The organism is Microbacterium sp. Leaf320 (genome assembly GCF_001423485.1).
Taxonomy (GTDB): domain Bacteria; phylum Actinomycetota; class Actinomycetes; order Actinomycetales; family Microbacteriaceae; genus Microbacterium.
Genome location: NZ_LMOD01000001.1, coordinates 796,265 through 908,578, shown reverse-complemented (window position 1 = coordinate 908,578; position 112,314 = coordinate 796,265). Strand labels below are relative to the sequence as shown.

Here is a 112,314-nt window from a genome sequence, read left to right as displayed (position 1 = left end):
TGAGGGCATGCGCCTCATCCTAGGAGTTCTCAGCGTCGCTTCTCGGGATCCAGACCCATCCTGATGCGGGTGCGCTTGCGCTCGATCACGATGAACACGACCCCGAGGATCCAGAGCGGGATAGGCATCAGGAACGCGACGCGGAACGCCTCGAACGAATAGGTCTCAGGCGTTCCGGCGCCCTGGATGTCGAGTGCGAGGCCGATCAGCCAGATCGCGATGAGTGCGGCGATGAAGCCGCCGGCGTTGGTCACTCCTGTGGCCGTGCTCAGACGATGCGAAGGGTTGTGCGTACGGGCATGGTCGAAGGCGATCATGCTCGCGGGACCACCCGTGGCGAGAGCCACCGCAAGCACGTACAGCAGCCAGATCGGCGCAGGTTCCGGCATGGCGATGACGGCGACCCACGCGACGAACTGCACGCCGACCGCCGGGAGCACGAGCGCGACGGAGCGCTGGTTGGGAAGGCGCCTCGAGAGGTCGCCGATGATCGGCCCGAGTGCCATGCCCGCGACCACGTAGACCGAGATGATCCCGGCCGCGTGGGCGGTGTCGAGGCCCTGAGCGGCTGTGAGGAACGGCATTCCCCACAGCAGGATGAAGGCGGTGCCGGCGAACGGCGCCGTGAAGTGAGACCAGAAGGCGAGTCGCGTGCCCGGGTGGGCCCATGCCGCGCGGATGCCGACGCCCGTGTCGATCGCCGAGGTGACGACCCGGATCACGCCGGTGTCGGTGTCGACCGAGACGTCCGCGCCGCGTTCGACCGGGTGGTTGCGGATGAGGAGCGCGACGAGGATCGTGAACAGCACACCGAGTCCGGCGATGCTGCCGAACGTGATCGTCCAGGTCGTCGCGTGCAGGAGCGCGGCCAGCGGGACGAGAGCGATGAGCTGTCCGCCCTGCCCGATGATGCCGGTGAACTGCACCATGATCGGGCCTCGCTGCGCGGGGAACCAAGTGGCGACGAGACGCAGCACCGCAGGGAAGATCGCTGCGTCCCCCGCGCCGAGCAGGATGCGCGCGAACACCGCGATGCCGATGCTGGGGGAGAGTGCCATGGTGAGTTGCCCCGCAGCCATGAGCAGCATGCCGACCGTCATGATCGGGCGGGATCCGAAACGATCGAGGAGGATCCCGATCGGGATCTGCATGCCGCCGTAGACCGCGAGCTGCACCACGGCGAACAGCGCGAGTGTGGAGGCATCAGCCTGGAACCGGTCGGCCGCTTCGACGCCGACCGCTCCCAACGAGGTGCGATTGGTGATCGCCAGAACGTAGGCGGCGACACCCACACCCCAGATGAGCCAGGCCCTCCACCCCGGCGAAGTCACGGGGGAGCGGGGAACCTGTTGCACCCTTCCACGCTACTCCTGGTGCGCGGCCCCGCCGGTCGCTCGCAGCGCCGCGGCATGCTCTTCCGGATGTCGGATGCTGTCGCTACCGTGGCCGCATGACACCTGAACCCGTGCACCACTCCATCAACTACGTCGAGCTCGTGGTCAATGACCTCGAGACGGCCAAGCGCTTCTACGGCGACACCTTCGGATGGGTCTTCGTCGACTACGGGCCCGCCTATGCGGGCATCGCCTCGCCTACCGGCGATGGGTCCGAGGTGGGCGGCCTTCTGCTGTCCGACCAGGCGCGTCCCGCGGGCGGTCCGCTCGTGCTCCTGTACTCCGATGACCTCGATGCCACGCACACCGCGATAGCGGAAGCCGGTGGCGCAGTCACGCAGGGCCCATACGAATTCCCCGGCGGTCGACGACTGCATTTCGTGGACCCGAGCGGCAACGAGCTGGGCGTCTGGGCAGCCCAGTGAGAGCAGAATAGAGGTGTGACCTCGCCCCATCCGCACTCGTCGCCTGACGAACTCCGGCTGTCGATCCATGTCCGGGAGTCGCGGTGGGACGCGGCCGATACGACTGCGGTGAGTGCGCTCGTCCGCACCTATCTCCTGCAGACGGAATCGGAGAAGCACGAGTACGGTCGAGCCGAGCCGCCTGCGTCGATCATGGCGCTGCCGCCACGATACGAGCGGGAGGTGGCCGATCCGCGCGCCTCCTATGCCGACTGCACCACGCTGCTCGCCACGATCGAGCAGCGGCCCGTCGGGGTCGTGATCATCCGGATCGACGGGGGAGAGGCCGAGATCAAGCGTCTCTGGGCGGATCCGGATCTTCGCGGGCGAGGACTCGGATCCGCACTGTTGGATGCGGCGTTGGCGCTGACGTCCGGGCGCGTGCGCCTGTCCGTCTGGGATTGGCGGGCTCCGGCGATCAAGCTCTATGAATCCCGAGGGTTCGAACGGGTCGCCTCCTGGGACGACCGCAAGGGACTCGTCTGCATGGTGAGACCTGACCATACTTTGCCCTTGCGCTAACCTTCCGCGTGAGCAATACTTATCCTCATGGCAAACCATGACGGTGTGAACGAGGTGTTTCTCGCTCTCGCCGACCCGACCCGTCGCGAGGTCATCCGCTCACTCGGGCGTGGCCCCGCGAGTGTGGGGGAGCTCGCCCAGCCTTTCGCGATCACGCTTCCGTCGTTTCTGAAGCACATTCGCGCACTGGAGGAGAGCGGACTCATCCGCACCTCGAAGAGCGGACGCGTGCGCACCTGCACACTCGATCACGACCGCCTAGCCGTCGTCGGTGATTGGCTCGACGAGCAACGCCGGCTCTGGGATGAGCGAACGGACCGACTCGAGTCCCTGGTGACCGACCTGGAGGAGACAGCATGACCAGCACAACCCACGACCCGCGTCTCGATCTGACTCTGGAGAGGACGATCCGGGCATCACCGTCGGCGGTGTGGCGCGCATGGACAGACCCGGAGCTTCTCGCACAGTGGTGGGTTCCCGCCCCCATGCAGGCACGCGTCGACCGCCTCGACGTACAGCCCGGGGGCGGTTTCGTCACCAGCATGCGAGACGAAGCGGGGGAGTACGCCGCGCATACGGATGGGATCTTCCTGGTCGTGGAGCCCGAGCGGCGACTGGTCTTCACCAACGTGGTCGACAGCTCCTGGCGGCCCGCGAAGCCCGAACCTGTCTCGATGACGGCGGAGATCACGCTCGACGAGCATCCCGACGGCACGATGTACCGTGTGGTCGTTCGACATGGAGATCCCGCTGCGCGAAACCTGCACGAGGACCTCGGCTTCTTCGAGGGGTGGGGCTCGGTGACGTCAGCTCTGGCCGACCTCGTCGAGGCCGGATTGGCGACACGAGCATGAACGCCGATCTCCGGGCGCGGGGAGCCCTGGGCGGGGAGACGCTGCGGACGGCGCGATTGACCCTCCGGCCACAGGCAGTCACGGATGCGGAGGTGTTCCACCGGCTGTGGACCGAACGTGACGAGCGCGTGCCGGCTCACCGGAAGCTCGATGCCGGAGGCCACCCGACAGTCTCTGACATCGCGACCCATATCGCGAACGAGGAAAGCGAGCGCTCCGACCTGCTGTCTGTAGAGGACGCCTCGACCGGCGAGGTCTACGGCTACTGCGGACTCATCTTCGAGGGCAACGGAGCAGAGGGCGAGCCGGAGATCGCCTTCGAACTTCTGCGCAGCGCCCACAATCGCGGGTACGCGACGGAGGCCGCTACAGCCGTTCTCGTGTGGGCCGGTTCGACAGGCCATGAGCGAGCGTGGGCGAGTGTCTGGGAATGGAACGTCGCCTCGCGCCGCGTGCTCGAGAAGCTCGGCTTCGTGGACTCAGGCGATGATCGCCCCGCGAGCGAGCATGGGAGGAACATCTTGACAGTGACGGCGCTACGTCCGACGCCCACCGTCGTCGTTCCGACGCGCGGAGGATCCTGAATGACGGAGCACATAGTCATCGTCGAGCATGACACCCTGTCCGAATCGGCGTCGGCGGCACTGAAAGTCCTCTTCGACAGTGAGTACCGAGCGGAGCACGGAGAGTGGACACCTGACCGCCCGTACGGGTATTCGCCGGCGGATGTCCACACGGTGATCTTCCACGACTCGATCGCAGTCGCGCACGTAGGGTTTCAACGGCGCCTCATACGCGTCGGCGCACGCGAGGTCACGGTCGCTGGAACCGGGGGAGTGCTGGTTCATCCGGACTGGCGCTCCGACGGAGTCGGCCGCCGTGTGATGGCCCACGCCCAGCAGGCGATGCGCGACGACGATCGTGTCGACTTCGGCTATCTCGGCTGCCGAGAGGAGGTCGCGTCGTTCTACGAGCGCACCGGCTGGACGCGAGTGAACGCCGTGGAGCGTCACGTCTCGATGATCGACGCGAACGCGACCGTGACGTCTACCGATGGGCCGATCCTCATCTTCGCCGCCCACGCGGACCCGGGGGCTCGAGCAGAGCAGTGGCCGCCGGGCGACATCGACCTGAATGGCACACCCTGGTGATCCTCACGCACGACCGCCGAGGGCATCTTCAGGGGAGCCGCTTGCTCACTTTATCTGACATAATGTGCATTATCGGCGTTACAGTGATTCGTGGTGATCGGGGCTGTCGGTAGGCTCGACGCGTGAACGGAAGCAACGTCGAGATCGACTGGGAAGCTGCACGCACAGCGAATCTGCAGAACTGGGACGACCGCGTGCCTCTGCATGAAGCGGCGTACGGGCTGGATGCGTTCGATGACCCGAACCATCTCAGCGACGTCGTGAGCGACGACCTGCCGGTGCTCGGCCGCTTCCTGACCGGTGGAAACCTGTCAGGACTCGACGTCTGTCATCTGCAGTGCCACATCGGCACGGACACGATTTCGCTGGCGCGTGCCGGCGCCCGCGTGACCGGCGTGGACTTCTCGGAGCCTGCGCTGCGCGTCGCAGCGGCTCTCGCCGAGCGCACCGGAGTCGCAGCGACGTGGGTCCCGTCCGACGTGCTCGATGCCCGAAACGCAGTGACCGGTGAATTCGATGTCGTATACACGAGCATCGGCACGATCTGCTGGCTGCAGGATCTCGATCGTTGGGCCGTTCAGATCGTCGACCTCCTGCGTTCTGGAGGGACTTTCTTCATCAGGGACGGTCACCCGGCATTGCTCGCCCTCGACGAAGACGCGGAAGGTCTCACCACGCGCTACTCGTATTTCGGAGACGGTCGCGCACAGCAGTGGGATGACGAGTCCACATACGCCGGAGACGGAACGGTGGCGCATGCGCGGACCTATGAGTGGCCGCATCCGCTGTCCGAGATCCTCGGCGCGCTGCTCCGCGCGGGGCTCCGGATCGTCCATTTCGACGAGGGGCGCACACTGCCCTGGCGGTTCAGCCCCCGAATGGTCGAGGTCCCGCGCGGCTACGCCTGGCCGGAGGCCGAGCGCAACCTGATTCCCTGCACCTTCACGATCGTCGCGCGCAAGGACTGACCACGCCCCTGCGGACCGCTCCGTCTCTTGAGCAGACTCCGATCTACGCCCCGACGTATGCGGCGAGGTGCTCCCCCGTCACCGTCGACTTCGCCGCCACGAGATCCGCAGGACTTCCTTCGAAGACGACCCGCCCGCCGTCGTGCCCGGCTCCCGGTCCGATGTCGATGATCCAGTCGGCGTGGGCCATCACTGCCTGATGGTGCTCGATGACGATAACGGTCTTGCCCGATTCCACGAGCCGATCGAGCAGACCCAGGATGTTCTGCACGTCGGCGAGGTGCAGACCGGTGGTGGGCTCGTCGAGCACGTAGGTATCGCCCTTCTCCCCCATCTGGATCGCCAGCTTGATGCGCTGGCGCTCACCACCCGAGAGTGTCGACAGCGGCTGTCCGAGCGAGAGGTAGCCGAGCCCGACGTCTTCGAGCCGCCCGAGGATCGCGGCGGCCGCCGGCAGCTTCGCGTCGCCCTCGGAGAAGAAGACGCGCGCCTCTGAGACCGGCAGATCCAGCACCTGAGTGATGTCCTTGCCTGCGAGCTTGTACTCGAGCACAGCCGCCTGGAAGCGCTTGCCGCCGCAGTCCTCGCACGGTGTCTCGATCGTGTCCATGAAACCGAGCTCGGTGATGATCACGCCCGCACCCTTGCATGTCGGGCAGGCGCCCTCGGAGTTCGCGCTGAACAGAGCGGGTTTCACCCCGTTGGCCTTCGCGAACGCCTTGCGGATCGGCTCGAGCAGACCGGTGTACGTGGCGGGGTTGCTGCGACGCGACCCCTTGATCGCACCCTGATCGATCGCGACGACACCTTCGCGCTTCGACACCGAACCATGGATGAGCGAGCTCTTGCCCGAACCAGCGACGCCGGTGATGACGGTGAGCACGCCGGTGGGGATGTCGACATCGACATCCTGCAGATTGTTCGCCGTTGCGCCGCGCACCTCGATCGCTCCATCACTCGTGCGCACGGACCGCTTGAGGGCCGCACGGTCGTCGAGGTGTGTGCCCGTGCGGGTACCGCTGGCTTTCAGCCCCTCTACGGTGCCCTCGAAGCAGATCTCGCCGCCGGCGCTTCCTGCGCCGGGCCCGAGGTCGACCACGTGGTCGCCGATCGCGATGGTCTCGGGCTTGTGCTCGACCACGAGCACCGTGTTCCCCTTGTCGCGCAGTCGCAGCAGCAGCGTGTTCATGCGCTGGATGTCGTGCGGGTGCAGCCCGATCGTGGGCTCGTCGAACACATACGTCACATCCGTCAGCGACGAGCCGAGGTGGCGGAGCATCTTGATGCGCTGCGCCTCTCCCCCTGACAGCGTGCCCGACGGGCGTTCGAGGCTCAGGTAACCGAGGCCGAGCGTGACGAATGCGTCGAGGTTGGCGCTCAGCGCCTCGAGGAGCGGCGCGGCACCGGGAAGCTCGAGACCGCGCACCCACGCTGCGAGGTCGGTCACCTGCATCCGGCACGCGTCAGCAATGCTGATCCCGTCGATCTTCGACGAGCGAGCGCCCTCGGTGAGTCGGGTGCCGTCGCACTCGGGGCAAGTCGCGAAGGTCGCGACGCGCTCGACGAACGCGCGGATGTGGGGCTGCAGCGCGTCGAGATCCTTCGAGAGCATCGACTTCGTGATCTTCGGGATCAGCCCCTCGTAGGTCATGTTGATACCCGAGATCTTGACCTTCGTGACCTCGCCATAGAGGAACAGCTGCCGCTGCTTCTCGGTGAACTCGGCGACCGGCTTGTCTGCCGGGTAGAAGCCGGAGGCGGAGAAGCCCTTCACCATCCAGCCGTCAGCGGTGTATCCGGGCACCATGATCGCGCCCTCGTCGAGCGATTTGGACTCGTCGACGATCTGGGCGAGGTCGAGGTCTGAGACCGCTCCCCTGCCCTCGCACCGCGGGCACATGCCCCCGAGGTAGATCGCGTCCTTGACGATCTTCTTCTCGCCGCCCGGCCCCGTCATCACGCCGCTGGCCTTCTGGGTGGGGATGTTGAACGAGAACGCCGTCGGTCCGCCGATGTAGGGCTGGCCCAGCTTGCTGAACAGGATGCGCAGCATCGCGTTCGCGTCGGTCACCGTGCCGACGGTCGAGCGAGGGTTCGCCCCGAGGCGCTCCTGATCGACGATGATCGACGTCGTGAGTCCCTCGAGGACGTCGACGTCCGGCCGAGGCACCGAAGGCATGAATCCCTGCACGAAGGCGCTGTAGGTCTCGTCGATCATCCGCCTCGACTCGGCGGCGATCGTGTCGAAGACGAGAGAGCTCTTTCCTGATCCCGAGACGCCCGTGAACACCGTGAGCCGACGCTTCGGGATGTCGACGCTGACCTCTTTGAGGTTGTTCTCGCGGGCACCCTGAACGCGGATCAGGTCGTGGCCGTCTGCAGCGTGTGTCATGGTCTTCCTCGGGTTTCTCGGCCTGCTCAGCCGGCCTGGTTGATACGGAGAAGATTGCCCGCGGGATCGCGGAAGGCGCAGTCGCGCACGCCGTACGGCTGGTCCATGGGTTCCTGCACGACATCGGCACCCTGTGCGACCAGCCGGTCGAACAGACCGTCGAGGTCGTCGCTCGCGAGCGTCAGAGCCGTGTAGCTGCCCTTCGCGATGAGTTCGAGGATCGTCTGCCGCTCGGCATCCGTGATCCCCGGGTCGGTCGCCGGCGGGTGCAGCACGATCGAGGTCTCTGGTTGCCCCTCGGGGCCGACCGTGAGCCATCGGAGCCCGTCGTAGCCGACGTCGTTGCGCACCTCGAATCCGAGGGCGTCACGATAGAAGCCGAGGGCTGCCTCGGCATCCGTGTGCGGAAGGAATGCGTAATGGATGCTGATGTTCATGGGTTCAGGTTAGGTGCGCGTCCGTGCGCGGTGCTTCTTGATTCCTGATCGGTCGGATGACGTGCTTCGCATGGATGGTCGGAATGCCTTCGACGTTGGTCGCGCGTTCACGGTACACGCGGGGTGAGACACCGACGAGCTCGGTGAACCTCGTGCTGAAGGTGCCGAGCGACGAGCTCCCGACCTCGAAACACACCTCCGTCACCGAGAGGTCGCCTCGACGCAGCAACGCCATGGCCCGTTCGATCCGTCGGGTCATCAGGTAGGAGTACGGAGATTCGCCGTATGCGTCCCGGAACCGCCGGCTCAGATGACCGGCGCTCATGTGCGCCCCCTTCGCGAGGGCTTCGACGTCGAGAGGCTTCGCGTATTCGCGATCGATCCTGTCGCGCACCTTGCGCATGACGACGAGCTCACTCAGCCGGGCGTCATCGTCAGGGGTCACGACTAGATTTTGCCATGACCCTCGGGGTCGCACTGTGAAGACGTGCGACATATCGATACTGCCCTCCCCCACTTCGGGCTCGGACAGCGCTACTCTGGCAGCATCCCTCACAGGGATTTCTCAGAAAGGGTCCCCAACCATGTCTGATCCACTCGCTACCGAAGCGAAGTCACTGTTCAAATCGATCCGCATCGTTCTCGCGGTCTCGGGCGTCATCGCCCTGATCGCGGGCATCGTCCTGCTCGTCTGGCCGGTCAAGTCCGCCGTGATCGTCACGGGCATCTTCGCGTCCTATCTCGTGGTCGCCGGCCTCGTCTACATCGGCCTCGGCATCTTCTCCCGGGTGAAGGGCGGCTGGGCCCGTGTCGGACACATCGTCCTCGGCCTGGTCTATATCGTCGCTGGTGTCATCGCATTCGCGAACCTGGGTGTCGCTGCGGCGACCCTCGCCCTCGTCGTCGTGATCTTCATCGGCATCAGCTGGATCGTCGACGGAGTGGTCGCCCTGTCACTGCTTGGACAGGACGGCTCGCGCGTCTGGACGCTCCTCTACGCGCTGCTCAGCATCGTCGCCGGAATCGTGGTGCTCTTCTCGCCGCTGTATGCGGCCGCCGTGCTGTGGCTGGTGCTCGGCATCTCGCTCGTCGTGCTCGGCATCGTGCAGATCGTTCGAGCGATCACGCTCGGCAAGGACGCGAAGGGCTTCGTGGCCTCGGTCGAGTCCGACGCCGTCCGCTGACGCATCCAGGCACGAGAAGAGGGTCCCGTCCACTCGGACGGGGCCCTCTTCTCGTTCGCTCCGATCACTCGGAGCCGACGCAGATCACTCGGTGGCGAACGCGCTCACATCGCCCACGAGACGCGTGTTGTCGGCCGGCACGGCGTCGACCGCGGCACGAGCGACCTCTGCGGCGAACTCCGAGACGTTGTAGAGCTTGCCTGCCGACTCGCGGCGTTCCGCGATGGCGCCGGGGTTCGCGCGCTCGAGCAGCGTGGCGGTGATGGTGCCCTCGATCATGTCGCCGGAGACGACGGTGAAGCCGACCCCCTTCTCGGCGAGGCCGGGGATGCGCTCGCGGAGGGCGTCCTCGCCCGCGCGCTTCGACAGCGCCACCGGCTCGTACTCGGGCATCGTGGGCGTCGTACGAATGAAGTGCGCCTGGTGGCTGGTCACGAAGACGACGCGCGCGTCGTCGCTGAGCAGAGGGGTGGCCTCATCGAGCACGCTGAGCTGCGCGTCGCGGTTCAGAAGCAGCGCGTAGTCCTCGGCCATGCCCGACTCCATGCCGCCGGAGGCGTTGAGCACCAGCACGTCCAGGCGACCGAACTCGGCCTTCACGGCGTCGAACATCTCGCCGACCGATGCCGGGTCGGTCAGGTCAGCGCCGACGACGAGCACACGGCGGCCGAGCTCGCGCAGCTGCGTGGCGAGCTTCTCGGCACGAGGCGCCTTGTTTCGGAAGTTGATGACGACGTCCGCGCCGGCCTCGGCGAGGTAGCGGACCGTGTCGGCGCCGATGCCCCGGGACGAGCCTGTGACAAGGGCGACCTTGCCGTCGAGGGAACCTGCGGGAAGAACGTCGGTCACGGTGACTCCTTGAATGCGCGGATCGCCGTGATCGCACGGCCGTTCCAGACTACCAAGCGGGCACTGGGGCACCCGAAGCGCGGCGGGACCCCGTGATAGGTTGACCGCAAAGGAGGCCGCATGGACAACTTCCCCGTTTTCATCGATCTGGTCGAGAACTGGGCATGGATCGGCTGGCTGGTCCTCATCGCACTGTTCCTCGTGATCGAGATGCTCACCCTCGATTTCACGTTCCTGATGCTCAGCTTCGGCAGCACAGTCGGACTCGTGACGGATCTCGTGGGCCTCCCGGTCTGGGCGCAGGCGATCATCGCAGCAGTGGCCGCGGCGGCTTTCATCCTCTTCCTCCGTCCTCCTCTGCTGAGGCGCCTGCGGCGCGGCGAAGACCCCACCAAGTCGAACGTCGATGCTCTGCTCGATCTCCGGGGCATAGCCCTGCAGGACGTCACCCAGATCTCCGGCCAGGTGAAGCTCAGCAACGGCGACACCTGGACTGCACGATCGGGCTCGGTCGTCGCCATCCCCCAGGGCTCCCCCGTAGCGATCACCGCGATCAACGGAGCCACCGCCATCGTCCGTCCCGTCAACGACTAGTTAGGAGAGTTCCGTGAACGATTCCTCGTTCATCCCGACCGCGATCCTGTGGATCCTCGTGATCGCGATCATCATCTTCGTGGTGGTCACACTGGCGCGAGCCATCCGCATCATTCCGCAGGCGACAGCCGGCGTGGTCGAGCGGCTCGGCCGCTACCACAAGACCCTCATGCCCGGTCTCAACATCCTGGTGCCGTTCATCGATCGCCTCCGTCCGCTCATCGACATGCGCGAGCAGGTCGTCTCGTTCCCGCCGCAGCCCGTCATCACCGAGGACAACCTCGTCGTCTCGATCGACACGGTGGTGTACTTCCAGGTGACCGATGCCCGCGCCGCGACGTACGAGATCGCGAACTACCTCGGTGCCGTCGAGCAGCTCACCACGACCACGCTCCGCAATGTCGTCGGTGGTCTGAACCTCGAAGAGGCGCTCACCAGCCGCGACAACATCAACGGGCAGCTGCGTGTCGTGCTCGACGAGGCGACCGGCAAGTGGGGCATCCGCGTGGGCCGTGTCGAGCTGAAGGCGATCGACCCGCCCATCTCCATCCAGGACTCGATGGAGAAGCAGATGCGCGCAGAGCGTGACCGTCGTGCCGCGATCCTCACGGCAGAGGGTACGAAGCAGTCCGCGATCCTCGAGGCCGAGGGCGCACGTCAGGCCGAGATCCTGCGTGCAGAGGGTGACAAGCAGGCCGCGGTGCTTCGCGCACAGGGTGAGGCCGAGGCGATCCAGAACGTCTTCACCGCCATCCATCAGGGTGAGCCGGACGACAAGCTGCTCGCGTACCAGTATCTCCAGATGCTTCCGAAGATCAGCGAAGGACAGTCGAACAAGCTCTGGATCATCCCGAGCGAGTTGACCGAGGCGCTCAAGGGAATCGGCAGTGCCTTCACGCCGAAGCCCGGGCAGCCTCCGACGAACTATCCGGGCGCGTGACGCACCCGTACTTCGAGAAGGCGCGACACCCCCGAGTCCTCGCTCACCGTGGTCTGGTCACCGCGGCGGGCGGGGACTCCGGTGTGTGGGAGAACTCCGCAGCCGCCTTCGCCGCCGCGCACGCGGCCGGTGCCGAGTACATCGAGACGGACTGCCAGGTCACGGCCGACGGCGACGTCGTGCTCTTCCACGACGAGACCCTGGAGCGACTCACCGGCGACCCTCGCGCGATCCGTGAGGTGCGCACTCGCGAGCTCGCGCGCATCTTCGCCGACCACGGCGGACTGCTCACGGTTTCGGAGGCGCTGTCGTCCTTTCCGACGTCTCGCTTCAACATCGACGTCAAGACCGCGGAAGCCACGGACCTCATCGGTCCGCTGCTCGTCGACCACACGCACCGAGTACTCGTGACCAGTTTCTCGGATGCGAACCGTCGCGCCGCGATCGCCTCGACGCTACGCGCCGGAGCGGCCCTGCGCCCGGCCACATCCGGCGGCAGCCGCACGATCGCGGCGCTCCGCTCGCTCTCCGCGCTCCGCCTCTCCCCCGCTCGCGCGCTGCGGGACATCGACGCGCTGCAGATCCCCGAGCGGCATTCGGGACTCAGGATCCTCACGCCCGCCCTGCTCCGGGCAGCGCACCGCCACGACGTCGAGGTGCACGTCTGGACGGTGAACGATGCCGACGACATGCGTCGGCTGGTCGCCTTCGGCGTGGACGGGGTCGTGTCGGACCGCGCAGACCTCGCTCTGGCCACTCTTGCGCGCTGAGCTCGCCACGCCGCCCATACGCTCTCGCGCTGGGATTCCGCTGTGAATAGCACCGAGAACCCGGCTGCGTGGATGAAGCGCACAGGCTGGAGCGTTATACCTGACAGCGACGAGAGGACCACACAATGGCAGATCGCAGCCTACGCGGCATCCGACTCGGCGCCCAGAGCCTACAGAGCGAAGAGGGCGTCGTTTTCATGGAGCGCCGTGAAACCACCTATACCTGTGACGCCTGCGGCCATGTCACGAACCTGATGTTCGCGGCGGACGCCGAGCCGCCTCAGACCTGGGAATGCCGCGCCTGTGGCGCTGACGCCCGTCTGAACGTCGACGGCCAGGCCGTCACGCTCGACGCGAGCGACGAGAAGGCCGCACGCACGCACTGGGACATGCTGATGGAGCGACGCACGCGCGCCGAGCTCGAGGAGCTCCTCGAAGAGCGTCTCGCATTCATCCGCGCCCGCCGCGGCGCCGGCGAAGACCCGACCCGCGAGAAGATCGGCGCCTAACGCCGCCTGGCGCGCAGCCACCCGAAGGCCAGCGCGCCCAGTCCGCCCCACAACAGGATCTGCTGGATCCAGGGGCCGAGAACCACTCCCGCTGTGAGGCCGGAGCGCAGCTCGACATCCTCGAGCAGCGCTCCGGCCTTTCCCGCATCCAGGCTCGAGACGGTGGAACCGTCCGGGCGGATGATCTGGCTGGTCCCCACGGTCGAGATGTTGACCACGCTGCGGCCCGTCTCGATCGCACGCATGCGAGCGAATGAGAGCTGCTGAAGGTTCTCGTCGGTGCCGCGGAAGTCGGCGTTGTTCGTCTGGAGCACGAGCACCTCGGCGCCGGCGCCGAGCGCCTCATTGATCACGTCGTCGTAGATGACGTCGAAGCAGATGGCGAGTCCGACCTTCACGCCGTCGACATCGACCACCGGAGGGTTCGATCCCGGGGTGTACTCGCGCTGGATGAGACCGATCAGATCAGGAGCGAGCGCGTTGAAGAAGGCTCGGTCGGGCACATACTCCCCGAAGGGAACGGGGTGCCTCTTGTCGTGGATCTGCTCGGAGGTTCCCTCTTCTGTCCAGAGCAGGGACGTGTTGTAGTACAGCCCGTCGCGCTCGGTCGCGGCGTTCGCGAGCAGAGGAGCACCCATACGCGTCGCGACCAGAGTCATGCGCCGAGCGAGTGCATCGGACTGGAACGGGTCGTAGTCGAGTGATCCTTCCGGCCACACCACGAGATCCGCATCCTCTCCGTACAGCGGTGCTGTCGCATCGGTCTGCGCCTGGACGATGGAGTACTGCTCGCGCTCGTCGAAGTAGCCGCTCGGGCCGTTGCCCTGCACTGCGGCGATGCGCATCTCGCCGCTGACGGTCGTCGGGAAGAGCGGCGTGACGAGGAGCACGATCGTCACCAGAACCGGGGCGATCAGTGCGGTCGGGCGTCTCCACTCCCGTGTGCGCACTACTTCGATCGCCGAAGCGACGAGGAACACCATCAGGAAGCTGAGTCCGCTCACGCCGATCCAGGAGGTCACGGGCGCCAGAGGGCTCTCCGCCTGGGTCATGCCGAGGCGAGCCCAGGGGAAGCCGCCGTAGGGCCACGAGCCCACGAAGAGTTCGCGCCCGACCCAGAGGGCGGCGACCACCGCGGGGAGCAGCAGAAGACGCGCCCAGCGCCCGGAGAACGCCTTCGGGATCCACCGGTACGCGAGGGTGATGAGGATCAGCGCCAGCGCCGTGAGTGCACCTTCGAGGATGCTCAGGGCCGCCCACGGCACCGGGCCGAGGTAGCGCGAGGTCCATGACACGAGAAGAGCGAAGAAGAGGATGCCGTAGACAGCACCCACCAGCAGCGCTCCTCCGGCGCGCCGGCCGATCAGAGCGACGAGCAGCAGCGCAGTCGCGGGGAAGGCGAGCGCCCACACCGCGGCGTCAGGATACGAGAGATCCATGAGGAGGGCGGCCATCGCCGCGGCGGGGAGGGCGAGCGAGAGCGGCAGAAGAGGGCGCTGTCGCGCGCGGGGTTCAGACATCCGTCCCATTCTCACATCGACGAATAGGCGACGATGCCACGGCGCACGCCGTCGAGTGCGACTCGCGCATTGCGAGCGAGCGCGCCGTCCTCCGCGACGATCGACAGCTGGTCGAGCAGATCGATGGTCTGCTTCGCCCAGCGGACGAAGTCACCCGCCGCCATGTCGGCGTCGATCAGGACGCGATCGAGCATCCCACCCCGCGCCCACGAGTGCATGGCACCTGCGAGGCCGGCCGCGAGAGGTTCGCTGCCGGGCAGATGATGATCCTTCTCGAGGTCGTCGAGCTCCGCCCACAGCGTCGTCGTCTTCTCGTACGCGGCTCGGAACGCACCGCGCGGCAGATCCCTCTCGCCCGAGTTCGCCTCGTCCCTGCGCGGTTCGTACACGAGGCAGCAGGCCATGGCTGCGAGTGAGGGCGCATCGAGACCGTTCCAGAGTCCCTGCCGCAGCGACTCGGCGACGAGCAGGTCACGTTCACCGTAGATCCGGCGCATCGTGCGCCCGGAGTCCGTGAGAGTCGTCACGTCGTCGCCGTCGCGGTGGAGATAATCGAGCGTCTCGAGCACCTCGACCACACGGTCGAAGACCCGCGCGACCGTTCCGGTCCTGGTCTCGATCTGCCGACGGATGCGGTCGTTCTGCCGCTTCAGCTTCCAGTACCGCTCAGCCCAGCGCGCGTGCGCCTCGCGGTCGGGGCAGCGATGGCATCCGTGCCGCTGCATGCGGGTGCGCAGACTCTGGATCTGCTTCATCCGCTTGTCCCGCGAAGCGCGGGGCGCATTCGAATCCTGTCGGTTCTTCTTCTCGAGGTCGCTGAGCTCGCGCCGGATGGAGGCGTAATCGAGGAAGTCGCCGTGATCGCAGACCATGGCCGCCTTGTACCCCTCGAGCGACTCTTCGGCCTCGCGGACCTGGCGCGCGAGTCCCACGACGGCCCGATCGGCCTGGAACTGCGCGAACGACGACTCGAGCACCTCACGGGCGCGCGCCTTGCCGAACAGGTCGATCAGGTTCACGGCCATGTTGTACGTCGGCCGGAAGCTGGAGTTCAGTGGATAGGTGCGTCGCGAGGCGAGCGCAGCGACAGCCTGCGGGTCCATCCCCTCGGTCCACTGCACGACCGCGTGCCCCTCGACGTCGATGCCGCGGCGGCCTGCGCGCCCGGTCAGCTGGGTGTACTCGCCGGAGGTGATGGCGACTCGCGCCTCACCGTTGAACTTCTCCATCTTCTCGAGCACGACCGTGCGCGCGGGCATGTTGATGCCGAGCGCAAGGGTCTCGGTCGCGAAGACGACCTTGACGAGCTTGCGCTTGTAGAGCTCCTCGACGACCTCCTTGAATGCCGGCAGGAGACCTGCGTGGTGGGCGGCGACGCCCCGCTCGAGGTTCTCCAGCCAGTCCCAGTATCCGAGCACGCCGAGGTCCTCGTCCTGCAGGGAGCGGGTGCGATCCTCGACGATCGCGCGGATCTCGGCCTTCTCCTCGGTCGTCGTGAGCCGCACCCCCGACCGCCGGACCTGCTGGACGGCGGCATCGCAGCCGACGCGGCTGAAGATGAAGAAGATCGCCGGAAGAAGGTTGGAGCGTTCGAGCAGCCGGATCACGTCCGGACGATCCATACGTTCGATCCGCCGCACGTTCGAGGCGCGGACAGGACGCCGTCCGCCCCGCGGCGGGCGCTGAGCCTGCCTTCCGGCATGGCGATTGCTGCGATACGACTGCGCGTCACGATTGTTCTCGTAGTTCGAGCCTGTGAACGAGCGGATGCGCATCAGCTCTTGGTTGACCTGCGCCGTGGCGATGCCCGCCCGATCGTCGAACAGCGGCAGCAGGTCGTCGCGCACCAGCACGTGCTGCTCCAGCGGCACGGGGCGGATCTCCGAGACGATCACCTCGGTATCACCCCGCACGGTGTCGAGCCAGTCGCCGAACTCCTCAGCGTTAGAGACCGTGGCGCTCAGCGATACCAGCCGCACATGCTGCGGGAGGTGGATGATCACCTCTTCCCACACCGCGCCGCGGAAGCGATCAGCGAGGTAGTGGACCTCGTCCATCACCACGTAGCGGAGATCGCGCAGCGCGGCCGAGTCCGCGTAGATCATGTTGCGCAGCACCTCGGTCGTCATGACGACGATCCGCGCATTGCCGTTGATGTTCGTGTCGCCCGTGAGCAGGCCCACCTCGTCCGGACCGTACACGTCGACCAGCTCGCGGAACTTCTGGTTCGACAGCGCCTTCATCGGCGTCGTGTAGAACGCCTTGTCGCTGGGGGTCTGCATCGCGAGATTGATCGCGAACTCTCCGACGATCGTCTTCCCCGCACCGGTGGGAGCGGCGACGAGCACGCTGCTCCCGTCTTCGAGCGCGTGGCAGCCTTCGATCTGAAAGGGGTCGAGTGCGAACTTCTGGCTCGCGGCGAACGCGACGGTCGCCGGATGTCCCGCGGCCTCGCGCGCTGCCGCGTACCGCTCGGAGGGCGAGCTCATGCGGTCACGGGCTCGATGCCCGCTGCCGCATCGCGCTTGCGCTTGCGTCTATCGAAGAGCATCGAGATGAAGGTCGCGGCGAAGTACAGCACGATCATGGATCCCATCAGCAGCAGCATCGAGAAGACGTCAGCGGGCGGTGTGGTGACGGCCGCGAAGATCGTGCAGACCAGGATCGCGACCCGCCACCCCTTGAGGATCTCGCGCCCGGAGACGATTCCTGCGACGTTCAACGCGACGAGGAAGACCGGGAGCACGAAGGCGATGCCGAGCACAAGCAGGAACTTGAAGACGAAGTCGTAGTACGTCGAGTAGTCGAAGAACTGCGCCATGCCCTTCGGCACGAAGCCCGCCATGATCTCGATGACGTGCGGGAGCACGAAGAAGGCGACCGTGCAGCCACCGAAGAACAGCGGAATGGCCGCACCGAGGAATCCCCAGGTGTACTGGGTCTCCTTCTTCGTGAGGCCGGGCATCACGAAGGCCCACACCTGCCACAGCCACACGGGCGCCGAGACCAGCAGTCCGATGGCGAACGCGATCCGCATGCGCAGATCGAAGCCGCTCGTGACGGTGGTGAAATTGAGCCCCGTGTACTCACGCCCGGCTTCTGCAGCGATCGTGCGAATCGGCACCGACAGGAGCTCGATGATCGGCTCCGTGACGATGAACGCGATGATCATGCCGACGACGAGTGCGCCTGCGGCGATGAAGAGCCGCTTACGCAGCTCGACGAGGTGGGCGCCGAGAGACATCCGCCTGTCGCGACCGGGAGCCTCCTGGTCGGCGGATTCGAGAGCCGACACGGGCTAGGCGGATCGAGGAGGCTGACCCGGATCCGTGTCGCGGGCCGTCACCGAGGTGTCAGCGACCGAAGCCGTGGGCGACGGAGCACCCGGCTCTGCGGGGTCACTCGCGTCCTCGTTCTTCATCGCCTTCATCTCGCCCTTGAACACCCGGGCGGACTGGCCGAGGCTCTTCGCCAGCGCCGGCAGCTTCGCCGCGCCGAAGAGCAGCAGGATGACGGCGAGGATGATCAGCAGATGTGGCCAACCGAAAGCGCCCATGATTCTCCTTCGTCGTTTGTAGAAGTCTAACCGGCGTTGGAGCTGTCCGGGTGGCGATACAGGGCGAGTCCGGCCTCGGCCCATTCACGAGTCGCCGTTCGAGCGACGCCGGGGTCCACGACCTCGAGCGCTCCGCCGAACCGCGCGGCCAGTCTCTTGATGCCGCGCGGGTCGGCCAGATGCAGACGCGCGCTGACGATTCCGCCCTCGACCTCGACGTTGTCGGCGGTCAGGAAGTCACCCAGAAGCGGTGCCACCCTCTCAGGAACGCGCACCTGCACCTCGCCCTCGTCGTCGACGGCCGAGAAGGCCTCCGGCACCTGGTCACCCGCATGGGTGATGGGGATGTCGGTCAGGCGGGCGTCGCTCACCCTGTCGAGGTGGAACGTTCGCATGGCCTGCCGTGTGTGACACCAGCCCTGGAGGTACCACTGCGCGTTGGTGATGATCACCTGGACGGGGTCGACCGTTCGAGTCGTCGGCGCCGCATCCGGTGCCTGGTAGGTGAATGCGACAGCCACGCCGTCCTGGACCCCGCGCGACACCACCTGGCGGACCTCGTCGACGGCGGTGGGTGCCACCACCACCTCTGCGGGCGCGTCGGCTGCTCCACGGGAAAGTTTGGAGATGAGACCGCTGACCAGGCCGGAATCCGACACGGCAGGCACCGCGGCGACCATCTGCAGGCCGGCCAGCAGAGCTGCGGCCTCTCGTGCGGTGAAGCGCGGCACTCGTCGGAGGGCGACGTCGTTCGTGATCTCGATGACGTCTTCATCGTCGAGCAGATCCCAGTTGATGTCGAACATCTCCTGCGGCTGCTGCCAGAATCCCGAGTCGCCCGGAAGACCGATGACCGTGAGCTTCTCGACCATCTGACGCATCTCGCCCGGGGTCACCCCGAACTCCTCGGACGCCTCGGCAAGCGACACCTGTCCGTGCTCGAGCAGATACGGCACCAGGGTGAGATAGACGCGCACCCGGTCGGCGGCGAGCAACGGCTTCGGCTGAGCACTCACGATGACTCCCTCACGTCCGAGTGCGTCGCCACGACCGCCATCAGTCGATCGACCACGGCATCCCGGAGCGCGGCGGGCTCCACCACTCGCACCTCTGGTCCGTAGGAGGCGAGTTCGTCGGCGAGGATGTGCAGGTCGACGAACGGCACGAGGATCCCCTGGGGTGCGGCGGGCGTCGCGCGACGACCGAGGCGTAGCGACGCCTCGGTTCCCGGCGTGACTTCGAGCAGAGCGGAGTTCTGCGCAGCGACGCTCTGCAGACCCGCCAGGGCTCGCTCCCCCGCTCCTTCCCTCAGTTCCGGGTCGAAAGTCTTCGGTGTGATCTTCACGTCGCCGACGATCCTGCTGAGCAGGAACATCCGGTCTGCTTCGATGTCGACGTCGACGCCGAACACGTGCCAGCGCGCCTCGTAGTCGACGAGCGCCAGGGGGCGGATGCTGCGGCGGCGCGGCGAGTCCTCTCCCGGCTTGAGATAGTCGAAGAGCACCACGCGGCTCTTCTCGATCGCCTCCTGCAGCTGTGGGAACGCCGCATCGCGGGCTGTTATGCGGGGGGCGAAGCCGATAATCGGCTCGTCGCCGTCGATGCCGAGTGCGCGGATCTTGCGGACGCCGGCCTTGGCGTCGCCCGATGCGGACTCTGCGCTCCACACGCTGCCGGCCAGCTGGAGCACGGCCAACTCGGCAGCCGTGAACTCGATATCGCCTGGCAGATCGTATTCCGCCTGCGGAATGCGGTACCGCGCCTCGCGAAGATCGTTGGGGTCGGCCTGATCACCGATCGTCTCGACGGGAACTCCGAGCGTGCGCAGCTCGTCTTTGTCGCGCTCGAACATCTTCTCGAGAGCATCCGAGCGCACACCGGCATCGGCTCGCTGACGGTACCCAGACACGTTGTCGAGGATCTGCTGCTTCGTGAGCCCGATCTCCGTCGCCATGAGCGCCACGACGAGGTTCGTCAGACGCTCTTCCGCCGGAATACGGGCTGCCATCACTGCTCCGGGACGGGGACGATGCCCAGGATGTCGACGACGATCGCGGTGGCCGGGTTGCCGTCCGCCGCGGGCACGACGACCAGCAGCTGAGACCCGACGGTCGCACCGACGAGCTCCTTCGCGGCGGGGCCGATGTTCGGCTCAGCGCCCCATGTGCTCGAGGTGACGGTCTTGTCATCCCAACCGAGCGCCATGATGTTGGTCACGATGGTCGATTCCTTCTCGACCTTCGCGCCGTCGCCCTTGATCAGGGTCTGGGTCACGGCGGATTCGGGCGCTGCGCTGTCGGGGATGATGACACCCGGCGTGCCGTCGGGCGCGCGCACGACGGTCGGGAGGCCGCGTGCGTCGTTGAACTGCGATGCGCCTTCGGCGTGTGCGAGGTAGACGTCGAGGACGTCGACGACGGCCACGATGTTCTCGTCCTCTGCGAGGCCGAAGGCCTCGACGTTCGCCTCGCCGAAGTCCTCGGGGGTGAGCACCGCCACGACACGGCTGCCGCCGGTGGCGCACTCGAGCACGGACTCGAGGCCCGGAGAGCGCTGGGCCCAGTAGGAGATGTTGTGCACGCGGCTCGTGTCGCCGTTGTACTCGGACTCGTAGAGCTTCTCGCCGCTCTCGCCGCCGTAGAAGGCGATGTCGAGCACCATCGGCTGCACTGTCGAGGTCAGCGTCTCGCCCTCGCCCGTGATGATGTCCGTGAACGCGGTCTCATCGGACTTGACCGGGGTGTACACCGTGACATCCGGTGCTTCGCCGAGGTCGCCCTCGACGGTCACGGAGTCCGCGACGGAGCCTGCGTGGGAGGTCCGATCGCAGACCTCGCCCGCGAACGTCGGACCCGCGGCGCATCCGGTCAGAGTGAGGACGGCGAGGCTGAGAGTGGCCAGAACGGCGGACGTTTTACGCACGCGCTCCAGTCTATTCCGTAGACGGCTCGGATTCGCGCGAACCGGATGCAAGACGCGCGCCCTCCGCGGCCTTGGCAGCCTCACGGGCGCGCTTTCGGAGGTTCTTGTCGTTGATCTCGCGATCGCCGATGGCACCGGGGGTCCACTGCTCGACATCGGCATCGCCGTAGCTGCTCTTCGAGGCCCGACGCTTGACCTGCGGCGCGACAGCACCGGGAGCGAGTCGTCGCGCGGTGAGCAGGAAGCCGGTGTGCGCAACCATGCGGTGGTCCGGTCGCACGGCCAGACCTTCGACGTGCCAGCCGCGCACCATCGTCTCGGAGGCTTCAGGGTCGGTGAACAGCGCCGTGCTGCGGATGTACTCCGCGACACGCGACAGCTGGGTGGCGGTGGCGACGTAGCAGAGCACGACTCCGCCGGGCGTCAGGGCGTCGGCGACGACGTCCATGCACTCCCACGGAGCCAGCATGTCGAGCACGACCCGATCGACGGAGCCAGCGGGGAACTCCCCCGGCAGCGCCTCGGCCAGATCTCCCACCACGACGTTCCAGGTGTCGGGGGTCTCGCCGAAGAAGGTCTCGACGTTGCCCCGAGCGACATCGGCGAAGTCCTCGCGACGCTCGAACGACACCAGACGTCCGGCGGGTCCGATCGCGCGGAGCAGCGACAGCGACAGCGCTCCTGAGCCCACTCCGGCTTCGACGACGACGGCGCCCGGGAAGATGTCGGCCTGCATGACGATCTGCGCCGCATCCTTCGGGTAGACGATCGCCGCACCGCGGGGCATGGACATCGCGAAGTCGCGCAGCAGCGGACGGAGTGCGAGGTATTCGTGCCCCGAGCTGTTCGCGGCCACCGAGCCGTCGGGCAGACCGATCAGGTCGCGGTGACGCAGCACACCCTGGTGAGTGTGGAGTTCGCCGTCCTCGCGGAGGGTCACGGTGTGCAGACGCCCCTTGGGCCCGGTCAGCTGCACCCGGTCGCCCTCTCGGAACGGCCCGCTCGGCCGCTGTGAGGTGGTGGAGGTCATCGGGTGGCTCCCGTCATGGAGTTCTTGCGATCGAACAGGTCGATCAGGTCTGAGGCAGTGCGGCCCTCGAGGGTCGGCCAGAGCTCGTGTGCTCCGACATGGTCGAGCGGCACGATGTGCGGGACTCCGAGCGCCACGGCGCCGGAGGCGATTCCGGCACGGAGCCCGGTCGGCGAGTCCTCGATCACGACAGCGTCGGCGATGTCGATCTCGAGGAGTCCTGCCGCGTGCAGGTACGGCTCCGGATGCGGTTTGGGGTTGGTCACGTCGTCCCCGGCCACGACGATGTCGAACGCGTCGAACTCGATCAGGTCGACGACGCTGAGGGCCATCCGGCGGAGGGACATGGTCACGAGTCCGGTCGGGATCCCCGCCGATCGCAGGTCCTGCAGCAGCTCGCGCGCCCCCGGACGGAACGGCACTCCCTGAGTGCGCAGCGCCTCCTGCACCCCGTCGGTGAGAAGCGCGACGATGGCCTCGGCGTCCATGTCGACACCGGCGTTCTGCAGGATGATCGCACTGTCGACCAGACCGTTGCCGACGAGTTGGAGTGCGTCCTCGTGGCTCCACGAGCCCCCGAAGGACTCGACCAGCGCCGTCTCTGCAGCCATCCAATACGGTTCGGTGTCGACGAGTGTTCCGTCCATGTCCCAGAGGATCGCGCGGGGCTGTCTGCTCACTGAACCATGTTAGCCGTGGCTCCGCCCCCTCCCCGCGCCGTCGGACTAGCCTGGAGGGATACCGATCCGATATCGCGAAGGGAGCCCATGATGGATGTCCTCGGTTCACGCATCGTCATCGTCGCCTTCGACGGCTGGAACGACGCGGGTGAGGCCGCGAGCGGAGCGATAGCCGCATTGCGCGAGACCACCGACTACGACCTCGTGCACTCGATCGATCCCGAGCTGTACTTCGACTACCAGTACACGCGCCCGGCGACGAAGATGGATCCCGAGGGGCGTCGTCAGCTCACCTGGCCGGAGGCCGGCCTGTGGCGTCCACGCGACCCGGGTCCCGGTCCGGAGTTCTGGGTGCTGACCGGTGTCGAGCCCGCACGCACGTGGCAGTCCTTCGCCTCGGAGTTCATCGACATCGCGCTCCGCGACGACATCACCGGTTTCGTGACGCTCGGTGCGATGCTGTCGGACGTCCCCCACACCCGACCGATCTCGATCTTCGCCTCGAGCCAGAACGAGCAGGTCCGCGAGGCCCACGGGCTCGAGCGCTCCCTCTACGAGGGCCCCGTCGGAATCCTGAGCGTCATCGAGCACTTCGCCGAGAGCGCGGGCATCCCGACCGCGAGCCTCTGGGCGAGCGTGCCGCACTACGTCGCCTCGGCCACGCCGTCGCCCAAGGTGACCCTCGCGCTGCTCGATCGCCTCGAGGAGCTGACCGGCGTCGACGTGCCGCGCGATCACCTGCGCACCGAGGCCGCGGCGTGGGAAGCCTCGATCGACGCCGCGGCCGCGGATGACGAGGACATGACGGAGTACATCCAGCAGCTCGAGCGCACCAGAGACACGTGGGACTCACCCGATGCCTCAGGCGACGCGATCGCCCAGGCCTTCGAACGCTACCTCAAGCGACGAGGAGACGGCCCCGGGGACCACAAGCGCTGATCCCCGGCCGTCCGTCCGCACTCAGGCGGCGATGACGCCGGTGCCGAGCAGGACCAGCAGGACGGTTCCGAGCAGGATGCGGTAGATCACGAACGGCAGGAAGCTGCGCTTCGAGATGTAGTTCATGAAGAACGCGATGACTCCGAGCGCCACGACGAACGCGATGCCGGTCGCCGCCAGCGTGTCGCCGAATGAGAAGAACGAGGGCTCGTCCCAGCTCTTGAACACCTGGTAGAAACCGCTTCCGAAGACCGCGGGGATCGCGAGCAGGAACGCGTAGCGGGCGGCAGCGGCGCGTTCGTAGCCGAGGAACAGGCCCATCGTGATCGTTCCGCCCGAGCGGGAGACACCGGGGATCAGCGCGAGTGCCTGGGCGAATCCGTAGGCGATGCCGTGCGGGTACGTCAGCTGGTCGAGCTTTCGGCGCTTGGCGCCGACGTGATCGGCGATCCCGAGCAGGATGCCGAACACGATCAGCATGATCGCGACGATCCACAGCGACCGGAAGACGGTTTCGATCTGATCCTGGAAGAGAAGTCCGAGCACCACGATCGGGATGCTGCCGATGATGATCATCCATCCCATGCGTGCATCGGGGTCACTGCGCGGAACGCGGCCTGTCAGCGAGCGGAACCACTGCGCGATGATGCGCACGATGTCACGCCAGAAGAACACCACCACGGCCGCCTCGGTGCCGATCTGGGTGATCGCGGTGAACGCCGCACCCGGGTCCTCACCCGAGGGCAGGAACGTGCCGAGGATGCGCAGATGGGCGCTGGAGGAGATCGGGAGGAACTCGGTGAGTCCCTGGACGATGCCGAGGATGAGCGCTTCGAGCAGGTGCATGGAGGAGCTTTCTGAATCGTGGAGCGCGGACGACGAGCCGAAGGCTCAGTACGTGCGCAGCAGATCGGCCAGCACCCGCTGACCGAAGACAAGCGATTCTACGGGTACGCGCTCATCGACTCCGTGGAACATGCCCGTGAAGTCGAGGTCTGCAGGAAGCTGCAGCGGAGCGAAACCGTATCCGGTGATGTCCAGGTACGCGAGCGCCTTGTTGTCCGTGCCCGCTCCCAGCAGATACGGGATCACCGGCACGCCCGGGTCGTGGCGACCGAGGCTCGCGACCATCGCGTCGACCAGTTCTCCTGCGAAAGGCGTCTCCATGCCGATGTCGCGCACGACGATCTCGATCTCGATGTCGTCACCGACGATCTGCTGCAGCTCGGCGAGCACGTCGTCCTCGGTCCCGGGGATGACGCGCACGTCGATCAGCGCCTCGGCGCGCTCGGGGATCACGTTGTGCTTGTAACCGGCGGTGAGAGCCGTGGGGTTCGTGGTGGTGCGGAACGATGAACGCAGGAACGCCTCCGCAGGGCCTGCTGCGGCTGCCAGAGCATCCGGGTCGTCCACCGAGCGTCCGGTGAGGTCACTGAGACCCTGCAGCAGAGCTTCGGTGGTCGCCGTAAGCCGGAGCGGCCATCGGGTCCGTCCGATGGCCGCGACGGCCTCCGCGAGCTTCGTGACCGCGTTGTCGTCGTGCAGGCGGCTGCCGTGACCGGCACGCCCCTTCGCGACGAGACGGATCCAGATCAGCGCCTTCTCGCCCACCTGCAGCAGATAGGCGCGGCGGTCGTCGACGGTGATCGAGTACCCGCCGACCTCGCTGATCGCCTCGGTGGCGCCGGCGAACCACTCGGGCTTGTTCTGCACGACCAGAGCCGAACCCTCGACCCCGCCGTTCTCCTCGTCGGCGAAGAACGCCAGAACGAGGTCTCGCTCGGGCTGCTCCCCCGCTCGGAGGATGTCGGCGACGGCGGTGAGGATCATCGCGTTCATGTTCTTCATGTCGACGGCACCGCGACCCCACAGCATCCCGTCCTTGACGATCCCGGCGAACGGATCAACACTCCAGTCCTCGGCCATCGCCGGAACGACATCGAGGTGTCCGTGGACGACCAGAGCCGGTCTGCTCGAATCCCGGCCGGGCACGCGCGCCATCACATTCGTGCGCCGCGGGATCGGTTCGTAGTACTCGACCTCGAGGCCCAGCTCCTCCAGATACGCGCCCACGTACTCGGCGGCTTCGCGCTCGCCCTTCGCATTGCCTCCCCCGAAGTTGGAGGTGTCGAAGCGGATCAGGTCGCTCGCGATGCGAACGACCTCGGGAAGGGACGGATCGGTCATGTGCCCAGGCTATCGAAACGCCGTGGCGCGCCCGGGCGTCGCCGTCGGTTTCAGGGAGCCTCGAAGCTCGTGCTAATGTAAATCTTCGTTCGGCAACGAACATCCAACACCTGCGCGGGTGGCGGAATGGTAGACGCGCTACGTTGAGGTCGTAGTGCCCGTAAGGGCGTGGGGGTTCAAGTCCCCCTCCGCGCACGGACAGGCCCCGGATATCTTCACGATATCCGGGGCCTTCTTCGTTCCCCGCGAACGACTCCCTTCGTGAGCGCTCGGGGGCGGAACTCTTCGCGGAGTCCGCCCGCACACTGACCTCTCAGGAGCCGCGTCGCGTCAGGCCGCTCCCACTTCGAACACCAGGCCGAGCACGTATGTGATCGCCGCGGCTCCGAAGCCGATCGCGAGCTGTCGCAGAGCTCGACGCAGGGGCGGTCCGCCGGACAGGATCCCGACCATGGCACCTGTCGTGAGCAGGGCGACGCCCACGAGCACGAGCGCGACGATGACGGCAGTTGCGCCGTCCAGACCGAAGATCCAGGGCAGCACCGGGATGATCGCACCGGACGCGAACAGCAGGAAGCTCGAGATCGCCGCCGTCCAGTCGCTGCCGATGATCTCGTGGTCATCGCCAGGGTGAACGGCGACGGGCCCCGTCGTCGTGCGTTCGACACCCGCTCGGGCCGCAGCGACGATGCGTCCCGCGCGGGCCAGAGCCTCTTCCTGGCCTATTCCCCGAGCGCGATACACGAGTGCGAGCTCGTTCTCGTCGATGTCGAGGTCAGCCGCGGATGCAGCCGCATTCTCGTTGGCCTCGGTGGCCGCCAGGAGCTCTCGCTGAGACCGCACGGACACGAACTCCCCCGCTCCCATCGACAGCGCGCCCGCGAGCAGCCCGGCTATCCCGCTGAAGAGCACGAATCCGGAGCTCACGCCGGTGGCCCCGATGCCGAGCACGAGGGCGAGGTTGCTGACCAGACCGTCGTTCGCGCCGAACACGGCCGCGCGGAACGACCCGGACAGCCGCCGCCTGCCTCTCGCGGCGAGGCCGCGCACGACCTCGTAGTGGACCTTCTCGTCGGCGCGCATCGCAGGCGTCGCATACTGCTCCGAGTCGTAGGGAGAGCGTGCCTCGGCGTTCTGAGCGAGAGCCAGCACGAAGATCGAACCGAAACGACCGGCCATCCAGCCGAGGAGGCGGGAGCGGATGCCGGCTCGGGGAAGCCTCGAGGGCTCAGCGCCGAGCAGGTCGAGCCAGTGCTGTTCATGCCGACGTTCGGCATCAGCGAGGCTGAGGAGGATCTCACGCTCCTCGCCGGTGCGTCGATTCGCGAGGTTCTGGTAGATCATGCCCTCGGCACGCTCCTCGACGAGGTAGCGGGCCCAGCGGCGGCGGTCTGCGGCGGTGGGTTCTGCAGCGGCGGGCTCGGCGGCAGCGGGGGCTGTCATGACGTCTCCTGATCGATGGAGCCCCGAGCGGGGCAACCGTTCAACGCTAGCTTCGGGCGGCCCCAGCGTCGTCACGGAGGCCGTGATTGCCAGCTTTTCGGGAATCCGAACCGGGCGTTTTCCCGGTGCCGAAACGGTCCGGCGTCAGGTGCGGACGCGCTTGCGCAGAACTTCGATGCGCGACTGCAGCTGCGTGACCGTCGCCTGCGCGACGGCGGGGCCGCCGCAGATGCGTCGCAGCTCTGCGTGGACCGACCCGTGCGGTTCGCCCTTCTGCCTGGCGTACAGCCCCACGAGGCTGTTCAGGAGCTGCCGCTGCTCGCGCAGGGTGCGGTGCAGCGGCGGGGGAAGCGTCGTCGTCTCGGCAGGCCCCGCCTCGGCCTCGCGCACTTCACGCAGGCGGGACTGCCGCGCCTGTCGCTGCATGAGCAGCTCATGCACGTGCTCGGGTTCGAGGAGTCCGGGGAAGCCGATGAACTCCTCCTCCTCGGGCGTTCCCGGTTCGGCGAGCTGACCGAACTCCTGCCCCTCGAACACGACGCGGTCGAAGTGGGCCACCGACGACAGCGCCTGATAGCTGAACTCCTGGGTCAGCGCGTCTGACGTCTCTTCCTCGCGGTTCGCGGCTTCGAGCAGCGAATCCTCGAGGCCGTCGTCGTCCTTCGACTGCCGGTCGAGAGCGTGCTCGCGCTGCTTGTCCATCTCGTTCGCGAGCCCCATGAGCACCGGGACCTGGGGCAGGAACACGCTCGCCGCCTCGCCGCGGCGCCGGGCGCGGACGAAGCGACCGATCGCCTGGGCGAAGAAGAGCGGAGTCGAGGACGAGGTCGCGTAGACGCCCACCGCAAGGCGAGGGACATCGACTCCCTCGGACACCATGCGCACCGCGACCATCCAGCGATCCTCGCTGGCACTGAACTTCTCGATGCGCTCCGATGCGGTCGCATCGTCGGAGAGCACCACGGTGGGCCGCTGACCTGTGATGCTGTGCAGGATCTTGGCGTACGCGCGGGCGACGGTCTGATCCGTGGCCAGCACGAGTCCGCCGGCATCCGGCACATGATTGCGGATCTCGGTGAGGCGGCGGTCGGCGGCGGACAGCACCGCCGGCATCCACTCCCCCTCGGGGTCGAGCGCGGTTCGCCAGGCCTGCGACGTGACGTCTTTGGTGTTGTCCTGCCCGAGGTGGGTCTCGAGCTCATCGCCGGTGCTCGTGCGCCAGCGCATCTTGCCCGCGTACATGTGGAACAGCACGGGGCGCACGACACCGTCGGCGAGAGCGCGCCCGTAGCCGTAGTTGTAGTCGGTGCGGGAGATCCGCGCACCGGATTCGTCAGGGTGGTACTCGACGAACGGGATGGGTGCGGTGTCACTTCGGAACGGAGTTCCCGAGAGAAGCAGACGGCGTTTCGCCGGCCCGTAGGCGTCGCGGATGGCGTCGCCCCAGCTGAGCGCGTCGCCGCCGTGGTGCACCTCGTCGAGGACCACGAGCGTCTTCGCATCCTCGGTGAGATGCCGGTGGACCGAGGATTTGGCGGCGACCTGAGCGTACGTCACCACCGCGCCGTGATAGTGCCGCGCCGGAGCCCAGTCGCTGTTGCGGAACCGGGGATCGAGTCGGATGTGCACGCGTGCCGCGGCATCGGCCCATTGCGTCTTGAGGTGCTCGGTGGGGGCGACGACGATGATGCGGTTCACCTCTCCCATGCGCATGAGCTCGACAGCGAGGGTGAGGGCGAACGTCGTCTTTCCGGCGCCGGGCGTCGCGGCCACGAGGAAGTCCCGCTGGTCGGCCTGGAAGTACTGCTCGAGGGCCTCCTGCTGCCAGGCGCGCAGCTTGTTGGCGGTGCCCCAGGGGGCGCGCTGTGGGAAGGACGGAGAGAGCATCGAGACAACGATAATCGCTGGCACGGACACTCGGCACGCTGACGGTCTCCCCCGCGCGCGTCCTCGCCGACGATGCTCGCACCCGAGTAGGCTCGGTCACTGCGCAGCCGCCATCGATGTGCTGCGTCTGTTCGCGAAGGAGAGCTGGATGACAGACCAGGATTCGACCCGGACCCCGCATCTCGACAATGAGAGCGCGCACCCGTGGCGACGTTTCGTCGCGATCGGCGATTCGTTCACCGAGGGCATCGGGGACCCCGATCCCTCCCACCCCGGTAATCATCGGGGCTGGGCAGACCGCGTCGCCGAGGTGCTGTCGCAGCAGGTCGACGACTTCGCCTACGCGAACCTCGCGGTGCGCGGCAAGCTCATCTCCCAGATCGTGCGCGACCAGATCGAACCGGCGATCGAGCTGCATCCCGACCTCATCTCGATCTGCGCCGGCGGAAACGACGTGATCCGCCCCGGCACCGATCCGGACGCCATCGCGGTCCAGCTCGAGGATGCCGTCGCGCGGCTCTCCTCCACCGGTGCTGCCGTGCTGCTCTTCACCGGCGTCGACACGGCCTTCACCCCCGTCTTCCGAGCCTTCCGCGGCAAGGTCGCGATCTACAACGAGAACATCCGCGCGATCGCCGAGCGCCACGATTGCATCGTCGCGGACCAGTGGGCACTCAAGGTCGTACAGGACATGCGCTTCTTCGACGATGATCGCCTGCACTACAACCCGCTCGGGCATCACGAGATCGCAAGGATGGCGCTCCGCGCACTCAACGTTCCCAACGAACTCGAATCGATGCAGCCGGAGCCGTTGCCGGTCCGCACCTGGCGGGAGGCACGCTCCGAGGATCTGGGTTGGGCGCGCGAGCACCTCGTGCCATGGGTCCTGCGGCGTCTGCGGCACGAGTCCTCAGGCGATCACATCGTGGCGAAGCGTCCGGAGCCGTCGCCGGTCGTGTTCCCCGGCCTCGACTGACCGCCGTCCTCGAGGGTCAGCGCGAGGTGAGCGCCCACAGCGCCACCGCCGCGGCCGACGCGACGTTCAACGAATCCACGCCGCCGGACATGGGGATGGTCACGACCGTGTCAGCGATCTCGAGGGCAGTGCGGGAGAGCCCGTCGCCTTCCGCTCCCATCACGACCGCGACGCGTGCGGGGCGGTCGGCGACATAGGCGTCGAGCGTCACGGCATCATCGCGCAGAGCCAGCGCGGCGACGTCGAACCCCACCGCATGAAGGTCCGCGACCGCCGACTCCCAGTCCGTGATGCGGGTCCACGGCACCTGGAACACCGTCCCCATGCTGACGCGCACGCTGCGCCGGTACAGCGGGTCCGCTCCCCCGGGCGACACCAGCACCGCGTCTGCGCCCAGCCCGGCCGCCGCCCGGAAGGCTGCGCCGACATTGGTGTGATCCCCGACGTTCTCGAGGATCAGCACCAGGGTCGCGCCGTCGATCACCTCACGCACGGTCGGCAGCTCCGGGCGATGCATCGAGGCGATCGTGCCGCGATGCACGGCGAAACCGGTGACCGCTTCGGCCACCTCGTCGGGGACCACGTACACCGGAACATCGAGATCGCCGACGATCGCTCTGATGTCGTCGATGCGACGTTCCTGCACGAGGACGGAGCGCGGACGGTGACCTGCAGCGACGGCGCGGGCGATCACCTTGGTCGACTCGGCGATGTACAGCCCGCCGGCGGGGTCGCTCACGGTTCGGAGCGCCGTGTCTGTGAGCGCGCGGTAGTCGTCGAGTCGTCGATCGTCCGGGTTCGTCACGCGCACAAGTTCCACGCGCCCCAGTCTGCCATCGCTCGCTCCGCCCTCCTCGCGGTCGGCGGCGAAGCCGCGGTCGCCCCTCACGCCGTAGACTCGCAGGAGGAGGTCCTGTGAGCGCATCGAGTCCGGTCGAGCTGTCGGCCACCATCGCTCGCACCGCCGAACTCCTTCGAGGACGGAAGATCGCACTGCTCACCGGAGCGGGCATCTCGACGGATTCCGGGATCCCCGCCTATCGCGGCGAAGGCTCTCGCAACCGGTCCGACCCGATGACCATCCAGCGGTATCTGGCAGACGAAGCCGCTCGGCGTCGCTACTGGGTCGGCGGGCACCTCGGATGGCGCGCGTTCGCCAGGGCGGAACCGAATCCCGGGCATCTCTCGCTCGCGGCGATGGAGTCATCCGGTCAGGTCAGCGGCGTCATCACGCAGAACGTCGACGGCCTGCATCTGCGCGCAGGCAGCTCGCATGTCATCGAGGTGCACGGCACGATGCGCAGGGTGCTGTGCCTCAAGTGCGGCCAGGTGTTCGACCGCCGCGACATCGCGGTGCAGATCGAAGAGCGCAATCCGTGGATCTCGGTGCCCGAGAACGTCGCACTGGCGCCGGACGGCGACGTGCTGCCCGAGAGCACCGACGGCTTCATCGTCCCGGTCTGCACGGTGTGCGAGGGGATGCTGAAGCCGGATGTCGTGTTCTTCGGCGAGTACGTCCCTCAGGATCGCTTCAAAGCCGCGGAATCGCTGCTCCGTGCGAGTGATGCGATGATCGTCGCCGGTTCCTCTCTGGTCGTGAACTCCGGGGTCCGGCTGGTCGAGCGCGCGCGCCGCCGCAGTATCCCGCTCATCATCATCAACCGCGAGCCGACGCGCGCGGATGTCTGGGCCGATGTCACCATCGCCGCGGGCACCAGCGACGTGCTCCCCGCCATCCAGGAGCTTCTCGAATGACCCTGCTCACCCTCGTGCGCCATGGCCAGACCGATTGGAATCTGGCTCGCCGGATCCAGGGCGCAACCGACATCCCGCTGAACGAGACAGGCCGCGCCGATGCGCGGACCGCCGCAGAACGCCTCGAGGGAACCACCCATCACGCGATCTACAGCAGCCCGCTTCTGCGCGCGCGGGAGACCGCCGAGATCATCGCGACCGAGCTCGGACTCGGCGCGCCCGTGCTCGTGCCGGACATCCGCGAGCGCGAGTTCGGCGAGGGAGAGGGCATGCTCGTCTCCGACTACATGAAGACCTACGGCGATTGGCTGGCGCCGGTACCGGGCGCAGAGACGCTCGACGAGGTGGCCGTGCGGGCGATGGATGCTCTGGACGAGATCGCCCGTGATTCGCGCCGACGCTCGACGCCCGTCGCCGAATCCGTGATCGTCGTGGCCCACGGCGGCGTGATCCGGTCGCTCATCTCGCATGTGTCCGGTGGCACCTTGCCCCATGCCGGTGACCCGATCGTCAACGGATCCGCGCACCGCTTCGAGGTGTCGCCCGGGGTGCTGCGCCTGCTGGATCAGTCCGTCCTCATCTGACTCGCTTGCCGAGGCGACTCGATGCTCCGAGCCGACTCAGCGTGCTCGGGTCAGCAGCGAACGGGCATGCCGGAGGACCGGTTCGTCGATCATCCGCCCTCGGAAGCGGAAGACGCCGCGCTCGGACTCGGCTGCCCGGAGCACGGCCCGAGCCCAGTCGAGAGCGTCCGCTCCGGGTGCGTAGGCGCCACGGATCACCGGCACCTGGCTCGGGTGGATGCACGCCGTCGCCGCGAAGCCCGACGCCGACGCATCGATGGCCTCCGCCTCCTGCCCGGCGATGTCATCGATGTCGATATGCACCGCATCGATGGCGCCCTTGCCGTGTGCCCCGGCTTCCAGGAGCACCCGAGACCGCGCATAGCGAGCGACGTCACGATAGCCGCCGCTCGGCTCACGGCTCGACGTCCCGCCGAGGGACGCCACGAGATCCTCGGCGCCCCACATCATCGCGACGATCTGAGGATGTGCCGCGATCCGGTCAGCTGCATGCACGCCCCGCGCCGTCTCGCACAGCGCGATCAGCGAGAACCTCTCATCGAAGGCACTGAGGCTGTCGGCATTCTCGGTCTTGGCGACCATGACGGTGCGGAAGTCCGTCTGGGAGAGCGTCGACAGATCTGACGCGAACGCCTCTGACCCCGGCGGGTTGACCCGAACGATCACCCGGTCGGGATCGAGGTCGGCATCGATGAGATTACCCCGAGCAGTTGCCTTCGCATCCGGGAGCACGGCATCCTCGAGATCGAGGATGACGGCATCCGCCTTCTCCAGCGCCCCGCGGAAGCGTTCAGGGCGATCAGCCGGACAGAACAGCAACGCCGGTCCGAGTTCGAAGGTCATCGGGCTCCCCCATCGGGCAGGCACCGCACGAGCACCGAACGCGTGGCCGTGGAGACGACCGTCCCGCTCTGGTTGCGCCCGGTGTGAGCGATGGTCACGATCCCCTGTCCGGGGCGCGAGGCCGAGAGGCGCTTCTCGGTGATCGCACTCTCGGTGTAGAGGGTGTCGCCCGCGAACATCGGGTGCGGGAATGAGACGTCGCCGAAGCCGAGCTGCGCCACGAGCGTTCCCTGCGTGAGCTGGGCGACGGATGACCCGACCATCGTCGACAGGGTCCACATCGAGTTGATCAAGCGCGCCTCGAAGGGCTCCTGCGCGTCGGCGAACGCCGCATCGAGATGCAGAGCCTGCGTGTTCATCGTGAGAGTCGTGAAGAGCACGTTGTCGGCCTCGGTGGCGGTCCGCCCCGGACGATGGAGATACCGGGCATCCAGGTCGAACTCCTCGAAGTAGAGCCCCCGCTGGATGATGTCGTGTGCGCTCACTTCGGCTCCCTCGATCGATCGGAACGTCGCATGGTGCCACGCTACCCGGCGAGTCCGAGCGCCCGCGCGATCACCAGCAGCTGGACCTCGGTGGTGCCCTCGCCGATCTCGAGGATCTTGGAGTCGCGGTAGTGACGTGCCACCGGAAACTCGTTCATGAACCCGTTGCCGCCGAAGATCTGCGTCGCGTCCCTGGCGTTGTCCATGGCGGCCTCGCCCGCGACGAGCTTGGCGATCGCCGCCTGCTCGGCGAACGGCTGTCCTCCGTCTCGCAACCGCGCCGCGTGATGCCAGGCGAGCCGGGCCGTGTGCACCCGCGCACGCATCCGGGCCAGGGTGAACTGCGCATTCTGACGGGTGCTCAGCGCGCTCCCGAAGATCGTGCGGCTCTTCGCATAGTCGACGGCCGCCTCGAGGCATCCCTCCGCCGCGCCGGTCGAGAGTGCGGCGATCGCGATACGCCCCTCGTCGAGGATGCTGAGGAAGTTGCGGAAGCCGCTCCCCCGCTGTCCGAGGAGATTCTCCGCCGGTACGCGCGTGCCGTCGAAGGTCAGCGGATGCGTGTCGGAGGCGTTCCATCCGACCTTGTCGTACGGCGCCTCGACGGTGAAACCCGCGGTGCCGTTCGGGACGATGATCGTGGAGATCTCCTTGCGTCCGCCCTCACTGCCCGTGACTGCGGTGACCGTGACGAATCGGGTGATGGGCGTACCGGAGTTCGTGATGAACTGCTTCGACCCGTCGATCACCCACTCGTCGCCGTCGAGGCGGGCCGTGGTGCGGGTCGCCCCCGCATCGCTGCCGGCCTCGGGCTCGGTCAGTCCGAATCCCGCGAGAGCACGACCGGCGAGCAGATCCGGGAGCAGCTCCTGCCTCTGCTCTTCGGTTCCGAATCGGAACACCGGCATCGCCCCGAGGCTCACTCCCGCCTCGAGAGTGATCGCGATCGACTGATCGACGCGACCGAGAGCCTCGATCGCGATCCCCAGAGCCAAGTAGTCGCCGCCCTGTCCGCCGTACTGCTCGGGGAACGGCAACCCGAACAGCCCGAGGTCGCCCATCTGCCCCACGACGTCCATCGAGAGTGTGTGCGTGCGATCGGCCTCATACGACTGCGGCGCGACGACGCTGTCTGCGAAGTCGCGCACCATCGCGGCGAGCTCGCGCTCCTCGTCGGTCAGATCTTCCATCATCGGTTCTCCTCCGTCGTCACTCGGGCGACCGGCTGGTCGCGCCGAACCTGATCGCCCACGGCGACCAGCAGGCTCACGACCCCGTCATGGGGGGCGAGCACCGGGTGCTCCATCTTCATCGCCTCGATCGAGACGAGCGGCGTGCCCGCCGCCACCGACGCACCGTCGGCCACATGGACGGCGACGATGCTCCCCGGCATCGGGGCACGGGCATCTGGGCCGGTCGACTCGGCGCGTTCATCACGTGCCTGCAGGCGTCGCTGCATGCGCTGGCGGCGATCGATCGGCCGGAGTCGCGCGGTGCGCCCGTTCTCGCTCACCCAGACCGCGCCGTCGCGGTCGGTGGCGGTGGCGGTGGCGACCTCCTGGCGGTGAGCGTCTGACGCTTCGGATGCGAAGAGGACCTCGTCCTGATCGGTGAGGAACGCAATCTCGCGGGACGCGACACCGCTGCGCGCAGCCCATACGGCGCCGGCACGGCGGGCGGTCCTGTCGTCTGAACCTGGGACGTTGTCGCGCAGAACACCGCCCCTCGCGGCGGCCAGCATCGACGTCGTCGGCTGCTCGATCTGCAGAGGCAGAAGAGTGTCGATCAGTCCCGTGTCGAGATCCCCGGCAATCACCCGGGAGTCGCGACACAGCCTGCGCAGGAAGGCGATGTTCGTGTCCACACCGAGGACGACGGTGCGCGCCAGCGCCTCATCCAATCGGCGAAGGGCCGTGTCCCTGTCGGAGGCGACGGCGATGACCTTCGCGATCATCGGGTCGTAGAAACCAGTGACCTCGGAGCCCGTCTCCACCGCGGCATCCACCCGCACGCCCTGAGGCGGATCGAACAGCAGCACCCGGCCCGTGGACGGCAGGAATCCGCGCTCGGGCGACTCGGCGTAGACACGGGCCTCGACCGCGTGCCCGCGCACGGGAGGAGCCTGGTCGAGTCGTCCTCCTTCGGCGACCCGGATCTGGAGCGCCACGAGGTCGAGGCCGGTCACCTCCTCGGTGACGGGGTGCTCGACCTGCAGACGCGTGTTCATCTCGATGAAGAAGACGTGCTCCGGAGCATCCGCGTCGATGAGGAACTCCACCGTGCCGGCCCCCACGTACGACACGCTCTCCGCCGCCTGGATCGCCGCGGTCAGAAGTCGATCCCTGGTCGCATCCGGGATGCCCGCCGACGGCGCCTCCTCGATGACCTTCTGATGACGACGCTGGAGAGTGCACTCGCGCTCACCGAGTGCGATGACCGTCCCGTGGACGTCTCCGAAGACCTGGACCTCGATGTGCCGAGGGCGCCGGATGAGTCGCTCGAGGATCAGCGCGTCGTCACCGAACGCCGACGCTGCGACCCGCCTCGCCGAAGCCAGTGCCGACCCGAGTGCCGCCTCATCGGCGACGATCTCCATCCCCTTGCCGCCGCCTCCTGCGCTCGGCTTGACCAGTAGCGGGAATCCGATGGCGATCGCCTCTTCAGCGATCTCCGCGTCCGACAGACCGCGGGCATCGAACCCGGGAACGACCGGCACACCGGAACGCACCACGTGGTCGCGCGCCTTGGCCTTGTCTCCCATGATCTGGAGCGCGTCGACCGACGGGCCGATGAAGACGATGCCGCTCTCCGCGCACGCTTCGGCGAGCCCGACGCTCTCCGAGAGGAAGCCGTAGCCGGGATGGATGGCCTGAGCGCCGGTGGCCCGCGCCGCGCCGATCACCGCATCGATGTCGAGGTAGGACTCCGCTGCGGGAGCCGCGCCGATCCGCACCGCCTCGTCGGCCTCCCGCACATGGGGTGCGTCGGCATCGGCGTCGCTGTAGACGGCAATGCTGCGGATGCCGAGTTCTCGGAGCGTCCTGATGATCCGGCGTGCGATCTCGCCTCTGTTCGCGACCAGGACCGCGTCGAACGTGTGAGTGTTGTGGAGCGTCATGGCCGTCACATCCGGAAGAGGCCGAAGCGCGGTTCGGGCAGTGGACTGCGGGCGACCACGTCGAGGGCGAGGCCGAGAAGGTCGCGGGTCTCAGCGGGGTCGATGATGCCGTCGTCCCAGAGACGTGCTGTCGCGTAATAGGGCTCGCCCTGCGTCTCGTACTGTTCGCGGATTGGCGACTCGAAGGTGTCTCGTTCGTCGGCACTCCAGCCTTCTCCGCGTGCGGCGAGCTGGTCGCCCTTTACGGTGGAGAGCACGGAGGCGGCCTGCGCCCCGCCCATCACGGAGATGCGGCTGGCCGGCCACGTCCAGAGGAACCTCGGGGAGTAGGCCCTGCCGCACATCGAGTAGTTGCCCGCGCCGAAGGAGCCGCCGATGATCACGGTGAGCTTGGGCACTCGGGTGCTCGCCACAGCCGTCACCATCTTCGCGCCGTCCTTGGCGATCCCGCCGGCCTCGGCATCCGAGCCGACCATGAAACCCGTGATGTTCTGCAGGAACAGCAGCGGGATGCCGCGCTGGTCGCAGAGCTCGATGAAGTGCGCGCCCTTGAGCGCCGATTCGCTGAAGAGGACGCCGTTGTTCGCGACGATCCCGACCGGGTGGCCGTGGAGCCTGGCGAACCCCGTGACCAGGGTCTTCCCGTACTCCGCCTTGAACTCGCGGAAGGTGTCGGCGTCGATGAGCCGATCGATGACCACGTGCACGTCGTATGCCGCGTTGACGTCGACCGGGACGACGTCGTACAGCGATCCGAGCTCGGCAGGAGCGCGGCTGTCGTGCACCTCCCAGGCGGCCTGATCCGGGGCAGGGAGCGTGGAGACGATGTCCCGCAGGATCTCGAGGGCATGCTCGTCGTCCTCCGCGAGGTGATCGACGACGCCGCTGCGGCGGGCATGGAGCTCGCCGCCCCCGAGCTCCTCTGCGGACACGACCTCGCCGATCGCGGCCTTCACGAGGGGCGGGCCGCCGAGGAAGATCGTGCCCTGGCCGCGGACGATCACCGTCTCGTCGCTCATCGCCGGGACGTACGCTCCACCGGCCGTGCACGAGCCGAGGACCGCTGCGAGCTGCGGGATGCGCTCTGCCGACATCCGCGCCTGGTTGAAGAAGATCCGACCGAAGTGCTCGCGATCGGGGAACACCTCATCCTGCTTGGGGAGGAAGGCCCCGCCCGAGTCCACCAGGTACAGGCACGGCAGGCGATTCTCCAGGGCGATCTCCTGCGCGCGCAGGTGCTTCTTCACTGTCAGGGGGTAGTAGGTGCCGCCCTTGACCGTCGCATCGTTGCAGACGACCATGACGTGCCTCCCGTGCACGAGACCGATGCCGGCGATCACCCCCGCTGCAGGTGCTTCTCCCCCGTACAGGCCGTCGGCTGCCAGGGGCGCGACCTCGATGAAGGGGCTCCCCTCATCGAGAAGACGCGTCACGCGCTCGCGGGGCAGGAGCTTCCCTCGTGCGACATGCCGCTCACGAGAAGCCTCAGGGCCACCCTGCGCGACGACCGCCAGCCGGTGGTGCAGCTCGGCGGCGAGGGACTGCTGGGTTGCGGGCATCGTGTTGTCCTCCTCGACCCACGTGGCGCCGGCCACTTCGCTCTGGCGCACTCGATGCGTTCTCGGTTAGTGTTCACTAACCGATTGCATCAGGTTAGCGAGGATTAACTGAGATGACAAGCCCCGTCACCGCGCGAGATCGCGCCAAGGCAGAGCGCTCCGACGCGATCCTCCGCGAGGCCGCGCGACTCTTCGCCGACAGCGGGTACAACGGTGTGAGCCTCGAGGACATCGGAGCCGCCGTGGGCGTGTCCGGCCCCGCCGTGTACCGCCACTTCGCGGGAAAGCAGGCGCTTCTCGGGGCGGTTCTCGTCAAGGTGAGCGACGACCTCGTCGCTGGCGGAACCCGCGTGGCCGCCGAGGGTGCCACGCCTGAAGAGCGGATGCGCGCGCTCGTCGCCTTCCATGTGGACTTCGCACTCGGTCACGCCGACGTGATCCGCGTGCACGACAGGGACGTCGCGCAACTCGATGCCCGCGATCACGCCGAGGTGCGGCGTCTGCAGCGTGCCTACATCGAGCTGTGGATCAGCACGCTGGCCCCCCTCGTCGATGCCGACGCCGACGAGCTGCGTCTGCGCGTACAGGCGTGCTTCGGCCTCATCAACTCGACCCCGCACAGCACGCGCGCCGCCGCCCGTCAGCGATCCGCCACCGCGACAGTGCTCGCCGCGATGGCGGAGTCGGCGCTGCGCGCCACTACCTGAGCAGCATCGCCCGCCCCGGTTCTTCGAGCACGTCTGCGACGTCTTTGAGGAACCGAGCTCCTTCTGCACCGTCGACGAGACGGTGGTCGAACGACAGACTGAGCGTCATGATCTGGCGCAGCGCGATCTCGCCCCGGTACTCCCACGGCTGACGCCTGACCGCGCCGACCGCGAGGATGCCGGACTGCCCGGGCGGGAGGATCGGCGTGCCGGCGTCGATTCCGAACACCCCGATGTTCGAGATCGAGAACGTGCCGCCCGACAGCTCTGCTGGTGAGGTCTTCCCCGACCGCGCGGTCTCGGCAAGGGCTTTCAGCGCGTCTGCGAGATCGACGAGGGTGAGCGCCTCGGCGTCGCGGATGTTCGGCACGATGAGCCCGCGTTCGGTGGCCGCGGCGATCCCGAGATCGACGTAGTGGTACTGGACGATCTCTCCCGCGGGCTCGTCCCACCGGGCATTCAGCCCCGGCGTCCGTGCCAGCGCCAGGCACACGGCCTTGGCGACCACCGCGAGCGGGCCGATCCTGTGCGCCGACAGACCGCGATCCTCCTTGAGCGATGCGAGGAGGTCCATCGTCGCGGTGACATCCACAGTGTGGAACACCGTCACGTGCGGTGCGGTGAACGCGCTCTCGACCATCGCGGCCGCGGTGTGCTTGCGCACCCCGCGGATCGGGATCCGGGTCTCGCGGACGCCTTCGTGCAGCGCAGCCGCGGTGTCGGGCAGCGGCATGCCGCGCGGTGCCACCTTCTCTTCGGCACGGATGCCGACACGCGCCGCATGCTCGTCGATGTCGTCGCGCGTGATGACGCGATCCCCCACCGATGCCGCGACCAGGACGAGATCGATCCCGAGACGCTTCGCGTAGGCCCGGACGGGCGGAGTCGAGCGGGGGCGTTCGACGATCGTCTCCACGCTCACGGTCGGCGATGCGTCATGCGGTGCCGCTTCGAGCACCGCGGTGTCCGTGACCGGAGTCGTGCCTCCCGCACGCCGAGCACGCCGAGCCGGGCGTCCGGATGCCGACGGCGCGGCGCCGTACCCGACGAGGTTGGGCTGCGCCTTCTCCTCTCCGGGCGACGTCGCGACGGGCGGCTCTTCCGCTCCCTCGACGTCGAAGGCGATCAGGGGCGATCCGACGGCGACGGTCTCTCCGGCGTCCGCGTGCAGTGTCGAGACGACGCCCGCGTACGGCGAGGGCAGCTCGACCACGGCTTTGGCGGTCTCGACCTCGGCGAGCGTCTGATTCAACGAGACGGTGTCGCCCGGAGCGACGAGCCACTGGACGACCTCGGCCTCGGTCAGGCCCTCCCCCAGATCGGGCAGACGGAACTCGGCGATCATGCGTCCGCTCCCGTCAGGCTGTTCGGGCGATCGAGCACCCGATCGACCGCGTCGAGCAGACGATCGAGATCCGGCAGATGATACTTCTCGAGTTTCGCGGGCGGGTACGGCACGTCGTGTCCCGTCACCCGGAGAGGTGCGGATTCGAGGTACTCGAAGCAGAGCTCCGTGATGCTCGCGATGACCTCTGCCGCCATTCCGGCCTCGCGCGACGCCTCGTGAGCGACCACCACGCGTCCCGTCTTGCGGACGGAGGCGGCGACCGTGTCGTAGTCGACGGGCGAGAGGGATCGCAGGTCGATGACCTCGAGCGAGATGCCCTCGTCCTCGGCGGCCTCGGCGGCCTGCAGAGCTGTGGCGACCATGGCGCCGTACGCGATCAGGGTGGCATCCGTGCCGGACCGGACCACGCGGGCGAGGCCCATGGGCGCGGCATCCGCCAGCGGTGCGTCGAGATCGACCTCGCCCTTGTGGTGATACAGCCGCTTCGGCTCGAAGAAGATCACCGGATCGTCGGAAGCGATCGCCTGGCGCAGGCTCCGGTAGGCGTCTTCGGGATTCGACACCGCGATCACGCGGAGACCCGCCGTGTGCACGAAGTACACCTCGGGCGACTCGGAGTGATGCTCTGCCGCGCCGATGCCGCCCGCCCACGGGATGCGGATGGTGATCGGCATCTTCACACGCCCCTGAGTGCGGTAGTGGAGCTTCGCGACCTGCGCGACGATCTGGTCGAAGGCGGGATAGACGAAGCCGTCGAACTGGATCTCGACGACAGGACGGTAACCGCGGAACGCGAGTCCGACCGCCGTGCCGACGATGCCCGACTCGGCGAGCGGGGTGTCGATGACGCGCGAGGCGCCGAACTCGTCGAGCAGCCCATCGGTGATGCGGAACACGCCGCCGAGCTTTCCGATGTCCTCGCCGAGCAGGACGACCTTCTCGTCGTCGCGCATCGCCTGGCGGAGACCGGCGCCCAGGGCCTTTCCGAGAGTGAGCTCCGTCATGGTCACGCCTCGCCTTCGAAGGACGCGAGATATGCGGCGTACTCACCGCGCTGCCGCTCGAGCCCGGTGTGCGGCTCGGCGTAGACGCCGTCGAACACGGCGAGCGGAGGGCGCGTGACCATGCCGAGGCACTCCGCACGCATCTCCCTGGCGACCACGTCGGCGGCTGCCTGCGTCTGCGAGACCTGCTCATCGCTCAGCTCGCCGATCGCACGCAGGTGCGCTTCCAGTCGGGTGATCGGATCACGACGACGCCAGGCGTCGAGCTCATCCTCTTTGCGGTAGCGAGTCGGATCGTCGGCCGTCGTATGGGGCCCCATCCGATACGTCACGGCCTCGATGTAGGCGGGACCCTTGCCCGAGCGGGCATGCGCGAGCGCCCAGCGCATCGCGGCCATGCAGGCGAGGACGTCATTGCCGTCGACCCGGAGGCTCGGGATCCCGAATCCGGGAGCGCGACCGGCGATCGGATACTGCGACTGCACCGACACCGGCTCCGAGATGGCCCAGTGGTTGTTCTGGCACACGAAGACCACGGGCGCCTGATAGGACGAGGCGAAGATCATCGCCTCATTGACGTCTCCCTGGCTGGTCGCTCCGTCGCCGAAGTACGTGACGGCGACCTCGTCGGCTCCGTCGTGGCGGATGCCGAGCGCGTAGCCCACGGCGTGCAGAGTCTGTGCGCCGATGATGATCTGCAGCGGTGCGACCCGCAGCGCGGCAGGGTCGTGCCCTGCGCCCTCCTCGCCTCGCCACATGCGCACGTAGTCGCCGGGCTTCGCGCCGCGCGCGTAGATCACACCGGTCTCCCGGTAGCTCGGGAAGACGTAGTCCTGGGGCGCGAGCGCCCGGGCGGTACCGATCTGCGTCGCCTCCTGGCCCTGGCACGGCGCCCACAGTCCCAGTTGTCCCTGTCGCTGAAGGGCGACACCCTCGGCATCGATCCGTCGGAGGATGACCATGTCCCGGTGGAGCGCCCGCAGCGATGCCGCGTCGACGTCGGTGATGAACGCGTCGAGCTGGGGGTTCGCGATGCGCGAGCCGTCCGGTGTGAGGATGCGCTCTGCGAGTTCGAGATCCTGTGCGGTGTCGGCGATCGGGGTGATCTGCGGTGACATCATCGTCCTCCTCATCAGTGGCCGTCGTCACGGGTTCTACGCGCGGCCCCGGCATCTTCGCCGGTTCACTTGAGAGTACGTCCGCTCATCACCTCGCTCAAGCAACCGCGATGGTCTTGAGCATGTTGCCCAATTCGAGCCCGTGTGCCCCTGCTATCGTTTGGCACTATGGCTGGACTTGACCGCATCGATCTGGAACTTCTCGCAGCGCTCGCCGATGACCCTCGGGTCACGATCGTCGCTCTGGCGGAGAATCTCGGACTGTCACGCAACACGATCCAGGCCCGCATGGCGCGACTGGAGCAGACCGGGGTGTTCATGTCGTACGAGCGCTCGTTCTCCACCGATGTCCTCGGTTTCCCGCTGCAGGCTTTCGTCAGTATCGGGGTCCGTCAGACCGAGCTGCCTCGCATCATCAACGAGCTCGCACGCATCCCGGAGGTCGTCCAGGCCCATGGGCTCAGTGGCTCGATCGACCTGCTCGCTCGAGTCGCGTGCCGCGATGCACGGCATCTGTTCGACACGGATGCCCGGATACTGTCGATCGACGGCGTCGAACGCACCGAGACGTCACTGGCCATGGGCGAGGTCATCCCGTTCCGAGTCGCAGGACTCATCGGCCTCGCGCGGCGGGAATCCTGAGGAAGCGGCGGATGGCGCCTGCCGCCTCGGCGGGGGTCTCGTAGTGGATCAGGTGTCCGACGTGCGCGATCTCGACCAGGATCCCGTCATCGAAGCGCGTCACCAGTTCGCGCTCCACCTCGATCGGCGTGATGTCGTCGCGCTGCGCGGCGATCAGGAGCGTGGGCACGTCGATCGCCGCCGCGAACTCGCTCACATCGTGGGAGACGCTCGCGACGAACGCGTCGCGGAGCACGTCCCGGTCGGCGAAGCGCGAGAAGTAGGTGTCGTGCTGGTCGTGGATGAACCGGCGGAGCTCGCGGTCCGAGGTCTTGGCCATCGTGACGCTCATCACCCTGACGATGAGGCGGTTGCGCAGCAGCGCAGTTCCGAACCTCTCGGGCAGCCGAGCGCCCAGAGCGTAGTACATGACCGCGAGACGGGTCATGATTCCCTTCGGTCCCTCCAACGCCGGAGCGCCGATCGGATTGATCAGGATCAGGCGAGGGGTTTCGAGTCCGCTCGCGACCGCCGCTGAGGTGACGATCGAGCCGAAGGAATGGCCGAGGATGACCGCACCGGGTGCGACCGCCGCGGCGAACTCGGTGAGCCACGCGACGTACTCCGTCAGGTCGTAGGTGCGCCCGAGCACGGGAGCGGTTTCACCGAAGCCGGGGAGATCCGGAGCGATCACGCGCGCCTCCGGGAGGAACGCGAGGACGGGCTCGAGACCGTGGTGCTCGCCACGGAAGCCGTGCACGGCGATCACGGTGACCTCGGCATCGGCGGGGCCGTACTCCCAGTAGGCCGTGACTCCCCCGCGCACCTCCACCTCGCGGCGCTCGACCGGGAGGCGTTGAAGGCGATCGGCGTAGGGCGAGGACACGGTCATACTCCGATTCTAGGGTCGTCGAATGGACACTCTCCGTGTGCCTCCGCGCCGATGTCCGTACCCGGATCTACGGTGAAACCATGCCCACGGCTTCTCCACTCCCGCACTGGATCACTCGCGTGGGGGTGTTCGATCTCGAGACGACCGGCGTCGATGTCGAGAACGATCGAGTCGTGACGGCGCACGTTGGCGTGCTGAATGCGGACGGCCGAGAGATCGCAGCGCGCAACTGGCTCGCAGATCCGGGCGTCGAGATCCCCGAGGGCGCGACGGCAGTGCACGGCGTGACGACGGAGCACGCTCGCCGGCTCGGGCGTCCAGCCGGCGAGGTCGTCGCGGAGGTGACGGCGGCGCTCCGATCCCTGCTCTCGCAGGGCGTGCCGGTCGTCGCGTACAACGCCTCGTACGACTTCTCCCTTCTGGCGCATGAGGCCCACAGACACGGGATCACCCCTCTCGAGAACCCGTCGCCGATCATCGACCCCCTCGTCATCGATAAGGCCTATGACCGCTACCGTCCGGGCAAGCGCACGCTCCAGGTCGTCGCGGCGCTCTACGCGGTGCAGCTCGAGGACGCGCATGAGGCCGCCGCCGATGCCGTCGCGGCCGGCCGCGTGGCTCAGGCCCTGGCGCGCCAGTTCACCCTCCCGGAGACCGTCGAAGACCTCCACACGCGCCAGGTGGGATGGGCGCGTTCTCAGGCCGCCAGCCTCACGGAGTACTTCATCCGGATCGGGCGTCTCGACCCCGAAGACAGCCTCGACGGCACCTGGCCGGTTCGCGCGCGCCGAACCCCCGAGGCGGTGAGCGCGGATGCGATTCCGAACGGGTGATGTCGCACGCGTCGAGACCACCTGGAAGCAGTTCGTGCCGTCCGCAGTCCTGCACGATGTCGACCCCCGCCGCTTCTACTTCGATTGGCAGTCCGCCGAGCTCGGCGGCGTGAGTCTGGTGCGATACGACCTCGCCGCCGAAGTACGATCGACGGCGGAACCCGAGGATCAGTTCCTCGCATGCAGGGTCGACGGCCCCGATGCCCAGGTTCGATCCGACAGATCCGAACTCGACGCCGGACGCCCCTGGCTCTCCGACGGGACTCGCGTGCACGCGAAGTGGGAACGAGGCGCCAGAGTCACCGCACTCATCTTCGAACGCGCTTTCCTGCAGCGGCTCGCCCAGCAGATCAGCGGAGACGACACCGTCTCGCTTCACGCGACGGACCTCGCCCCGCGAACGGCGAACGCCGCCCGCGCGTGGGACCGGATGTTCGCGTACCTCGAGCAGAGCGTCGATTCCCTCGACGACGTCGACGGCGGAGGCGAAGTGCTCAGGAGCGAGCTCGCTCGGCATGCCGCAGCGACGACGCTCGCGACCTTCTCGACCACTGGTCAGTTGCACAGGCATCGACCGACGCAGACGACCCCCGCCCCCGCGACCGTGCGTCGGGCCCTGGACTTCATCGCCGAGAACGCGCATCGCCCGATCACCGTCGACGACATCGCGTCGGCGGTCCACATCTCGACCCGCGGGCTGCAGTACGCGTTCCGGCGTGCGCTCGACACGACCCCGGCGGAGTGCTTGAAGCGGGCGCGCCTCGATGGCGCCCACCGTGATCTCCGTTCCGGAGCCCCGAGCACCGTCGCAGCCGTCGCGCGCAAGTGGGGGTTCTCGCATCCGTCGCGGTTCGCGGTCGCCTACCGGGAGAGCTTCGGGGTGCTTCCTTCCGTGACGGCGGCGACGCACCGTCGATGACACGACGCGAACAGAGTGTTCGCATCGTTCGCGCGTCGGCTCGATCCTGTCTGCTCCGTTTCTCCGAGCATCGTAGATTCCGAAGTATGGGTTCCCTCTATTACGGCGGCTCGGAGCCGATCCAGATCGAAGATCGAGCGCTCGCCCACCTCAAGGTCGTCGTCGCCACCAAGTTGCGCCGCAACGAGAGCTTCACTCTCACATGGAAGCACCAGGACGGCGATTCCGAGGGACGCTCGACCGTCTGGCTGCATCCGTCGATCCCGCTCCGCTTCGTCTTCGACGAGACCGAGGCTCCCGAGCTGAGCCGTCGGTGGATCGAGGATCTGGCGCACTCGGCGAACTCGAGCGGTGGTATCACGCTCGTCGACGAGCTCCTCGAGCCATCGGAACACCTCGAAGGCTCCACCACCCGCTGACGCTCCACGACCGGACGCCCGAATGTGGCGACGCCTCGGTGCACGCACGGAGAGTAGGGCGGGCGGGACTTGAACCCGCGATCGTTGGGTTATGAGCCCACTGCCTTAACCAGCTTGGCCACCGCCCCGTGACCACAAGCCTACCGGTCGACCTCGGTCAGATCGGCGTCGCCTCGGCGTGCGTCTGCAGGTGCCCCAGGTAGATGTCCGCGTTGGCGATCAGTCCTGCGCGTTCCTCGTCGCTGAGTGTCCGCCGCACTTTCGCAGGCACCCCCGCCACCAGCGAGCCGTCGGGAACCTCGGTTCCCCCGAGCACGACGGCGCCGCCTGCGATGAGGCATCCCGCACCGATGACCGCGCCGCTGAGGATCACCGCTCCCATGCCGACGAGCGATCCGTCTCCGATCGTGCACCCGTGGACCACGGCGTTGTGGCCGATCGAGACCTTCGCGCCGACGACGACGGGATGACCGGAGTCGACATGAACCGACACGTTGTCCTGCACGTTGCTCCCGGCCCCGATGACGATGCGGGCCGAATCGCCACGCAGCACCGCGTTGTACCAGACGCTCGATCCTGCGGCGAGCGAGACGTCGCCGACGATGCGTGCTCCCTCGGCGACGAAGGCCCCTCCGTCGATCGACGGAGCCTTCCCAGGGAGTGCGAGAACGGAGGCTCCGGCGGCGATGCTCATGAGGCGAGACTACCCTCACCTCGCCCGATTTCCGCGTGATTCCGCGGCACTAAGCCGAGCCTTCGCTTGCTTGCGGAATGTTCTCAACTGAGTAGCGTTGTCTTCATCAGGTACGAGAAGAGCACTTCAGAGGAGCCGAAGATGAGCAAGGTACAGACCGTTTCCACCACCGCCAGCGACCCGACCGTGGCAGCTGCAGCGGCACAGTTCCTTTCGCCCGTCGTCCTCGGACTTCAGGCTCTGACGGTCAACGGCAAGCAGGCGCACTGGCACGTCCGTGGTGCGAACTTCGTCGGTGTCCACGAGCTGCTCGACACCATCGTCGCCCACGCCGGCGACTTCGCCGACACCGCAGCAGAGCGCATCGTCGCCCTGGGCCTCCCGATCGACGCGCGCATCACCGCCGTGGCAGCGAAGGGCAGCGCGACCTCGGTCCCTGCAGGCTTCACGCAGTCCGACGACCTCGTCCGCGCCGTCATCTCAGACATCGACGCGATCCTCATCGACGTGAAGGCCGCGATCGACGGTCTCGACGAGGTCGATCTCACCAGCCAGGACGTCGCCATCGAGGTGATGCGCGGACTCGAGAAGGACCGCTGGTTCCTCGTGTCGCACATCGCCGCGTAAGCAGCACCTCATGAGAGTGGGCACCGGGTTCTCCCGGTGCCCACTCTCGTCTCTGCTCGACGTCAGGCGCCGTGCGTGACGCGACCGGCGACCATCGTCGCGACGATCGGCATACCCCGCAGGTCGCTCCCCGACGAGGTCAAGGGGTCGAAACCGCACAGCGCGATGTCAGCGACTTCCCCCGGCCGCAGAGCCGAGCGGACACTCGCCTGGAGCGCCTGCTCCCGTGTCAGCCGCTCTTCGGGATGCCACGGATCACGGTCGTCATCGGTGCGCGTGACGGCCGCGGCGATCGCCTGCCACGGATCGAGGGGCGCGACGGGGGCATCGGAGCCGAACCTCAGCTCCACTCCCGCGTCTCGCAGGGCGCCGAGGGGGTACCCGATCGACGTCTGTCCCGCCCAGTGCTTCCCGACGAGATCGCGGTCGTCGAGCGCATGCTGCGGCTGGACGCTGGCGATCACACCGAGGCGACCGAAGCGGGCGAGATCCGCGTGCCTGACGAGCTGGGCATGTTCGATCGTTCCCACAGCGCCCGACACGGTGAAGGCATCGAGAGCGCCTGTCACCGCACGATCCCCGATCGCGTGCACGGCGACCGAGAGACCGGCGCCCGTGGCGACGGTGAGCAGCTCGGTGAGTTCTGCGGGCGGTACCGTGAGCACGCCGAAGTTCTCGGGGTCGCCCGGGTAGGAGTGCGAGCACGCCGCCGTCCGCGTTCCCAGCGATCCGTCGCTGATGATCTTCAGCGGTCCGACGTGCACCAGACCGCGTCCGGCGGTCGGTGCGTCAGACTCCTCGTGAAGTTCTCCGGTCCGCAGGCCCGCCGCGATGGCGCGGGTCAGGTCGAACGGGTACACGGCGAACTCGACGCGATGAGCGGCGAAGCCTGCCGCCACCCGCCGCGGCCAGGCATCGGCGTTCCAGGCCATATCGAAGTCGACCAGGCCGGTGACGCCTCGGGATGCTGCCCGCTCCCCTGCGGCCCGCACAGCGACGTCGCCACGATCGGGATCGACAGCGTTGAGCCTGCGGGAGATCTCGAACGCATCCTGCTCGCGCAGCATCCCATCCGAGCTCGTGAACCCTTCGAGTGAGAGCGCCGCGGAGTTTAGCCATGTGCTGTGCACATCTGCGTTGATCAGATACGTGGGTATCGGTCCGGTCGCCGCGTCGAGGAGCGCGAGGGTCGGCACGTCCGGCCACATCGCGTCTCGGAATCCGCTGCCGACCTTGCGGCCGTCCGGCAGCGGTGCAGATGCAGACATGATCGCCGCTGCCTCCGCCGCGGACGCCGCTCCCCCCAGAGCGACGCGCTCGGTCGCGAGGGCCCACTGGACCGTGTGCACGTGGTTGTCCCAGAGGCCCGGCACCGCCCAGGCGCCGTTTCCGTCGAGCACGTCGCCCCGTGGGGCGATCGCGCCGGCGGGAGCGATGTCGCTGATGCGCCCGTCATCGATGAAGATGTCGACCGGTTCGTCGTCGACCAGGAACTCACGACCGGGGCCGGCGATCCGCACGCCCGTGATCGTCCCGATGCGGGCATCGATACTGCTCACCTGGTTCCTCCTGCACGGGCTGCCTCGGCACGCCTCATCTCAGCGGCGAGTTCGGGCTGTGCGTACGGGCCGTCGCCCTCGAGCTCTGCGATCACGGTCTCGACGGTCTCGGCCGGCTTGTTCTGGCTCAGCTTGCGCTTCGCGACCACGCGGGTCGGGGTGAGCCGGAAACCGACCGTCCCCGCGGCGAGTCGAGAGACGAAAGCCGGGTCGTTCGGGCGCTCCCACATGCCCCGCGGCTCGGGCATCCGGCCCTCGAACCGGTCGACGAGTCGATCGAGCACTGCGAGGTTCTCCTCGTCACTGAGGATCTCGGGGACTCCCGCCAAGTGCACGGCGGTGTAGTTCCAGGTCGGCACGGCCTGGACGTCGCCGTACCAGCCCGGCGAGATGTAGCCGTGCGGTCCCTGGAAGACGACGAGGAGCTCCCTCTCCCCCATCCCGTGGATCAGGTCATCGGGGCGGCCGACATGTCCGACGATCGTCAGGTCGTCGCGATCGTCGTCGAGCAGGGCCACGTAGTGCGATGACACGAGTCCGTCCGGACCGTTGCTGACGATCGTCGTCCAAGGATTCGCATCGATGACCCGCCGGATCTCGGCGACATCAGCGAGCGTGAAGCTGGGGTTCTGACGCATCGTCCCAGCCTATGGCCGACGGCTCACGCCTGGCAGCGCGGACACCAGTACAGCTTGCGCGCACCGATCTCCTCGAGTGCGATCTCGGTGCCGCAGGCACGACACGGAAGACCTGCCCGGTGGTAGACCCAATGGCGGTCGTCGCGGCTCGCCATCGCCGCACGATACTGATCAGGCGAGAGATCGTCCATGGTCATCATCTGACCGGTCTCGACCCCGATCGCGAGCAGATCCACCCAGTCGTGCCACAGCGCGCGCACCACGTCCTCCGGTACATCGCGCCCCGGCGTGTGGGGGTTCAATCGCTGACGGAAGAGCATCTCGGCGCGGTACACGTTGCCGATGCCGCTCACCACGGCCTGATCCATGAGCAGAAGCGCGATCACGGTCTGCTTCTTGCGGACGGCCTGGACGAAGCGTTCCTCATTCTGCGCGGGATCACCCACGAGCGGATCCGGACCCAGTTTGGCGACACTGGCGAGCATCTCCTCCGGAGTCTGCAGCACGCACGCGGTCGGCCCGCGCAGGTCGGCGGCCGTGATGTCGGTCATCAGGCGCAGCCGCACCTGACCCACGACGGGAGGCGGCCACTCCAGCCCCTCATCGGCGAGGCCCTTGGTCTGCTCGGACATGCGCACGTGCACCCGAGTGCGTCGCGGTGCGCCGATCGATGCGAGGGAGTTCTCACCCGCGTCGTCGAGGATCTCCTCGTCGACCACGGTGCCCCGCTGGTTCGTCTGTCCCATGCGTCCGTTCGCGGACGCGATCGTGGGGTCCACCAGGATCTCCCCGGCGAAGTCCCATGCACCGTACAGGCCGAGATGAACGCGCAGCCAGAGGTCGCCCTCGGCTTCGAGGAACATCTGCTTGCCGACGGCCTGGACGCTGAGCGCGTCACGTCCGTCGAGCAGGGCCGCGCCTTCGGCGAAGCGTCCCTGAGGGCTCGAAGCCCTCATCGTCTTGCCGACGAAGTTGCGCTGGAACTGGCGCGCGATGCGGTGGACCGAATGCCCCTCGGGCATGTCAGGCTCGCGGGTCCGGAAGAAGGGATCCGTCGCGCTCGAAGTCTGCGATCTGACCGATGCGGCGGACGTGGCGCTCGTCGTGTGAGAACGGCGTCGAGATGAAGGTGTCGATGAACGAGGTGACCTCGTCGAACGTGTGCTGACGCGCTCCGATCGAGATCACGTTGGCATCGTTGTGCTCGCGCGCGAGTTCCGCCGTCGAGGTGTTCCACACCAGCGCGGCGCGGACGCCCTCGACCTTGTTCGCGGCGATCTGCTCGCCGTTGCCCGACCCTCCGAAGACGACGCCGAGCGTGTCGATCCCGGACGCCTGATCGGCGACCACAGCCTGCGCCGCGCGGATGCAGAAGGCGGGGTAGTCGTCGACGGCGTCGTATTCCACCGGCCCGTGATCCACGACCTCGTGACCGGCGCCGCGCAGGTGGTCCTGCAGCTGCGTGGAGAAGTCGAGACCGGCGTGATCGGTGGCGATATGGATGCGCATGGCATCCATCCTAGAAGCGTCGAGGGTCAGCGGGTGATCACGGGGCGACACCGGACGCAGCGGGCTTGAACCCCGCTCGCACGTTCTCGCAGCACCCGGGGCGGCACACGTCGAAGGCGCCGGGCAGCGCGGTGACATGCGGTCGCTCCTCGTTCGGTCGGCCCTCGAGACGCTCGACGATCAGATCGACGATGCCGGTGACGAACGACGGTGCGACCCCGGGGGTCGGCGTCCGCGTGAACGCGAGCCCCGCCTCTTCCGCAGCCTCGGCGGCCTCGGTGTCGAGGTCCCAGAGGACCTCCATGTGATCGCTCATGAATCCGACGGGAACCACGGCGACGGCCTTGCGGCCACGCTCGGGCAGCTCGCCGATCACGTCGCACACGTCGGGCTCGAGCCACGGCTGCGATGCGGGGCCGGAGCGGGACTGGTACACGAGCTCCCACGCGACGTCCGCGGCTTCGGGGATGCTCGCGCGCACCCGGTCCATGACCCAGGCGGCGACGGCGAGATGCTGGGCGGCGTACGCGCCTCCCTCTCCCCAGTCGATGTCCCGAGCGCCGGAGCGCTCCGCATCCGCAGTCGGAATGCTGTGAGTGGAGAAGAGGATCTGGATCTCGGCGGGGGCGATGCCCTGACCGAGGAAAGCCTCGACCGCCTCGCGAACTCCGGTCTCGAACGACTCCACGAAGCCGGGATGGTCGTAGAAGGGACGGATCTTGTCGATCGTCACGGTCTCGCCGAGGTTCGTGTCCGCCAGGACGCGCGCGAAGTCCTCGCGGTACTGGCGGCAGCTCGAGAACGAGCTGTAGGCGCTGGTGGCGAAGGCGAGGAGAGTCGTCTTGCCGTCGGCCGCGGCTTCCGTCACGACCTCTTCGAGGTAGGGACTCCAGTTGCGATTGCCCCAGTACACCGGCAGGTCGATGCCGCGGCGTGCGAGCTCCCCTTCGAGCGCTTCCTTGAGGATGCGGTTCTGGCCGTTGATCGGGCTCACTCCCCCGAAGTGACGGTAATGGTGCGCGACCTCCTCGAGACGCTCGTCGGGGATTCCTCGACCTCTCGTCACGTTGCGGAGGAAGGGGATCACGTCGTCCTGGCCCTCCGGTCCTCCGAATCCGGCGAGGAGGATGCCGTCATAGGCGACGGGGGTCGTGATGTAGGGCGCACCGGAAGCGGCAGCAGCAGAGGCAAAGAGGACGGTGTTCGGCTCGATCGCGGTCACCTCCCCATTCTTTCACCTTCCGAGAGTGAGACAGGTCGCTGTGCTGGCGTAGGCTGTCATGGTTGCCGTGGGCGCCAACTGCGCTGGGTTGCGGCAGCATCCCCTCACCCCTGGGAGTACCGCTGTGCCTGGAGAGAACCTCACCCGCATCGAAGCGCAGGAGCGCCGCGACTTCGTCGACACCCAGTCGTACGAGGTCTCGCTCGACCTGACGAAGGGTGCCGAGGTCTTCGGCTCCCGCAGCGTCGTGCGCTTCACCGCGACGCCGGAGAGCTTCACCTTCATCGACCTGATCGCCCGCGAGGTCCGCGAGATCTCGCTGAACGGCGAGCAGCTCGATCCCGACGAGGTCTTCGCCGACTCGCGCATCGCCCTCGCCGGCCTGCAGGCAGAGAACGTCCTCGTCGTCGACGCCGACTGCGAGTACACGAACACCGGAGAGGGCCTGCACCGGTTCGTCGACCCGGTCGACGGCGAGGTCTACCTCTACTCGCAGTTCGAGGTTCCCGACTCGCGTCGCGTCTTCGCAGTGTTCGAGCAGCCCGACCTCAAAGCCACGTTCCAGTTCACGGTGACGGCACCGGCCTCCTGGAAGGTCGTCTCCAACTCCCCCACCCCGGAACCGATCGTGCACGACGACGACACGGTCGCCACATGGGGTTTCGAGCCCACTCCTCGCATCTCCTCGTACATCACGGCCCTCGTCGCAGGTCCCTACGAGTCCACGTTCTCGGAGCTCACCAGCGCGTCCGGCCGCGTGATCCCCCTCGGCGTCTACGGTCGCAAGAGCCTGTGGCAGCACCTCGATGCCGACTACATCTTCGACAAGACCCGTGAGGGCTTCGCCTATTACGAGTCCAAGTTCGACGTTCCCTACCCGTTCGCCAAGTACGACCAGCTCTTCGTCCCCGAGTTCAACGCCGGCGCGATGGAGAACGCGGGCGCCGTGACGTTCACCGAGACGTACGTGTTCCGCAGCAAGGTGACCGACGCCGTCAAGGAGCGTCGCGTCGTCACGATCCTGCACGAGCTCGCGCACATGTGGTTCGGCGACCTGGTCACGATGAAGTGGTGGAACGACCTCTGGCTGAACGAGTCGTTCGCCGAGTGGGCCTCCACGATCGCCACCGCCGAGGCCACCGAGTGGACCGAGGCGTGGACGACGTTCAACGCGATGGAGAAGACCTGGGCGTACCGCCAGGATCAGCTGCCGTCGACGCACCCGATCACCGCGGTGATCAACGACCTCGAGGACGTGCAGGTCAACTTCGACGGCATCACCTACGCGAAGGGCGGCTCGGTGCTCAAGCAGCTCGCCGCATGGGTGGGCATCGAGGAGTTCTTCGCGGGCGTCTCGCAGTACTTCAAGAAGCACTCGTGGGGCAACACCGAGCTGAGCGACCTGCTCGTCGAGCTCGAGGCGACCAGCGGTCGCGACCTCAGCACCTGGTCGAAGAAGTGGCTCGAGACCGCCGGCGTCAACACGCTGGAACCCGTGATCGCCGAGGACTCCGACGGAACGATCTCGCGCTTCGCCGTCACGCAGACCGCGCCGGCCGATTACCCGACTATTCGTCCGCACCGCCTCGGGATCGGCTTCTACACCCTCACGAACGGCGTGCTCGTGCGCAGCCACTACGCCGAGGTCGACGTCGACGGCGACCGCACCGAGGTTCCGGAGCTGCACGGAATCGCGCGCCCCGACCTCGTGCTCCTCAACGACAACGACCTCGCCTACGCGAAGATCCGCCTCGACGAGCGCTCGCTCGCCACGGCGATCGCGCACCTCGCGGACATCAGCGATCCTCTCGCCCGTTCCCTCGTCTGGGGCGCAGCCTGGGACCAGACGCGCGATGCCGAGACCGCCGCGACCGACTACATCGATCTCGTGCTCGGCAACATCGGTCGAGAGACCGAGTCGACGACGGTGCGCACGACGCTCGCGCAGCTCCGCACGGCGGCGACTCTGTACGTCACGCCCGAGACGCGTCTCGCGGCGCGTCAGAAGGTCGCAGACGGTCTCTGGGCGCTCGCCGAGGCCGCTGAGTCCGGCAGCGACAGCCAGCTGCAGTTCGTCACTGCCTTCGCGAACGCGCTGGTCACGCCGGATCACGCCGGCATCATCGGTCGACTCCGGTCAGGTGAGGAGACTCTCCCCGGGCTCGAGATCGACGCCGACCTCAACTGGCAGCTCCTCGTCGGTCTCGCCACCATCGGCGCCACCGATGCCGCATCGATCGACGCGGCGCTCTCGTCCGACAACACCGCGAAGGGCGGCGAGTTCGCCGCTCAGGCGCGCGCCGCACTGCCGGACAGCGCGTCGAAGAAGGCAGCCTGGGCCTCGCTGATCGAGCGCGACGACGCTCCGAACACGATCGTGCGTTCCGCGGCCCTCGGATTCGTGCACCCCGCGGGCGCGGAGTCGCTGCGCGCGTTCGTCCCCGCGTACTTCGACATGCTCATCCCGATCTGGGAATCGCGCACGTATCAGATCGCCCAGTACCTGGTCGTCGGCCTGTTCCCGACCGCGATCGCCGACGTCGAGCTCCGCGACTCCACGCGCGCGTGGCTCTCCGCCCACCAGGACGCAGCCCCCGCGCTGCGTCGCCTCGTGCTCGAGAACCTCGCCGACGTCGAGCGTGCACTCGCGGCACAGTCTCGCGACGCCGAGGACTGAGACCCGTCTCCCGATCAGGCCTCTGCGCGGTGCGTCCAGCCCGCACAGAGGCCTGATCGCTACTCTGGAGGGGATGATGCAGCCATTCGAATCAAACCCTGATCCCGCTGAGGTCACGCTCCCCGACTGGTGGATGGACGCTGTCACCGTGTTCCGTGACATCGGCCTCCAGGCACTCGGCGTGGTCGCGATCATCGCGGGATGCGTACTGATCGCGCTGGCGCTCCGCGTCGTCATCCGACGTATCGTGCACCGCATCGTCGACAGCGCCAAGAACAAGGCCGCCGTCGACGACACCCAAGCTCTCGAACGGTCGCCTCTCGCCGACATGCGCCTGGTGCAGCGCACGCGAACCCTTGGGACGATCCTGCAGAACATCGTCAATGTGATGCTCGTGGTGATCGCGATCGTCCTCGTGGTCAATCACCTGGCACCGACCCTTCTCGGCTCTCTCACCCTGCTGACGGCGGCCGTCGGCGCCGGCCTCGGTTTCGGCGCGCAGAACATCGTCAAAGACGTGCTCAACGGCATCTTCATCGTCGCCGAGGATCAGATCGGCATCGGCGACGTCGTCGATCTCGGCCTCGCGTCCGGTGTGGTCGAGTACGTCAGCGTGCGCATCACCCAGGTCCGCGACGTCAACGGCACGCTCTGGTACGTCCGCAACGGCGAGGTCACACGTATCGGAAACATGTCGCAGGGCTGGGCGCGCGCGATCATCGATCTCGGCGTCCCTGTGGATTCGGACCTCGAGAACGTCGAGAAGATCATGCTCGACACCGCGATGAGCCTCTCAAAGGACCCGAAGTGGCGCACGCGCATCATCGAGAAGCCCGAGCTGTGGGGCCTCGAGTCGATCGATGGTGACGCTCTCGTCGTCCGTCTGGTCATCAAAGCCCGAGCCAATGCGAAGGATGACGTCGCACAGGAACTGCGCAAGCGTCTGCGCACGGCCCTCCTCGAGAACGAGATCTCCTTCCCGAGCATGACCACCGTGATCCCCACCGGGCTCGACGGCGCTCGTCGCGTGCGCGGCGCGAATCCGCCCAAGACGCGTCCGAATGCCGTCACGGGCGTGCCCGTCATCCCTGACCGCGGAATCTGGCGACGCAAGAAGACGAATGACGACGGGAGCCCCCAGAAGTGACCTTCTACGACGAGGTCGGCGGTCGCGCGACGTTCGCGAAGATCGTGTCGGTGTTCTACCGCGAGGTGGCATCGGATCCGGTCCTGAAGCCGATGTATCCCGAGGAGGACCTCGGCCCTGCCGAAGAGCGCCTGCTGATGTTCCTCGAGCAGTACTGGGGCGGCCCGACCACCTACGGCGAGACGCGCGGCCACCCTCGTCTGCGGATGCGCCACATGCCCTTCCATGTCGATCCCGACGCCCGCGATCGGTGGCTTCGTCACATGCGGACCGCGGTGGACGAAGCGCAGTTGTCGCCGCTCCACGAATCCACGCTGTGGGACTATCTCGAGCGCGCCGCGTATGCCATGGTGAACACATTCGAGCCGTCAGGCATCGGCACCTCCGCAGCCGGGCGCCCCACGCTCGAGACGCGATCACGTCAGGAATCAACGGAGAGCACATGACGAACACGCCCCTGTCTGCAGACGTCCTGGTCATCGGATGGGGGCTCGCCGGGCTCGTCGCCGCCGGGGAGGCGCTCGATGCCGGCCGTCGCGTGATCCTGATCGATCAGGAGCCGCGCACGAACCTCGGCGGCCAGGCGTGGTGGTCGTTCGGAGGCCTGTTCTTCATCGATTCACCCGAGCAGCGTCGCATGGGCATTCGCGACTCGCTCGCTCTCGCCACGCAGGACTGGTTCGGCACTGCCGCCTTCGACCGCCCAGAAGACGACTGGCCACGACGCTGGGCCGAGGCGTATCTGCATTTCGCCGCGGGCGAGAAGCGCGCCTGGCTGCGCGAACGGGGTGTGAGCTTCTTCCCGGTGGTGGGCTGGGCGGAACGCGGTGGATACGGCGCTCTGGGGCCCGGCAACTCCGTTCCTCGCTTCCACATCACCTGGGGTACGGGGCCAGGGGTCGTCGCCCCGTTCGCCGCTGCCGTCGAGCAGGGTGAGCGCGAGGGGCATATCACGATCCTCCCCCGCCACCGGGTGACGGAACTCATCACGACGGATGGGGCCGTGACCGGTGCGCGCGGGACCATCCTCGAATCCACCCCGGCTGCTCGGGGGGTCGAGACCTCTCGCGCGGTCATCGGCGACTTCGAGATCAGCGCGGGTGCGACGATCGTGTCGTCCGGCGGGATCGGCGGCAACCACGACCTCGTCCGTGCGGCCTGGCCGGCGAGTCTGGGCGTTCCGCCCGAGCAGATGCTGACAGGTGTGCCCGCCTACGTCGACGGATCGATGCATGCCGTCTCGGAAGCGGTCGGAGCCCGTCTCATCAACGGCGACCGCATGTGGCACTACGTCGAGGGCATCAAGAACTGGGATCCGGTGTGGCCGTCGCACGGTATCCGGATCCTCCCCGGGCCGTCCTCGCTCTGGCTCGATGCGACGGGAAAGCGACTGCCTGTCCCACTGTTCCCCGGGTTCGACACTCTGGGCACCCTGGCTCACCTGCGCACGACCGGGCACGACCACTCGTGGTTCGTGACGTCGCGCCAGATTATCGAGAAGGAGTTCGCGCTCTCGGGCAGCGAGCAGAATCCCGACCTGACGGGCAAGGACGTCGGGCTGCTGCTCAAGTCGCGACTCGCCAAGGGGCCCACGGGGCCGGTGCAGGCCTTCCTCGACGAGGGTGAGGACTTCATCGTCGAGAACGACCTCGAGTCGCTACTGGAGCAGATGAGCCGCCACCCGGGCGGAGAGTCGCTCGACATCGATCACGTCCGCCGTGAGGTCGTGGCTCGCGACAGGGAGATGGACAACGAGTTCACCAAGGATGCGCAGATCGGGATGCTGCGCTCGATGCGCGGATACCGGGGCGACAAGCTGATCCGCACCGCTGCGCCGCACCGGCTGCAGGATCCGGCCGCAGGCCCTCTCGTCGCGGTCAAGCTGCACGTCCTCACGAGGAAGTCCCTCGGCGGGATCAACACCGATCTCGACGGGCGTGCGCTCGGCGCTGACGGTGAGCCCATCCCCGGGCTCTTCGCCGCTGGTGAGGCGAGCGGCTTCGGAGGCGGCGGTGTCCACGGGTATCGAGCACTCGAGGGCACGTTCCTCGGCGGATGCCTGTTCTCGGGTCGGCAGGCCGGCCGCGCTGCAGCGCGCTGATCCGGTCGACGGATCGCTGGTCCGGTCGACGGGTCGCTCGTCGGTGCTACTCCGCCGCGCCGGTGCCGCGCACGGCCGTGAGGCCGATGGCCACGGGGCCGCGGGCGAGAACGTGACCACGGCGGAAGGCGAGACGAGTCCATCGCCCTGACGTCATGACGGGCACGTCCTCTTCGCCGGAGATGAAGCCGAAGGCATCCGCAGCGAACGCCACTCCCCGCGGCAGCCCGCCGAGATCCTCATCGGGCGCACCCCAGATCGCCGCGCGCAGGGCACGGACGGCTTCCTCTCCCGATCCCGGTGTCGCTCCTCGCGCGACCGCGCTGATGCCCCACTGCGCTCGCTGGGCGATCATGGATGCTGCGAGGCTCGATGTCGCCTGCCACTGGCCTCGCGGCGGGGCGACTCCTGCCCACGCGGGCGAAAGGCCGGTCTCGGGGAAGGTGAGCGCGCGCTCATCGGCGGTCGGGCTGAGCGATGCCACCACGACGTCGCACTCGAGCTCGGGATCGACCTGGACGATGCGCATCGCGAGCACGGTCGGGGTCTGATCGAACAGCCCGTGGGGCGCGAGAGCGGCTCCTGTCAGCGCGAGAACCCCGTTCGCCGCCTGAAGTCGCACGCCTTCGTCGGAGATGCGCGTCGCTCGTCCGAGGAAGGTCAGGACGTCTTTTGACGTGGCGGAATCGGCGAGAAGGAGCTGGTGCGGCACACCCTCTAAACTAGCAACGCCAGCGGCATCCGCAGTCGCGGGAAGGAAGTCATGACCGCCGACGCACACGCGATCCGCACTGTCGAGCAGCTCCTGGAGGTGCTGGATCTCGATTCGACGCAGGCCCGTACGACCGAGGACATCTTCACCGGGTCGTCGCACGCGATGCCGTCTGGTCGCATCTACGGCGGTCAGGTGCTCGCGCAGAGCCTGCTCGCCGCCGAGAGGACTCTTCCCGAAGACCGAGCGGTGCATTCGATGCACGGGTACTTCTTGCGCCCCGGCGATGCCGATCAGGGCATCACGATCGCTGTCGACCGCATCCACGACGGTCGTTCGTTCTCGACCCGTCGCTCGCAGGCGTATCAGAACGGTGTGCCGATCTTCTCGATGATCGCGTCCTTCCAGGATGACGACCCCGGCGTCGAGCATGCGGTGGCGATGCCCGAAGGCGTCCCGTCGCCGGATTCCCTGCTGCCCGACGAGCAGCGTGTCGAGGGGCTCCCTCCTGGAACCGCCCGCATGCTGAGCGATCGAGCCGCCGACGTGCGTCACATCGATTCGCCGCTTTTTCTGCCGAGCGACGACGCACGGGTCCCGCAGCAGGCCGTGTGGATGCGACTGCGCGCTCCGCTGCCCGACGATCAGCGCATCCATCGGGCGGCTCTGGCATACCTGAGCGACATGACCATTCAGGAGTCCATCCTGCGCGCGCATGGCGCGTACTGGGCGCTCCCCGGCCTGAAAGTCGCCAGCCTCGACCACGCGATGTGGTGGCATCGACCGGCTCGCGTGGACGAATGGCTCCTGTACCTTCAGGAGTCGCCCAATGCGCGGGGAGGACGCGGCCTCGCACAGGGCCGGATCTACACGCAGGCCGGCGAGCTGGTCGCCTCGGTCGCACAGGAGATCATGGTCAGGGTCCCGTCGCGGGACTGACGCCGAGGTTTCGAACGGGGCGACCGCCCGAGCCGGGCTGAGACCGGCGATTCAGATGGTGTGCTCGGTCGGGTCTGACCACCGATCCGAGTCGGCCGACCCACGTCGCCTGAGCCGCTCAGCGGTGCGCGTACTCGATCGAGGCGCCGACGAACGGCTCCCACGCATCACGCATCTCCTGTGTGAGACGCGTCGGACGGCCCGTCGCCGCGTCGACGAGGACGATGATCGCCGTGGATCGTGCGTAGATCGTGCGCGGCACGGCCTCAGGATCGTTGTGCACCTCGTAGCAGACCTCGACGCTCGAGCCACCGAGCTTGCCGAACCACATCTGCACCTCGAGCGGCCGGCGCTGATACGGCACCGGGGCGAGATACTCGATCTCCTGACGCGCGATGAGCGTGAGTATCCCCTCGTCGAGTCCCGAGTCGAGGACCGCCGTCGACGGAGCCTGTTCACCGGGACCCGCACGCCAGAACGCGCGCACGCGCGCTTCCTCGAGGAGCTTGAGCATCGAGGTGTTGTTGACGTGGTTGAACGCATCCAGATCGCCCCAGCGGAGGTGGATCGGAATGTGCAGGCGGGGCCCCGGTGTCAGGTCGGACATTCTCGGCTCAGTCGCGCGTGAGCTTGCGGTGCGTCGAACGATGCGGCTTGGCGGCGTCAGCACCGAGGCGCTGGATCTTGTTCTCCTCGTACGCCTCGAAGTTGCCCTCGAACCAGTACCACTGGTCGGGCTTCTCGTCGGTGCCCTCGTACGCAAGGATGTGCGTCGCGATCCGGTCGAGGAACCACCGGTCGTGAGTGATGACCACGGCGCAGCCGGGGAACTCGAGGAGCGCGTTCTCCAGCGAACTCAGGGTCTCGACGTCGAGGTCGTTGGTGGGCTCGTCGAGGAGGAGGAGGTTGCCGCCCTCCTTGAGCGTGAGAGCGAGGTTCAGACGGTTGCGCTCACCACCGGAGAGCACGCCCGCCTTCTTCTGCTGATCCGGACCCTTGAAGCCGAACTTCGAGACGTATGCCCGCGAGGGGATCTCGGTCTTGCCGACCGTGATGAAGTCGAGCCCGTCTGACACGACCTCCCACAACGTCTTGTCGGGGTCGATGTTCGAGCGCGACTGGTCGACGTAGCTGATCTTGACCGTCTCGCCGATCTTGAGGTCACCGCCGTCGAGCGGCTCGAGGCCGACGATCGTCTTGAACAGAGTCGTCTTACCGACACCGTTCGGGCCGATGACGCCGACGATGCCGTTCGGCGGCAGGCTGAAGCTGAGACCGTCGATGAGCGAACGTCCGTCGAAACCCTTCTGCAGCTTCTTGGCGTCGATCACGATGCTTCCGAGGCGCGGACCCGCGGGGATCTGGATCTCCTCGAAGTCGAGCTTCCTGGTCCGCTCCGCCTCGGTCGCCATCTCCTCGTAGCGCGCGAGACGAGCCTTGGACTTGGTCTGACGACCCTTCGCGCTGGACCGAACCCACTCCAGCTCCTCCTTGAGGCGCTTGGCGAGCTTGGCGTCCTTCTTGCCCTGGACCTCGAGGCGTTCGCCCTTCTTCTCCAGGTACGTCGAGTAGTTGCCCTCGTAGCCGATCAGGCGGCCACGGTCGACCTCGGCGATCCACTCGGCGACGTGGTCGAGGAAGTACCGGTCGTGGGTGATCGCGATGACGGCGCCCTTGTAGGCCTGCAGGTGCTGCTCGAGCCAGAGCACGCTCTCGGCGTCGAGGTGGTTGGTCGGCTCATCGAGCAGAAGCAGATCCGGCTTCTGGAGAAGCAGCTTCGCCAGCGCGACACGGCGCTTCTCTCCTCCGGAGAGCGGCGCGATCGCGGCGTCTCCCGGAGGTGTGCGAAGCGCGTCCATGGCCTGCTCGAGCTGCGAATCGAGGTCCCAGCCATCAGCGGCGTCGATCTCCTCCTGCAGGGTGCCCATCTCGGCGAGCAGCGAGTCGAAGTCCGCGTCCGGGTCGGCCATCAGCATGGAGATCTCGTTGAAACGGTCGACCTTCGCCTTGATCGCGATGCCGTCCTGGATGTTCTCGATGACCGTCTTGGTCTCATCGAGCTCCGGCTCCTGCATGAGGATTCCGACCGAGAACCCCGGGGAGAGCTTCGCCTCGCCGTTCGAGGGCGTGTCCATGCCCGCCATGATCTTGAGGATCGTCGACTTACCGGCGCCGTTCGGGCCCACCATGCCGATCTTGGCACCGGGGAGGAAAGCCATAGTGACGTCGTCGAGGATGAGTTTGTCACCCACCGCCTTGCGCGCACGAACCATCGAGTAGATGTACTCAGCCACCGAAAAAGCTCCTTCTGTTGGCGTCGAAGATCGACACTCCAGCCTACCGGCCTCTGTGCCCGCCGCCGTCGAGACGAGCTCTGATATCGCGAACGGTCGGGATCCGAGCGGACGCCCCGTGATCACCAGTCGATCGCACGCGTGGCACCGACCAGACAGCGTCCCTCCGCCAGCTGCGGCATCACCGCCGTCACGGGTGCGCCCGTCGACGGCCCGACCTGCCCCACGAGACAATCGGTGTCACCCCATCGCACGGAGAACTGAATGCTCTCGGCGGGGTTGCCGACCGTCGTCACATCCTGAGTCACCTGCATCGCCGCACGATCGAAACCTGAGGCGATGAGCGCGTCGATGTAGGCACGGCCCGATACGTTCTGACCGGAGGCCCACACCTGTTCCGTCACGGCCGCGAAGAGCGGCAGGTTGTCCTCCGCTGTGCCGTCCGCGACGAACGTGGGCGCTGCGGGGCTTTCCGTCGATCCCGGCGACACGCCGGCGTCCGTAGGCGTAGGCGTCGGGGATGCGGTGGGACCGCACGAGGTCAGCAGCAGGATCAGCGATGCCGCCGCGCCTGTCGCGATCGCCGCACGCGATGCAGAGGAGTCCGGTCGTCGAAGCACGCCCCGAGTCTACGGTCGGACTCCCCCACGCAGTGCACGTCGGCGCGGACGCTCTACCCGCGATCGCGATCGCGAGCTCCTGTCAGTACGTGAGACTCGCTGAATCAACCGACTGCCGGGCATGCGCCCCGTCAGCCTCCGGCTGTGCATCCCTATCGGCCCAGGCCGTGTCGATGTCCCCCGTCTCGACGGGGGACGTTGCGGACGGATCGTCGTCCACGATGCCCCCGCCGTTGCTCCTCGCGGGCGACTCCGGCGTCGAGCGTGTGCTGCGGCGATAGGCGGTGGTGCCCCAGCGGAGATCATGGCCGATCGCATCCGCATCGATATCGACGCTCGTGCCCTGTTTTCCGTTGTTCTCCCAGGCGCGGATCTTCATCCTCCCTGTCACGATGACGCTGTCTCCTGAACGCAACGACGCTTTCGCGTGCTCCCCGAGCTGGCGAAACGCAGCGACTGAATACCAGTTTGTCGCGACGTCGACCCATGTCTGGGTCGCGTCATCGAAGCGGCGATGAGTACTCGCCAATCGGAAGTTCGTGACGGTGACGCCACTGGCTGTCCGACCCTGCGTGGGGTCGGTGGCGACGTTACCGACGATGGTGACTGTGTCGTGCATGTTCTCTCCTCTGTGCACCGGGACACATGCCCGGGTCGCTCCAGAGTGGGGCCTGCGACCTCGCTGCCGACACCCGCAGCGCGGTGATAGTGCACAACACCACCTCATGAGCCGCCGTGCAGAAAGAGTGGACGATCGGAAGCCGGCGAACCGGGGACGGCAATGTCGGTGGTCGGTCATATGTTCGATCCACGAAAGGAGCCACCGATGTCCGACACTCAGATCACGTCCCTGCCCGAGGTCCCGTACGCCACGCCTCGTCTGTCATCGCCGAAGGAGCATCTCGTGCGCGCCTCAGCCCACCTGTGGCGGGTGCAGGACGTCAGAGGCCGCGTCCTCGGCCACCTCCGCCTTCTCCCCGATCCTCTCGGTATGCGATACCGCGCAGAGCGACTGCACCTCGCCACAGCGTCATTTCGACTGGTCGGCGACTTCTGGAGGGCCGACGACGCCGTCGCCGCCCTGCGGAACGGCTGACGACGGACATCGTCCGATTTGCGGTGCCCCCGGCAGGATTCGAACCTGCGACCAAGAGATTAGAAGGCTCCTGCTCTATCCCCTGAGCTACGGAGGCGGGCAGTTCTACCGTACCGCGCCGGGCTCCGATGTCGGTGCCGTCGATAGTATGGCCACATGGTATCTGCGTCAGAGAACGACCGCCTCGTCTGGATCGATTGCGAGATGACCGGGTTGGATCTCTCAGTCGATGAGCTCGTCGAGATCGCCGTCGTCATCACCGATTTCGAGTTGAACCCCGTCGATGCGGGCTTCCAGGTCGTCATCCGTCCCAGCGACGCGGCGCTCGAGAACATGAACGACTTCGTCACCAAGATGCATGAGACCTCGGGACTCATCACCGAGATCCCCGACGGCGTCTCGCTCGCCGAGGCCGAAAAGCAGACACTCGAGTACATCAAGCGATTCGCTCCTCTGGAGCGCAAGGCGCCGCTCGCCGGCAACACGATCGGCACCGATCGGATGTTCCTCGCCAAGTACATGCCGCAGGTCGACCAGTGGCTCCATTACCGCAACGTCGATGTCTCGAGCATCAAGGAGCTCTCCCGCCGGTGGTATCCGCGGGTGTTCTTCCAGGCGCCCGCGAAGGACGGCGGCCACCGAGCCCTGGCCGACATCCTCGAATCGATCCGTGAGCTGCGCTACTACCGCGAGGCCGTCTTCGTCGACGAGCCGGGCCCGTCGAGCGATGACGCTCGCGACATCGCGACGCGCACCGTGTCAGAGTTCGCTCCGAACATGTAATAGACTCATCTGGTCGCCAACTCCGGTTGGCGCATGGTGGGTATAGCTCAGCTGGTAGAGCGCTGGCTTGTGGTGCCGGATGTCGCGGGTTCGAGTCCCGTTACTCACCCCATCCAGAAGAGGTCCGAGTCGCTAGACTCGGGCCTCTTCTGTGTCCCCGGTAGATTTCTCGGAATACCCCCCAGGGGTATCTGGTTGACTTCAGTGACCTCACCGAAGGGACAAGCAGATGATTCACTCGGATGGATCGACACCGATCGATCAGTCTTCTCACGACTTCACAACGGCGACCGCGGCTCATGCCGGGCACGATGCCCACCCAGGGCACGCAGGGCACGACGCCCACGCCGGGCACGCAGACCACGTCTCCGGATTCCGGCGGCTGTTCTGGATCATGCTCATAGTGTCGATCCCCGTGATCGTCGCATCGCCGATGTTCGGGATGATCATCGGGTACGACGTACCGGAATGGGCGCGGTGGCTGGCGCCCGCACTCGGCACCCTGATGTACGTATGGGGCGGAGCACCTTTCCTCACCGGCGCAGTGAGTGAACTCCGCACCCGCAAGCCAGGGATGATGCTCCTGATAGGACTCGCGATCACCGTCGCCTTCCTCGCGTCGTGGGGAGCGAGTCTGGGCGTGCTGCACCATGAACTGGAGTTCTGGTGGGAGCTGGCGCTGCTGATCGTCATCATGCTCTTGGGCCACTGGATCGAGATGCGCTCACTGGCACAGACGACCTCGGCGCTCGACTCCCTGGCAGCCCTTCTTCCCGACGAAGCCGAACGCATCGAGAACGGTGAGACCGTGCGGGTCTCCCCTGCCGAACTCAGAATCGGTGATGTCGTCGTCATCCGACCGGGCGCACGTCTGCCCGCCGACGGGCGCATCCTCCAGGGTGCCGCGAGCATTGACGAGTCCATGATCACCGGCGAGTCCCGGGCAGTGGCTCGCACCGTCGGCGACCCCGTCGTCGCAGGGACCGTGGCCACCGACTCGGGACTCCGGGTCGAGGTCACCGCCGTCGGTGCGGACACGGCGCTCGCCGGCATCCAGAGACTGGTCGCCGACGCCCAGGCGTCCTCATCTCGCGCGCAGCGGATCGCCGACCGCGCCGCTGCATGGCTCTTCTGGTTCGCGCTCGGGGCCGCCGCCATCACGGCCGTCGTCTGGTCTGCCGTGGGGTTGCCCGATGAAGCCGTGATTCGAACTATCACCGTGCTGGTCATCGCGTGCCCGCACGCACTGGGCCTCGCGATCCCCCTTGTCGTCTCGATCGCGACCGAGCGTGCGGCGCGTGCCGGCATCCTCGTGAAGGACCGCTTGGCTCTCGAGACCATGCGCACGATCGACACCGTTCTCTTCGACAAGACGGGAACGCTCACGAAGGGCACTCCCGCGGTCACCGCCGTCGAGCCCGTCGCCCCCTTCACAACCGACGACATCATCTCGCTCGCGGCTGCGGCCGAGCAGGACTCCGAGCACCCGCTGGCGAGGGCGATCGTGGACGCCGCCGGAGATCGACGTCTCGAGATACACGATGCCGAGGACTTCCGATCATCTCCTGCTGTCGGTGTCAGCGCACGCGTCGACGGTCGACGGGTGCAGGTCGGTGGCCCGCACCTGCTCGCGGAGACCGATGCCGCCGAGCTTCCGATCGCCGAGGCGTGGAGAACCGAGGGCGCGATCATCCTGCATGTCCTCGTCGACGACCGCGTCGTCGGTGCGCTGAAGCTCGCCGACGACATCCGCGCCGAATCGATCTCGGCCGTCGAGGCGCTGCGCGCACGCGGGATCGACGTCGTGATGATCACGGGCGACGCATCGGCGGTCGCGGAGAGCGTCGCGGCGCGGGTCGGGATCGACCGGGTCTTCGCCGGTGTGCGCCCGGAAGACAAGGCAGCCAGAGTCCGCGCGCTCCAGGCAGAGGGAAGGAAGGTCGCGATGGTGGGCGACGGCGTGAATGATGCACCCGCACTCGCCCAGGCCGATGTAGGCCTGGCAATCGGCGCCGGAACCGACGTCGCGATCGCGTCCGCCGATGTGATCCTCGCCGGTGACGACCCTCGTGCGGTCATCTCGGTCATCGAACTCTCGAAGGCCGGGTACCGCAAGATGACTCAGAACCTGTGGTGGGCGGCCGGCTACAACCTGCTGTCCGTGCCTCTCGCCGCCGGCGCCCTCGCGCCCGTCGGGTTCGTGCTCCCGATGTCCGTCGGCGCGGTCCTGATGTCTCTGTCGACGATCGTCGTAGCGCTGAACGCGCAGCTGCTCCGCCGGCTCGATCTGGGCATTCCGAGCATCGCCGCGACCGACTGAGCGCCGGCATGGAGCGAGAGCCCTAGTATTGCGAGGTGTCACTCGCCGTATGGTTCTCGCTCCTGACCGCCTGTGTGGTGATCAGCTTCACGCCGGGCGCCGGCGCGATCAACACGATGTCGAACGCGCTCAGCCAAGGGTGGCGCCGATCGATCTGGGGCATCGTGGGCCAGCAGCTCGCGTTGATCGTCCATGTCGTGATCGTGGCGGCCGGGCTCGGCCTCGTTGTGTCGCAATCCGAAGTGCTGTTCAACGTCATCCGATACGCCGGAGCCGCCTACCTCGTCTTCCTCGGAATCCGACTGATCCTGACGAAGCCTGCTTCCGCAGAGCTCGAGGACGAGACCGGTGTCGATCTGCGCGAAGGCCACTGGTCCATGATCCGACGGGGCTTCTGGGTGAACCTCCTCAATCCGAAGGCGATCGTCTTCTTCCTCGCGTTCATCCCCCAGTTCATCCGCCTCGACCAGCCCCAGCTGCCCCAATACCTCACCCTGATCGTCACGGTCATGGTGGTCGACGTGCTCGTGATGTGGGGATTCTTCGCGACCGCGGCCCGTCCGTTCCGTCGCCTATCCCGGTCGGTCAAGGGGCAGCGGATCCTGAACAGCGTCTTCGGTGCGCTCTTCATCGCGGTCGCCGCGCTCCTGGTGTTCCTGCACTGACGCCGCGCCCGCGCTCGCGGCAATAGGCTGGAACCGATGGAGATGGATGCTGCGCCCTTCGAAGAACTCGTGATCGACGAGCTCGACCGGCTACCCGATGAGATGGTCGACGGACTCGAGAACGTCGTCTTCGTCGTCGAGGACCGCCCTGAGGACGGGAGCCTCGACCTCCTCGGCCTGTACGACGGCCTGGCGCTGACCGAGCGCACACAGTACGGCTCCGGAGAGCTGCCCGACCGGATCGTCGTCTACCGCGAGCCGCACCTCGCAGCCTGCGAGGACGAAGACGAACTCCGCGACGAGGTCCACACCACCCTTGTCCACGAGATCGCCCACTTCTACGGCATCGATGACGCGCAGCTGCACGAGCTGGGGTGGGCATGAGTCCCCTCGCCGCGCCTGACGTCGAAGAGATCGTCGAACTCACGGCCGCGCCCCTCGAACCTTGGGAGGTCGTCGTGTGGAACGACCCCGTCAATCTGATGAGCTACGTCGTTCGGGTCTTCCGCACCTACTTCGGGTACTCGCTGGAACGGGCGACGCAGCTCATGCGCGCAGTCCATCACGAAGGCCAGGCCATCGTCGCCACGGGCCCCCGCGAGACGATGGAAGTGCACGCCCAGGCGATGCACGACTACGGCCTCTGGGCGACGGTGCGAAAGGCTGCACGGTGACCGAGCTGACGGTGCACGTCCGGATGGCGAGAGTGGAAGGCGCACAGCTCGCACAGCTCGTCGACGACTTCCGCGAGCTGGTGGGGGCCGACCGCGATGCCACCGATCCGGCCATCGGGCGTCTGGCTCCCGACCCGTACCCCGACGACGAAGACGCGTCGCGCTCCTTCAGCGACGCGACACGCGAGGATCTGCTCGACCGGCGCGCCCTCGACGCCGATGTGGTCAGGGCAGCGCTCGCCGACCTCCGCGGCGATCTGGACTCCATGTCTCAGGGCGAGGCGCTCACGGAGCATGACCTGGCGATCCGGCAGTCCGATGTCGATGCCTGGCTGCGCACGCTCACCGCGTTGCGTCTGGTGATCGCGGAGCGTCTCGGCATCGAGAGCGACGACGACCATGACCCTGACGACGCGCGGTTCGGTGTCTACGACTGGCTCGGATACCGCCTCGAGCTCACCATCGAGGCGGCAGACCAGCTGCTGTGAGGCGTCAGGGGATCTCGACGACACGCGTCGCGAGGGCTCGAGGATCATCCCGCGCGATGTGAGCCTTCTCCTGCGCTGCCCACCGATCCCAGTGCGGGCGGTAGGTCTCGCCGTCGCGATTCAGCGCGCGTGCCTTGCGGCCAGGTTCCGCGGACTCGAGCCAGACGCGAACATCGGCGATCGCCGCTGTCGCAGGTGTGAGGATTCCGCTGCCCTCGATCAGCACTCCGAGCGCCGGGTCCACCGCGTGGCTCTCGGCCTCGGCATCGCGTTCCCAGTCCCAGCGGCGCCACTCCCCGAGGTATCCGCGGCCGTGCGGGCGGAGGATGCCGTCGAGAGCATGCTCGACTCCACTCTGGAGGCCGTCCCAGCCGGGATAGATCGAGTCGAGGGCGACCAGCTGCACCCTCCCCACGATCGGCCATCGCTCGACCAGCATGCGCGCGAGCGTCGTCTTGCCCGCTCCGCTTCGTCCGTCGATGATGACGACAGGGTTCGCAGCCGAGAGGGCGCGGATGTCGTCGACGATCAGCGTCGAGGCGCGCGCGAGCGCGGCCCCCACGGGGTCGTCACTTCTTGAGGGCACGGATGATACGAGAGAATGCTCGTCCGGCGACCCAGACGAAGGGCACAGCGACGACCAGCAGGGTCACGATGTTGGGCTCGAACCGAAGCCCCTCTTCGCGACGCACGTAGACGCCGACCGGCACGGAGATCCCGCCACCACCGCCGCCTTCAGCACCGTCACCGCTTCCGCCGCCGAATCCCGAGTAAGTGAAGGCCACCGGAGTGATGCTCACGCCGTCGACGTCCTGCGGCTCTCCGTACGCGCTCTTCACGCCGAACGACGCGGCCTGCTTTCCGAGTTCCAGTGCAATGTTGGGCATGGCTCCACGCTAGCCCAGGAAAGGCGATGCGGAGAGGTCAATCCAGGCCATGCGCCTTCGGATGCTGCGCTGCACCGCGTCCTTGGCCTCGCCCGATGTGCCTCGCCCGACCGATCATGGATGAGCCGAAACGCGCGACCGCATCGTCCACAGCACCCTCCACGCGCCGCCAGTCCTCGTCGTCGTCCCACAGGCCGATGCCTCCACCGCCGGCGGGGCGGAGCTTCTCGGCACGCACGCCGACGAGCCGCACGGGGTCGCGGCGCTCGATCTGCTCGAACAGCGCCTGAGCCGCTTCGCCGATCCTCTGACCGACTGCGGTCGGCTCGGCCAGTGTCTGCGACCGGCTCAGCGTACGGAAGTCGTCGAACCGGATCTTGATCGCGACCGTCGAGGTCTCCCACTCGGCCTTCCTCAGCCGCGCCGCGACGCGATCGGCGAGCCTGAGGAGCTCTGCCCGCAGGAAGGCGCGATCCGAGATGTCGGTGTCGAACGTCTCCTCGTGACCGATGCTCTTCTCGACCCGCTCGGTCTCGACCGCCCGCGCGTCCTCACCCCGAGAGAGCTGCACGAGGCGCGCGCTCAGCGCCGGGCCGACCGCGCGATCGAGCATCTCGGTCGACGACGTGCGGATGTCGCGGATCGTGCGGATGCCGCGCCCTTCCAGAGCCTCGGCCGCCTTGGGTCCTACACCCCACATCGCCCGAACGGGTCGGGGGTCGAGGAACGCCTGGGTGTCGGATGCGGCGATGACGAGCATGCCGTCCGGCTTGGAGATCGTCGACGCCATCTTCGCGACGTGCTTCGTGGCGGCCACTCCGACGCTGCACGTGATGCCCACTTCGTCGCTGACCCGCTCGCGCACGAGCCGGGCGATCTGCGCGGGGCTGCCCCACAACCGCCTGACCCCACGGACGTCGAGGAACGCCTCGTCGACCGACAGCGGCTCGACCAACGGAGTGATCGATTCGAAGATCGACATCACCTGGCGCGATACGGCCTGGTAGCGGTGGAAGTGCGGCGGTACGATCCTCGCCGACGGACACAGGCGGATCGCCTGGGACACCGGCATAGCCGCACGGACCCCGTATCGACGGGCTTCGTAAGAGGCACTCGACACGACGGAGCGGCCATCGGGCGCCCCGATGATCAGCGGGAGCCCGCGAAGACTGGGATCGTCGAGCACCTCGACCGCCGCGTAGAACGCGTCCATGTCGACGTGCAGGATGCTGGTGCCGGTGTCGTCGGCATCGGCGGACGACACGATGCGCCCTCTGCCGTCACCGTGTCCCATGAGACCATTCTCCCCCGGACCTCCGACATGAGGCCCGGGGGATGCGGTTACTGCGCAGCGCGCTCGAGGACGAGTTCGCGGACCCTGGCGGCGTCCGCCTGGCCCTTCATCGCCTTCATCACGGCACCGATGACGGCGCCGGCGGCCTGGACCTTGCCGTCCTTGATCTTCGCGAGCACGTCAGGCTGTGCTGCGAGGGCCTCGTCGATCGCGGCGATCAGCGCACCGTCATCCGAGACGACGGCGAGTCCGCGACTGTCGACGACCTGCTGCGGCGTGCCCTCGCCCGCAATGACGCCCTCGAGCACCTGACGAGCAAGCTTGTCCGTGAGCGTTCCGGCGTCCACGAGCTTCTGCAGCGCGGCGACGTTCGCGGGTGACACCAGCTCGGTGGCGTCCTTCTCCTGCGCGTTGGCCTGGCGAGTGATCTCACCGGTCCACCATTTGCGTGCCGTGGCAGGGGTCGCCCCGGCGCTGATGGTCTCTTCGACGACATCGAGCAGGCCGCCGTTGCGCACGTCCTGGAACTCCAGGTCGGTGAAACCCCACTCCGTCATGAGACGGCGACGGCGGGCGACGGGCTGCTCGGGGAGCTCCGCACGCAACGCCTCGATCAGCTCGGCGGCGGGCTCGACAGGAAGCAGGTCCGGCTCCGGGAAGTACCGATAGTCGTCGGCATCCGACTTCGGACGGCCGGGCGAGGTCGTTCCGGTGTCCTCGTGCCAGTGCCGCGTCTCCTGTGTGATCGTCCCACCGTCTGCGAGGATCTGCGCCTGACGCTGGATCTCGTATCGCACCGCGCGCTCGACCGAGCGCATGGAGTTGACGTTCTTCGTCTCAGTGCGCGTGCCGAGCTTCTCCTGACCGCGCGGGCGCAGCGAGATGTTGGCATCGCAGCGGAGGTTGCCTCGCTCCAGACGCGCCTCGGAGATCCCCAGGCTGCGCACGATGTCACGGATCGTCGCGACATAGGCCTTGGCAACCTCTGGAGCGCGGTGCTCGGTGCCGAAGATGACCTTCGTCACGATCTCGACGAGCGGCACACCCGCACGGTTGTAGTCGACGAGCGAGTACTCGGCACCCTGGATACGGCCGGTGGCCCCACCCATGTGGGTGAGCTTGCCCGCGTCCTCTTCCATGTGCGCGCGCTCGATCGGGATCTGCACGATCGTGCCGTCTTCGAGCTCGACCTCGACCTCTCCCTCGAAAGCGATCGGCTCGTCGTACTGAGAGATCTGATAGTTCTTGCCGAGGTCCGGGTAGAAGTAGTTCTTGCGCGCGAATCGGCTTGACGGAGCGATCGAGCAGCCGAGCGCGAGGCCCAGGCTGATCGACGACCGGATCGCCGTCTCGTTGACGACGGGGAGAGACCCCGGAAGCCCGAGGTCGACGGGTGCGATCAGCGTGTTCGGCTCGGCCGCGTGATACAGCTCGTTGGCCGGGTTCGGCGCATCCGAGAACATCTTCGTGTTCGTGTTGAGCTCGACATGCACCTCGAATCCGAGCACGGGCTCGAACATCTCGAGAGCCTTGTCGAAGTCCATGAGCTTGGCGGTGGCCATCAGCGGGTCCCTCCTGCGAGCTGGGGTGCACGAGTGAGGAGCGGTGCGCCCCACGAATCGACGAGCAGCGTCTCCACGGCCGCGCCGACCTTGTAGAGCCGCGCGTCCTCCCGTGCCGGGGCGATGAACTGGATCCCGACCGGGAGGCCGTCTTCCGCGGCCAGTCCGCTCGGGATCGAGATGCCGGGAACACCGGCGAGGTTCACCGGGATCGTCGTGATGTCGTTGAGGTACATCTGCAGCGGGTCGTCGATCTTCTCGCCGAGCTTGAACGCGGTCGTCGGAGCCGACGGTGTCGCGATGACATCGACCTCGGCGAACGCGTTCGCGAAGTCCTGCTGGATGAGCGTGCGAACCTTCTGGGCGCTGCCGTAGTAGGCGTCGTAGTACCCGGCGGACAGCGCGTAGGTGCCGAGGATGATGCGGCGCTTGACCTCGTCGCCGAAGCCGGCGTCACGCGTCGCGGACATGACATCCTCGACGGTGGGGTTGCCGTCGGGGGTGACGCGGAGGCCGAAGCGCACCGAGTCGAACTTCGCGAGGTTGCTGGACGCCTCGGCGGGGAGGATCAGGTAGTACGCGGCCACGCCGTACTCGAAGTGCGGTGCGCCGATCTCGACGATCTCCGCTCCCTGCGCCTCCATCAGCGCGAGGGCGCTGCGGAACGACTCCGCCACGCCTGTCTGGAAGCCGCTGTCGGGAAGTTCGCGGATCACACCGACCTTGAGCCCCTTGAGCACGTCGCCGCGGGCGCCCTCACGCGCGGCATCCGCGAACGAGGGCCACTCGTCGCGCAGCGACGTCGAGTCCTTCGGGTCGTGGCCGCCGATCGCGTCGTGCAGCAGACCGGCGTCGAGTACCGTACGGGTCACGGGCCCGACCTGATCGAGGCTCGAGGCCAGCGCGATCGCTCCGTAGCGGCTCACACCGCCGTATGTCGGCTTCACGCCCACCGTGCCGGTCACGTGCGCGGGCTGGCGGATCGAGCCACCCGTGTCGGAACCGAGAGCCAGGGGCGCCTCGAACGCGGCCACCGCAGCTGCGGAGCCACCGCCCGAACCTCCGGGGATCCGGTCGAGGTCCCACGGGTTGCGGGTGGGACCGTAGGCGGAGTGCTCGGTGGAGGACCCCATCGCGAACTCGTCCATGTTGGTCTTGCCGAGCGGGATCAGACCCGCGGCACGCGAGCGGGCGACGACGGTCGCGTCATACGGCGAACGGTAGCCCTCGAGGATGCGCGAACCGCTCGTGGTCGGCTGGTCGGTCGTGACGAGCACGTCCTTGATCGCCAGCGGCACACCGGCGATCGGTCCGAGATGCTCGCCCGCCGCACGTCGCGCGTCGACGGCCGCGGCGGCATCGAGCGCCCCCTCGTTGATGTGGAGGAACGCATGGACGTCGCCGTCGACGGCGGCGATGCGGTCGAGATGAGCGCGCGTCGCCTCGACGCTCGAGATCTCGCGGCTGGCGAGCTTGTCCGCAAGCTGCGCCGCGGTCATGCGGATGATGTCGCTCACTGCTCTTCTCCCAGGATCGCGGTGACGCGGAACCGGCCGTCCGCCTGGTCCGGCGCATTCTGGAGCACCTGCTCATGCGTGAGGGTCTCGCCCACCACGTCGGGGCGGTAGACGTTGCTCAGCGGGATCGGATGACTCGTCGCGGCGACGTCGGGGCTTGCGACCTCCGACACCTTGGCGATGTTGTCGACGATGGCGTCGAGCTGGCCCGTGAGCCTCGTCACCTCGTCGTCGTTGAGCTGGATGCGCGCGAGCACGCCGAGATGGCGCACAAGATCAGGGGTGATTTCAGACACACCCCGAGTCTAGTTGCCGTGCCCGCCGAGTCCCTGCAGCCCGGCGATGCCAGCCCTATGCTGGGCGGGTGAGCTCGTATCAGCCCCCTCGTCCGTGGGTCGCCAGTTATGCCGAAGGCGTCCCGGAAGACCTCTCCCCCGTGACCGGATCCTTGGTCGACATCGTCGCCGCATCCGCTCGCGACTACCCGGATGCCCCCGCGCTGCAGTTCTTCGGTCGGGAGACGACGTACTCGGAGCTGCAGGAGGCGATCGACCGCGCCGCCGCGGGACTCCGCGACCTCGGCGTGCGGGCCGGCGATCCGGTCGCGATCGTCCTTCCGAACTGCCCGCAGCACATCGTGGCGTTCTACGCCGTCCTGCGCCTGGGCGCCGTCGTGGTCGAGCACAATCCGCTCTACACGCCGCGCGAGCTGCGCAAGCAGTTCGAGGACCATGGCGCGAAGCACGCGATCGTATGGAACAAGGTCGTTGCCACTGTGCAGGAGTTTCCGACCGATCTCGCGGTGACGAACCTGATCTCCGTGGACGTCACTCGCGCGATGCCGCTCCTGACGCGAGTCGCTCTGCGACTTCCGGTCGCCAAGGCCCGTGAGTCGCGAGCGGCCCTCACCGAAAGAGTGCGGGGAACAGTCACCTGGGATTCGCTGGTGCAGTCCACTCCCCTCCCGGCCTCGCACCCGAAGCCGACCACGGACGACCTCGCCATCATCCAGTACACCTCCGGCACCACGGGCACCCCGAAGGGCGCGGCTCTGACGCACCACAACCTGCTGGCGAATGCCGCGCAGTCGCAGGCCTGGGTGCCGTCGATCCACCGCGGTGAGGGATGCGTCGTCTACGCGGTGCTGCCGATGTTCCACGCTTACGGTCTGACGCTCTGCCTGACCTTCGCGATGTCCATGGGGGCGCGGCTCGTGCTCTTCCCGAAGTTCGACCCCGATCTCGTACTCGATGTGATGAAGAAGCACCCCGCGACCTTCCTGCCTCTGGTCCCTCCGATCGCCGACCGACTGCTGTCGGCCGCGAACGCCAAGGGAGTCTCGCTCGACGGCATCGAGGTCGCGATCTCCGGCGCGATGGCGTTGCCGCATGAACTGGTCGTCCCGTTCGAGGCGGCGACGAACGGATTCCTCGTAGAAGGTTATGGACTCAGCGAGTGCTCGCCGATCCTGATGGCCAACCCGGTCGCAGACAACCGCGTACCGGGAACCGTCGGTCTCCCCCTCCCCGGCACGGAATGCCGCGTCGTCGACCCTGAAAACCCGAGCGTCGACGTCCCCGCGGGCTCCGCGGGCGAGCTCCTGGTGCGCGGGCCCCAAGTGTTCTCCGGCTACTACGGAAAGCCGGAGGAGACCGAGGCCGTGTTCGTGGACGGATGGTTCCGCACGGGCGACATCGTCACCGTCGACGACGCGGGCTTCATCCGCATCGTCGACCGCATCAAGGAGCTCATCATCACCGGCGGCTTCAACGTCGCCCCCACCGAGGTCGAGAATGCGCTCCGACAGCATCCGCAGGTCGTCGATGCCGCGGTCGTCGGGCTTCCGAGCGAGCATTCCGGTGAAGAGGTCGTCGCGGCGATCGTCGTGGACGGCGGATCGGACGTCGATGTCGAGGCGATTCGTGACTACGCGCGCAGCATCCTCACTCCCTACAAGGTGCCTCGCCGGGTGTTCGTCGTCGATGAACTGCCGAAGTCGCTGATCGGCAAGGTTCTCAGGAGACAGGTCAGAGAGAAGCTCCTGGCCCTCACCACCGACTCCTGAGGGCGCCCTCACAGGCGCCGAAACGCGGGAAGCGCTACCCTTGGTCAGTGACTCCTGAAGACGCTGTGCCCACCGACGCCCCCGAGACCCCTGGATTCGAGGAGCTCGGCATCACCGGCCCCGTCCTCAAGGCCATCAAGGACCTCGGCTACGAGACCCCCTCCCCCATTCAAGCCGCCACGATCCCGACCCTGCTCTCGGGTCGCGATGTCGTCGGCATGGCGCAGACCGGAACGGGAAAGACCGCGGCCTTCGCGCTGCCCGTGCTGGAGCGCCTCGACGTATCGCAGAAGACCCCGCAGGCCCTCGTGCTCGCACCGACCCGTGAACTCGCTCTGCAGGTCTGCGAGGCATTCGAGTCGTACGCCTCGAAGATGAAGGGCGTTCACGTCCTCCCCGTCTACGGCGGACAGGGCTACGGCGTGCAGCTGTCGGCTCTCCGCCGTGGCGTGCACGTGATCGTCGGAACCCCCGGCCGCATCATGGACCACCTTGCCAAGGGCACCCTCGACCTCTCCCAGCTGCAGTACCTGGTGCTCGACGAGGCCGACGAGATGCTGAAGATGGGCTTCGCGGAAGACGTCGAGCAGATCCTCGCGCAGACGCCCGAAGAGAAGCAGGTCGCCCTGTTCTCGGCCACCATGCCCCCGCAGATCCGTCGTCTGGCGCAGAAGTACCTGCGCGAGCCCGAAGAGATCAGCATCAAGTCGAAGACCGCGACCGGCACGAACATCACCCAGCGCTACCTCGTGGTGTCGTATGCGCAGAAGGTCGACGCACTCACCCGGATCCTCGAGGTCGAGAACTTCGACGGCATGATCGTATTCGTCCGTACGAAGAACGAGACCGAGACGCTCGCCGAGAAGCTGCGTGCCCGCGGGTACTCCGCCGCGGCGATCAACGGCGATGTCCCCCAGGTGCAGCGCGAGCGCAGCGTCAACCAGCTCAAGGCGAGCAAGCTCGACATCCTCGTGGCGACCGACGTCGCCGCTCGTGGGCTCGACGTCGAGCGAATCAGCCACGTCGTCAACTTCGACATCCCCACCGACACAGAGTCCTATGTGCACCGCATCGGTCGCACGGGTCGTGCCGGCCGCAGCGGAGATGCGATCAGCTTCATCACGCCGCGCGAGCGCTACCTGCTCAAGTCCATCGAGAAGGCCACGCGTCAGCAGCCCACGCAGATGCAGCTGCCGACCCTGGACGATGTGAACACCACACGTCTCACCAGGTTCGACGACGCGATCACGGCGGCTCTCGGCGACGCCGCACGGATCGAGAAGTTCCGCGACGTCATCGACCATTACGTGCGCAATCACGACGTGCCCGAGGCCGACGTGGCCGCTGCTCTCGCGGTCGTCGCGCAGGGCGACACTCCGCTCCTGCTCGACCCGGCAGATGACCCGCTGTCGAAGGCCGTCGAGTACGACAACCGACCGCCGCGTGAGAACAGCAAGGGCGATCGTCGCGAGACGCGCGAGCCTCGCGAGCGTCGTGGGCGCGGCGACTACAAGCCGTACCGCATCGAGGTCGGCCGTCGTCACCGTGTCGAGCCCCGCCAGATCGTCGGCGCGCTCGCGAACGAGGGCGGTCTCGGCCGTGACGACTTCGGCGCCATCAACATCCGCCCGGACTTCACCGTCGTCGAACTGCCCGCGAACCTCGACTCATCGGTGCTGGACAAGCTGAAGGACACCCGCATCTCGGGTCGCCTGATCGAGATCAAGCCCGACCGCGGACCGGGAGCCCGTCGCAACGACGGTCCTCGTGACGGCGCCCGTGGTGGGTTCGACCGCCGCGACGACCGCCCGCGATACGACCGCGACGAGCGCCCGGCTCGCAATGACGAGCGAGGCGAGAAGCCGTTCCGCAAGCCCCGGCACAAGGACTGACAGGCACGTACGTGCACATCGAGCGCGCAGGCCCCGACGATGTTCGGGGCCTGGCGCGCGTGAAGTGGATCGACAGAGCCGCCGTCGATGCCGGCGATGGAGAGTTCGACTCGTTCGTGACGTCTCTCGCTTCCTGGTGGGACCACCATCGGGCCACGCACTCCGCGTTCGTCGCGCGGACGATCGATGGCGAGATAGTCGGCGCCGCATGGGTCGCGCTGCTTCCCCGAGTTCCGAGCCCTGGTGCGAGCAACCGCCTCTCCGCGGATATCCAGAGCGTGTTCGTGCTACCCGAGCATCGCGGTGGAGGTGTGGGAACCGCTCTCGTCGACGCGGCGACGGCCCACGCGCACGGTGCCGGCGCCTCCAGAATCACCGTGCACTCGAGCGAACGCGCCGTCCCGGTCTATCGGAGGCTCGGATTCGCCGGGTCGCCGAAGCTGCTCCAGCACATGTCCGACGCGTAGGCGTGGTCAGGACCTGATGGTCTGGTCGCCACGCTGCGCGCGAGGCGTGCCGACATCAGCGCTCCGTATCGCTTCAGCCGAGGGCGTCCGGCCCCTCGGTCACGAGGATGTGGAACTGTGCCGCGTCGAGGATGCGGATGCCGAGCTCCTCCGCCTTGCCGAGCTTGGATCCGGCACCCGGACCCGCCGCGACGAAGTCGGTCTTCTTCGAGACGCTCGAGGCCGCTTTGCCGCCGGCCTTGATGATGGCCTCCTGCGCTCCGTCGCGCGTGTACCCGTCGAGGGACCCCGTCGCCACGATGGTGAGTCCGTCGAGCACACCGCCCTCCGCGACCGCGGCGCCGGGACCAGGGTGCCCGGGCGTGGCCCATTGCACGCCGGCCTGCGTCCACTGCCGCACGATCTCCTGATGCCAGTCCACGTCGAACCAGGCGAGCAGCGAGTCGGCGATGATGCCGCCGACCCCCTCGACGGCAGCGAGCTCTTCTCGCGACGCCGCGCGAATGGCGTCGAGCGAGCCGAACCACTGCGCGAGCGCTCGGGCGGCGACAGGCCCGACGTGACGGATGTTGAGCGAGACGAGGAGGCGCCAGAGATCCTTGGTCTTGGCCTTCTCGAGCTCGGCGAGAAGCGTGAGCGCCTGCGACGAAGGCTGAGGGCCCTCGAGGCCCGACTTCTTCTCCGCCGCACTGGGATTCCGGCGGAACGGTGCGCGCGTCTTGACGAGACCTTCGTCGTCTTCCTTGGGCAGACCGGTCTCGGCGTCGCGCACGAACAGCTCGATCGGCACGATCTCGTCGAGGGTGAGGGCGAACAGACCGGCCTCGGTCTCGAGCGGGGGGACTTCCGGGAACGTCGGCTGCGTCAGAGCAGCAGCTGTGACCTCGCCCAGCGCCTCGACATCGAGAGCGCCGCGCGATCCGATGTGCTCGACGCGCCCGCGCACCTGAGCCGGGCACGATCGCGCGTTCGGGCAGCGCAGATCGATGTCCCCCTCCTTCATCGCACGAAGCGGCGTGCCGCACTCGGGGCACTCCACCGGCATCACGAACTCCCGTTCGGTGCCGTCGCGTTTCTCGACGACAGGGCCGAGAACCTCGGGGATCACGTCGCCCGCCTTGCGCAGTACGACCGTGTCGCCGATCAGTACGCCCTTCGCCTTCACGACGTCCTTGTTGTGCAGAGTCGCCTGCCTGACGACGGAGCCCGCGACATGCGCGGGGGCCATCACCGCGAACGGCGTGGCGCGTCCCGTGCGCCCGACGGACACGACGATGTCGAGGAGCTTCGTCTGCACCTCTTCTGGCGGGTACTTGTACGCGATCGCCCAGCGAGGAGCGCGGCTCGTGGCACCGAGCTCGTCATGCAGCGAGAGCTCGTCGACCTTCACGACGATGCCGTCCAGCTCATGCTCGATGTCATGGCGGTGCTCGCCGAAGTACTCGACGAACTCCGCCACCTCGTCGATGCTCGTGCAGACCTTGGTGTGCGGACTCGTGGGCAGTCCCCACTCGGCCAGCTGCTCATAGACCTGGCTCTGCGCGGCGACCGGAGGGTTCTCCCACGCGCCGATGCCGTGCACGTAGAGCGCGAGGGACTCGATCCGCAGCATCCCCGCCTCGAGTTCGAGCCCGTCCTTCTTGTCGATCTGCTGACGCAGTCCGCCGCTGGCGGCGTTCCGAGGATTCGCGAATGAAGGGAAACGGCGGGCCGCCGCCGTGCGCGCCTTCTCTTCGTCGAACGGCTTCTTCGCGCCTCCCCGCGCCTCCCAGCGAGCCAGTGCATCGGCATAGGCCCTGTCGCGGAACGACGCCTGTGCGGCGTTGAGCCGTTCGAAGGCGGCGACGGGAATGAACACCTCGCCGCGGACCTCGACGATCTCAGGATGTCCGTCGCCCCGGAGCTCCCGCGGGATCTCGGGAAGACGCAGTGCGTTCTCGGTGACGATCTCGCCGACGCGTCCGTCGCCCCGCGTCGCAGCCGACGTCAGGCGCCCGTTCTCATAGCGGAGATTGATCGCGAGTCCGTCGATCTTGAGCTCGGTGAGCCAGTCGACGTCTCGCCCCGCAGCGGCGCGCGTCTTCGCCGCCCACTCGCGGAGTTCGTCGATCGAGAACACGTTGTCGAGACTGAGCATCCGCTCGGCGTGCTCGATCGTCGCGAGCCCTGTCGCCTCGGCCGCGCCCACCATCTGCGTCGGCGAATCCTGGCCCTGCAGCTCGGGATGCAGCCGCTCGAGCTCCTCGAGCCGGTGCATCCAACCGTCGTAGGTGAAATCGTCGACGACGGAGGTGTCACGCCCGTAGTACGCGTCCTTCGCCTCGAGGATGCGAGTGGTCAGCTCGTCTGCTTCGATACGGGCGTCTTCCAGCGAGATGTTCTCCGGCACCCCGCCAGTCTACGAGCGGCCACCGACATCCCGAGGGAGGCGCTACGCGTCGACGGGTACCGCGGACACCGTGCGGTCGATCGTGAACTGGCCCAGCACGCGAGTGCCGACGTAGAGCACCGCCGTCTGTCCGGGAGCGACACCGTTGAGAGGCTTCTCGGGGACGACGCGCACGCCGTCTGCAGTGACGAAGGCACGAGCGACCTCGGGCTCTGCGTGAGCGCGGATCTGCACCTCGCAGGCGAACTCCGACTCCACAGGCGCGGCACCAGCCCAGCTGAATCGCTCGCCCGAGATCTCGCGGATCGCGAGCGCCTCCTTCGGTCCCACGACCACCGTGTTCGAGACGGGGCGCACTTCGAGCACGAATCGCGGCTTGCCGTCAGCAGCCGGAACACCGAGCTTGAGTCCGCGACGCTGACCCACGGTGAACGCATGCGCGCCCTCGTGCGAACCCACGACTTCACCCGCGCGATCGACGATCTCACCGCTGGCCGTGCCGACCTTCTCGGCGAGCCAACCGCGAGTGTCGCCGTCGGGGATGAAGCAGATGTCATGGCTGTCGGGCTTCTGGGCGACGGTCAATCCGCGCGCCGCGGCCTCTGCCCGTACGACGGCCTTCGATGGTGTCGTGCCGAGCGGGAAGTAGGTGTGGGCGAGCTGCTCGGCTGTCAGCACTCCGAGCACGTACGACTGGTCCTTCGCATTGTCGGCAGCGCGGTGCAGCTCGAGGCCGGCATCGGTCGGGATCAGGGTGGCGTAGTGCCCGGTGCACACCGCGTCGAAGCCGAGCTCGATCGCGCGCTCGAGCAAGGCGGCGAACTTGATCTTCTCGTTGCATCGCATGCAGGGGTTCGGTGTGCGCCCTGCCTGATACTCCGACACGAAGTCGGCGATGACGTCTTCGCGGAAGCGCTCCGAGAAGTCCCAGACGTAGAAGGGGATGCCGAGGAGGTCGGCTGCGCGTCTGGCGTCGAGTGCGTCCTCGATGGTGCAGCATCCTCTGCTGCCCGTGCGCAGGGTTCCCCCGGCGCGGGACAACGCGAGGTGCACGCCGACGACGTCGTGACCGGCATCGACCGCACGTGCGGCCGCGACGGCGGAATCCACCCCACCACTCATGGCCGCAAGAATCCTCATGGATCCAGTCTACGAGCGTGCGGCTGAGCCGGAGCCGGATGCGCGCGAGTACGCATCAGCGATCGACGAGAGGACCGCATCGACGTCCGCGTCCGTGGACGTGCGCCCGAGTGAGAAGCGAAGCACACTGCGCGCATCCTGTTCGCTGCGCCCCATGGCCATGACCACGTGCGAGGGCTCTGCCACACCCGCCTGACATGCCGATCCGGTCGACGTCGCGATGCCCGCCATGTCGAGCAGGAAGAGCAGGCTCTCCCCCACTGCGCCGGGGAACAGGATGTGCGCGTTGCCCGGAAGCCTCTTGACGCGATCCCCGAGGACTTCGGCGGCCGGCACACGGGCGAGGATGCCGTCGACCATCCGATCGCGCATCTCGCTCAGCCTGGCGTTCTCTCGCTCGCGCTCCGCCTCGGCGAGTTCCAGGGCGACGGCGAACGCGGCCGCACCCGCGACGTCCTGAGTCCCCGCACGGAGGCCGCGCTGCTGCGCGCCGCCGCGAAGGATGGCCGCGAGGCGCGCGGTGCGCGACGTGACGAGGGCGCCGACACCGACGGGCGCGCCGATCTTATGCCCTGCGACGCTCATCGCGACGAGTCCGACGGCGTCCGCGGCGTCGCCGCGCAGGGCACGGAACGACAAGGGAACATGACCGAGCGCCGACACGGCATCGAGGTGCAGCGGAACCCGCGCGTCGGCGGCCGATGAGGCCAGCACCGCGGCGTCGTTGATGGTCCCCGACTCGTTGTTGGCGACCAATGCGGTGGCCAGCGCCGACCCCGGAAGCTGAGCGGCGAAAGCGCCCACATCGATCGCCGCGGTGCGATATACCGGAACAGCGCGCAATACTGCGCCTGCCCCGACCAGCGCCTCGACCGTGTCCATGGTCGCGTGATGCTCAGCGTCCGGCATGACGACCGCGTCGGTCCCCGCGGGACGCGCCTGCCACAGCCCCTGCAGTGCGAGGTTGATCGACTCCGTGCCCCCCGAGGTGAACACGACCTCGATCGGATCGGAACCGAGCACCGCGCCGGCTCGCTCCCGCGACTCCTCCAGCAGGCGCCTGGCGTCCTGCCCCGCTCCGTGCGTCGACGACGCGTTGCCGACGATCGCGCTCGCCTCCAGCCACGCCTCGCGCGCCTCCGGGCGCAGCGGGGTCGTGGCCGCGTGATCGAGATAGTGCTGCATCCCTCAACTCTCCCCCATTTTCGCCGGCCGGAGCGAACCTGGAACTGAGTGCATCGTGTCCTGGGACCCGAGCGCAGACCCCTATGGTGTATTCATGCCCGCGATCCGAGACATCACCGTGCCCGGCGGTACTGCACTCGACAACCTCGGCGTTCGCCTTCACGACGGCGTCGGAACCCTCCGCGTCTGGTCGCAGAACGCGTCGTCCATCGAGCTCGTCGTCTTCGATGCCACAGACCTGGACTGGGTGACCGATCAGATCGACCTCGAGCGACTCCCCGGCGGTGTCTGGGAGGTCACGACCGAGCTGCTGCAGCCCGGCACCCGCTACGCGGTCCGCGTGGGCGGACCACACGGCCCCGGCAACACCTTCAACCCCGAGACCCTCCTCCTCGACCCGTATGCGCGCGGCCTCGCCCAGGGCGACGGCTACGAGGAGTGGCGATCCGTCGTGATCGTCGACGGCTTCGACTGGGGCGATTCGGTCAAGCCCCGCATCCCCCTCGATCGCACAGTCATCTACGAGGGCCATCTGAAGGGCCTCACCAAGCGACAGCCTGACGTGCCCCCTGCACTGCACGGAACCTACGCGGGTCTCGCCCACCCCGCGATGATCGAGTACTTCCACGAGCTGGGCATCACCTCGATCGAGCTTCTTCCCGTGCATGCGTTCGTGCCGGAGCCTCGTCTGCTCGAGCGCGGACTCACCAACTACTGGGGGTACAACACCCTCAACTTCTTCACGCCCCACAACGCGTATGCGACGGAAGACGCGCGGAAGGGAGGCCCTGAGGCCGTGCTCGCGGAGTTCAAGGGGATGGTGCGACTGCTCCACGAGGCCGGACTCGAGGTCATCCTCGACGTCGTGTACAACCACACGTCGGAAGAGGGCCTCGGAGGCCCTCGCTCGAGCCTGCGCGGCATCGACAACGCGGGCTACTACCGTCAGGACGCGTCCGGGGCGTACATCGACACCACGGGCTGCGGCAACACGCTCGACACCTCGACGGATGCCGGCGCCCGCCTCGTGCTCGACTCGCTGCGCTACTGGGCCCAGGAGATGCAGATCGACGGTTTCCGGTTCGATCTCGCCGCTGCCATCGCGCGCGACGGCTCGCACACCTACACACCCGAGCACCCGCTGCTCGCGGCGATCGCCGACGATCCGATCCTGAAGGAGACGAAGCTCATCGCCGAGCCGTGGGACGTCGGTATGGGCGGGTGGCAGACGGGCAACTTCCCCAAGGGCTGGCTGGAGTGGAACGACCGCTACCGCGACCGCGTGCGCAACTTCTGGCTGAGTGACATCGACTACGCGCGAAGGGCCTCGGCACCGGTCGGCATCGGTGGTTTCGCGACGCGTCTCGCCGGGTCCTCCAACACCTTCGCCGATGAGCGCGGGCCGCTCGCGAGCATCAACTTCGTGACGGCGCACGACGGCTTCACCCTGCACGACCTCGTCTCGTACGACGTCAAGCACAACGAGGCGAACGGCGAGCACAACCGCGACGGCGCCGATATGAACCGTGCGTTCAACCACGGGATCGAGGGTCCGACAGACGACCCGGCCATTCTCGCGGCTCGACGCAAGGCGATGCGCAACCTGCTGGGCACTCTCCTGCTGTCCGCGGGAATCCCGATGCTCACCGCGGGTGACGAAGTCGGGCGCACGCAGCGGGGCAACAACAACGCCTACGCACAGGACTCCGCGATGACCTGGCTCGGCTGGGACCCAGAGCCGTGGCAGGAAGACTTGCGAGCTCACGTCAGCAGACTGATCGAGCTGCGCTCCGAGAACCCCGCGCTGCGACCGAGCCGATACGCGCGACTGGGCGAACACATCCCGAACGCCTCCGTCATGGACTGGTTCGACCAGAACGGCGAGACGATGGAGAGCGAGCAGTGGACCGACCCGGGCAACCGCACGCTGCAGTATGTCGCCGCCTCCACTCCGGACCGTGAAGCGGCGAATCGCATCCTCCTGATCGTGCACGGCACGGAGTCGCCGATCGACGTGCGGCTGCCCGAGGAACTCGAGGATGCGACCCGGTTCGTGTCGCTGTGGTCGAGCGCCGACGAGCGCCCCGGCACCGACGGCGAGACGTTCGCGCCCGGCGACATCCTGCCGATCCCCGGCACCTCGATGAGGCTCTTCCGCGTCGAATGACGTGCGGCGCGCCGAAGCCGTCCGCTCGCTACCCGCGGTGCGTCGGTAGCGGTACATTCGGGGGGTGGCCGCACGAATGAGCAGCACCAGTCCTCAGGCTCTCCGGAGTCCCGCTCAGATCCCTCTGCGTCCGCTGGGCGTCGTGTCGGACGGCGACTCGCTCCGCGCCACGCGCATTCCGCTGGTGGACGGCAGACCTGCTGTTCCCGGGGGGTTCGCGCCCAAGGCCTTCGTGGGAGAAGTCGTGCCCTTCAGCGTCGTCGCCTTCCGTGAGGGGCACGACCTGATCGGTGTGCAGCTGCGGCTGACCTCCCCTGACGGTGAGGAGTCCCTCCATCGCCTCTCCCCCCTGCTGGACGGCACCGATCGGTGGAGTGCCGACGTCGCGATCGACGTCCAAGGCCGATGGACATTCCGCTTCGAGGCGTTCTCCGATGACTTCGCGACCTGGGCGCATGCCGCCGAGCTGAAGGTGACCGCCGGAGTGGACGTGCCGGTCATGGCCGCACTCGGCGCCGAGCTCCTCACCCGCGCCGCCGCGGAGAAGGACCGCCCTCTTGCACAGCGCAAGCGCCTCGCCGCTGATTCCACCGCGCTTCTGGACGGAGACGCTGCGACGACGATCGCGCTGTCGACCGACACCGAGCTCGCTCGGGTTTTCCTCGAGCGGCCGCTGACGACGCTGCGCTCGACGTCTGCGGCGCACACCCTGCTCGTCGAGAGGACCACCGCGGGGGTAGGCGCCTGGTACGAGTTCTTCCCCCGGTCCGAGGGCGCCAGACGGCTGAAGGACGGCACGATCAAGAGCGGCACGTTCCGCACCGCGACGAAGCGACTTCCGGCCGTCGCCGCGATGGGGTTCGATGTGATCTACCTGGTCCCGATCCACCCGATCGGGATCACCAACCGCAAGGGGCGCAACAACACGCTGACGACCGAGCCCGAAGACCCCGGCTCCCCCTACGCGATCGGTGCGGCAGAGGGCGGTCATGACGCCATCCACCCCGATCTCGGCAAGCCGGCCGACTTCCGCGCCTTCGTGCGTGCGGCACGGAACGAGGGCCTGGAGGTCGCCCTGGATCTCGCTCTGCAGGCATCTCCTGACCACCCGTGGGTCGCCGAGCATCCGGAGTGGTTCACGACTCTTCCCGACGGAACGATCGCATATGCCGAGAATCCGCCGAAGAAGTACCAGGACATCTACCCCCTGAACTTCGACAACGACCCGGCCGGCATCTACCAGGAGATGCTCCGGATCGTGCAGCACTGGGTGCGCGAGGGCGTGAAGATCTTCCGGGTCGACAATCCGCACACCAAGCCGCTTCAGTTCTGGGAGTGGCTGATCGCCACAGTCAACGCTGCCGACCCCGATGTGATCTTCCTCGCCGAGGCCTTCACCCGCCCCGCCGTCATGCGGGCGCTGGCCGCGGTCGGTTTCCAGCAGAGCTACAGCTACTTCACGTGGCGCAACACCAAGGCCGAACTCGAGGAGTTCCTCACGACCGTGTCGCAGGAGACCAGCGACTACATGCGGCCGAACCTCTTCGTGAACACCCACGACATCCTCACCGAGTACCTGCAGTTCGGGGGGCGTGCCGCCTACCGCATCCGCGCCTGCATCGGTGCGACCGCTGCCCCCGTGTACGGCGTGTACGCCGGCTACGAGCTCTTCGAGAACGTCGCGCGTCCTGGGTCCGAAGAGAACATAGACAACGAGAAGTACGAGTACAAGCTCCGCGACTGGGAGGGAGCCGAAGCCGCCGGCGACTCGCTCGCACCCCTTCTCCGTCGTCTGAACGAGATCCGTCGCACGCACCCGGCTCTTCGTCAGCTGCGCAATCTCTCGGTCCATTGGAGCGACGACGACTCGGTGCTCGTCTACAGCAAGCATCTCGATGCCGCATTCACGGGAACGGGTTCTGCTGACACGATCGTCGTGGTCGCCAACGTCGATCCCCACTCGGTGCGCGAGACCACCGTCCACCTCGACACGACGATCTGGGGCGTTCCTCTGGGCGAGCCTTTCGAAGTCGAGGACCTCCTCACCGGAGCCGTCTGGACGTGGACCGACCACAACTACGTGCGCCTCGACGCCTTCGCCGAGCCGGTGCACATCCTGAAGGTGAGGAAGCGTTCATGAGCTACCTGGAAGATGCGACGACGTCGTCGGAATGGGCCGCGGTGGCGGCAGGATCCCACCACGACCCGCACTCGGTGCTGGGTGCGCACCCGTTCACCGATGCGGGCGACCGCACGGTCACCGTCATCCGTGCCCGTCGTCCGCTCGCAGCGAGCGTGGCCGCCGTGTTCGGCGACGGCACCCGCCTCGAATTGGAGCACGTCGCGCACGGCATCTGGGAGGGTAATCACGACGGCCCCCCTGTGCCGTACCGGATCGCGACGGCGTACGGCGCCGATGACGAGACCGTCGTCGGCGACCCCTACCGGCATCTCCCGACGCTGGGCGACATCGACGTGCACCTGATCGCCGAAGGACGTCACGAACGCCTCTGGGAGGTGCTGGGCGCCCATCCACGGGTCGTGGAGAGCGAGGTCGGAGTGGGCTTCGCCGTCTGGGCTCCCAACGCCACCGCCGTTCGCGTGGTCGGTGATCACAACGGGTGGAACGGCGAGCCCCACGCCATGCGCTCGATGGGTGTGAGCGGGATCTGGGAGCTGTTCATCCCGGATCTCCCGGTCGGCACGACCTACAAGTACGAGATCAGGACGCGCGACGGTGCGTGGATCTTCAAAGCGGATCCGATGGCGCAGGCCGCGCAGGTCCCGCCGGAGACCGCATCCGTGGTCACCGAGTCGACCTACGCCTGGTCGGATGGCGCCTGGATGACCCGCAGGGCCGCGACCCATGCCGTCGCGCAACCGCTGTCGGTGTACGAAGTGCACCTGGGGTCGTGGCGTGGCGGACTGAGCTATCGGGATGCTGCGGAGCCGCTCATCGCGCACGTCGAGGAGGCCGGCTTCACCCATGTGGAGTTCATGCCGCTCGCCGAGCACCCGTTCGGCGGATCCTGGGGCTATCAGGTCAGCGGCTACTACGCGGCGACGAGCCGCTTCGGCAGCCCGGACGACCTGCGCTACCTGATCGACCGCCTGCATCAGGCGGGCATCGGCGTCATCATGGACTGGGTCCCGGGCCATTTCCCGAAGGATGCGTTCGCGCTGGCGCGATTCGACGGCCAGCCTCTCTACGAGCACCCGGATCCCCGACGAGGCGAGCACCAGGACTGGGGCACGCTCATCTTCGACTACGGGCGTCCGGAGGTGCGCGGATTCCTCGTCGCGAACGCGCTGTTCTGGCTGAGCGAGTTCCACGTCGACGGCCTTCGCGTCGACGCCGTCGCCTCGATGCTCTACCTCGACTACTCCCGCAACGACGGAGAGTGGGAACCCAACATCCACGGCGGGCGTGAGAATCTCGAGGCGATTCGATTCCTGCAGGAAGTCAATGCGACCGCCTATCGTGTGCATCCCGGCGTGCTGATGATCGCCGAGGAGTCGACCAGCTTCCCCGGTGTCACCGCTCCTACCGATCATGCCGGTCTCGGCTTCGGTTTCAAGTGGAACATGGGCTGGATGAACGACTCGCTCCAGTACATCGAGCGAGACCCGATGTATCGCTCGCACCACGAGGGCGAGATGACGTTCTCCTTCGTGTACGCGTTCGGCGAGAACTACCTGCTGCCGATCAGCCATGACGAGGTCGTGCACGGCAAAGGCAGTCTGCTCGCGAAGATGCCAGGAGATCACTGGCACAAGCTCGCGAACGTGCGCGCCTACCTGGGGTACATGTGGGGGCACCCGGGCAAGAAGCTGCTGTTCATGGGACAGGAGTTCGGCCAGCTCGCAGAGTGGTCCGAGTCCCGTGAGCTGGACTGGTGGCTGCTCGAGCAGCCGTCCCATGCCCAGCTGCAGAGCTTCGTCGGGCAGCTCAACCGCACCTATCGTGCCCAGGCACCGCTCTGGGAGCGCGACAACGACGGTTCGTCCTTCTCGCGCCTCGGTGCGCCCAGCTGGGATCCGAACGTGATCGCGTTCGAGCGCCGCGACGCCCATGGCGGCCGGCTCGTCGTGATCAGCAACTTCGCCGGCGTCGAGCGCAGCGGATATCGCCTCTCTCTGCCCAGCGCGGGAATCTGGCAGGAGATCCTCAACACGGATGCCGCGGAATACGGCGGACGAGGTTCAGGCAATCTCGGTGTGGTCGTCGCGGACACCGCAGACGGCGGCACTCCGACGGCGACGATGACGATACCTGCGCTGTCGACGATCTGGCTCCGCCATCAGAGCGACCCGCACGTGCCGACGATCAGCCACGGCTGACCGCGGCGCGCGGCGCGATCAGAACAGCAGCGACGAGAGCCGATTGCGTGCCGAGACGACACGCGGGTCGGCTGCGCCGATGAGACCGAACAGCTCGATGAGCCGCTCGCGAACCGGCGTGCGCTCGGCGGAGGGAAGCTGAGCGAACAGGTCGAGCAGACGTCCGAACGCATCGTCGACGTGCCCGCCCGCGAGATCGAGATCCGCGACATCGAACTGCGCCTGCACATCCAGCGGACCCGCTGCGGCAGCGGCCCGCGCCTCCTGCAGGTCGAGCTTCTGCACGCGATCGAGAAGACGCACTTGCCCGAGACCGGCGATCGCATCCTCGTCACGAGGATTCTCGGCAAGGGCCTTCTCGTAGGCGATGACCGCTGCGGCGTAGTCGCCGAGTTCGATCGCGGCGAAAGCCTCCGCATGCAGCGGCGGCAGTGGCGGTTCCTCTGCGGCCTCCTCGGTCGCAGCCGGGGCCTCGCCGACATCCAGCGAACCGGTGACGCCGTTCTGCGCGGCGAGCTGGAGCAGCTGCGCGAAGACTTCGCGGACCTGCTGTTCGGGAACCGCTCCGGTGAACATCGGGACCGGCTGCCCTGCGATGAGAGCGACCACCATCGGGATCGACTGCGCACGGAAGCCCTGCGCGAGCTGAGGGTTGGCGTCGACGTCGACCTTGGCGAGCAGCACCTTGCCGCCGAGCTCGCGCGTCACCTTCTCGATGATGGGGCTCAGTTGCTTGCAGGGCCCGCACCACTCGGCCCACAGATCGACGACCACGGGCACGGTGCGCGAGAGCTCGAGGATCTGACCGAACGATTCGTCGGTCGCGTCGACCACCACGTCCGCGACCCCGGGTGCCGGAGCAGGCGTTCCGGTCATTGGCGCGGCCGGTCGATTGCGCAGACTGGAGAGGTCCACGGCTCCTCGGAGCGCGGCAGGAGAGATATCGGTCACTTGATCACCTCGACGGAGAGAAGATCCTGGCGGACGGCCAGGAGCCGGATCTGCTCCGTCGAGCCCTGGGCGGGGACGGAGAAGAACAACTGGAATTCGTACTTGGTCGTCACGCCCTTGGCGGACTCGGTGACCCCGGTCAGCGCCTTCGCCTGCGCGTTGTCGCCGAAACGGATCACCGCGTCCGCGGAGGTCGGTGTGACCGTCTCGGTGTCGACCAGCGAGACGGCGACGATGGCGCCGCTGCCCAGAGTGGTCATCGATACAGGGGCGGAGTCCGCCGGTGCGATGTCGAAGGCGGTCTGGGACGTCGCTGCCGCGCCGTTGTCCGCGAGGTTCTGCACCACAGCCTGGCGGCTGTCTCGGATCGACTTCGCGAGGTTCTGCGAGATCTCGTCGAACAGTCCGTAGGAGGCGCTCTGCTCGCCCGCGTCGACGACGTCCGAGAACGTCGCGGCGAGTTCGCCCGGCGGCATGCTGAGGAAGGCGGAGTCGTCCGGGACGAGCGAAGTTCCGAGCCACGGCGCGGCGACCTCAGGGAAGACGGCATCAGCCGACATCTCGGCCATGTTGTTGACCTTGTAGTTGGACCAGGGGTCCTGCTGGGTCATCGTCAGCACGACCGGGGGAACTGTGTCGTCGCCGTCGCTCTTCGAGAGCAGGAGGACGGTGCGCGGCCAACGGTCGGTCGCCTCTGGCAGCATGACCTCGACGTCATCGGTCGGGATCGCCGCCGGCACAGCGGTGTCGGGAAGCGCGGTGCGCAGCGCGTACTCGGTCTTGCGAGCCGTCAGGGCCGGGCCGTCGAGGCGAGTTCCCGCCAGGTCGATGTCCATCGCGGCGTCCGCGTCGGAGAGCGTCGCCGACACATCCTGAAGGATGCGCTTGGCCTGAGCCTCGGTCACTGCCGGAGGCTTCTGGTTCTCGGGGGCGATCACGGTGGCGCTGGGCGAGGGGCTGGGCGTCCCCGCACCGAACTGGGGCCACGAGTCGGCCGAGCATCCTGTGGCCAGGAGCGCGGTCAGCGCGAGAGCCGGCACCGCGAACATGCGGCGCTTGCGGGTCGGTGTGGCGCGCATCTCGGACTTGCGATCGCCGGCTGTGTCGCCCTCGTTCGCGGAGCCCTCCTGCGCGTTCTCCGCATCGACGGCGTGCTCAGCTGGAGTGGATCCCCTGTCGGTTTCGGTCGTCGATGATTCCTCGATCGCCTTCCGCTCGGACGGCGGCAGCTGGGCCACGTCGATCGGCTCGGTCGCGGGAAGGGGCCCCGGTCCCTTGCGCCGGGGACCACGTCCGCGGCGCTGGTGGCGGATGCCGAGCACGTACAGCACGAGGCCGACCAGGAGCACGGCGGCACCGGCTGCCATCAGCGGACCCGCCAGAGGCGTAGACGTGTCGAGCGGCCAGGAGACGACGATGTCGTCAGGCGCGTCGGCAGTGCCGTCGTGCGCGATGAGAAGGCTGACGCCTTCGGGGAGCTGCATGTCGGCGATCAGCGCGTCGGTGTCGGTGAACGAGTCGAGCCAGAGATCCGACCCGACCGGACTGCGCCCGGCTTCGGCTGCCGCACCGTCGTCTGCGGGAGTCTCTTCGGGAGCCGGGGTCGCCTCGGGAGCGTCAGTGTCCGCGTCGTCCTCACCTGCCGCGGCCGCGTCCACGAGCTCGACATCGAGCTCGCCGTCCTTGCCGACGGTGACGTGGTTGTACGAGGCGTCAGCCAGCCACGCCTCCATGTCTGCCGTTCGACCGTACGCGGCGAAGATGTCACCGTCTCCACGGACGAGCAGGGTCTGAGCGCCGGGGTGCTCCCTCAGGACGTCGCCGTCCAGGAGCACGTAGGGCGCCGGTTCTTCCACGGCGACCGAGGTCTCCTGGGTCGACGGACCCATGAAAACGGTTCGCTGCGCGATGCCCGCAGCGATCAGTCCCGCAGCCAGCACGAAGGCCACGACGGCCCATACGAAACGCACGAATAGTCTCCTCACACGACCCGGACGAGCGCCCGAGTCGCAACACTCGACATTTCAGACTAGCGAAATCACCTGTGTGTTGCCCACGAGGGCATGCCTGATCGTCCCGGCACGTCGTGACGATCAGGCATCACGCGGTCGATAACCTTGCATCATCAGCATCTCCGAGGAGCACCGATGAAGATCCACAACCCGTTCCGCACAGCCCTCGTGGCGACGCTCGGCGTGGGGCTGGGAATCCTGCTGATCGGAAGCGTCGAGAGCCTGTCGACGGTTCTCCTGTACGTCGGCACGGCCCTGTTCCTCAGCCTCGGCCTCGATCCGCTCGTGTCGTTCCTCGAACGCAAGAGGCTCCCCCGCTGGCTCGCTGTGCTGATCACGATCCTCGGCGTCCTCGGCATCTTCGCGGGCATCATCCTGATCGTCATCCCGGTGCTCGTCGACCAGATATCCCAGCTGATCGCCCAGATCACGGCCATCGTCCAACGCGGAACCTTTCTCGCCGACCTCCGAGAGTGGATGGTCGACACCTTCCCCAACCTCAAGGTCGACGATGTGTTCGCCTACGTGACGAACTGGCTCGAGACGAACCTCACCCAGATCGGCGGGTCCATCGGGCAGAGCGTCCTCGCAGCCAGCGGCGCCGTCGTCAGCGGACTCTTCGGAGCCTTCATCGTCCTGATCCTGACGATCTACCTGACAGCCTCGACGCCCTCCCTGAAGCGAGCGGTGTACCAGCTCGCACCCGCCTCGAAGCGGGAGCGCTTCATCGACCTCGCCGAGCAGATCACGGACTCGGTCGGCTACTACGTCATGGGTCAGGTGACGCAGGGTGTCATCAACGGCGTCCTGAGCATGATCTTTCTGACGATCATCGATGCGCCGTTCCCGGCAGTGCTCGCTGTCGTGGCCTTCTTCTTCTCGCTCATCCCGCTCGTGGGCACCCTGACGGGGTCGACGATCATCGTTCTCGTCTGCCTCATCCCCGGTCTCGGCTCCCCCGCCACCGCGATCGCGGCCGCGATCTACTACCTCGTCTACATGCAGATCGAGGCCTATGTGATCTCGCCGAGGATCATGAGCCGCGCGGTGTCCGTCCCCGGCGCCGTCGTGGTGGTCGCTGCCCTGGCGGGAGGAAGCCTTCTGGGGCTTCTGGGCGCGCTCATCGCGATCCCGGTCGCGGCCAGCATCCTGATCCTCTACCGCCAGGTGCTGATCCCCCGGATGAACGAGCTCTAGCCCACCGGCCATTCGTTCGGCAACGGCAGCGCCGCAGGATTCACTGCCGCAACGATCTCAGTGAGCACGCGCCGGGTCTGGCTCTCCCCCACCCAGAGGTGCTTGCCGCCCTCGACCGCGATCAGGTTCGCGTGCGGGATCGCCGCGAACCGCTCCCGCGCTTCAGCCGGACGGAGATAGTCGTCGAGCTCGGGAACCAGGATGACGACCTCGACGTCCTCGCCCGCCCATGCCGCGACATCGGCCTCCGTCGCGCGATGCAGCGGCGGGGACAGCAGGATGATCCCCTCGACATCGTGCTCTCGCCCGTACTTGAGGGCGAGCTCCGTGCCGAAGGACCAGCCGAGCAGCCACGGGCGCGGAAGGCCGCGCTCACGGACGAAGTCCATCGCCGCGGCGACATCGAACTGCTCCGCCGCTCCCCCGTCGAACGCGCCGTCGCTCGTTCCCCGAGGCGACGTGGTGCCGCGCGTGTTGAATCGCAGGACGGCGAGATCGGCCAGTGCAGGAAGCCGTGCGGCCGCCTTGCGGATGATGTGCGAGTCCATGAAGCCACCCGCCGTCGGTAGCGGGTGGAGCGTCACGAGCGTCGCGACGGGGTCGGAAGACTCTGGCAGCGAAAGCTCCCCCACGAGCCTCAGCTCATCCGCCGTCTCCAGAACGATGTCTTCGCGTCGAGCAGGAAGCTCGAGTGGTCCGCGGATCTCGATGCTCACGCAATCCTCCAACAGTGTGTGTGCCAATGCCGCCGGGCGGCGAGATCTGCGGCGTCGCCGAGCACGCCGTCCGCGCGCCAGATCACGAGGTGGGCGATACCCGGCGCGACGGTGCGCCCGCAACCGGGGCAGATGTACTCCTTGAGCGCCTGCGCGGCCGATACCGGCTGCACGGTCCACTCGGAGCCCCGGCGCACCTCTGTGCGCTTCCAGGACGCCAGAAGGCGGTCGAGCGAGTCCTCGGGATCAGGGCGCGCCGGACGGCGTCTGCGGGAGCGGGCCATGAGGGCCGCTCACCACCAGTGGTTGTTCGTCCAGAAGGCGTGCGCGCCGGCCCAGCTGCCGTATCGTCCGGTGGCATAGCCCGTCGCCCAGCGCAGGTTGTCGACCGGGTCGTATCCGTTGCCAGGCACCTTGCTGCACGGCAGGGCCTGGACGAGACCGCACGCACCCGAGGACTTGTTGGTCGCGTTGGGATTCCATCCGCTCTCACGCGAGACGATGTAGTCGACATAGCCCCAGTCGGACTCGGCGATTCCGGCAGCCGCCATCCACTCGGCCGGAGCACCGCCGCCGGTGTAGAAGAGAGGCGCGGCACTGCTCGACTTCGGGGAGGACGCCGTCGTGGGTGTGGGGGTCGGTGTGGGCTTCGGCGTCACGTAGACGGAGAATGTCCCGCGCTGGACGGGCGCGATCGCTGCGCCTTCGACCGAGACGGTGAGGTTCTGGGTCTCGGTGAGCGCGACCGAGTAGGCCGACTCCGGGCTCTCCTCTGCGGGCTGCTCCGCGAGCGCGACGCCCGTAGGGGCGACCATCGCCGCCGCGAAACCGACGACCGCGAGAGCGCTGAAGAAGCCCACGACGCCACGGCGTCGGCTGCCCTTGCGCGCCGAAAGAGTCGCCGATGCGGGCACAGGCGTGACGTCGTTTCGCTGGGGAGTCATGTCGTTTCGGGAGTTCACGATGAGAGGAAGTCTACCCGCTGAGGCCTGACACGGCCATCAGAACGCTCAGCGAACGGCCAGGATGACGTCTACGGCCGCGTCCAGGAGGGCATCGACCTGCTCTTCGCGGTACCCACCACGCTGCATCCGGAACGCGGCGGCGCGCAGCTGCTCGGCCGTCAGCGGCTCTCCATCCCGCAGGTAGCGGGCGATGCGCGTGCCCACGTGATCGACCTCGTCGATGCGGTAGCCGAAGGTGAGCACACCCGTGCGCGCGAAACGGTGACGCTTCGGCCTGGCCAGGTGATCGAGGATCACCTGCGCGTCGCCGCGAGCCTGCTCGACCCATGCGCCCGCTCCACGAGAGCGAACCACCCGGTCGCGAGCGCGGGCGGCCAGCGCGTCCTCGACTCGACCGAGCGCCGCATCGACCTCTGCCACGACATAGCCGTTCTTCACGAGGGGGAATGACGCCACCCGCACGTCGGCCGCGCTCAGGTCGTCGGCGTCGCCCTCGAAGGCGGTCCGCGCAGCCGCGAGGAATGTGTCGACCGCCGCACGGTGGTAGCCGCGCACACGGCCGCTCGTCAGCGAGAAGGCGGGCGGCGCCTCCACAGCGTCGTCCGAAACCTGCACGTCGTCGGAGACCATCACAGCACCACCCAGGAGGAGAAGAGGAAATAGAGACACAGAGCGGGCACCGTGGACGGCAGGATGCTGTCGAGCCGGTCGAGGAGCCCGCCGTGCCCGGGAAGCCAGGAGCTCATGTCCTTGATGCCGAGGTCGCGCTTCAGCATCGACTCGCCGAGGTCACCGAGCGTCGCGGAGAGCAGGATCGCGACGCCGAAGATCACGCCGATCCACCACGGCACGTGGAGCAGGAAGATCGCGAGGAGCACACCGGCGGCTATCGAACCGACCACCGCACCACCGAAGCCCTCCCAGGTCTTCTTGGGACTGATCCGGGGAGCCATCGGATGCCGACCGAACGCGAGTCCCGCGGCGTACGCGCCGGTGTCGGCGACGACGGCGATCGCGATGAAGCTGAGCACCCACCATTGACCCCCCTCCTGCTTGAGGAGGATCAACGCGACGGCGGCGAGGAACGGAACGTAGATCTGCACGAAACCGCTGATGACGGCATCCGTGAGCACGTCGCCGTAGGTTCTGCCGTCCTTGGCGATCATCTGCGCGACGAGTCGCCAGACGATCACGAACGCGACGGCGAGGAACAGCATGACCCAGACGAGCCAGAGATCGAGGAAGAAGGCGGAGAGCACGAGAAGTGTGGCCGCGATGAACTGCGGCGCCACGTCGATCCGTCGACCGGACGCGCGGAGGGCGAGCGAGAGCTCGTAGACGCCCAACAGGGCGGCCGCCAGCGCGAACGGAACGAACAGGACCTTGATGAACAGAAGCGACGCGAGCAGCGCTGCACCGAACGCGAGACCGATCAGCGTCGCCAGGATCAGGTCTCGACCTGTGCGCTCCTTGATTCGCTCATTGGCCTGATCGAGCTGGCCGCGAGCGTGCGAGACATGGTTGCCCAGCTCATCTCTGGCCGCTCTCCACTGCTCGCGGATGGCGTTGTGGTCGGCGGTATCCAGTGTCGATGCCGCGCCCGCGGGCCCTTCTGCGGGCAACGGAGGCCGCGGCGGGATGCTCGCGCTGTCGAATGTCGGGAATGCGCCGTCGACCAGGGGGATGCCGCCGACCGGGGTCGACGAGTCGCGCGCCTCACGACGCGTCTGCGGCTTATCGGTACCGTCACCGCTGGAGTCGTCGGACATGCCGCCTACACCTCGAGGAGTTCGGCCTCTTTGCGCTTGAGTGCGTCGTCGATCAGGTCGACGTGCTGGCGCGTGAGGGCGTCGAGTTCCTTCTCTCCCCTGGCGATCTCGTCTTCGCCGAGTTCGCTCTTCAGGGCGTCGAGTTCATCCTTGCCCTTGCGGCGGATGCCTCGGACGTGGACCTTGGCGTCCTCCGCCTTGGTCTTGACGAGCTTCACGTACTCCTTGCGGCGCTCGGCAGTGAGCTCAGGCATCGTGACGCGCACGAGGTTGCCGTCGTTGGTGGGGTTCGCGCCGAGGTTAGGCATGTCGCGAATCGCCTGTTCGATGCCCTTCAGCGCCGACTTGTCGTACGGCGTGATGATGAGCGTACGTGCTTCCTGGTTCGCGAGTGAGGCAAGCTGCGCGAGAGGAGTCGGCGTTCCGTAGTAGTCGACCAGGACCTTCTGGAAGAGCTGCGGGTTCGCACGACCGGTGCGCACCGTGGAGAAGTCCTCCTTGGCGGCCTCGACGGCACGTGCCATGCGGGAGGTGGTTTCAGCGAGGACATCCGCGATCACGGTGACTCCTATCGTCGGGGTGTTCTGCAATTCTATCGGGCCGGGCGCTCGAGCACCGGCAGGCGCTCAGGCCGTGACCAGAGTGCCGATGTGCTCGCCGAGGAGAGCACGCGTGACGTTACCGGCCGGTTCCATGCCGAAGACGCGCATGTCCATGTTGTTGTCCATGCAGAGGCTGAACGCCGTCGAGTCGACGACCTTGAGTCCGCGCTGGAGGGCGTCGCGATACGTGACCCGCTCGATGCGCTCGGCGTCCGCGTGCTTGTTCGGGTCGGCGGTGTAGATGGCGTCGACGCCGTTCTTGGCGACGAGGACCTCCTCAGCACCGATCTCGAGAGCGCGCTGCGCGGCGACCGTGTCGGTGGAGAAGTACGGCAGGCCGGCGCCGGCACCGAAGATGACCACGCGACCCTTCTCCATGTGACGCTCCGCGCGCAACGGGATGTAAGGCTCGGCCACCTGAGTCATCGAGATCGCGGACTGCACGCGTGTGGGCGCACCGGCCTGCTCGAGGAAGTCCTGGAGAGCGAGAGCGTTCATCACCGTGCCGAGCATGCCCATGTAGTCGGCGCGCCCGCGGTCCATGCCGCGCTGGCTGAGCTCCGCGCCACGGAAGAAGTTGCCACCACCGACGACGATGGCGATCTCGACGCGGTCGACGGCTGCGGCGATGTCGCGGGCGATCTGGCTGACGACGTCGGGGTTGACGCCGAGCTGGCCGGCTCCGAACGCCTCACCGGAGAGCTTCAGAAGAACGCGGCGGCGTCCTGTGCGGTCGGTCATGGGGGTGATCCTCTCGTCCCGATTCAAGATAGTGCCTTCTGGGCATGAAGAAGGGGTCCGGATCGCTTTGATCCGAACCCCTTCGACGATGTTACGCGCCGACCTTGAAGCGCGCGAAGTCCGTCACGGTGATACCGGCGTCCTTCGCCACCTGGGCGACAGAGAGCTTGTTGTCCTTCGCGTAGTCCTGCTCGAGCAGGGCGACCTGCTTGATGAACGCGGAGACACGGCCCTCGACGATCTTGGGCAGAGCCGCTTCCGGCTTGCCCTCGTTGCGGGATATCTCGGTGACGATCTCTCGTTCCTTCTCCACGGCGTCGGACGGAACGTCTTCGCGGGAGAGGTACGACGGGTTCGCGAACGAGATGTGCTGCGCGATGCTGCGAGCGGTCTCGGCGTCGTCACCCGAGTAGGCGACGACGACACCGATCTGCGGCGGCAGGTCCTTGCTCGTGCGGTGCAGGTAGACCTCGACCTTGTCGCCCGAGACCGTGCGCACGCGACGAAGTTCGACCTTCTCGCCGATGATCGCCGCCTCTTCCGAGATGACCTGCTCGACGCTCTTGTCACCCGCCTGGGCGGCGAGACCGGACTCGACCGAATCGGCCTTGACTGCTGCGACGGCGTCTGCGACCTTGTCGGCCAGCGCGATGAAGCGCTCGTTCTTCGCGACGAAGTCCGTCTCGCAGGCGAGCTCGATCAGCGTCACTGCGCCGTCCTGCTCGCGAGCGACGATGAGGCCCTCGCTGGTGGAACGGTCAGCACGCTTCGCGTTGCCCTTGGCACCCTTCAGGCGCAGGATCTCGGTGGCCTTCTCGACGTCTCCGTCAGCCTCCTCGAGCGCCTTCTTGGTGTCGACCATTCCCGTGCCGAGCTGCTCACGCAGCGCCTTGAGGTCGGCGATGGTGAAGTTGGCCATGTGTGGTGGCTCCTTGCTTCGTGATGTGTGTGGTGGTCGCGGAATTACTTGGCGTCTGCTGCTTCGGCGGCGGCGACCTCAGAGGTCTCCTCACCGGAAGCGGCGGCGATCGCCTCGTCGTGTGCCTCAGCACCGGCCTCGTCGGCAGCGGTCTCGTCGGCAGCGGGCGTCTCGACGACAGCAGCCTCATCGGCGGCGGTGTCGACGACCTCTGCTGCGTCAGCGGACTCCTGGACGGGAGCCTCGAGGAGCTCCTTCTCCCAGTCGGCGAGAGGCTCAGCGTCGCCCGTCTCGGGGTTGTGCTTCTGCTGCAGACCCTCTGCCGCTGCGTCCGCGATGATGCGGGTGAGCAGCGAGACCGAGCGGATCGCGTCGTCGTTGCCGGGGATCGGGTACTGGAAGTCGTCCGGGTCGGCGTTGGTGTCGAGGATGCCGATCACGGGGATGCCGAGCTTCTTGGCCTCGTCGATGGCGAGGTGCTCACGCTTGGCGTCGACGACCCAGATGGCGGACGGCGTCTTGGTGAGGTTGCGGATACCGCCGAGCGACTTGTGCAGCTTGTCGAGCTCGCGCTTCTTGAGAAGCAGCTCCTTCTTCGTGAAGCCGCTGTTCGCCGGGGTCTCGTAGTCGAGCTCCTCGAGCTCCTTCATGCGTGCGAGACGCTTGGAGATCGTCTGGAAGTTGGTGAGGAGTCCACCGAGCCAGCGCTGGTTGACGAAGGGCTGACCCACGCGGGTCGCCTGCTCGGCGAGGATCTCCTGCGCCTGCTTCTTCGTGCCGACGAAGAGGATCGTGCCACCGTGGGCGACGGTCTCCTTGACGAAGTCGTAGGCCTTGTCGATGTAGCCGAGCGACTGCTGGAGGTCGATGATGTGAATGCCGCTGCGCTCGGTGAGGATGAAGCGCTTGACCTTCGGGTTCCACCGACGGGTCTGGTGTCCGAAGTGCACGCCGCTGTCGAGCAGCTGGCGGATGGTGACCACAGCCATGGTCGTCTCCTTGTTCCGGCGCGGTTCTGCGCCATTGAGGTTGTCAAGTCGATCGGACGATCGAACTTCCTGGTGCCCGGCGCACACCCGCCTGCTCGGAAGCAGGACCTGTGGGAGTGGATGCCACGACCGGAGTCGCTCTGGGCACGCGTAGTCACCTCGAGATCGAGGTGCTCCCCCAGCATACAGGATGCGTGGGCGTCACTCGCCCTGCACCGCGGAGCGCTACCGGGGGTTGTGCGCACCTCCTGCGACGATTCGCCCCACGTCCGCATCGAGCGAGGCGCGCCTCCCCGATCATGGCCCTATGGCCATACCTCGTCGCATCCTCGCCGCCATCCTGCTCGTCGCTCTGCTGAGCCTCGGCCCTGATGTCCCTGCGAACGCGGACACGCCATCCGCCACCACAGTCCTCGCCTCCGCGGCCTGGACTTGGCCGTTCGACGGAGCCCGCTCGGTCGCGGATCCGTATCGGGCGCCGGCGCACGAATACGGAGCCGGGCACCGCGGCGTCGACATCGTCTCGGCACAGAGCGGTGCCGTCCGCGCACCGGCTGACGGAATCGTGGCGTTCCGCGGAACCGTCGTGGACCGGCCTCTGCTCACGATCGAGCACTCCGACGGGTACGTGTCGACGTTCGAGCCGGTGATGTCCACCCTGTCCCCCGGAGATGTCGTGACGGCCGGCGACGACATCGGCATCGTCGCGTCAGGCGGCCATGCGCCGGCGGGCACGATGCATCTCGGCGTGCGGCTCGACGGGGACTACATCAACCCCATGCTTCTGTTCGGAGAGGTGCCGCGCGCGGTGCTCCTCCCCTGCTGCGACCCCCTGTGAGCCGTGCCGGCGCGTCGCGCTCCGCTCGCTCGTGCGCATCGGGACGGATCGCGCCACCGCAAGGCTCACGCCCGCGGATGCGCCAGGCGGTAGGTGGCCGTGAGCCGCTCAGAGGAGACGTGCGTGTAGATCTGGGTGGTGCCGAGGCTCGCGTGCCCCAGAATCTCCTGGACTGCCCGCAGATCGGCGCCCCCATCGAGAAGGTGCGTCGCCGCAGTGTGTCTGAGGGCGTGCGGCCCGACCGTGTCGGCCCCGACATAGGGCGCGAGCACGTCTGCGACGAGTGAGTACACGGCTCGGGGCCCCACCCGAGCACCCCGCGTGCCGAGGAACAGGGCGGGAGTCGGGCGTGCTGCCCGCGCGACGTGCACGGGCCGACCACGGGTGAGATAGGCGCCGATGGCGTCTCTCGCCGGCGCGCCGAACGGGACAACGCGCTCTTTCGATCCTTTGCCGAGCACGCGGGCGGTGCCACGGTCGAGATCGAGATCGTCGACATCGAGTCCGCAGAGCTCGGAGACGCGGATCCCTGCGCCGTAGAGCAGCTCGAGGATCGCATGGTCCCGCAGCGGGCTCGGCTCCCCCGTCGACGCCGCCGTCCGTTGCGCGTCGAGAAGGGCGGTCATCGCATCGTGGGAGGCGATCGTCGGCAGAGTACGTCCGCGCTTCGGCGCGACCAGGCGCAAGCTCGGATCGTGCGGGACGAGCTCATTCTCCTGCGCCCAGGCGAAGAACGACCGGGCTGCGGCCGCTCGGCGCGCGAGCGTCGAGCGAGCGTCACCGCGCTGGGTCGCCCGCCAGAGCCAGTCGCGCAGAGTCTCGAGGGACACGTCTCCCACACCGAGCTCTCCGACCGTCTGCGCCAGATCGCGCAGGTCGGACCGGTATGCCCGAACCGTCGCGGGCGACAGCCTCCGCACCTGCTCGAGGTGATCGGTGAAGGCCTGTGCCGCAGCCGCGAACTCCATGGATCAAGCTTGCAGGAGCGGGTATCGGCATCGCGTCAGCCGCGCCGTCCGCTGTCGCCTGTCGTCTTCTGCCACCCGCCCTCTAGCCGCCTGACCACGCCGTCCAGCTCGAGCACCCCGAGCATCGCGCTCACGCGGTCGGGCGAGAGCCCCGATCGCCGACAGATCTCGAGAACCGGTAGCGCCGAGCGGCCGGTGATCGCATCGAGCAGTCGCAGCTGGTCGGGATCGGATCGCGCCTCCTCCGGCATGTGCACGCCGTCGCCCCAGAGCTCTCGGATCTCCGCAGCAGTGGTCACACATCGGGCGTCGTATTCGCGCAGAAGGCGATGACACCCCGCGGATGCCGCAGACGTGACCGGGCCCGGCACGGCGCCGAGTGGGCGGCCCAACTGCGCCGCGTGCCCTGCGGTGTTGAGCGAGCCGCTTCGCCATCCCGCCTCTACGACGACCGTCGCATGGCTGACCGCGGCGATGAGTCGGTTGCGTGCGAGGAATCGCCATTTGGTCGGCGCAGTACCGCACGGCACTTCGCTCACGACTGCGCCGGTGTCGACGATGCGTCGCAGCAGGTCTCTGTGACCATGAGGGTAGGCGCGATCGACTCCGCCCGCCAGGAATGCCACGGTCTTCCCCTCAACGCCGAGCGCCGCGCGATGGGCAGCGCCGTCGATCCCGTATGCACCGCCCGAGACGATGAGCGCGCCACCGACGGCAAGATCTCCCGCGAACTCTGCGGCGAGCATCTCCCCGTAGCCGCTCGCCGCACGAGCCCCGATGATAGCGACGCGTGGCTCCGCGGAGAGAAGCCCCGGGTCGCCTCGCACCCACAGCAGTGTCGGCGCATGCGCGCCGAGGTCGCGGAGCGCCACCGGCCAACCCGCGTCGCCGGGGAGGATCAGTCGTGCACCCACATCGCGCGCGCATCGAATCGCCTCCGCCACGGCCCTCGGATCGGCACGCGCTGTCCACCTCGCTCTTCCCTCAGAGAGCGCTCTTCCGCCCGCGTCCGAATGCTCACGGCTGCGGCCGGCCAGTGCGACATCCAGGGCCTCGCGAACACCGAGCTCTGCGATGAGAGCACCCGCCACACCGTCACCCGGCTCTGCCAGCACCGACCAGGCGACCCTCGCGAGCGCTTCCTCCGGATGGTCGTGAGGCCCCATCCCGTCGAGCGCGTCACGGACCTCGGGGTCTTTCCTCAGCGATTCGATCATGATGTGTATCCCCTCTTCAGAAACAGAGCGCGCCCGACCTCGTCCCGCCCCGGCTTGTCGATTCCCTCCAGGTCCGACATGGTCCACGCCAACCTCAAGACCCGGTCGTAGCCCCGGAGGGTGAGTGCGCCCCGTTCCAACGCGCGGTCGAGCGGTGCTCGGGCAGGCGGTGCGAGCCGCAGATCAGGTTGACGCAGCCGCGCACCCGGCACTTCGCCGTTGCGACGCCACGGTGTGCCTCGCCACCGTGCGACGGCGCGTTCCCTGGCCAGGGCGACGCGCTCGCCGGCCAGGGCGGTCGTGACGGAAGTCCGGTCTGCAGTCATCGCCTGGACGGCGGAGACGCGCGCCACCTGCAGCTCGATGTCGATGCGGTCGCGCAGCGGACCTGACAGTCTCGTCGCGTATCTGCGGATCGCCAGGGACGGACACACGCATTCGGAACCCCGGACCCCGTAATTGCCGCAGGGGCATGGATTCATGGCGAGGACGAGCTGGAACCGTGCCGGGAACAGGGCGGTGACCCCTGACCGGCTCACCTCGATCGAACCGGATTCGAGCGGCTGTCGCAATGCGTCGAGTGCGACGCGTGAGAACTCAGCGGCTTCGTCGAGGAACAGCACCCCGCGGTGCGCTCGCGAGATGGCTCCGGGTCGGACCCCTCGCGAACCCCCACCCACGAGAGCAGCCACCGACGCGCTGTGGTGCGGCGACTCGATCGGCGGAGTGACGTCGAGACGTCGCACGGGCTCACCTGTGAGGGAGCGGATCGAGGCCACCTCCAGCGCCTCCTCTTCGGTGAGACGCGGCAGAATTCCGGGGAGGCGCCTCGCGAGCATCGTCTTGCCCGCACCCGGTGGCCCGCTGAAGAGCAGATGGTGGCCGCCTGCAGCCGCGACGATGAGAGCCTGCACGGCGTCCTCCTGACCGACGACCTCGGACAGGTCCAGCGATTCGACCGGTTCCTGAGCGGCGGCAGCAGCCAGGACCGGGTCGCTGTCGATCACATCCACCTCTGCGCCATGCCAAACGGCGACTTGAGAAAGAGTCGCGGCCGGTCGCACGTCGATATCGGGCACGAGTGCTGCCTCGGCCTCGTTCGCCGCGGGGACGATCACGGTGTCGAACCCTGCCCGCGCGGCCGCGAACACAGCAGGCAGCACGCCGGGCACAGGGCGAAGCCTTCCGTCGAGGCCCAGCTCGCCGAGGTGCACGGTTCGAGCGATGGAGCGCTGCGACAGCGACCCGCCGGCCGCGAGCGCCGCCACAGCGATGCTCAGATCGAACCCCGAGCCCTGTTTGGGAAGACTCGCCGGCGAGAGGTTGACCGTCAGCCGCCGGCGCGGAAGATCGAGCGCACTGTTCTTGCACGCGTTGTGCACGCGCTGCACAGCTTCTCCGAGCGACTTGTCGGGAAGCCCGATGATCTTGAAATCAGGGGTCTGGTTCGACAGATCTGCTTCGACCTCGACCATATGGCCGTCGACCCCTGTCAAGGCGACGGCCCAGGTTCGCGCTGTCGTCACGACAACGCCACGAGGTGCTCGAGAGTGCCGCGCGCCGGGTCGGCACCGACGATCCCGATCGCGTCGATCCGAATCGTCATCCCTCGCGCAGTGTCGGCGTGGGCGGACGCCCAGGCATGGGCCAGCTGCCACAGGCGGCGTAGCTTGCGCGCGTCCACCGCTTCGAACGGGTGCCCGTAGGAATCGCTCCGTCTCGTCTTCACCTCGACCACTGCGAGGTGCGAGCCGTGCGACGCGACGATGTCGATCTCTCCCTGAGTGCACCGCCAGTTGCGGTCGAGGATCTCATAGCCGAGCGTCCTCAGGTATCGAACCGCCTGCTCTTCACCGGCTCTGCCGAGTTCGTCTTTCGCTGCCATGACGACAGCCTGTCGAACGGGTTCGACGATTCGCGTCTCGAATGCGTCGTTCGCCCGGGACTCAGGAACAGTCCGTCAGAACCACGGACTGTGCAGAAAGGGTCACTCCCCGTCGAGCGACAACTCCTGCGGCAGTTCGAACTCACGGCGCTGGAGTTCTTCGACGTTGACATCCTTGAAGGTGAGTACGCGCACGGCCTTCACGAAACGGTCGGCACGATAGATGTCCCACACCCAGACGTCGGTCATCGAGATCTCGAAGTAGAAGTCGTGCTCGGTGTCACGGCGCACGACGTTGACCTCGTTGGCCAGGTAGAACCGGCGCTCCGTCTCGACGACATACTGGAACTGGGCGACGACGTCGCGGTATTCGCGGAACAGCGCCAGCTCGAGCTCGCGGTCGTAGTCGTCGAAGGCTTCCTCATCCATGATGTTCCCATCCTAGAGTCGGCGGCGCATCGCCGCCGCACGGAGCGTCAGAACAGCGTCGGAGCATCGGCGATAGCCCATGACGAACGATGATGCGGCGACAGCCCGAGAGCGCGGATCGCATCGCGGTGCTCGACGCTCGCATACCCCTTGTTCCTGTCCCACTGGTAGGCCGGGTGGCCCTCGTGGAGCTCCGCCATATAGGTGTCGCGCGCGACCTTCGCGATCACGGACGCGGCAGAGACCGACGCACAGTCCCTGTCCGCCTTGACCACCGGACGGACGCGAAGCGGCACGGGGTGGACGGCGGACACGTAGTCGTGGTTGCCGTCGAGCAGCACCAGTGCGCTCTCGATCGCGACGCCCTGGTCGACGATGCTCTGCACCGCTCGAGAGGCCGCCAGCCCCAGAGCACGCATGATGCCGACCTCATCGACCTCTGCAGAACTCGCCCAGCCGACACCGGACGCCTGGACCCAGGCTGCTGCTCGGGCGGCGACATCGGGTCGTCGCTTCTCCGTGACGAGCTTCGAGTCTCGCAGTCCCTCCGGGACGCGACGGCGTGATCCGGCGGCATCCATCGCTGCGGCTCCGACCGCGACGGGACCGGCCAGCGCCCCACGCCCGACCTCGTCGAGGGAGATGACCAGGTCGCACTCGGTCAGCAGTCGACGCTCCAGGGTGAGCTTGGGTGCGACGACGGTCATTCCGAGTCCGGAACGCCGTTGAAGCTGTCGTGATGTCCGTCGATGGCGCCCATGCGGTCGAAGGGCCAGGTCGTGAGGAACGCCTTGCCCACGAGATTCTCGAGGGGAACGAAACCGCCGCTGGGAAGATCCTGATGCGCGCGTGAATCGCGCGATCGATCGCGGTTGTCGCCCAGCACCCAGATCGATCCTTCGGGCACGACGACGTCGAACGGCTCGTTCGAGGCTGCCGTGTCGCCGTCAGGAAGGTTGAGGTAGCTCAGTTCATCGATCGGGGCCCCGTTGACGGTGAGCTGGCCGAGCGCGTTGCAGCAGACGACGTGATCACCGGGAAGTCCGATCACACGCTTGACCAGATGATCCTGCGAGTCGGTCGCGGAGATGCCGACCACGTTCAGGACCCAGTCGAACGCCTGGACGAGCGGGGGCTGCGCGGGAGTCTGCACCTGCCCGTCGAGCCAACCCCCCGGGTCTTTGAAGACCACGACGTCGCCACGCTCGTACGAGGTCCATCGCGGCGTGAGCTCATCGACGAGGATCCGGTCGTTGACGAGCAGCGTGCGCTCCATCGATGCCGACGGGATGTAGAACGACCGGACGACGAACGTCTTGACCACGAAGGAGACGAGAGCCGCGATGACGATGATCACGAGGACGTCGCGCAGGAACACGAGGAATCCACGACGACGCTTGGTCGGAGGTGTGGACGCAGGCGCGGAGTCAGTCGTCATCAAGGTTCCTTCACAGTCTCGCACCGCTCGGAGACGGCAGTATCTAGGGTCGCACACCCGGCGGAAAACACAGCACCCCGGGACATCGTGTCCCGGGGTGCTGCGGAGAACCTGCGCGTCAGTTGAAGCGCTTCTCCTTGATCTTCGCCTTCTTGCCACGCAGCTGGCGGAGGTAGTAGAGCTTCGCGCGACGCACGTCACCGCGGGTGACGACCTCGATGTGGTCGATCACCGGGGAGTGCACCGGGAACGTACGCTCGACGCCGACCTGGAAGCTGATCTTGCGAACGGTGAAGGTCTCGCGCACGCCATCGCCCTGGCGGCCGATGACGACGCCCTTGAAGACCTGGATACGCGAGCGGGTGCCCTCGGTGATGTTCACGTGCACGTTGACCGTGTCACCGGGGTTGAATACGGGAACGTCGGAACGCAGCGATGCTGCGTCGACGGCGTCGAGGATCTGCATGATCGTCTCTCTCTGCACTCGCCTCAGGACGGATGCATGATGTAGGAAGGAACAAGAAGGGGTGTGTGCTGAACGGCGCCTAAGCGTCCGCGGGCTCCCCTGAGGCAGAACCGGTCACGGCACAAACACTCATTCTGCCATGGATGCCGCACGCGGCCAAAACGTCACGTGCTGCGGTGTCATTCCCGAGCGTCGCTCTCCCGGACCACGATGACCTCATGCGCGCGCGTCGTGGGCGCTGGCTCATCGACGCCGGGGACGGTCGACCAGGCGATGGTCTCGCGGAATCGCGCGCCACTGCCTTTGGCCTCGTTCCACAGCTGCCACAGCTGCAGCCACACGAGGCCGATGCCGACGACGATCGCGGCGGCGAGCAGCCAGCCGAATGCACCGTCGATGAAGCATCCGACGGCGATCGTCAGACCATGCCAGAGGGTGAATCCTCCGACGTCCCACCACGAAACGGCACGATCGGCGCGCACCGAGGGGCGGGACCGTGTGAGAAGCGTGAGCAGAAGCTGCCCCACGAAGACGGACGGGATCGCGATGAAGAGGACCCAGAGGATCGTCCACCCGCCCTGGAAGACGCCCCAGCCGATCAGGAGCCACAGCGGCAGCAGGAACGCGGCCGGAACCAGCCATCGGAAGAACGCCTGACGCAACCACATGTCACAGATCGTACGACGCCCCGCACGCCGCTGCCCCGGTGTTCGCTGTGAGCGCGCGGACGCCGAAGGCGCACACATCGGCGAGAATGGAAAGGACGAGAGGACACCCGATGATCGAACTGCGCACCCCTGCCGAGATCGACCAGATGCGCGCCGCCGGGCGCTTCGTGGCCGAGACGCTGGCGACCCTGCGCGATGAGACGAAGGTCGGCACCAACCTGCTGTCGATCGATCGCCGAGCGCACGACATGATCCGCAAGGCAGGCGCGGAGTCGTGCTACATCGACTACCACCCCTCGTTCGGCGCGAGCCCTTTCGGCAAGGTGATCTGCACGTCGATCAACGATGCCGTGCTGCACGGACTCCCCCACGACTACACGCTCCGTGATGGGGATCTGGTCTCGCTCGACTTCGCCGTGTCCGTCGACGGATGGGTCGCGGATTCGGCCGTCTCCTTCGTCGTCGGCACTCCGCGTGACGAGGATCTCAGACTCATCGACACGACCGAGCGCGCCCTCGACGCCGCGATCACGGCTGCCGTCGTGGGCAACCGGATCGGCGACATCTCCGCCGCCATCGCGGCCGTGTCGCACGGCGAGGGGTATTCGATCAACACCGATTTCGGCGGGCACGGCGTCGGCCGCATCATGCACGGCGACCCACATGTCCCCAACGACGGGCGCGCAGGACGTGGCTTCCCGCTTCGCGAGGGACTCGTGTTCGCACTCGAGCCCTGGCTGCTGGAGACGACCGACGAGCTCATCACAGACCCTGACGGCTGGACGCTTCGCAGTGTCGACGGATCCCGAGGTGCGCACTCGGAGCACACGGTAGCCGTCACGGCCGACGGCCCGATCATCCTCACCGACCGCACGTTCCTCGGCGTCGACTGAGCGCTCGCCCTCGGATCAGGCGCGTCGGTAGACGAACACGTCCGTCACGATGGGCAGGTCGAAGTCGTCGCGACCGCGCGTTTCGGAGTCGGCGTCCAGGACGGCCTCGATCGCGGCGAACATGTCCGCGCGTTCGTCGTCGTCCGCCACGATGAAGCTGCTCACCGTCGACCATCGCCCCAAGTAGTCCTCCCGTCGGATCCGCTCCGTCCAGTGGATCTGCTCGTATCGGACGTGGACGAAGCCTGGCAGCTCGTCCGCGGCTGAGCTCGTCGTGCCGTCCTCCTCCGCCACCGCGGGGTGCGCGATGCGATGCGCCGCTCTGTCCCAGGTGCTCGTGGGGTCGGAGTGGTTCCAGATCAGTCCGAGGGCGCCGCCGGGCACGAGTACTCGAGCGATCTCCGCACACGCGGGCTCGCGATCGAACCAGTGGAAGGCCTGCGCGACGGACACGACGTCCACGCCGCCGTCAGCAACCGGAATCCGCTCGGCGCTTCCCTGCAGCGCCTCCACTGCCGGAAGCTTGACCCGCAGCACGTCGAGCATCGCCGACGACGGTTCGACCGCGATGACGCGCTCGGCTCGCCCCTGGAGCAGTTCCGTGAACTTACCGGTGCCGGCCCCGAGGTCGAGCGCAGAGCGCACAGGCGCCTGCATCATCAGGTCGGCCGCGGCCTGTGGGAATCCCGGGCGGTAGCGGTCGTAATCCGCTCCGATGCGTTCGAAAGACTTCGCGAGAACCTCGTCGACCATGCTCCGACGGTATCAGCCGACGGCGGGATCACTCCGCCGCGATCGAGGCGGCTGTGCCATCCTGAGTCCATGATTCCGCAGGATCGCCACGTGCCGGAGCACCTGTTCCTGGTGCGACACGGCCAGACGCGGTGGAATCTCGAACATCGTCTGCAGGGGCAGCTGGACTCGCCGCTGACAGAAGACGGCATCCTGCAGGCGAAGAACGTCGCCGAGCGCCTCACCGGCCGCGGGATCACGACGGTCTGTTCTAGCCCTCTCGGTCGGGCGCTCAGGACGGCTGTCATCATCGCCGATCGCCTCGGCGCCGATCTCGTCGAGGTTCCAGAACTCGCAGAGGTACACCACGGCGGCATGGCGGGTATGACCTGGGACGAGATCGATCGACGGTTTCCCACCGCGCGTGAGGAACGCGCAGCGAACCGCTATGGATGGGCCTTCCCCGGCGGCGAGAGCTACGCGCAGGCGCGGGCGCGAGCACGCCGGGCTTTGTCGTCGTGCGGATGGGCGACGGCCGGCATCCCACTCCTTGTGAGCCACGAGATGCTCGGAAGGATGCTCCGGGCCGACCTCCGAGGCCTGGATGCGGCGACGGCCCTGTCGCTCCGGCATCCGCATGATGTCGTGTTCGAGATCGACCACGGCAGAGAGACGATGCTCTAGGCGTCGTCTTCCGGCAGCAGGTCGGGACGACGGCGACGCGTGCGCTCGAGCTGTTGCTCGCGCCGCCACGAGGCGATGACCGCGTGATTGCCGCTCAGCAGCACGTCGGGTACCGAGCGATCACGCCAGACGGAGGGCTTCGTGTACGACGGGTACTCGAGCAGGCCGTCCTCGTGGGATTCCTCGACCAGGCTCTCGGGATTGCCGACCACTCCGGGGATGAGGCGGCCGATGGCCTCGATCATCGCCATCGTCGCCACCTCTCCGCCGTTGAGGACGTAGTCGCCCAGGCTGATGAGACGGACCTCGCCCAGCGACGCCGCGTACTCGAAGACCCGCTCGTCGATGCCCTCGTACCGTCCGCAGCCGAAGATCAGGTGATCGCGCGTGCTCAGGTCGCGTGCAGTGGCCTGAGTGAAGACCTCACCGGCCGGCGAGGGGAAGATTATCGTGGGTCGCGTCTGCGTCACCTCGGTGCCCGTCGCCTCGGCGCTGGATGACGCGAGCTCGTCGAGCGCGAGGCCCCAGGGTTCGGGCTTCATGACCATTCCGGCGCCGCCGCCGTAAGGGGTGTCGTCGACGGTGCGGTGACGATCGGACGTCCACTCGCGCAGATCACGCACTCGGAGATCGAGGATGCCTGCGCTCTGCGCCTTCCCGAGGAGCGAGAGCGTCAGTCCATCGAAGTACGACGGGAAGATGGAGAGGACGTCGATGCGCACGGAGGAACCGTACCAGCGGTCACGCGGATGCGTCGGAGTCCGAGGACTCTCCCGCATCCGCTGTGTCTGTCGTGTCCGGAAGCTCTTCGAAGAGGCCGGGAGGCGGAGTCACGGTGACACGCCCCGCCCTCACGTCGACGGTCGGGACGATCGCCTGGACGAACGGCACCATGATGTCCTGATCGCCGGATCGGACGATGAGCAGATCCTGCGCGGGGAAGTGCTCTACGCGCACGACCTTGCCGACGACGATCTCATCGCGGACGACATCGAGACCGACGAGCTGGTGGTCGAACCATGCGTCGTCCTCGACCTCGTCATCGTCCTGATCGATCCAGAGGATCGCGCGGACGAGGGTCTCGGCACCCTCACGATCGTCGACGTCCTCGAGGAACACGACCGGGTTGCCGTTCATCACGCGGTATTCGCGGACGACGACTGTCTTGCCATGCCACGGAGATGCCTCGGG

Annotated in this window: 116 protein-coding genes and 4 tRNA genes (2 of these 120 only partly in view); 46 read left to right on the top strand and 74 right to left on the bottom strand. The window is 67.3% G+C overall.

Going from position 1 to position 112,314, the window contains the following annotated elements:
* Together ASF63_RS04355 and ASF63_RS04350 are read right to left on the bottom strand one after the other, a co-directional pair.
* A protein-coding gene (locus ASF63_RS04355; RefSeq protein ID WP_056509903.1) for a GNAT family N-acetyltransferase crosses the window boundary here: on the bottom strand, positions 1–9 show its 5' end (the start). The gene continues 417 nt to the left of window position 1, outside the view; the window shows 9 of its 426 coding nt (coding positions 1–9); it begins with the start codon at positions 7–9; its stop codon lies off the left edge, out of view.
* 20 nt (positions 10–29) lie between these two features.
* On the bottom strand, positions 30–1,355 hold the full coding sequence (locus ASF63_RS04350) for an MFS transporter (protein ID WP_056509901.1): 1,326 nt from the start codon (positions 1,353–1,355) through the stop codon (positions 30–32).
* A gap of 95 nt (positions 1,356–1,450) precedes the next feature.
* On the opposite strand from ASF63_RS04350, the gene ASF63_RS04345 reads away from it, so the two are divergent.
* The 7 genes from ASF63_RS04345 (at position 1,451) to ASF63_RS04315 (ending at position 5,353) form a co-directional block, all read left to right on the top strand.
* Complete coding sequence (locus ASF63_RS04345; RefSeq protein ID WP_056509899.1) at positions 1,451–1,819, top strand: VOC family protein; 369 nt, start codon at positions 1,451–1,453, stop codon at positions 1,817–1,819.
* Positions 1,820–1,834: 15 nt separating this feature from the next.
* Positions 1,835–2,380, top strand: coding sequence for a GNAT family N-acetyltransferase (locus ASF63_RS04340; protein WP_200933965.1), 546 nt, complete (start codon positions 1,835–1,837; stop codon positions 2,378–2,380).
* Positions 2,381–2,407: 27 nt separating this feature from the next.
* The gene (locus tag ASF63_RS04335; protein WP_056509896.1) at positions 2,408–2,740 is read left to right on the top strand and encodes an ArsR/SmtB family transcription factor; all 333 of its coding nucleotides are present in this window, start codon (positions 2,408–2,410) and stop codon (positions 2,738–2,740) included.
* On the top strand, positions 2,737–3,234 hold the full coding sequence (locus ASF63_RS04330) for an SRPBCC domain-containing protein (protein WP_056509894.1): 498 nt from the start codon (positions 2,737–2,739) through the stop codon (positions 3,232–3,234). The genes ASF63_RS04335 and ASF63_RS04330 overlap by 4 nt, the downstream gene beginning before the upstream one ends.
* Complete coding sequence (locus tag ASF63_RS04325) at positions 3,231–3,818, top strand: GNAT family N-acetyltransferase (RefSeq protein WP_056509892.1); 588 nt, start codon at positions 3,231–3,233, stop codon at positions 3,816–3,818. Before ASF63_RS04330 ends, ASF63_RS04325 begins: the two co-directional genes overlap by 4 nt.
* The gene (locus tag ASF63_RS04320; RefSeq protein WP_056509889.1) at positions 3,819–4,385 is read left to right on the top strand and encodes a GNAT family N-acetyltransferase; all 567 of its coding nucleotides are present in this window, start codon (positions 3,819–3,821) and stop codon (positions 4,383–4,385) included. It begins immediately after the preceding gene.
* Positions 4,386–4,507: 122 nt separating this feature from the next.
* Complete coding sequence (locus ASF63_RS04315) at positions 4,508–5,353, top strand: class I SAM-dependent methyltransferase (protein WP_056509887.1); 846 nt, start codon at positions 4,508–4,510, stop codon at positions 5,351–5,353.
* Between the two features lie 43 nt (positions 5,354–5,396).
* Here ASF63_RS04315 and ASF63_RS04310 read toward each other — a convergent pair whose 3' ends face one another.
* The 3 genes from ASF63_RS04310 to ASF63_RS04300 are packed head-to-tail and all read right to left on the bottom strand — an operon-like array spanning position 5,397 to position 8,585.
* Positions 5,397–7,745 (bottom strand): ATP-binding cassette domain-containing protein, encoded by a 2,349-nt coding sequence (locus ASF63_RS04310; RefSeq protein WP_056509885.1) that lies wholly within the window; start codon positions 7,743–7,745, stop codon positions 5,397–5,399.
* Positions 7,746–7,771: 26 nt separating this feature from the next.
* Positions 7,772–8,182 (bottom strand): VOC family protein, encoded by a 411-nt coding sequence (locus ASF63_RS04305; protein ID WP_056509883.1) that lies wholly within the window; start codon positions 8,180–8,182, stop codon positions 7,772–7,774.
* 4 nt (positions 8,183–8,186) lie between these two features.
* A complete protein-coding gene (locus tag ASF63_RS04300) occupies positions 8,187–8,585 on the bottom strand; it encodes a helix-turn-helix transcriptional regulator (protein WP_056510250.1) in 399 nt (132 codons plus the stop codon).
* A 181-nt stretch (positions 8,586–8,766) separates the two neighbouring features.
* Between ASF63_RS04300 and ASF63_RS04295 the strand changes: the two genes are divergently transcribed.
* Entirely contained in the window at positions 8,767–9,366 is a 600-nt protein-coding gene (locus tag ASF63_RS04295) for an HdeD family acid-resistance protein (RefSeq protein WP_056509881.1), read from the top strand.
* Between the two features lie 84 nt (positions 9,367–9,450).
* On the opposite strand, the gene ASF63_RS04290 is transcribed toward ASF63_RS04295, so the two are convergent.
* Positions 9,451–10,215 carry an SDR family oxidoreductase gene (locus ASF63_RS04290; protein WP_056509879.1) on the bottom strand — a complete coding sequence of 255 codons (765 nt, stop codon included), beginning with the start codon at positions 10,213–10,215 and terminating at the stop codon, positions 9,451–9,453.
* 120 nt (positions 10,216–10,335) lie between these two features.
* Between ASF63_RS04290 and ASF63_RS04285 the strand changes: the two genes are divergently transcribed.
* The 4 genes from ASF63_RS04285 to ASF63_RS04270 all read left to right on the top strand — a co-directional run bounded on the left by ASF63_RS04285 (position 10,336) and on the right by ASF63_RS04270 (position 13,028).
* Positions 10,336–10,809, top strand: coding sequence for an NfeD family protein (locus ASF63_RS04285; RefSeq protein WP_056509877.1), 474 nt, complete (start codon positions 10,336–10,338; stop codon positions 10,807–10,809).
* 13 nt (positions 10,810–10,822) lie between these two features.
* Complete coding sequence (locus tag ASF63_RS04280; RefSeq protein WP_056307762.1) at positions 10,823–11,749, top strand: SPFH domain-containing protein; 927 nt, start codon at positions 10,823–10,825, stop codon at positions 11,747–11,749.
* Positions 11,746–12,519, top strand: a complete 774-nt coding sequence (locus ASF63_RS04275; RefSeq protein ID WP_056509875.1) for a glycerophosphodiester phosphodiesterase family protein — start codon at positions 11,746–11,748, stop codon at positions 12,517–12,519. Before ASF63_RS04280 ends, ASF63_RS04275 begins: the two co-directional genes overlap by 4 nt.
* 125 nt (positions 12,520–12,644) lie before the next feature.
* Positions 12,645–13,028 carry an RNA polymerase-binding protein RbpA gene (locus ASF63_RS04270; protein WP_056307766.1) on the top strand — a complete coding sequence of 128 codons (384 nt, stop codon included), beginning with the start codon at positions 12,645–12,647 and terminating at the stop codon, positions 13,026–13,028.
* On the opposite strand, the gene lnt is transcribed toward ASF63_RS04270, so the two are convergent.
* From lnt to ASF63_RS04225, 9 genes are read right to left on the bottom strand one after another with little or no spacing between them, the layout of a single operon-like run.
* Positions 13,025–14,557 carry an apolipoprotein N-acyltransferase gene (gene lnt / locus ASF63_RS04265; protein WP_056509873.1) on the bottom strand — a complete coding sequence of 511 codons (1,533 nt, stop codon included), beginning with the start codon at positions 14,555–14,557 and terminating at the stop codon, positions 13,025–13,027. The two genes, ASF63_RS04270 and lnt, sit on opposite strands and share 4 nt — an antisense overlap.
* 2 nt (positions 14,558–14,559) lie before the next feature.
* Positions 14,560–17,037, bottom strand: a complete 2,478-nt coding sequence (locus tag ASF63_RS04260; RefSeq protein WP_056509870.1) for a DEAD/DEAH box helicase — start codon at positions 17,035–17,037, stop codon at positions 14,560–14,562.
* Positions 17,034–17,792: a twin-arginine translocase subunit TatC gene (tatC, locus tag ASF63_RS04255; RefSeq protein ID WP_056510248.1), complete on the bottom strand. Its 759-nt coding sequence runs from the start codon at positions 17,790–17,792 to the stop codon at positions 17,034–17,036. Before tatC ends, ASF63_RS04260 begins: the two co-directional genes overlap by 4 nt.
* A 54-nt stretch (positions 17,793–17,846) precedes the next feature.
* Positions 17,847–18,104, bottom strand: coding sequence for a Sec-independent protein translocase subunit TatA (tatA, locus tag ASF63_RS04250; protein ID WP_056509869.1), 258 nt, complete (start codon positions 18,102–18,104; stop codon positions 17,847–17,849).
* A 26-nt stretch (positions 18,105–18,130) separates the two neighbouring features.
* Positions 18,131–19,120 carry a helix-turn-helix transcriptional regulator gene (locus ASF63_RS04245; RefSeq protein WP_056509867.1) on the bottom strand — a complete coding sequence of 330 codons (990 nt, stop codon included), beginning with the start codon at positions 19,118–19,120 and terminating at the stop codon, positions 18,131–18,133.
* Positions 19,117–20,112 (bottom strand): helix-turn-helix transcriptional regulator, encoded by a 996-nt coding sequence (locus tag ASF63_RS04240; RefSeq protein ID WP_056509865.1) that lies wholly within the window; start codon positions 20,110–20,112, stop codon positions 19,117–19,119. The genes ASF63_RS04245 and ASF63_RS04240 overlap by 4 nt, the downstream gene beginning before the upstream one ends.
* Positions 20,112–21,026 (bottom strand): hypothetical protein, encoded by a 915-nt coding sequence (locus ASF63_RS04235; RefSeq protein WP_056509862.1) that lies wholly within the window; start codon positions 21,024–21,026, stop codon positions 20,112–20,114. Before ASF63_RS04235 ends, ASF63_RS04240 begins: the two co-directional genes overlap by 1 nt.
* A gap of 10 nt (positions 21,027–21,036) precedes the next feature.
* Entirely contained in the window at positions 21,037–22,056 is a 1,020-nt protein-coding gene (locus tag ASF63_RS04230; protein ID WP_056509860.1) for a tRNA (adenine-N1)-methyltransferase, read from the bottom strand.
* Positions 22,053–22,736, bottom strand: coding sequence for an HAD family hydrolase (locus tag ASF63_RS04225; RefSeq protein ID WP_268769935.1), 684 nt, complete (start codon positions 22,734–22,736; stop codon positions 22,053–22,055). The genes ASF63_RS04230 and ASF63_RS04225 overlap by 4 nt, the downstream gene beginning before the upstream one ends.
* A gap of 90 nt (positions 22,737–22,826) precedes the next feature.
* Here ASF63_RS04225 and ASF63_RS04220 point away from each other — a divergent pair, with 90 nt between their 5' ends.
* Positions 22,827–23,675 carry a PAC2 family protein gene (locus tag ASF63_RS04220; RefSeq protein WP_056509855.1) on the top strand — a complete coding sequence of 283 codons (849 nt, stop codon included), beginning with the start codon at positions 22,827–22,829 and terminating at the stop codon, positions 23,673–23,675.
* 21 nt (positions 23,676–23,696) lie between these two features.
* On the opposite strand, the gene ASF63_RS04215 is transcribed toward ASF63_RS04220, so the two are convergent.
* Positions 23,697–24,521 (bottom strand): undecaprenyl-diphosphate phosphatase, encoded by an 825-nt coding sequence (locus tag ASF63_RS04215; protein WP_056307788.1) that lies wholly within the window; start codon positions 24,519–24,521, stop codon positions 23,697–23,699.
* 45 nt (positions 24,522–24,566) lie between these two features.
* The gene (locus ASF63_RS04210; protein ID WP_056509853.1) at positions 24,567–25,862 is read right to left on the bottom strand and encodes a M20/M25/M40 family metallo-hydrolase; all 1,296 of its coding nucleotides are present in this window, start codon (positions 25,860–25,862) and stop codon (positions 24,567–24,569) included.
* 112 nt (positions 25,863–25,974) lie between these two features.
* Here ASF63_RS04210 and ASF63_RS04205 point away from each other — a divergent pair.
* Positions 25,975–26,057 (top strand) — tRNA-Leu (locus ASF63_RS04205).
* 135 nt (positions 26,058–26,192) lie between these two features.
* On the opposite strand, the gene ASF63_RS04200 is transcribed toward ASF63_RS04205, so the two are convergent.
* Together ASF63_RS04200 and ASF63_RS04195 are read right to left on the bottom strand one after the other, a co-directional pair.
* Positions 26,193–27,305 (bottom strand): VIT1/CCC1 transporter family protein, encoded by a 1,113-nt coding sequence (locus ASF63_RS04200; RefSeq protein ID WP_056509851.1) that lies wholly within the window; start codon positions 27,303–27,305, stop codon positions 26,193–26,195.
* Between the two features lie 144 nt (positions 27,306–27,449).
* Positions 27,450–29,192 carry a DEAD/DEAH box helicase gene (locus ASF63_RS04195; RefSeq protein ID WP_056509849.1) on the bottom strand — a complete coding sequence of 581 codons (1,743 nt, stop codon included), beginning with the start codon at positions 29,190–29,192 and terminating at the stop codon, positions 27,450–27,452.
* Positions 29,193–29,340: 148 nt separating this feature from the next.
* Here ASF63_RS04195 and ASF63_RS04190 point away from each other — a divergent pair, with 148 nt between their 5' ends.
* Positions 29,341–30,168 (top strand): SGNH/GDSL hydrolase family protein, encoded by an 828-nt coding sequence (locus tag ASF63_RS04190; protein WP_056510246.1) that lies wholly within the window; start codon positions 29,341–29,343, stop codon positions 30,166–30,168.
* Between the two features lie 16 nt (positions 30,169–30,184).
* On the opposite strand, the gene ASF63_RS04185 is transcribed toward ASF63_RS04190, so the two are convergent.
* Positions 30,185–30,988 carry a TrmH family RNA methyltransferase gene (locus tag ASF63_RS04185; RefSeq protein WP_056510244.1) on the bottom strand — a complete coding sequence of 268 codons (804 nt, stop codon included), beginning with the start codon at positions 30,986–30,988 and terminating at the stop codon, positions 30,185–30,187.
* 95 nt (positions 30,989–31,083) lie between these two features.
* Here ASF63_RS04185 and ASF63_RS04180 point away from each other — a divergent pair, with 95 nt between their 5' ends.
* The gene (locus ASF63_RS04180; protein ID WP_056509847.1) at positions 31,084–31,923 is read left to right on the top strand and encodes a Sir2 family NAD-dependent protein deacetylase; all 840 of its coding nucleotides are present in this window, start codon (positions 31,084–31,086) and stop codon (positions 31,921–31,923) included.
* A complete protein-coding gene (locus tag ASF63_RS04175) occupies positions 31,920–32,507 on the top strand; it encodes a histidine phosphatase family protein (protein WP_056509845.1) in 588 nt (195 codons plus the stop codon). Before ASF63_RS04180 ends, ASF63_RS04175 begins: the two co-directional genes overlap by 4 nt.
* Before the next feature lie 36 nt (positions 32,508–32,543).
* Here ASF63_RS04175 and ASF63_RS04170 read toward each other — a convergent pair whose 3' ends face one another.
* The 5 genes from ASF63_RS04170 to ASF63_RS04150 are packed head-to-tail and all read right to left on the bottom strand — an operon-like array spanning position 32,544 to position 38,512.
* A complete protein-coding gene (locus ASF63_RS04170; RefSeq protein WP_056509844.1) occupies positions 32,544–33,350 on the bottom strand; it encodes an HpcH/HpaI aldolase/citrate lyase family protein in 807 nt (268 codons plus the stop codon).
* Positions 33,347–33,835, bottom strand: a complete 489-nt coding sequence (locus ASF63_RS04165; RefSeq protein WP_056509842.1) for a MaoC family dehydratase — start codon at positions 33,833–33,835, stop codon at positions 33,347–33,349. The genes ASF63_RS04170 and ASF63_RS04165 overlap by 4 nt, the downstream gene beginning before the upstream one ends.
* A 41-nt stretch (positions 33,836–33,876) precedes the next feature.
* On the bottom strand, positions 33,877–35,025 hold the full coding sequence (locus ASF63_RS04160; protein WP_056509840.1) for an acyl-CoA dehydrogenase family protein: 1,149 nt from the start codon (positions 35,023–35,025) through the stop codon (positions 33,877–33,879).
* Entirely contained in the window at positions 35,025–36,953 is a 1,929-nt protein-coding gene (locus ASF63_RS04155; protein ID WP_056509838.1) for an acetyl/propionyl/methylcrotonyl-CoA carboxylase subunit alpha, read from the bottom strand. Before ASF63_RS04155 ends, ASF63_RS04160 begins: the two co-directional genes overlap by 1 nt.
* Before the next feature lie 5 nt (positions 36,954–36,958).
* Positions 36,959–38,512: a carboxyl transferase domain-containing protein gene (locus tag ASF63_RS04150; RefSeq protein WP_056510241.1), complete on the bottom strand. Its 1,554-nt coding sequence runs from the start codon at positions 38,510–38,512 to the stop codon at positions 36,959–36,961.
* Between the two features lie 113 nt (positions 38,513–38,625).
* Here ASF63_RS04150 and ASF63_RS04145 point away from each other — a divergent pair, with 113 nt between their 5' ends.
* Positions 38,626–39,219 carry a TetR/AcrR family transcriptional regulator gene (locus ASF63_RS04145; protein WP_056509836.1) on the top strand — a complete coding sequence of 198 codons (594 nt, stop codon included), beginning with the start codon at positions 38,626–38,628 and terminating at the stop codon, positions 39,217–39,219.
* Here the strand turns inward: ASF63_RS04145 and ASF63_RS04140 are convergent.
* From ASF63_RS04140 to pdhA, 3 genes are read right to left on the bottom strand one after another with little or no spacing between them, the layout of a single operon-like run.
* Positions 39,212–40,564: a dihydrolipoamide acetyltransferase family protein gene (locus ASF63_RS04140; protein WP_056509834.1), complete on the bottom strand. Its 1,353-nt coding sequence runs from the start codon at positions 40,562–40,564 to the stop codon at positions 39,212–39,214. The genes ASF63_RS04145 and ASF63_RS04140 overlap by 8 nt on opposite strands.
* Positions 40,561–41,571, bottom strand: a complete 1,011-nt coding sequence (locus ASF63_RS04135; RefSeq protein WP_056509832.1) for an alpha-ketoacid dehydrogenase subunit beta — start codon at positions 41,569–41,571, stop codon at positions 40,561–40,563. The genes ASF63_RS04140 and ASF63_RS04135 overlap by 4 nt, the downstream gene beginning before the upstream one ends.
* Before the next feature lie 2 nt (positions 41,572–41,573).
* Entirely contained in the window at positions 41,574–42,689 is a 1,116-nt protein-coding gene (gene pdhA / locus ASF63_RS04130) for a pyruvate dehydrogenase (acetyl-transferring) E1 component subunit alpha (RefSeq protein ID WP_056510239.1), read from the bottom strand.
* 168 nt (positions 42,690–42,857) lie between these two features.
* Between pdhA and ASF63_RS04125 the strand changes: the two genes are divergently transcribed.
* Positions 42,858–43,331 (top strand): Lrp/AsnC family transcriptional regulator, encoded by a 474-nt coding sequence (locus ASF63_RS04125; protein ID WP_056307813.1) that lies wholly within the window; start codon positions 42,858–42,860, stop codon positions 43,329–43,331.
* Here ASF63_RS04125 and ASF63_RS04120 read toward each other — a convergent pair.
* Complete coding sequence (locus ASF63_RS04120; protein WP_056509830.1) at positions 43,303–44,202, bottom strand: alpha/beta fold hydrolase; 900 nt, start codon at positions 44,200–44,202, stop codon at positions 43,303–43,305. The two genes, ASF63_RS04125 and ASF63_RS04120, sit on opposite strands and share 29 nt — an antisense overlap.
* Before the next feature lie 80 nt (positions 44,203–44,282).
* Here ASF63_RS04120 and ASF63_RS04115 point away from each other — a divergent pair, with 80 nt between their 5' ends.
* The 3 genes from ASF63_RS04115 (at position 44,283) to ASF63_RS04105 (ending at position 46,373) form a co-directional block, all read left to right on the top strand.
* Complete coding sequence (locus tag ASF63_RS04115) at positions 44,283–45,035, top strand: exonuclease domain-containing protein (protein WP_056509828.1); 753 nt, start codon at positions 44,283–44,285, stop codon at positions 45,033–45,035.
* Positions 45,016–45,954: a helix-turn-helix transcriptional regulator gene (locus ASF63_RS04110; protein ID WP_056509826.1), complete on the top strand. Its 939-nt coding sequence runs from the start codon at positions 45,016–45,018 to the stop codon at positions 45,952–45,954. The genes ASF63_RS04115 and ASF63_RS04110 overlap by 20 nt, the downstream gene beginning before the upstream one ends.
* An 86-nt stretch (positions 45,955–46,040) precedes the next feature.
* Positions 46,041–46,373, top strand: coding sequence for a hypothetical protein (locus tag ASF63_RS04105; RefSeq protein WP_056509825.1), 333 nt, complete (start codon positions 46,041–46,043; stop codon positions 46,371–46,373).
* A 54-nt stretch (positions 46,374–46,427) separates the two neighbouring features.
* Here the strand turns inward: ASF63_RS04105 and ASF63_RS04100 are convergent.
* Positions 46,428–46,501, bottom strand: a tRNA-Ile gene (locus ASF63_RS04100).
* A gap of 29 nt (positions 46,502–46,530) precedes the next feature.
* Positions 46,531–47,067 (bottom strand): gamma carbonic anhydrase family protein, encoded by a 537-nt coding sequence (locus tag ASF63_RS04095; RefSeq protein WP_056509823.1) that lies wholly within the window; start codon positions 47,065–47,067, stop codon positions 46,531–46,533.
* A gap of 141 nt (positions 47,068–47,208) precedes the next feature.
* Here ASF63_RS04095 and ASF63_RS04090 point away from each other — a divergent pair, with 141 nt between their 5' ends.
* Positions 47,209–47,694, top strand: coding sequence for a Dps family protein (locus ASF63_RS04090; RefSeq protein ID WP_056509821.1), 486 nt, complete (start codon positions 47,209–47,211; stop codon positions 47,692–47,694).
* Between the two features lie 62 nt (positions 47,695–47,756).
* Here the strand turns inward: ASF63_RS04090 and ASF63_RS04085 are convergent, their stop codons facing one another.
* The 5 genes from ASF63_RS04085 to ASF63_RS04065 are packed head-to-tail and all read right to left on the bottom strand — an operon-like array spanning position 47,757 to position 52,622.
* Positions 47,757–49,253 (bottom strand): amidohydrolase, encoded by a 1,497-nt coding sequence (locus ASF63_RS04085; protein WP_056509819.1) that lies wholly within the window; start codon positions 49,251–49,253, stop codon positions 47,757–47,759.
* Entirely contained in the window at positions 49,250–49,891 is a 642-nt protein-coding gene (locus tag ASF63_RS04080; protein ID WP_056509817.1) for an FMN-binding negative transcriptional regulator, read from the bottom strand. The genes ASF63_RS04085 and ASF63_RS04080 overlap by 4 nt, the downstream gene beginning before the upstream one ends.
* Before the next feature lie 23 nt (positions 49,892–49,914).
* Positions 49,915–50,913 (bottom strand): Fpg/Nei family DNA glycosylase, encoded by a 999-nt coding sequence (locus tag ASF63_RS04075; RefSeq protein WP_056509815.1) that lies wholly within the window; start codon positions 50,911–50,913, stop codon positions 49,915–49,917.
* A 1-nt stretch (position 50,914) separates the two neighbouring features.
* Positions 50,915–51,400, bottom strand: coding sequence for a ribose-5-phosphate isomerase (locus ASF63_RS04070; protein ID WP_056509813.1), 486 nt, complete (start codon positions 51,398–51,400; stop codon positions 50,915–50,917).
* Between the two features lie 37 nt (positions 51,401–51,437).
* Positions 51,438–52,622 carry a ferrochelatase gene (locus tag ASF63_RS04065; protein ID WP_056509811.1) on the bottom strand — a complete coding sequence of 395 codons (1,185 nt, stop codon included), beginning with the start codon at positions 52,620–52,622 and terminating at the stop codon, positions 51,438–51,440.
* Positions 52,623–52,746: 124 nt separating this feature from the next.
* On the opposite strand from ASF63_RS04065, the gene pepN reads away from it, so the two are divergent.
* The 4 genes from pepN to ASF63_RS04045 all read left to right on the top strand — a co-directional run bounded on the left by pepN (position 52,747) and on the right by ASF63_RS04045 (position 58,547).
* Positions 52,747–55,299 carry an aminopeptidase N gene (gene pepN / locus ASF63_RS04060; protein ID WP_056509809.1) on the top strand — a complete coding sequence of 851 codons (2,553 nt, stop codon included), beginning with the start codon at positions 52,747–52,749 and terminating at the stop codon, positions 55,297–55,299.
* 73 nt (positions 55,300–55,372) lie between these two features.
* A complete protein-coding gene (locus tag ASF63_RS04055) occupies positions 55,373–56,446 on the top strand; it encodes a mechanosensitive ion channel family protein (protein WP_056509807.1) in 1,074 nt (357 codons plus the stop codon).
* Positions 56,443–56,892 carry a globin gene (locus tag ASF63_RS04050; protein WP_056509805.1) on the top strand — a complete coding sequence of 150 codons (450 nt, stop codon included), beginning with the start codon at positions 56,443–56,445 and terminating at the stop codon, positions 56,890–56,892. Before ASF63_RS04055 ends, ASF63_RS04050 begins: the two co-directional genes overlap by 4 nt.
* The gene (locus ASF63_RS04045; protein ID WP_056509803.1) at positions 56,889–58,547 is read left to right on the top strand and encodes an FAD-binding dehydrogenase; all 1,659 of its coding nucleotides are present in this window, start codon (positions 56,889–56,891) and stop codon (positions 58,545–58,547) included. Before ASF63_RS04050 ends, ASF63_RS04045 begins: the two co-directional genes overlap by 4 nt.
* A 46-nt stretch (positions 58,548–58,593) precedes the next feature.
* Here the strand turns inward: ASF63_RS04045 and ASF63_RS04040 are convergent, their stop codons facing one another.
* Positions 58,594–59,259 carry a hypothetical protein gene (locus ASF63_RS04040; protein WP_056509801.1) on the bottom strand — a complete coding sequence of 222 codons (666 nt, stop codon included), beginning with the start codon at positions 59,257–59,259 and terminating at the stop codon, positions 58,594–58,596.
* 51 nt (positions 59,260–59,310) lie between these two features.
* On the opposite strand from ASF63_RS04040, the gene ASF63_RS04035 reads away from it, so the two are divergent.
* Positions 59,311–60,198: an acyl-CoA thioesterase gene (locus ASF63_RS04035; RefSeq protein WP_056509799.1), complete on the top strand. Its 888-nt coding sequence runs from the start codon at positions 59,311–59,313 to the stop codon at positions 60,196–60,198.
* Positions 60,199–60,316: 118 nt separating this feature from the next.
* Here ASF63_RS04035 and ASF63_RS04030 read toward each other — a convergent pair whose 3' ends face one another.
* From ASF63_RS04030 to ASF63_RS19395, 4 genes are all read right to left on the bottom strand, one after another.
* The gene (locus tag ASF63_RS04030; RefSeq protein ID WP_056509797.1) at positions 60,317–60,805 is read right to left on the bottom strand and encodes an acyl-CoA thioesterase; all 489 of its coding nucleotides are present in this window, start codon (positions 60,803–60,805) and stop codon (positions 60,317–60,319) included.
* Between the two features lie 7 nt (positions 60,806–60,812).
* Positions 60,813–62,492 (bottom strand): energy-dependent translational throttle protein EttA, encoded by a 1,680-nt coding sequence (gene ettA / locus ASF63_RS04025; RefSeq protein WP_056509796.1) that lies wholly within the window; start codon positions 62,490–62,492, stop codon positions 60,813–60,815.
* Between the two features lie 122 nt (positions 62,493–62,614).
* Positions 62,615–63,112 carry a DUF6993 domain-containing protein gene (locus tag ASF63_RS19280; protein WP_200933963.1) on the bottom strand — a complete coding sequence of 166 codons (498 nt, stop codon included), beginning with the start codon at positions 63,110–63,112 and terminating at the stop codon, positions 62,615–62,617.
* An 82-nt stretch (positions 63,113–63,194) separates the two neighbouring features.
* Complete coding sequence (locus tag ASF63_RS19395; RefSeq protein WP_082477813.1) at positions 63,195–63,731, bottom strand: single-stranded DNA-binding protein; 537 nt, start codon at positions 63,729–63,731, stop codon at positions 63,195–63,197.
* A gap of 207 nt (positions 63,732–63,938) precedes the next feature.
* Between ASF63_RS19395 and ASF63_RS04010 the strand changes: the two genes are divergently transcribed.
* A complete protein-coding gene (locus ASF63_RS04010) occupies positions 63,939–64,208 on the top strand; it encodes a hypothetical protein (RefSeq protein ID WP_056307853.1) in 270 nt (89 codons plus the stop codon).
* A 24-nt stretch (positions 64,209–64,232) separates the two neighbouring features.
* On the opposite strand, the gene ASF63_RS04005 is transcribed toward ASF63_RS04010, so the two are convergent.
* A tRNA-Arg gene (locus tag ASF63_RS04005) sits at positions 64,233–64,305 on the bottom strand.
* A 59-nt stretch (positions 64,306–64,364) separates the two neighbouring features.
* Here ASF63_RS04005 and orn point away from each other — a divergent pair.
* From orn to ASF63_RS03970, 7 genes are all read left to right on the top strand, one after another.
* A complete protein-coding gene (gene orn / locus ASF63_RS04000; RefSeq protein WP_056509794.1) occupies positions 64,365–64,991 on the top strand; it encodes an oligoribonuclease in 627 nt (208 codons plus the stop codon).
* Between the two features lie 36 nt (positions 64,992–65,027).
* Positions 65,028–65,103 (top strand) — tRNA-His (locus tag ASF63_RS03995).
* A gap of 117 nt (positions 65,104–65,220) precedes the next feature.
* Positions 65,221–67,311, top strand: coding sequence for a heavy metal translocating P-type ATPase (locus ASF63_RS03990; protein ID WP_056509792.1), 2,091 nt, complete (start codon positions 65,221–65,223; stop codon positions 67,309–67,311).
* 35 nt (positions 67,312–67,346) lie between these two features.
* On the top strand, positions 67,347–67,976 hold the full coding sequence (locus tag ASF63_RS03985) for a LysE family transporter (RefSeq protein ID WP_056307858.1): 630 nt from the start codon (positions 67,347–67,349) through the stop codon (positions 67,974–67,976).
* Positions 67,977–68,012: 36 nt separating this feature from the next.
* On the top strand, positions 68,013–68,360 hold the full coding sequence (locus tag ASF63_RS03980) for a metallopeptidase family protein (RefSeq protein WP_056509790.1): 348 nt from the start codon (positions 68,013–68,015) through the stop codon (positions 68,358–68,360).
* Positions 68,357–68,650, top strand: coding sequence for an ATP-dependent Clp protease adapter ClpS (gene clpS, locus ASF63_RS03975; RefSeq protein ID WP_056510235.1), 294 nt, complete (start codon positions 68,357–68,359; stop codon positions 68,648–68,650). The genes ASF63_RS03980 and clpS overlap by 4 nt, the downstream gene beginning before the upstream one ends.
* Entirely contained in the window at positions 68,647–69,138 is a 492-nt protein-coding gene (locus tag ASF63_RS03970; protein WP_056509788.1) for a DUF2017 family protein, read from the top strand. Before clpS ends, ASF63_RS03970 begins: the two co-directional genes overlap by 4 nt.
* Positions 69,139–69,142: 4 nt before the next feature.
* Here ASF63_RS03970 and ASF63_RS03965 read toward each other — a convergent pair whose 3' ends face one another.
* From ASF63_RS03965 to gatC, 6 genes are read right to left on the bottom strand one after another with little or no spacing between them, the layout of a single operon-like run.
* A complete protein-coding gene (locus ASF63_RS03965; RefSeq protein ID WP_082477812.1) occupies positions 69,143–69,724 on the bottom strand; it encodes a hypothetical protein in 582 nt (193 codons plus the stop codon).
* Positions 69,708–70,025, bottom strand: a complete 318-nt coding sequence (locus ASF63_RS03960) for a hypothetical protein (protein WP_056509786.1) — start codon at positions 70,023–70,025, stop codon at positions 69,708–69,710. Before ASF63_RS03960 ends, ASF63_RS03965 begins: the two co-directional genes overlap by 17 nt.
* A gap of 37 nt (positions 70,026–70,062) precedes the next feature.
* Entirely contained in the window at positions 70,063–71,319 is a 1,257-nt protein-coding gene (gene dinB, locus ASF63_RS03955) for a DNA polymerase IV (protein ID WP_056509784.1), read from the bottom strand.
* Between the two features lie 47 nt (positions 71,320–71,366).
* The gene (gatB, locus tag ASF63_RS03950; protein ID WP_056509782.1) at positions 71,367–72,881 is read right to left on the bottom strand and encodes an Asp-tRNA(Asn)/Glu-tRNA(Gln) amidotransferase subunit GatB; all 1,515 of its coding nucleotides are present in this window, start codon (positions 72,879–72,881) and stop codon (positions 71,367–71,369) included.
* Positions 72,881–74,398, bottom strand: coding sequence for an Asp-tRNA(Asn)/Glu-tRNA(Gln) amidotransferase subunit GatA (gene gatA, locus ASF63_RS03945; RefSeq protein WP_056509780.1), 1,518 nt, complete (start codon positions 74,396–74,398; stop codon positions 72,881–72,883). The genes gatB and gatA overlap by 1 nt, the downstream gene beginning before the upstream one ends.
* On the bottom strand, positions 74,395–74,694 hold the full coding sequence (gene gatC, locus ASF63_RS03940) for an Asp-tRNA(Asn)/Glu-tRNA(Gln) amidotransferase subunit GatC (protein ID WP_042536743.1): 300 nt from the start codon (positions 74,692–74,694) through the stop codon (positions 74,395–74,397). Before gatC ends, gatA begins: the two co-directional genes overlap by 4 nt.
* A 68-nt stretch (positions 74,695–74,762) precedes the next feature.
* Between gatC and ASF63_RS03935 the strand changes: the two genes are divergently transcribed.
* The 3 genes from ASF63_RS03935 to ASF63_RS03925 are packed head-to-tail and all read left to right on the top strand — an operon-like array spanning position 74,763 to position 78,822.
* Entirely contained in the window at positions 74,763–76,463 is a 1,701-nt protein-coding gene (locus ASF63_RS03935) for a long-chain-fatty-acid--CoA ligase (protein ID WP_056509778.1), read from the top strand.
* A 47-nt stretch (positions 76,464–76,510) separates the two neighbouring features.
* Entirely contained in the window at positions 76,511–78,355 is a 1,845-nt protein-coding gene (locus ASF63_RS03930) for a DEAD/DEAH box helicase (RefSeq protein ID WP_056509777.1), read from the top strand.
* Positions 78,356–78,366: 11 nt separating this feature from the next.
* Positions 78,367–78,822 carry a GNAT family N-acetyltransferase gene (locus ASF63_RS03925; protein ID WP_056509774.1) on the top strand — a complete coding sequence of 152 codons (456 nt, stop codon included), beginning with the start codon at positions 78,367–78,369 and terminating at the stop codon, positions 78,820–78,822.
* Between the two features lie 73 nt (positions 78,823–78,895).
* Here ASF63_RS03925 and ligA read toward each other — a convergent pair whose 3' ends face one another.
* The 3 genes from ligA to ASF63_RS03910 are packed head-to-tail and all read right to left on the bottom strand — an operon-like array spanning position 78,896 to position 83,536.
* A complete protein-coding gene (gene ligA / locus ASF63_RS03920) occupies positions 78,896–81,211 on the bottom strand; it encodes an NAD-dependent DNA ligase LigA (RefSeq protein WP_056509772.1) in 2,316 nt (771 codons plus the stop codon).
* A gap of 42 nt (positions 81,212–81,253) precedes the next feature.
* The gene (mnmA, locus tag ASF63_RS03915; RefSeq protein ID WP_082477809.1) at positions 81,254–82,351 is read right to left on the bottom strand and encodes a tRNA 2-thiouridine(34) synthase MnmA; all 1,098 of its coding nucleotides are present in this window, start codon (positions 82,349–82,351) and stop codon (positions 81,254–81,256) included.
* A gap of 9 nt (positions 82,352–82,360) precedes the next feature.
* Positions 82,361–83,536 (bottom strand): cysteine desulfurase family protein, encoded by a 1,176-nt coding sequence (locus tag ASF63_RS03910; protein ID WP_056509768.1) that lies wholly within the window; start codon positions 83,534–83,536, stop codon positions 82,361–82,363.
* 94 nt (positions 83,537–83,630) lie between these two features.
* On the opposite strand from ASF63_RS03910, the gene glgX reads away from it, so the two are divergent.
* From glgX to glgB, 3 genes are all read left to right on the top strand, one after another.
* Positions 83,631–85,703 carry a glycogen debranching protein GlgX gene (gene glgX, locus ASF63_RS03905; RefSeq protein ID WP_056509766.1) on the top strand — a complete coding sequence of 691 codons (2,073 nt, stop codon included), beginning with the start codon at positions 83,631–83,633 and terminating at the stop codon, positions 85,701–85,703.
* A 76-nt stretch (positions 85,704–85,779) separates the two neighbouring features.
* Positions 85,780–87,843 carry an alpha-1,4-glucan--maltose-1-phosphate maltosyltransferase gene (locus tag ASF63_RS03900; protein ID WP_082477808.1) on the top strand — a complete coding sequence of 688 codons (2,064 nt, stop codon included), beginning with the start codon at positions 85,780–85,782 and terminating at the stop codon, positions 87,841–87,843.
* Positions 87,840–90,044 carry a 1,4-alpha-glucan branching protein GlgB gene (glgB, locus tag ASF63_RS03895; protein ID WP_056509764.1) on the top strand — a complete coding sequence of 735 codons (2,205 nt, stop codon included), beginning with the start codon at positions 87,840–87,842 and terminating at the stop codon, positions 90,042–90,044. The genes ASF63_RS03900 and glgB overlap by 4 nt, the downstream gene beginning before the upstream one ends.
* A gap of 18 nt (positions 90,045–90,062) precedes the next feature.
* Here the strand turns inward: glgB and ASF63_RS03890 are convergent, their stop codons facing one another.
* Complete coding sequence (locus ASF63_RS03890) at positions 90,063–90,995, bottom strand: tetratricopeptide repeat protein (RefSeq protein WP_056509762.1); 933 nt, start codon at positions 90,993–90,995, stop codon at positions 90,063–90,065.
* Positions 90,992–92,965 (bottom strand): hypothetical protein, encoded by a 1,974-nt coding sequence (locus tag ASF63_RS03885; RefSeq protein WP_056509761.1) that lies wholly within the window; start codon positions 92,963–92,965, stop codon positions 90,992–90,994. The genes ASF63_RS03890 and ASF63_RS03885 overlap by 4 nt, the downstream gene beginning before the upstream one ends.
* Positions 92,966–93,142: 177 nt before the next feature.
* On the opposite strand from ASF63_RS03885, the gene ASF63_RS03880 reads away from it, so the two are divergent.
* Positions 93,143–94,204, top strand: a complete 1,062-nt coding sequence (locus ASF63_RS03880) for an AI-2E family transporter (protein WP_056509758.1) — start codon at positions 93,143–93,145, stop codon at positions 94,202–94,204.
* Here ASF63_RS03880 and ASF63_RS03875 read toward each other — a convergent pair.
* The 9 genes from ASF63_RS03875 to rpsB form a co-directional block, all read right to left on the bottom strand.
* Positions 94,201–94,914, bottom strand: a complete 714-nt coding sequence (locus tag ASF63_RS03875) for an alpha/beta hydrolase (protein WP_056510230.1) — start codon at positions 94,912–94,914, stop codon at positions 94,201–94,203. The two genes, ASF63_RS03880 and ASF63_RS03875, sit on opposite strands and share 4 nt — an antisense overlap.
* Before the next feature lie 2 nt (positions 94,915–94,916).
* Positions 94,917–95,204 carry a hypothetical protein gene (locus tag ASF63_RS03870; protein ID WP_056509756.1) on the bottom strand — a complete coding sequence of 96 codons (288 nt, stop codon included), beginning with the start codon at positions 95,202–95,204 and terminating at the stop codon, positions 94,917–94,919.
* 9 nt (positions 95,205–95,213) lie between these two features.
* Complete coding sequence (locus ASF63_RS03865) at positions 95,214–95,882, bottom strand: transglycosylase SLT domain-containing protein (protein ID WP_235560683.1); 669 nt, start codon at positions 95,880–95,882, stop codon at positions 95,214–95,216.
* 48 nt (positions 95,883–95,930) lie between these two features.
* On the bottom strand, positions 95,931–96,515 hold the full coding sequence (locus ASF63_RS03860; protein ID WP_056509755.1) for a DivIVA domain-containing protein: 585 nt from the start codon (positions 96,513–96,515) through the stop codon (positions 95,931–95,933).
* A complete protein-coding gene (locus tag ASF63_RS03855; RefSeq protein WP_056509753.1) occupies positions 96,515–97,654 on the bottom strand; it encodes a phosphatidate cytidylyltransferase in 1,140 nt (379 codons plus the stop codon). The genes ASF63_RS03860 and ASF63_RS03855 overlap by 1 nt, the downstream gene beginning before the upstream one ends.
* Before the next feature lie 5 nt (positions 97,655–97,659).
* Positions 97,660–98,214 carry a ribosome recycling factor gene (gene frr, locus ASF63_RS03850; protein ID WP_056307900.1) on the bottom strand — a complete coding sequence of 185 codons (555 nt, stop codon included), beginning with the start codon at positions 98,212–98,214 and terminating at the stop codon, positions 97,660–97,662.
* A 66-nt stretch (positions 98,215–98,280) separates the two neighbouring features.
* Positions 98,281–98,997, bottom strand: a complete 717-nt coding sequence (gene pyrH / locus ASF63_RS03845; RefSeq protein WP_056307902.1) for a UMP kinase — start codon at positions 98,995–98,997, stop codon at positions 98,281–98,283.
* Between the two features lie 91 nt (positions 98,998–99,088).
* Entirely contained in the window at positions 99,089–99,916 is an 828-nt protein-coding gene (gene tsf / locus ASF63_RS03840; protein WP_056307904.1) for a translation elongation factor Ts, read from the bottom strand.
* Between the two features lie 44 nt (positions 99,917–99,960).
* Positions 99,961–100,905 carry a 30S ribosomal protein S2 gene (gene rpsB, locus ASF63_RS03835; RefSeq protein WP_056509751.1) on the bottom strand — a complete coding sequence of 315 codons (945 nt, stop codon included), beginning with the start codon at positions 100,903–100,905 and terminating at the stop codon, positions 99,961–99,963.
* 307 nt (positions 100,906–101,212) lie between these two features.
* On the opposite strand from rpsB, the gene ASF63_RS03830 reads away from it, so the two are divergent.
* Positions 101,213–101,743 carry a murein hydrolase activator EnvC family protein gene (locus ASF63_RS03830; protein WP_082477806.1) on the top strand — a complete coding sequence of 177 codons (531 nt, stop codon included), beginning with the start codon at positions 101,213–101,215 and terminating at the stop codon, positions 101,741–101,743.
* Positions 101,744–101,808: 65 nt separating this feature from the next.
* Here the strand turns inward: ASF63_RS03830 and ASF63_RS03825 are convergent, their stop codons facing one another.
* The 9 genes from ASF63_RS03825 to ASF63_RS03785 form a co-directional block, all read right to left on the bottom strand.
* Complete coding sequence (locus ASF63_RS03825; protein WP_056509749.1) at positions 101,809–102,711, bottom strand: tyrosine-type recombinase/integrase; 903 nt, start codon at positions 102,709–102,711, stop codon at positions 101,809–101,811.
* A gap of 35 nt (positions 102,712–102,746) precedes the next feature.
* Complete coding sequence (gene dprA, locus ASF63_RS03820; protein ID WP_056509748.1) at positions 102,747–103,928, bottom strand: DNA-processing protein DprA; 1,182 nt, start codon at positions 103,926–103,928, stop codon at positions 102,747–102,749.
* A complete protein-coding gene (locus tag ASF63_RS03815) occupies positions 103,925–105,454 on the bottom strand; it encodes a YifB family Mg chelatase-like AAA ATPase (protein WP_082477805.1) in 1,530 nt (509 codons plus the stop codon). The genes dprA and ASF63_RS03815 overlap by 4 nt, the downstream gene beginning before the upstream one ends.
* A complete protein-coding gene (locus ASF63_RS03810; RefSeq protein WP_056509745.1) occupies positions 105,451–105,813 on the bottom strand; it encodes a YraN family protein in 363 nt (120 codons plus the stop codon). The genes ASF63_RS03815 and ASF63_RS03810 overlap by 4 nt, the downstream gene beginning before the upstream one ends.
* 102 nt (positions 105,814–105,915) lie before the next feature.
* Entirely contained in the window at positions 105,916–106,242 is a 327-nt protein-coding gene (locus ASF63_RS03805; protein ID WP_056509743.1) for a DUF2469 family protein, read from the bottom strand.
* Positions 106,243–106,289: 47 nt separating this feature from the next.
* The gene (locus ASF63_RS03800; protein WP_056509740.1) at positions 106,290–106,949 is read right to left on the bottom strand and encodes a ribonuclease HII; all 660 of its coding nucleotides are present in this window, start codon (positions 106,947–106,949) and stop codon (positions 106,290–106,292) included.
* Complete coding sequence (lepB, locus tag ASF63_RS03795; RefSeq protein WP_056509738.1) at positions 106,946–107,680, bottom strand: signal peptidase I; 735 nt, start codon at positions 107,678–107,680, stop codon at positions 106,946–106,948. Before lepB ends, ASF63_RS03800 begins: the two co-directional genes overlap by 4 nt.
* Positions 107,681–107,798: 118 nt before the next feature.
* The gene (gene rplS / locus ASF63_RS03790) at positions 107,799–108,146 is read right to left on the bottom strand and encodes a 50S ribosomal protein L19 (RefSeq protein ID WP_056311713.1); all 348 of its coding nucleotides are present in this window, start codon (positions 108,144–108,146) and stop codon (positions 107,799–107,801) included.
* A gap of 179 nt (positions 108,147–108,325) precedes the next feature.
* A complete protein-coding gene (locus ASF63_RS03785; RefSeq protein WP_056509735.1) occupies positions 108,326–108,814 on the bottom strand; it encodes a hypothetical protein in 489 nt (162 codons plus the stop codon).
* 110 nt (positions 108,815–108,924) lie between these two features.
* Here ASF63_RS03785 and map point away from each other — a divergent pair, with 110 nt between their 5' ends.
* Complete coding sequence (gene map / locus ASF63_RS03780; protein ID WP_056509733.1) at positions 108,925–109,707, top strand: type I methionyl aminopeptidase; 783 nt, start codon at positions 108,925–108,927, stop codon at positions 109,705–109,707.
* 15 nt (positions 109,708–109,722) lie between these two features.
* On the opposite strand, the gene ASF63_RS03775 is transcribed toward map, so the two are convergent.
* Complete coding sequence (locus ASF63_RS03775; protein ID WP_056509729.1) at positions 109,723–110,460, bottom strand: class I SAM-dependent methyltransferase; 738 nt, start codon at positions 110,458–110,460, stop codon at positions 109,723–109,725.
* A 69-nt stretch (positions 110,461–110,529) separates the two neighbouring features.
* Between ASF63_RS03775 and ASF63_RS03770 the strand changes: the two genes are divergently transcribed.
* A complete protein-coding gene (locus tag ASF63_RS03770) occupies positions 110,530–111,123 on the top strand; it encodes a histidine phosphatase family protein (RefSeq protein WP_235560682.1) in 594 nt (197 codons plus the stop codon).
* Here ASF63_RS03770 and trmD read toward each other — a convergent pair.
* Together trmD and rimM are read right to left on the bottom strand one after the other, a co-directional pair.
* The gene (gene trmD, locus ASF63_RS03765) at positions 111,120–111,845 is read right to left on the bottom strand and encodes a tRNA (guanosine(37)-N1)-methyltransferase TrmD (protein WP_056510223.1); all 726 of its coding nucleotides are present in this window, start codon (positions 111,843–111,845) and stop codon (positions 111,120–111,122) included. The genes ASF63_RS03770 and trmD overlap by 4 nt on opposite strands.
* 19 nt (positions 111,846–111,864) lie before the next feature.
* On the bottom strand, positions 111,865–112,314 hold the 3' portion of the coding sequence (gene rimM / locus ASF63_RS03760) for a ribosome maturation factor RimM (protein WP_056509727.1). The gene runs 153 nt beyond the window's last position; only the last 450 of its 603 coding nucleotides appear in the window; its start codon lies off the right edge, out of view; the stop codon is at positions 111,865–111,867.

Coding starts and splice junctions, on each gene's coding strand:
- ASF63_RS04345 (WP_056509899.1), top strand. CDS start 1,451: ATGACACCTGAACCCGTGCACCACTCCATCAACTACGTCGAGCTCGTG.
- ASF63_RS04335 (WP_056509896.1), top strand. CDS start 2,408: ATGGCAAACCATGACGGTGTGAACGAGGTGTTTCTCGCTCTCGCCGAC.
- ASF63_RS04330 (WP_056509894.1), top strand. CDS start 2,737: ATGACCAGCACAACCCACGACCCGCGTCTCGATCTGACTCTGGAGAGG.
- ASF63_RS04325 (WP_056509892.1), top strand. CDS start 3,231: ATGAACGCCGATCTCCGGGCGCGGGGAGCCCTGGGCGGGGAGACGCTG.
- ASF63_RS04320 (WP_056509889.1), top strand. CDS start 3,819: ATGACGGAGCACATAGTCATCGTCGAGCATGACACCCTGTCCGAATCG.
- ASF63_RS04310 (WP_056509885.1), bottom strand. CDS start 7,745: ATGACACACGCTGCAGACGGCCACGACCTGATCCGCGTTCAGGGTGCC.
- ASF63_RS04305 (WP_056509883.1), bottom strand. CDS start 8,182: ATGAACATCAGCATCCATTACGCATTCCTTCCGCACACGGATGCCGAG.
- ASF63_RS04300 (WP_056510250.1), bottom strand. CDS start 8,585: ATGCGCAAGGTGCGCGACAGGATCGATCGCGAATACGCGAAGCCTCTC.
- ASF63_RS04295 (WP_056509881.1), top strand. CDS start 8,767: ATGTCTGATCCACTCGCTACCGAAGCGAAGTCACTGTTCAAATCGATC.
- ASF63_RS04285 (WP_056509877.1), top strand. CDS start 10,336: ATGGACAACTTCCCCGTTTTCATCGATCTGGTCGAGAACTGGGCATGG.
- ASF63_RS04270 (WP_056307766.1), top strand. CDS start 12,645: ATGGCAGATCGCAGCCTACGCGGCATCCGACTCGGCGCCCAGAGCCTA.
- lnt (WP_056509873.1), bottom strand. CDS start 14,557: ATGGGACGGATGTCTGAACCCCGCGCGCGACAGCGCCCTCTTCTGCCG.
- ASF63_RS04260 (WP_056509870.1), bottom strand. CDS start 17,037: ATGAGCTCGCCCTCCGAGCGGTACGCGGCAGCGCGCGAGGCCGCGGGA.
- tatC (WP_056510248.1), bottom strand. CDS start 17,792: ATGTCTCTCGGCGCCCACCTCGTCGAGCTGCGTAAGCGGCTCTTCATC.
- tatA (WP_056509869.1), bottom strand. CDS start 18,104: ATGGGCGCTTTCGGTTGGCCACATCTGCTGATCATCCTCGCCGTCATC.
- ASF63_RS04240 (WP_056509865.1), bottom strand. CDS start 20,112: ATGGCAGCCCGTATTCCGGCGGAAGAGCGTCTGACGAACCTCGTCGTG.
- ASF63_RS04230 (WP_056509860.1), bottom strand. CDS start 22,056: ATGACCTCCACCACCTCACAGCGGCCGAGCGGGCCGTTCCGAGAGGGC.
- ASF63_RS04220 (WP_056509855.1), top strand. CDS start 22,827: ATGGATGTCCTCGGTTCACGCATCGTCATCGTCGCCTTCGACGGCTGG.
- ASF63_RS04215 (WP_056307788.1), bottom strand. CDS start 24,521: ATGCACCTGCTCGAAGCGCTCATCCTCGGCATCGTCCAGGGACTCACC.
- ASF63_RS04210 (WP_056509853.1), bottom strand. CDS start 25,862: ATGACCGATCCGTCCCTTCCCGAGGTCGTTCGCATCGCGAGCGACCTG.
- ASF63_RS04200 (WP_056509851.1), bottom strand. CDS start 27,305: ATGACAGCCCCCGCTGCCGCCGAGCCCGCCGCTGCAGAACCCACCGCC.
- ASF63_RS04195 (WP_056509849.1), bottom strand. CDS start 29,192: ATGCTCTCTCCGTCCTTCCCACAGCGCGCCCCCTGGGGCACCGCCAAC.
- ASF63_RS04190 (WP_056510246.1), top strand. CDS start 29,341: ATGACAGACCAGGATTCGACCCGGACCCCGCATCTCGACAATGAGAGC.
- ASF63_RS04175 (WP_056509845.1), top strand. CDS start 31,920: ATGACCCTGCTCACCCTCGTGCGCCATGGCCAGACCGATTGGAATCTG.
- ASF63_RS04170 (WP_056509844.1), bottom strand. CDS start 33,350: ATGACCTTCGAACTCGGACCGGCGTTGCTGTTCTGTCCGGCTGATCGC.
- ASF63_RS04160 (WP_056509840.1), bottom strand. CDS start 35,025: ATGGAAGATCTGACCGACGAGGAGCGCGAGCTCGCCGCGATGGTGCGC.
- ASF63_RS04155 (WP_056509838.1), bottom strand. CDS start 36,953: ATGACGCTCCACAACACTCACACGTTCGACGCGGTCCTGGTCGCGAAC.
- ASF63_RS04150 (WP_056510241.1), bottom strand. CDS start 38,512: ATGCCCGCAACCCAGCAGTCCCTCGCCGCCGAGCTGCACCACCGGCTG.
- ASF63_RS04145 (WP_056509836.1), top strand. CDS start 38,626: ATGACAAGCCCCGTCACCGCGCGAGATCGCGCCAAGGCAGAGCGCTCC.
- ASF63_RS04140 (WP_056509834.1), bottom strand. CDS start 40,564: ATGATCGCCGAGTTCCGTCTGCCCGATCTGGGGGAGGGCCTGACCGAG.
- ASF63_RS04135 (WP_056509832.1), bottom strand. CDS start 41,571: ATGACGGAGCTCACTCTCGGAAAGGCCCTGGGCGCCGGTCTCCGCCAG.
- pdhA (WP_056510239.1), bottom strand. CDS start 42,689: ATGTCACCGCAGATCACCCCGATCGCCGACACCGCACAGGATCTCGAA.
- ASF63_RS04125 (WP_056307813.1), top strand. CDS start 42,858: ATGGCTGGACTTGACCGCATCGATCTGGAACTTCTCGCAGCGCTCGCC.
- ASF63_RS04120 (WP_056509830.1), bottom strand. CDS start 44,202: ATGACCGTGTCCTCGCCCTACGCCGATCGCCTTCAACGCCTCCCGGTC.
- ASF63_RS04115 (WP_056509828.1), top strand. CDS start 44,283: ATGCCCACGGCTTCTCCACTCCCGCACTGGATCACTCGCGTGGGGGTG.
- ASF63_RS04110 (WP_056509826.1), top strand. CDS start 45,016: ATGCGATTCCGAACGGGTGATGTCGCACGCGTCGAGACCACCTGGAAG.
- ASF63_RS04105 (WP_056509825.1), top strand. CDS start 46,041: ATGGGTTCCCTCTATTACGGCGGCTCGGAGCCGATCCAGATCGAAGAT.
- ASF63_RS04095 (WP_056509823.1), bottom strand. CDS start 47,067: ATGAGCATCGCCGCCGGAGCCTCCGTTCTCGCACTCCCTGGGAAGGCT.
- ASF63_RS04090 (WP_056509821.1), top strand. CDS start 47,209: ATGAGCAAGGTACAGACCGTTTCCACCACCGCCAGCGACCCGACCGTG.
- ASF63_RS04080 (WP_056509817.1), bottom strand. CDS start 49,891: ATGCGTCAGAACCCCAGCTTCACGCTCGCTGATGTCGCCGAGATCCGG.
- ASF63_RS04075 (WP_056509815.1), bottom strand. CDS start 50,913: ATGCCCGAGGGGCATTCGGTCCACCGCATCGCGCGCCAGTTCCAGCGC.
- ASF63_RS04070 (WP_056509813.1), bottom strand. CDS start 51,400: ATGCGCATCCATATCGCCACCGATCACGCCGGTCTCGACTTCTCCACG.
- ASF63_RS04055 (WP_056509807.1), top strand. CDS start 55,373: ATGATGCAGCCATTCGAATCAAACCCTGATCCCGCTGAGGTCACGCTC.
- ASF63_RS04045 (WP_056509803.1), top strand. CDS start 56,889: ATGACGAACACGCCCCTGTCTGCAGACGTCCTGGTCATCGGATGGGGG.
- ASF63_RS04035 (WP_056509799.1), top strand. CDS start 59,311: ATGACCGCCGACGCACACGCGATCCGCACTGTCGAGCAGCTCCTGGAG.
- ASF63_RS04030 (WP_056509797.1), bottom strand. CDS start 60,805: ATGTCCGACCTGACACCGGGGCCCCGCCTGCACATTCCGATCCACCTC.
- ASF63_RS19395 (WP_082477813.1), bottom strand. CDS start 63,731: ATGCACGACACAGTCACCATCGTCGGTAACGTCGCCACCGACCCCACG.
- ASF63_RS04010 (WP_056307853.1), top strand. CDS start 63,939: ATGTCCGACACTCAGATCACGTCCCTGCCCGAGGTCCCGTACGCCACG.
- orn (WP_056509794.1), top strand. CDS start 64,365: ATGGTATCTGCGTCAGAGAACGACCGCCTCGTCTGGATCGATTGCGAG.
- ASF63_RS03990 (WP_056509792.1), top strand. CDS start 65,221: ATGATTCACTCGGATGGATCGACACCGATCGATCAGTCTTCTCACGAC.
- ASF63_RS03980 (WP_056509790.1), top strand. CDS start 68,013: ATGGAGATGGATGCTGCGCCCTTCGAAGAACTCGTGATCGACGAGCTC.
- clpS (WP_056510235.1), top strand. CDS start 68,357: ATGAGTCCCCTCGCCGCGCCTGACGTCGAAGAGATCGTCGAACTCACG.
- ASF63_RS03960 (WP_056509786.1), bottom strand. CDS start 70,025: ATGCCCAACATTGCACTGGAACTCGGAAAGCAGGCCGCGTCGTTCGGC.
- dinB (WP_056509784.1), bottom strand. CDS start 71,319: ATGGGACACGGTGACGGCAGAGGGCGCATCGTGTCGTCCGCCGATGCC.
- gatB (WP_056509782.1), bottom strand. CDS start 72,881: ATGGCCACCGCCAAGCTCATGGACTTCGACAAGGCTCTCGAGATGTTC.
- mnmA (WP_082477809.1), bottom strand. CDS start 82,351: ATGAGGATTCTTGCGGCCATGAGTGGTGGGGTGGATTCCGCCGTCGCG.
- ASF63_RS03910 (WP_056509768.1), bottom strand. CDS start 83,536: ATGCAGCACTATCTCGATCACGCGGCCACGACCCCGCTGCGCCCGGAG.
- glgX (WP_056509766.1), top strand. CDS start 83,631: ATGCCCGCGATCCGAGACATCACCGTGCCCGGCGGTACTGCACTCGAC.
- ASF63_RS03900 (WP_082477808.1), top strand. CDS start 85,780: ATGAGCAGCACCAGTCCTCAGGCTCTCCGGAGTCCCGCTCAGATCCCT.
- glgB (WP_056509764.1), top strand. CDS start 87,840: ATGAGCTACCTGGAAGATGCGACGACGTCGTCGGAATGGGCCGCGGTG.
- ASF63_RS03880 (WP_056509758.1), top strand. CDS start 93,143: ATGAAGATCCACAACCCGTTCCGCACAGCCCTCGTGGCGACGCTCGGC.
- ASF63_RS03870 (WP_056509756.1), bottom strand. CDS start 95,204: ATGGCCCGCTCCCGCAGACGCCGTCCGGCGCGCCCTGATCCCGAGGAC.
- ASF63_RS03860 (WP_056509755.1), bottom strand. CDS start 96,515: ATGGTCTCCGACGACGTGCAGGTTTCGGACGACGCTGTGGAGGCGCCG.
- ASF63_RS03855 (WP_056509753.1), bottom strand. CDS start 97,654: ATGTCCGACGACTCCAGCGGTGACGGTACCGATAAGCCGCAGACGCGT.
- pyrH (WP_056307902.1), bottom strand. CDS start 98,997: ATGACCGACCGCACAGGACGCCGCCGCGTTCTTCTGAAGCTCTCCGGT.
- tsf (WP_056307904.1), bottom strand. CDS start 99,916: ATGGCCAACTTCACCATCGCCGACCTCAAGGCGCTGCGTGAGCAGCTC.
- rpsB (WP_056509751.1), bottom strand. CDS start 100,905: ATGGCTGTGGTCACCATCCGCCAGCTGCTCGACAGCGGCGTGCACTTC.
- ASF63_RS03830 (WP_082477806.1), top strand. CDS start 101,213: ATGGCCATACCTCGTCGCATCCTCGCCGCCATCCTGCTCGTCGCTCTG.
- ASF63_RS03825 (WP_056509749.1), bottom strand. CDS start 102,711: ATGGAGTTCGCGGCTGCGGCACAGGCCTTCACCGATCACCTCGAGCAG.
- dprA (WP_056509748.1), bottom strand. CDS start 103,928: ATGATCGAATCGCTGAGGAAAGACCCCGAGGTCCGTGACGCGCTCGAC.
- ASF63_RS03810 (WP_056509745.1), bottom strand. CDS start 105,813: ATGGCAGCGAAAGACGAACTCGGCAGAGCCGGTGAAGAGCAGGCGGTT.
- ASF63_RS03805 (WP_056509743.1), bottom strand. CDS start 106,242: ATGGATGAGGAAGCCTTCGACGACTACGACCGCGAGCTCGAGCTGGCG.
- ASF63_RS03800 (WP_056509740.1), bottom strand. CDS start 106,949: ATGACCGTCGTCGCACCCAAGCTCACCCTGGAGCGTCGACTGCTGACC.
- lepB (WP_056509738.1), bottom strand. CDS start 107,680: ATGACGACTGACTCCGCGCCTGCGTCCACACCTCCGACCAAGCGTCGT.
- rplS (WP_056311713.1), bottom strand. CDS start 108,146: ATGCAGATCCTCGACGCCGTCGACGCAGCATCGCTGCGTTCCGACGTT.
- ASF63_RS03785 (WP_056509735.1), bottom strand. CDS start 108,814: ATGTGGTTGCGTCAGGCGTTCTTCCGATGGCTGGTTCCGGCCGCGTTC.
- map (WP_056509733.1), top strand. CDS start 108,925: ATGATCGAACTGCGCACCCCTGCCGAGATCGACCAGATGCGCGCCGCC.
- ASF63_RS03775 (WP_056509729.1), bottom strand. CDS start 110,460: ATGGTCGACGAGGTTCTCGCGAAGTCTTTCGAACGCATCGGAGCGGAT.
- ASF63_RS03770 (WP_235560682.1), top strand. CDS start 110,530: ATGATTCCGCAGGATCGCCACGTGCCGGAGCACCTGTTCCTGGTGCGA.